Here is a 115,343-nt window from a genome sequence, read left to right as displayed (position 1 = left end):
GACGACCGGGGGGAGGAAGGCGCCCCGGGTGGTGTAGGCGCGGTCGGGGGCGGCGGGGTCGGGGTCGTAGTGGTCGCCGGCCAGCCAGTGGGTCGCGGGGACCTCGGTCACCTGGTCGGTTCCGGCGACGACGGCGCGCCAGAAGCCGCCGGTGTCCGGGGCACCGGGCAGCAGGGCGCTCAGCGCGACGACGGCGATGGGCGGGACGCGGGTCATCACGTGTCTCCTCGGATTCCGGGTGCGGACGGGCGGGCGGGCGGTGGGGCCGATACCGGCTGCGGGCGGGGGCTCAGCCGAGCGGCCGGGGGGTGAAGCGGAACGCCTGTGGCGGCACCGGCACCCCGTGGGTGCGGAACTGGTGGGCGCGGGTCAGTACGGCGGCGCCCTCCAGCAGGTTGCGGGCGACCTGGACGACCGTGCGGCGGGCGGGGTCGGCGAGGAAGCTGTCCCGGGTCCAGTCGTTGAAGGCGCCCACGGCCGGGCCGCACCAGATCTGGTAGTCGGTGCGGCGGGCGGTGGTGCCGTCGATCGCCCACCGGCTGGAACGGCCCAGGTACCAGCGGAAGACCAGCGCCATCCGGTGCTTGGGATCCTGTTCGGCGCGGTCCAGGACGGCGGGGTCCCGGCGCCGCCAGTACGCCCGGGTCTCCTCCCACACCTCGTCGAAGCCGGCGCCCAGCACGCCGCGTTCCAGCCGTTCCCGCAGCGGCGGCGGGATCGCCTCCAGGGAGGCGTGGGCGTGGTAGGCGTCGTGGAGCTGCCGGGCGCGCGGGCCGAAGAGCGTGCCCCGGGCGAGGACCTGCACCGAGGCGCCGAGTTCGAACATGTCGGAGGCCGGGGCCAGGGTGACGTCCGCGACGCCGGCCCGGTCCAGCAGGCGCTTGGCGTCCTCGGACAGGCCCGCCTCCACGCAGGTCTGGTTGACCGAGCCGGTCAGCACGTAGGCGGCGCCGGTGGCGAACGCGGCGGCCACCGCCTGCGGGGTGCCCAGACCGCCGGCCGCGCCGATCCGTACCGGGGGGAGGTGCGGGTGGCGGGCGGCGAGCCGGTCGCGCAGCTCGGTGACGGCGGGCAGCAGGGCGGGCAGCGGGCGGCCGTCGGTGTGCCCGCCGCTGTCGGCCTCCACGGTGAGGTCCCCGACCACCGGCAACCGGGCGGCCAGTTCGGCCTCGGCGGGGGTGATCCGTCCGGCGGCGGCCAGTTCGGCCAGCAGCCGGGGCGGGGGCGGGCCGAGGAACTTCTCCGCCACCTCGGGCCGGGAGACCTTGGCGAGCAGCCGGCGGGGCCGCACGATCCGTCCGTCGGGCGCGGTGCGCAGGCCGCTCGCGGCCAGCAGTACGACGGCGGGGGTGAGGTCCATGAACGCCGACACCGACACCGCCGGCACCCGGCGGCGGACGAGCAGTTCGGCCAGGCCGTCCTCCCAGGCGGGGTGCTGGGGGGCGTGGATGAGGTTGACGCCCCAGTTGGGGTGGTCCGGCAGTGCGGCGGCCAGGGTGTCCACGGCCCGCTCGACGGTGTCCAGGGGCATCCCGGCGGCGCCGTAGAAGCCCAGCATCCCGGCCCTGGCCACGGCGGTGACCATCGCGGTGGTGGCGATGCCGTTGGCCATCTCCCCGGCGATGTACGGGAAACGGGTGCCGTGCGCCCGGGCGAAAGCGCGGTCGCCGAGCCACTCGGGGTAGAGCGGGGGCAGGCTCGCCCGTACCGGCAGGCCGCGCGGGTCGCCGGTGACGGCCCCGACGCCGCCGTCCGGGGTGGCGACCAGGTGGGCGGGCTCGCGGACGGCCCGGACGGCACGCAGGACGTCGGGTGCGCCGCCGGGGAACGGAGAGGCGGGGACGGGGGCGGGGGTCGTTGCCGTGCTCACGGCCGGCACGGTGGTGGTCGTGGCGCCCGGTGCGGGCCCTGCCGAAGACGCGGCAAAGGGTCCGGCGGAGGGGGTCAGGGCGCCGGTGAAGGCGGCGTGGCCGGGCACGGCACCCGGTGCGAAGCCGCCCTGCGCCGGGGTCCCCGGTGTGCGTGCTCCTGGCACGGGGACCTCCGGCCCGGTGGTCAGGTGTGTCGTCATGGCGCGGACCGCCACTGGTCCGGGATCACGGCCCGGCCGGCCGGAGGCACCGCCCACCGCCCGTCCAGTACGACGCGCAGCCGGTCGGCCACCGCGCCCACACGGTCCGGGCGGAGCAGCGTGAAGTGGCCGCCGGGCAGCCGGGTGACCTCCAGCGCGCCGAGGTCCACGCCGCCCCACCCGGCCGTGGGGTCGGAGACCGGCAGCCGGGGGCGGCGCGTCTCGCCGATCACCGGGGGGAACTCCTGCGCCGCCTTGACCAGTACCACCCGCAGATCGGACGGGGGCACCCGGTAGCGGACGTACGCGGCCAGGGACGCCTGGTAGACGGCGAGCAGCCGGTCGAGGGTGGGGTCGGCCAGGGGGGTACCGGTGGCGGCGAGCTCGCGGTGGGCCAGGGCGCGGCACTGGGCGTCGGTCAGTTCCGGCCGGGGCCGGAAGCCGCCGTCGTCCCCGGCCATCGCCCGGTGCACGGCGGCGATCTCCAGCAGCGCGGCCCGGTCGTCGCGGCCCGGCACCGGCTGTCCGGGCTCGGGTACGTAGGTGTCGAGCGCGACCACGGCGGTGACCTCGTGCCCGGCGCCGCGCAGCAGGCGGGCGGTCTCGTAGGCGACCAGGCCGCCGAAGGAGTAGCCGCCCAGCAGGTAGGGGCCCTGCGGCTGGACGGCCCGAACGGCCGTCAGATACCGCTCGGCGAGCGCCTCCACCGTGGTCAGCGGCGTCTCGCGGCCGTCCACGCCGGGGGCCTGGAGCCCGTAGAAGGGGTGCCCGGGACCGAGGGCGTCGGCGAGCGGGAGGAGCTGGTGCGCCGAGCCGATCGCGCCGCCGACGCAGAAGAACGGCGCGGCGGGGGTGAGCGGGACGGCCGTCGGCGAGGCGGGCGGGAGGGCGGGGCGCGAGTCCGTCGCACCGGCCGCGGGGGTGCCGCCCGGGGCTGCGGCGCCCGCCCCGGGTGCGGGCGCGACGGGTGCGGGCCCGGCCGCCCCCGGGGTGGCCGGCGTGGGAGTGGCCGGACCGGTTCCGGCCGGCGCGGGGGTGACCGCCCAGGACGCGGGCGCGATCAGATCGGCGGTGTACGCGGCGACGGCGTCCAGGGTGGGCAGGTCCAGCAGCAGGGTCGGCGGCAGGGCCGTGCCGACCTCGCGGGACAGGTCCGCCAGCAGGGTCACCGAGGTCAGCGAGTCCAGACCGTACGAGGCCAGCGGTGCGTGCGGGTCGAACTCCTCCCGCCGGTGGCCGAGTTCGGAGGCCAGATGGCCCTCCAGCCAGGCCAGGATCTCCGCCCGGCCGGGCGCGGCCGAGCCCGGGACCGGGGCGGAGGCGCTGCCGGCCCCCGTGCCGGCACCGGAGTTCGTCTCCGGCGCGGCCGACGCGCCGAAGAATCGTTCCACCAGGGCGCGGCTGTGGGCGATGACGTTCTCGATCAGCTCGAAGCCGTGCAGACCGCCGGTGTGGTACGTGCGGTCGCGGCCCTGGAGGTTCTCCAGCCGGTCGAGGATCCCGGCGGCCAGGTCGTCGGCGGAGAAGTGCGGCATGAACCGCCAGGTGCGGGTCAGCAGCACCTCCTCCAGCCGGCCCCCCATCGCCTCGATGTCGGCGCGCAGCACCGCCTCGGCCTCCGGGGTGTCCGGGCCGTAGGCGTAACAGGCGTAGACGTCGCTGCCGGGGTGGCGGTGGTGGAAGGCGACGCAGTGGCCGGGCGGCGCGATCCGGCCGCCGGTGCGCACCAGGTACATGCCGTTCTCCGGCAGTCCGGTGATCCGGCACAGCACCGTGCGGTAGGGCAGGGTCCGGATCCGGGCGGCGAGGGCGCGTTCCCGGGCGTCCGGTTCCAGCAGGGCGGCGGCCTGGTCCAGGGGGCAGGCCAGTACGAGGGCGTCGGCGCTCAGGGTGCCGTCGCCGGTGTGCACGGTGATCCCGTCGGCGGAACGCTGGATGCGGGTGACGCGGACGCCGGTGCGTACGTCGGCCAGTTCGTCGGCGACGCGCCGCCACAGCCGTCCGAAGCCGCCCTTGACCGTGAAGGTGCCGAGGTGTCCGGTGGCCGCCCGGCCGGGGGTGATCAGGCCGGTCATCTCGGCGTGCCGGACGAAGTACAGGGCGGGCACGCCGCCGGTGCGGGGCCCCCGCTCGCCGTGCCCGTCACCGTCACCGCCACCGTCGAGGTGACCGTGCCCGTCGCCGTCGAGGTAGCCGTACCCGGAGGCGGTGCAGGCGTCGCCCAGCCAGTGCCCCAGCGCAGTCAGGCCGTGGTCCTCGAGCCAGCCGGCCGCGGGACGGGACAGGGCGGGCGCGGCCGGCGCCAGGCCGGGGGCGGAGATGCCGGGGAACCGTTCGGCGCGCAGCGCGCGGTAGCGGGCCAGCGCCTCCGGCAGGCCGGGGACGGGGGCGGGCGGCGCGATCGCGGCGCGGTCGGCGTCGTAGAGGAGGGTGGGGGTGGTGTCCTCGGTCTCCAGGCCCAGTTCGGCGACGAGCCCGGCGAGTTCGCCGTACCGGCTGGTGCACAGGTGGGCGCCGAGGTCGTAGGGGCGGCCGTCGATCTCGACCGAGGCGGACTTGCCGCCCACCTCACCGGCGCTGTCCAGCACGACGACGGTGTGACCGCGTTTCTCCAGTTCCCGGGCGGCGGTGAGCCCGGCCGGGCCGGCACCGATCACGCAGACCCGCCGCAGGCCGCCCCCGGGACGCGGCCCGGCCGACGGCACCGGGGCCGGGACGGGGGCCGCCGGGCGGGGGGTGCGGGCGGCGTGGACGGCGCGGTAGACCAGCGCGCGGGCGTGGTTGACCGAGGCGGTCTCGTACGGGGAGCGGGCCAGGGCGATGCCCAGTCCGGGCGGGGCGCACGCCGGGTCGAAGACCGCCTGTTCGGCGAGGTCGCCGCCGGGGACGCCGTCCAGGGTGAGACGGGCGATGGTGTGGTGGGGGAACGCCGCCTCCGGCCAGTCGGCGGAGGGGTCGAGCGCCGCCCGGTTGGCCCGCGGGTCGGTGCCGAGCGGGTGAAGCCGGACCTGGAACAGCAGCCGTACGCCGCCCGCTTCCCGTACCCGGGCCAGCAGGTGGTCGCGGAACAGCCGGGGCGGGCGCCGGTCGCCGGGCTCGCGCGGCAGGAACTCCGGTGCGACGGGCGGGAAGAGCCGGTCGCCGGGGTCGTGGCGGCCGGGGCCCGAGGGGTCCGCCGGGGCGCCCGGATCCCCGCCGGACTCCCCGTCCGGCACCACGCGGTACCGCACCAGCCAGGGTGTGCCGGTGGCGTCGGTGTACAGGCGCGGAGCCTGGGAGTGGTAGTGGTGGCCGGCGAACGGCACCGGCCGTCTGATCTGCTCCCACAGCGCCTCGCGGGCACCCGGCACCTCGCGGGCGACGGCGGCCCGGTCGGTGTCGGTGCCGAGCAGGTAGCGGGCGAAGGTGGCGGCGTCGGGGGCGAAGAGGCGACGCCCGGTGTTGAGGGTGAGGTTGAACGGTGAGCGGGCCGGGTCGGAGGGGGCGGCGGGGTGGAGGAGGAGCAGCGACAGCCCGCGCGTGCCGGGGATCAGGTCGTCCGGGGACTCGCCGTTGCTGAACCGGGCCAGGACGGGGTAGCGCAGGCCCGGCGCGAAGAACGGGTGCCGGGGAACGCCGGGGACGTCCTGGAAGTCGAGGGTGCCGCCGACGGTGACGGCGTGGGTGTGCAGCGGACGGCGCAGGGTGACGCGGGCGCGCCGGGCCATCCCCTCGAACCGGTCCAGCAGTGCGCGGAAGTCGCCGTCCACGTCGTCCAGGGCCGGGTCGCCGGGGCCGTCCGCGGCCCGCACCCCGGGCACGGTGACCGCTCCGGCCGCCCCCGGACCGGGGACACCGCCGGGCTCCCCCGAACCGGGGCCCTCGTCGCGCCCGCCCGGGCCGGTACGGCGGTCCTGCTCCCCCTCGCCCGGAACGCCGTCGCCCGTCACCGGGGCCGGGGTGACGTCCGTGGCGCCCCGGTCCGCCCCTGCCGGGCGCCCGCCGGGGGCGGCAGCGCTCCGGTCCGGGTCCGGGTCCGGCACGGGCACGTACCGGCCGGACGTCGCCGGACCCCGGTCGGAAGTCGCCGCGCTCCGGTCGGGTGCGGGCGTGTCGCTCATCGCACGGCCTCCGCGCCGCGCGCGACGCGGGCCCGCTCGCTCTCCAGGAACGCCTCCCGGCAGGCGGTGCGGCGGATCTTCCCGGTGTCCGTCCTGGCCACCAGCCCCGGCGGGCCGACCACCACGGTGTCCGGGGCGATGCCGCAGTTCTCCAGCACGCCGGCGCGGACCGCCGCGCGGACGGCGCGTTCGTCCTCCGGTCCGGGCGCGTCCGGACCGGAGGTCTCCACCACCACGATCAGCCGCTCGCCGGAGCGGACCGCGGCCGAGGTCGAGGCCGCGTCGGGGTCGGGGTCGGGGTCGGGGTCGGCGGGTACGGAGAAGGCGGCGACGCCGTCCGGGCGGATCAGCGGGTGCCGGTCGCGCACCGCGTCCTCGATGTCCCGCGGGTAGTGGTTCTGCCCCCGGACGACGATCATCTCCTTGAGCCGTCCGGTGACGTACAGCTCGCCGTCGTGGACGAAGCCCAGGTCACCGGTGCGCAGATAGCGGTGGGGGTCGCCGTCGGCGGTGGCGGCGCGGAAGGTCTCCTCGCTCTCCCGCTCCAGGCCCCAGTACCCGGCCGCCTTGGTGGGCGAGTCCACCCAGATCTCCCCCACCCGGCCGGGCGGCAGCGGCAGCCGTGTCTGCGGGTCGACGACGAGCAGCCGGGAATCCGGTTTGGTCATACGGTGGGAGCCGTAGAGGACGGCCGTGGCCCCGCCGGGCGTACCGCCACCGTTTCCCCTGCCGTCCCCGCCGGGGGTGTCCGCCACCGGTTCCGCCCGGCCGTCCAGCAGGGCGTCGCGGTCCACGCGCAGCGGCCCGCCGCCGCCCATGGTGACGCTGAGGGTGTGCTCGGCCATCCCGTAGCCGGGGCAGAAGGCGGCGGGGACCAGCCCGTACGGCAGGAACGCGGCGAAGAACCGCTCGACGGTGGCGGGCTGCACCATCTCGCCGCCGGAGCCGAGCACCCGCACATGACCGAGGTCCCAGCCGACGCGCTCCTCCGGCGTGGTGCGGGCGATCATCAGCTCGTACGCGAAGTTGGGCGCCGCGGTGTGGGTGGCCCGCACCCGCGAGACCACGTCGAACCACAGGGCGGGACGCCGCAGTACGTCCAGCGGCGAGAGCACGTAGGTGCGCGGGCAGTACCCGGCGAGGGTGCTCAGCAGGAAGCAGACCAGGCCCATGTTGTGGAAGTGCGGGATCCAGGTCACCGCGACCGCGTCGGCGTCGAGCCGCAGGTCGCGGGCGATCGCCTCGACCTCGTGGACGACGTTGCGGTGGGTGATCACCACGCCCTTGGGCGCGCCGGTGGAACCGGAGGTGTACTGCAGGAAGGCGGGCTCGGCCGGGTCGGCCGGGCGGTGCCAGGAGGCGGGGTCGGGCTCGGGGGCCGGGCCGCCGCGGTCGTCGGTGAGCAGCCGGGCGGGGCCGGGCCGGTCCACGCCGTCCGGAGCGGGGGCGCCGGCGGCCCGGGCCGCGCGCAGCAGGGGGCCGTGGGTGAGGAGGACGGTGGCGCCGCTGGCCGCCGCGACGGCCGCCAGCGGGTCGGGGCCGCCGGCTCCGGGACGGGGCGGGGGCAGCGGCACCGGCAGCACACCGGCGGCCAGGCAGCCGAGGAAGGCGGCGACGAAGTCCAGCGACGGCAGGTACACCAGCAGCGCCCGGTCGCCCGGCGCGGCACGGCCGGTCAGCAGCGCGCGGACCCGCTCGGCCTCCCGGGCCAGTCCGCGCACCGTGAGGGTCTCCGCGTCCCGGCCGTGCTCGTCGACGAGGGTGAACAGGGCGCGGCCGGGGTCGTCGTCGAGCAACCGCGTGAAGGCGGCGAGCAGCGTCTCGGTGGCGGGGTGCGCGGAGCCGTCGGCCGGCGGGTGACCCTCGGCGTACGAGGCGGCCCCGGTGTACGCGCGGTCGGCGCGGGATTCGTCGTCCATCTCTGCTTCTTCCTCGAACGTCACTTCCGGGCGTCCCCCGCCGGGGTCGTGCGGTCGGCGGGCGTCACAGCGGGAACACGGCGACATGTCCGGCCCGCCGTTCGGCGATGAACGCGCTGCGCACATGAGCGGTCACCGAGAGGCGAGAACCGGCAATCTGTCGACGCCGGGAAAACGGTGTGGACCGGGAGGCGGTTCATGGACCGGTTTTGATGTGACCCCGATCACACGGAGGGGTGATCTTCCCGGCCGTACGGATCTGCACCGGCCGACACCGGTACCACTGGTACCGTGTCTGCCATGACAGATTCCTCCGCCTCGGCCGCCTCCCCCTCCCGGGCCATGAATCTCCGCTTCCGCGATCCGGAGCAGCGAGAGGCGATCATGGCCGCCGCCCGGCAGGCCGGCGTCAGCATGCAGGAGTACGTCCTGTCCGCCGCGTACGAGCGGGCCACCGCCGTCCAGCGGCGCTTCCTCGACGCGTTCGAGCGGTCCATGGCCCGCAGCGGTGACGCCTTCGCGGCGGAGCCGAGCGCCGCCGACCCGGCGCCCGGGCAGCGCGCCGCCGAACGCGAGGCGCTGCGGGACCTGGCACCGGGCGAGCGGGGCCACGCCGCGTGACCCGGCCCGGCCCGGCCGGTCCCCCCGGCCCCTCGCACCCGATCGACGTCCCGTTCCTGCTGCACGCCGCCGAACTCCTCCCCGGCGACCCCCAGGTCGACGACCTGGGACCGCTGTACGCGGCGGTCGCCCGGGTCGACGCGCGGGCCCTGGACCGCGAGGTCTACGGCTCTCCGTTCCTCAGGGCGGCGGCGCTGCTGGAGACCCTGGTCCGGCTGCCGTGCCTGGAACACTCCAACGAGGCCTTCGCCTGGCACTCCTGCGAGGCCTACCTGGCGCTCGACGGCCACGAGCTGGACTACCCGCCGAAGGAGGCCGTCGCCCTGGTCCGGGACGCCGCGTCCCGCACCCTCGGCGTCGCCCGGATCGCCCGCCGACTGCGCTCCTGGGCCGCCCCGCCGGAGTCCTGACCGCCGGGGCGCACCGTCCGGGGCCGTCGTTCCCGGCGGTCCCGCAACGCCCGGCGCGCGCCTCGGCACCATCCGCGCCCCGTTCCGGTCCGGCGGCCGGGGTCTGTCGGAAACCACCGGACCCGCCGGCGGCCACCGGCTTCGGCCGACGTGGCCGCGGCGCAGCGGCCGGGCGGACCCACCGCCTCCTCCAGCATCGGGTTCAGGATCCCAGGCACCGCCCCGAACTCGCCCACATAGCGGTTGACGATTCCTCGCACGACGGGGTTCGGATTGTCGGTGAGCATCTTGTGCATGTGTTGCACGAGGCGTGGATCGATCTCGAACCGTCTGCCCAACGCCAGCCTGGAAGGCGGCCGCTCACCATTGTGGCTGCGCAGGTGCCACTGTTTGCAGAGATAGGAGTCCATGGCCTTGCGCCTGCTTGCGCCCAGGCAATCCGCGGCCAGTCGGGGTTCCACTCTCTTCCACACCCCGGGGTGATCGTCCGGGAGGAGGGGGCCAGCAGCTTGGACAGGCGTTCGCGGTCACATGGGGAAATCCGCAGCGCATTCCACCTGACATCACCGACTCGCGGCATGACCGCGGGGGAGGCCGAAGCCGGCATTGCGCCCACCAACCGGTCCCAGAGGCCCGATTCAATCCATCCCCTCAGCTTCTCGCGAGGCGAGGCCCCCGGGAATCCGTCCTCGGCAACGGCAGCTTTCCAGTACTTTCCCTCAGCCTTTTCCATTCGCTCCCGGGCGGGCGGATCGCCCCCGCCGGCCAGGAAGAACCCCCGTAGAACACGGTCACCGCAGTCAGCGCGATGTTCACTGTGGTACGTCCCTGTTCTTCGGCTTTCTCAGATCTCCGGCGACGACGCCCCCGCCACCGCGGAAACGGTGACGGGGTGCGTGTGGTTCATCACCCGGCGGAGAGCGACCGGCCGCCGCCGCTCACTTGGCCAAGGAAGCGAGCAGGGCGTCGGTGACCTCTTGGCGCAGGTCACGGCAGGCCAGGCGGGGCGCCCCCGACGACGATGTGCTCGGCCTGCGGGAGGGCCCGGTGGAACGGCTCAGCGGTGGCCTCGATCGGCAGGATCAGCGTCGATACCGCCACCGCCCTTGAACCACCGCGGGGAGTTCCTCGTAGAAACAGTGACGCCTGGGCGTAAAGGGCCCTTACCGGGCGTCAGCCCTGCTGGCTGTTGTGGCGGCAGCCAGCAGGGCGGGCAGGCGCCCTCCCCCGCCCACCTCGCCCTGACTCGGACCACCCCCTTGCAGGCCGCCGAGCTCGCGGGAGAAGACGTACGAGGCGGGCAGCGACGGATCATCGGCCCGCCGCCAGATCACCGGTCCAGCATCGGCGGCGGCGTCCAGCGCTTGCAGTGCGCCGGAGACGAACAGCCCGCAGGCGTGCGCCGGCAGGCGGCGAGGGTGCGGCGTACCGCCTCATACCGCTGGAGCGCCTCCGCCGTACGGCCGACCGCGTGCAGGGCGCGCGGCAACGTCACCCAGGACGTTTCGCGCAGCGGGTTCCCACCGAGCAGTAACTGGGCTCGCAGCTCACCCGGGGGATCCGTCTCGCCGCGGCCTGAATGAGGCCATGCCCGGCTTCTTCGTGAGCGCCCCGCCACTGGGTGGTGCGACGTCGGCCGAGCAGAAGAGGGACCGTGTGAAACGCGGTGCCTGCGTCCCTCTGGCAGGCAAGGACACTCAGCGGGTGAGTGGGGAGTGGTTCGGGGGCACCCGTAGTTCGTGGTTCGGGTCTCGCCGCCCATGGCAAGCGGGTGAACAGGCCGGACGGACCGCGCGCCCCGGGTGGTGACGGCCGGGGAGACGGTGGCTGAGACCTCGGGGCTGAACTTCAATGAGTCACTGCGGGGAAAAAGCAGCTCAGCAGGCATGCGCACCCCCTACCAGCGACCGAAGCGACTCAACGACGGACACAGCCCAGCGAACACGGCCCTTGAGGTCGTGGAGCTCATGCCGAGAGTCGAACCTGTCAGTTGTGCGTGGAGCGGTGATCTGGTCCAGCAGTTCTAGACCCGGGAGACGCGGCGAGTGGCCCGTGGGCCCGTGGGCCCGTTCAGAGCGCGCCGGCGCGGATCATGGACTTCCGCGAGTTCTGCTTGAGCCGGTCCTCGTAGCAGGTGAGGGCGGTGCTCACAGTGGTACCGCCGGTAAGGACGCCGTCGGGGATGCCGGCGAACAGGCCGGCGTTCTCATCCGTGACCACGCGGCGGTCGTCCGGTCGGGCGGCCGGCGTGAGTTCACCGAGCCGGTTGAGCCGGTGGGTTTCAGGGCCCGCGATCTGGCGGACTCCGTACAACGGCTCCTCCTCGACCGATGTCGCGACCGCGGCCGCGACATCGGCGGCGGCAACCGGGCGCAGTTGGGTGGAGGGCAGGTGCACCCGCCCTCCCCTGGTGGAGAGCCCCATGACCGGAGCGACGAACTCGAAGAACCGTGCGGCGCGCACGATGGTATACGGCAGCTCGCTGTCCCGCAGTACCCCTTCCTGGGCGGACTTGGCCCGGAAGTAGCCGTTCTCAGGCAGTTGGTCGGCCCCGATGACGGAGAGCATGACGTAGCGACGCACGCCTGCCCGCTGCGCGGCCGCGATCAGGTTCTGCGCCGACCGGGTGAAGAAGTCCAAGGATGTTTTCGCCTGGAACGACGGGGAGTTGAAAGCGTCCACGACTACGTCCGCGCCCTTGAGGACCTGCTTCATCCCTTGTCCGGTCAGAGTGCCGACACCGGTGAGGGGAGCGGCCGACACGGCATCGCGGCCGCTGCTTCTGAGCATGCCGACCACCTGCCGGCGAATCAGCCCCGTACCGCCGGCCACCACGACCTTCATCAGCTCTCCGTGTTGTTGGGACTTCAGGACAGTTCCGGCCCGGCCGTGCACCAGTCGTCCTGATCGGGGCACGCCGGATCAGGGCGGGCGCCCATCCCGTGCTCAGCAAGCCGCGTACGGCCTTGGCCACGGTCGGACCACGGACGGTGCGCCGCCTTCCCCTTCACGGTGTCGCCCGGTCATGGCACCCGTTGCGCCGAACAATGAAAAAACCGGCCCGGTTCATCGATGCCGCTCACCAAAGCCGGCACTTCCCCACTGCGCTGCTGGAGCCGAGTCCCCGTACGGTGCAACAGGCCCACAGCCGTTCCAGAGGCCACGAGCTCCGATTCCTCAGCGGCGAGCAGGCGGTCGGTGTCGGCTGAGGATCGTCGGCGGTTCCGCTCGACGTGGTGTCGCAACGCCATGGCAACGGCACTCAGAACGGGCCCGACGCGTTCTCTGCCGGAGACGGACCAGCTGACGGCCCCCGGGAAAACACGTGGGACTGTAAGTCGTTCGGCTCTTCCAGGATTTTCGTGGGCGTTGATCGTTCAGTTTGGGTCTCAGTTGAGCAGGACGATCTGGCGCAGGAGGCCATGGCCGGCACGGCCGGACATCAGGCGCTTGAGGAGTTTGATCTTCGTGTTGACGCCTTCGGTGCGACCGTTGTGCCAGGGCAGGGTGAGGGCAGCATCGACTGCGGCGCGGTCACGCTCCAGACCGTTCGCGAAGGAGTGCAGAAAAGGCAGGTCAGCACCACGAGTCCGGGTGATTCAGACTGCCGACTCCTCAACGTTGTCCGCGTGCGGAGTCAGTAGTCCGGCGAAGGTTTCGTGCCCGCGCTGGAGCAGTTCCTGGGCAGCTCGGCCGGACTCTCCCCTGCGGGGGTCGCCCGGCTGACCCGACAGTGGCAGGCCGACCACGCCGCCTTCATGGACCGCGACCTCGCAGAAGTCGACTACGTGTACGTCTGGGCCGACGGCATCCACCTCAGCGTCCGCCTGCGGACCAAGGTCACCCGCGGCGCCGGCTCCCGCACCGCCGCCCTCGCCATGGTATTCAAGCTCGTCGGGTCCGCCCAGCAGCGGTGGCGGGCCGTGAGCGCACCCCACCTCATCGCCCTCGTCCGGGCAGGTGCCCGCTTCGAACGCGGCCGACTCGTCGAACGCCCCGAGGTGGTCGCAGCGTGAGCACCCTCGCGGCCCAGCCCATCAACACCAGCAGGCTCGACCTGCTGCCACTGCACGTCGAGCACGCCGAGGAGATGGCCGCGGTGCTGTCCGATCCGGCCCTGCACACCTTCATCGGCGGCACGCCGGACGCCCCGCAAGCCCTGCGCTCGCGCTACCAGCGCACGACCGCAGGCTCTCCCGATCCAGCCGTGTCCTGGCTGAACTGGGTGATCCGGCTTCGTGACAAGTCCTGCCTGACGGGCACAGTCCAGGCGACGGTCAGCCCCTCCGGCCACGGTCCCATCGCAGAGATCGCCTGGGTGGTGGGCACCCCGTGGCAGGGAAGAGGCATCGCCACCGAAGCGGCCCGAGGACTCGTCGCCCGGCTCGGCCGGCAGCCGGTGCGCACCGTCATCGCCCACATCCATCCCGAACATCGGGCATCCGCCGCCGTCGCCACTGCCGCCGGGCTCACACCCACCGACGAATGGCACGAAGGCGAGATGCGATGGCACCGGAGCATCAGACGATGACTTCAACGATCCACAGGTCTTGACCATTACTCGGGCCGGTGGGAGTTGCAGAACTTCCCGAACTCACGCAGGGCATGGAGCAGGTGTCGCTGATTCCAGATCACGGTGCGGCCCAGCAGTTCGCGCCGACAGGTCTGCACCCGCCTCTCCATGATCGAGTTTGTTCTCGGCATCCGGACTCCCGTCAGCACGACCTCGCTCCCCGCGTCGGCCAGGACGGCGTCGAACGGGGCGGGGAACTTGCCGTCCCACTCCCGGATCGGGAACCGCGCCCGGCAGCCGGTGTCCTCCAGCTCCACGGCAAGGTTCTTCACCGCCTGTGCCACCCGGGCGGCGGTCGCCGACATGTGCAGGTGGGAGCGGACCCGTTGGCTGTGCGCCGACCGTGTGCCGCGCTCACAGTCGGTGCGGGAGTGGCGCCGCGCCACCGGTTCCCCGCCTCGGAGTTTCCGGACGACGAGCGGTGCACGGCGGTACCGGGCCACCTACTTCCTCCTTCGCCCATGTCGGCCGTGCGGGTCCAGTACTTCTCGGCGGCACACAGACAACCCAGAGCCCCAAGTGTTGCCGGATCTCGCTGCTGTCCACGGACGGGTGGGTACGAGGGACCCTCCCTGCACCTCGCTCGCAGCCTTGGTGTCGGGTCATGAACGACGAACAAGTGATCACGGACCTGCACACCCGGTGGGTGTTCGGATGGGAGCGCGACGAGGGGGACGGACCGTTCGGCTTCCAGCGCACCTTCGGCGAGTTCTACGACTTCAGCTCTCCAGACGTCCGACTCTACGACGACTTCGCCCCCGGGCGACGTGCGGCGACGGCAGCCACCGAGTACGGCTCGATCCGGGAGCCCAACTTCCACAGCCGAGCCACGACCAACATCATCGCGATGATCGCGATCGTCGGCAGCGCGAACACCCCAGTGCCGGGACAGTCCTTCCGCGAGCGGCCGGCGACCAGCGTTCCCACCATGCCGCCGCCCGTGAAGAGCGCGACAACCAGCCCCATCGCGACCTGTGACTGTCTGTCCTGCCGGGAGGTTTGCGCACCAGGATGAATGAGAGGGACAACGCGCCCACCATGACGCCCTGCAATACCTGACCGAGCGACAACACCGGCAGGTTCGGCGCCAGGCCGGCCAACGGACCACCGGCCGCAACCACCGCCATCAGCCGTATTGGCCGCTCCAGACACCGCCGGGCGTCGTCCCCCGCCGCCGTCTTCCCCTGGTGTACCCGCACCAGCCACTCACATGACCTGATGCCTACGCACTACAGGCCGGATCGGGGAGCGTCACTGAGTGACACGGTCGGCGAAGCGGGCAGGTCGGCGGCCACCGTGCCGAGTAGTGCGAGGGCCTGCTGGGAAGCGCTGCCGAGTTCGGCCTGGTACACGACGAGCTGCTGGTCCGTCGCGCTGTCGACGGTGAACGAGTCGTAGGTCAAGGTCAGCTCGCCGACCTGGTGATGGTTGAAGGACTTGGCCTCATGAGCCTTGCCCCGGACATCGTGCCGGGCCCACAGAGTGCGGAACTCCGCGCTTTTCAGGGACAGTTCACCGACCAGTTCGGTGAGCCGGGAATCGTTCGTCAGGTCGCCGCTGCCCGCGCGCAGGGCCGCGAGTCCGGACCTGGCGACCCGCTCCCAGTCGGGGTAGAAGTCCCGGGCGTCCGGGTTCAGGAAGGTGAACCGGACCAGGTTGGTCTCGCCCTGGTCCAGCATCCTGGCGAAAAGGGCGCGTCCGAGGCGGTTGCCGGCGAGCACATCCAGTCGGCGGTCGAGGACCAGCGCGGGTGTGTGATGCCAGCCGTCCATCAAGCGCAGCAGCCTCGACCCGACGGTCACACCGCCGCCTCGTCGGACGGAACTTCGAGCCGTTCGTGCCAGCTGGTGCAGGTGCGCCGTTTCCTCGGGATCCAGTCCCAGGGCACGGGCCAGGGCGTGCACCACCTGTGCGGAAGGGCGCTTCTCCCGTCCCTGTTCCAGCCGGGCGTAGTAGTCGGTGCTGACCCCGGACGCCTGGGCGACCTCCTCCCGGCGCAGGCCCGGCGTCCTGCGCCGGCCCGACCAGGGCTGCCCCGTCCGGGATGGGCTGGTCATCTCTCGCCGGGCGCGGAGGAACTCGCCCAGTGGGTTGCCGCTGTCCATGCCGCAACGATAGGCGCGCACGCGATCGGTTACCTGGGTGTGGCGCACCCTGGATAAGACCGCCCTGGTTGGCCCTCGGCCCACCGAACACGATCGACCTCATGACAGACAACGCTTCGAACGACTTCTCCCTGCCCGTTGCCGGTGTGCCCGCGGGTCCGCTTGCCGGCCGGGTCGCGGTGATCACCGGGGCCAGCGCCGGGATCGGCGCGGCGACCGCACACCGCTTCGCCGCCGCCGGAGCGGCGGTCGCTCTGCTCGGCCGGCGATCCGGGCTACTGGAAGACCTCGCCGCGACCCTGCGGGAGGAACACTCCGCCGAGGTCCTGCCGCTCGCGGTCGATGTAACCGACCCCGCCGCGTTGACCGCCGCCGCGTCGACGATCCGCGCCGCCCTGGGCCGGCCCGACCTAGTCGTCGCCAACGCGGGGGTGATGCTCGGAGCACCGTTCGACGAGGCGGACACGGCCGAGTGGGACCAGATGATCGACGTGAACCTGCGAGGTCTGCTGGCGACCGGCCGGGCCTTCATCGCGGACCTGCTCGACGCGGCCGAAGCCGGACGGGCCGCGGACCTGGTGAACCTCGGCTCGATCGCGGCGGAAGTGATTTTCGCCGACTACCCGGTCTACGGCGCGACCAAGGCGGCGGTCACCCAGCTGACCCGCAACCTGCGCGCCTCTCTGGGGCCTCGCGGCGTACGGGTGCGGTCCGTCGACCCGGCCTTCGCCATCACCGAACTCGGCGCCGGCATGGCACACGAGGCCACACGGGTCGGGCTGGCGGAGATGCGGTCGGCCATCACCACCATCACCGCGGAAGACGTGGCCGACGCCATCACGTACTCGGTGGCGGTACCGGCCCGGATCAACATCGCCGCGCTGACGGTCGTTCCCACCCAGCTCGGCTGAGAACGGCGTGCGGGCGCCCACCGCGGTAGCCGGTGGGCGGGCGGTTTCCAGCGGTCGTTGCGACACGAGGTTGTGTTGATCAGGTTCTCGCGTGGCCGGTCGGCGATGTGGATCCGCTCGTCCTCGGACGGATACCGCGACGAGCCGGAAGCCGGCACCACCAGATCGATCGGTGGTACCGGCTTCCGGTTCCGTTCCCCGGAGCGGCCGTTGCGCCACTTCCAGCCGGTCCGCGCAACGATGCCGCCGACCCGGCATGCCTCGGCATTGCTGTATCCCTGCTGCACGAGCCGGGAGTATGCCTCCCGTTCCCGGGACAACTTCTTACGCCCCTGTGGAGTCCGGTCCCCTCGGGTCCTGAAGTCCATCGCACCCCTTGAACTGGGGTGTTGCGACGACCACTGGAACCCGAGCAAAGGGGCCGGCCCCATGTTGCGCTGGTTACTCGGTCAGGTCGGCCATTGGCCGTGACATGGTTCAGCCGGTGTGGACAGTGTGGCTGTCCCTGTGCTTGACGAGGAGGTCCAGCATCTTGTTGAACTCCTCGGGCGGCATCTTGTGGATCAGGTGCTGCGCCGCATAGACGCCGTCGTCGTAGGGGAACCGCTTCGGCTGCTCTCCTGCACCGGCCGCCGCTGCAGGAGCGGTGGCCTGCTCGGGAACGGATGGCGTGTCCTTCCCCGCTTCAGTAGCAGGCGACTCATGCTCCGTGACCGCCGGCACAGGGGTCGCGCGTTGCTCCGCAGTGGCTGGTTTCTCCGGTGCCGGGGATGGTTCGGCCGCTCCCTGTCCGTGCGGTTCGCCGTCGCCCGCGTTGCCGGTGATTACGTCGTCATCACCAGGAGGGCTGTTCTCCGAGCGTGCGGGCGTGCTGGTTGTCGGTTGCGTCGTGTGCTTCGCGGGGATGCGTGCCTTTTCTTCTTTTCGTGCTCTTTCCGCCTTCAGTTCTTGCAGAGCTGCTTCCTGCTGGTCTGCTGGTTTGTTGCCGACAGCCCGCAGCAGGTCGATGGGGTCCTCACCGATGCGTGCTTGCAGCTCGGGAGTGAGGTTGAGCAGGGCGAGACGCTGGGACACCCAGCCCTGGGAGCGGTGCAGGCGCTTGGCGAGGGCCCTTTGGCTTCCATGGATGGCCAGGAGCCTTTGGAGAGCGCGAGCTTCGTCGAGTTCTTCGAGGTCCTGCCGGTGGATGTTGGCGACGAGAGCGGACTCGAGGAGTTCCTCCGAGGTGGTGCCCTGGTCGTCGCTGACCATCACCTTGACGGTGGTGAGGCCGGCTTCGCGTGCGGCGGCGAGGCGGCTGCTGCCGTCGATGACGATGTGGGTGGTGTCCGGTTCGAGGTCGGCTTCACGGTCCGGGTTGGCTTTGATGTAGGCGTCGCGGTTCATGACCGTGATCGCCTGTTTCTGGCCGTGGGTCTTCAGGCTGCCGGCAAGGTCCGTGAGGTCTCCGAGGGCGGAGCGGGGGTTGTCCGGATTGGGGCTGATGCGTTCGACGGGGAGTTCCGCCGGTGGGGCGACGCCTTCGGTGGGCACGCCGGTCGCGGCGGCGACAGCCTGGCGGCGTGCGCTGACGGGACGTACTCCCCCACCGAATCGGCCGGCACCGAGCTGGTCGGCCTTACTCACAAGACCTCCCTGGCGAGCGCACGCATGCCGACTGCCTGCTGTGATTTGGGCGCGTAGGACAACAGGGGTTCCTTCACCCGGACGGCTTCTTTCTGTTCCTTGAGGTCTCCGATGAGGCCGACGACCCGGGGATCCTTTATGTCCACCCACCCCTGGAGGGACGAGGTGGCGATGTAGCCGCGGCGGGAGTCGTACAGGTTGACGACGATGCCGAGGTAGTCGATGTCGACCTGAAGGTCGCCGCGGAGGTCGTCGATCTGCGTGGTGAGCAGTTCGTACGCGTCCGCTGAGCTGTCTTCTGCCTGAACGACGATCAGGGCGCCGGACTGACCGGGGGTCTCTCCGTCGCGACGGCGGCCGTAGTAGGCGGCGGCGTCCATGCTCAGACCGAGGCTGGGCGGGCAGTCGACGATGATTACGTCGTAATCAGCTTCGAGCGGGGCGAGGGCCCTCTCCAGTGCCGCTTCCCGGGCACGCACGGCGGAGAGGCGCACGTCGAGCAGGAACGCGTCGTTACAGGCGGGCAGCAAGTGGAGTCGGCCGTTGAAGGTGTCGTCGTCGATGGAGACGATGAGGTCGCCCAGGTCGCCCTTCGGGTCGCCTGCCATGTGGTTGGTGAGGCTGTCACCGTTCATGGGCAGCGGTGCGGCGCCGAGCTGGTTGGTGAGGTGGCACTGCGGGTCGAAGTCGACGAGGAGCACACGCAGACCGGGGCCGGGGAGGTTCTCGATGTCGAGTGGATTGTCGTCCGGCCCGGCTTCGTCGGTGTGGACCTCGCTGGCGCGCAGTGCTTTGGTGAGGGCCTTGGCGACGCGGACAGGGTGCAGGGTGTTGGGGTCTTCCGCCAGGGCCTCGCCCAGGCCTGCGGTGATCGCGGTCTTGCCGACTCCGCCTTTCTGATTGCAGACGACGATCCGGCGGGTGATGGAGGGCCGCTCGATATCCGGGGCAGGGTGGGTGTCGAGCCACAACTGCACGGACTGGGCGAGGCCCTGGATGAGTGAGACCCGTCGGTCGACGGCGATCTGCCGGAACTCCTCCCACTGACCGGGAGGCAGGAAGGTGGCGAAGGAGTCGGCGCCGGCGGTGTCGATCGTCGCGGTGGCGGAGGCCAGATCGCACCAGGCGCTGATGCCTTCTTCTACGGCGGCCTGGATCTCGATGCCGCGCTGAGCGGCTCTGACTTTGAGGTTCTGCCGGAGCCATCCCGGCAGTTTGGAGACGACCTTCTCGCGGTCGCTGGAGGTGGCTGGCGAACTCATGCGAGACACCATACTAACGTCCATGATCCATCGACACATCGACACGTTAGTTAGACCAAGTTGGTGTGTGCCGGTGACCGCCTGGGTGATTACGGCGTAATCACCCAGCGCGTCAACCGGGCACGAGCCCTCCGGTGATTACGGCGTAATCACCGGCAGCGGCAGGTGTGCGCCGACAACCGAGGGGAGAGCTCGAGCAGGGTTCCGCACGCTGCCCGGCCGCGACCCCGAGTGCTGCCGCACCACGCCGCAAGAGCACCTCCGCCACCAGGAGATCCCTACGAATCATCCCATCCAGCCGTTCAGGGGAGCTGCCATGTCTGGCCGCCGTCTCACCGTTGCCGAGCAGAGGGTCTGGACGTCCTTCCCCACCGAGAGGACCATCATCATGATCCCTCCACCCGCAGACCCACATCGGACCCCGACACGGTCGTGCACGCGGAAGTGATAGCCCGTCTGCTGCTCGACGAGTGCGGACCAACACCCAGGCGCGCCCCTGCCCCATGGTTACGCGGAGCGACAGTGACAGGAGAACTGGACCTCTCCGTCTGCGGTGTGCCCGACGCGCTTGCCATGCCGACAGCCTCATCGTGAAGCACGATCTCATGTGCCGCGACGCCACGATCCAGGGCGAGCTGCTGATGTGGAGTGCCCGGCTCGGCGGGGCGCTGGTCATGGACGGCTATGCATCTCAGCGCGGAGGTCATCTCGAAGTGACTGTGGGAGTCACCCTCTGACTGAGGGTGTTGCGTCGGTGTGTTCTGAGGTCACCCAAGGGCTTGCGAAGGGACTGCGCGGTGTACTTCCGCAGTCAGGTGGCGGTGAAGCAGGAAGCTTCCGAAAGGGTCCGCCCACCCAGGCCGGACCCCCTGGACTTCAGGCCAGGGAGCACGTCAGTCGCACCCTCTCCCGGCGCTGACGCCACTCCCCCAGCGCGGGTGATTACGACGTAATCACCCGCCTGCCCCACCGCACATCGCAGGAGCGCTGAACATCCTCCGTAGCCTCTTCCCTGCCAGGACCACGTGCGGTGTCCCCCGGAACGCGCACAGGCCGGTACAGCCGAGGACGCGCGGCCTCGAGGAGATGTCGTCCGTCATGCGACGCCGGCACGATGTCCGGTTTTACGCGGCCGGTGCCGCCAGGCGGAAGCCCACGCCGATCGCTTCGAGATCCGGCTCGTAGGCGCCGTGTCGGCGGGCGCAGCGGGCCAGGTCCCGGTCGTGGAGGAACGAGCCGCCTCGGGTGATGTGCCGGTCGAAGGCCCAGTCCTCGGTGGCCGGTACCGCGGCGGGCGCGCCCGGGTAGGGGGCGTAGAGGGTGGAGGTCCACTCGTCGGCGTTGCCCGCCATGTCCAGCACCCCGAAGGGGCCGGCTCCCTCGGGGAACGAGCCGACCGGCGTCGTGGTGCCGATACCGAGGTCCACCAGGTTGGCCAGGCCGGTGCGGTACTCGTCTCCCCATCGTCGGTCACCATGCGTTCGACGCTCGGGTCCTCGGCCTCCTCATGGAAACGTAGGGGAGTACTCAGCGCACCTGCTCTATTCGACGGTCCGCGGGGCTGCCAGATGAGATGTGCGGGCGCAGACCCATGGGGTGCCGGTCCACCAGGCGGTGAGGCAGTGAGGCGATGAAAGTTCATAGCGGTGGCGGTGAGCTGATGCTGTAGTCACGCGTTGGCCTCGGCCGCCCCGGACAGCAGTCCACCTCTGGACCTGGCCGGCTATGGGGGGTTCTTGGGTCATCCATCCGAAGGTCAGGCGTGCCTCGGGTGAGGAGATTCACCAAGCACGGGTGGGTCATCCCCGTGCGGGGGTTGGTCGCTTTCAAGGCTCTGTCCGCAGTTCCGTGAAAGCGGAGGTCGGTGAGGGGAGGACACCATCCGTCCATGAGTGTCCGTACCGCCGCGATCGATGCGTTCAGGAACGTGGGGACAGTGGTCGGTTGTTTTGTGGTGATCGACGGCTCGGCTGGTTCACGCCTGGAACTCGGTGAGGTCGATGGCGTGAACGCGCAGCGGATAGCCGTACACCGGGTGTGCCGTTTCCCGCTCGGGCACCATGCCGAGCTTGCGGATGACGTTCTCGGAGGCGTTGTCCCCCACCCGGCTGATGCTGATGACGCGGTCCAGGCCGCGGTCCTGGAGTGCGAACTCCAATGTGGCGTGCGCGGCTTCGGACGCGTATCCCTGGCCCCAGAACGGTGAGCCGAGCCGCCAGCTGATCGCCACGGCGGGCATCACCTCCGGCAGGAACTCGGGCACGGACAACCCCGTGAAACCGATCAGTTCACCCGAGGCCAGCAGCTCGACGGCGAAGAGCCCGAAGCCTTCTTCGTCCCATTCCTCCTCCCAGCGCTCGATGTCCTCGGCCGTGTGGTCCAGGTCGCGCACCGAGCCGTCGTCGATCCAGCGCATGACCCGTGGGTCCGCGTTAATGTCCGCCATCGGCGCGAGGTCGTCGTCGTGCCAGCTACGGAGGAGAAGACGGGGTGTGCGGATCTCGGTCATGCGCCCATCCTGCCGAAAACGCGTGCCTCATCGGTAATCCGGCGCTCGCCCGCGCTGCCGCTCCGGAACCACAAGGCGTCAAGCCCTTGCATCGCACATCGGGACGGGGAAGACACCGGCCGACGGCCGGCCAGACGACGTGCCACTTCGGCAGGGTGGTCGAGCGGCCGGACCGATTCGGTGGCAGCCTGCCGCAGCACCAAGATTGTTCACGAAATCGCGGTCAGAGCCGCTTTCAACGAGCGCCATCCCACCCCACGATGTTTGCGTGATTACGGCGTAATCGCTCCCGAGGGTGTCGGCGCGTCCAAGAACGGGCGGACCAGCTTCAAGCAGGACCAGGTCTTGGTGATGATCGCCGCCCCGGCTGCCCTTGACCTTGAACACCTGTGGGTAGGTGATGTCCCCGACCGGAGCGCACGCCGATATCCCTTCTCAACGAAGTTGGTCCGCCGTCACGACCGTCGCTCCCGCCCTCGCCTGTTCCCCGGCCTCACCTGCGGGATCAGCGTGCCGGCATCCACGTTACGAAGAAACTGCCGTACCCGGTTGCCAGAAGGCATCGCCTTCGACCTCGAGGTTGCACAGCAAGGGGTGGTTGGCGAACCGATGCGGCAGTAGGCATACGCGCCTCCCATCTCGCCCCTCCCATGCGGGTCAATCGGGCGGGTCGACCCGTGTTCGGAGCTGCTGCCAGCAGTGGTGAACGTGCTGTTCAGCCTCTCGCACGACGCAGGAAGCGGCGTCCGGGAACACGGCCGCAGATGACGTGGCTCTGTCGGCGCCCGGTGCGGTGCGACCGCGCACCACGTGCGCTTCGCGAGCGGCACACCTTCGACTGCCCTGGTGGAGGACGACTGCCCGGGCGACCAGGATTGCGGCGATCACTGCTGCAGCGGTCAGTGCGGCAGCCGCGTGCTGATCGGACATGACTATGAGGGTCCTTTATAGGAAGGAGGTACGGGTCGGAGGGCGGGACGGCCGGCCGGTATCCGTGTCCTACCGGCCCTCCCGCCTCCTCATGCCCATCGGCCGGGCCAGGTTCCGGTCAGGCGGTGACGTTCGGGCGTCCTCATCGTGGCTGAACGTCTTCCACGTCTGCTGGAACAGCGCTCCCGTGGCCGTGCCGCTGACGGCACCGAGCGCCAGACCGACCGACTTGTCGACGATTTTCGATGCCTACGCCCGGCTCACGCCTTCCGACGCCTGCAGGCCAGCCACACCACGACCGCCACACCCGCTGCCGTCAGCAGCGTCTTGCGGTTGTCACGTGCCAGTTGCGCCCCTTGGGTGGTCTTCTGCCGCACCGGCTCGGGCGCCTTGTCCTGCCACATCTGACCGGCCTGGGTCGCCTTCGTCCGAGCCTGCTCGGCAGCCTGGGCGGCCTTGTCCTTGACCGGATCGGGCAGCCTCTCCTGCGCCTGGTGGACCAGGTCGACAGCTTTCTCCCTCAGCTCTCCAACCTTCGCCGCAGCCTGCTCCCTGACCTCGGTGGCCTTCTCCTTGACCTCGGTGGCCTTCTCCTGGGCGCGCGCCTTGACGTCGGTCTTTGCCGCGAGCACCTCGACCGTCTTCCCGAGCTCGGTGCGGGTCCGCTCGACCTGATCCCGCAGTTCCTGAGGACTGGAGGCGGTGGGCTCGTCGTGGGGCGGCTGGGTCATCGGTGCGCACTCTCCTTGATCTCGGCCACGTCGGCCTTCACGTTCTCGACCGTCTGCTCGGGCGTGAGCGGCGCGGCGCGGTCGACCTGCTTCTTTCCACTCATGGCCATCACTGCGGCGATCACACCCAGCACCGCTGTGACGATCAGCCCAGCTGCCCACACCGGCAGCGCCACCGCCAGTGCGGCCATCACGCTGGCGACCAGTGCCTGCGCCATGAGGAAACCGACGACGCCGGCGCCGCCGAACAGACCACCGCCCTTGCCGTAGCGCTTGCCCTTTTGCCTCATCTCCGCCTGAGCCAGGCGCAGTTCGCCGCGCACCAGCTCGGTCAGCTGCTGCGAGGCCCGCTGTACCAGCTCGCTCACCGGCTCCTGGCCGGAGCGGTCGGCGCCCGGGACGGATCCGGCATGATGCGGCTGCGTACTCGACACGGCGATCACCTCCCCTCTTTCTGAGTTCCTGCAGGCCGGGTCCAGTCATGCGCCCGGCCCTGTCCGATGACGGCACAAGTACCCCGAACAGACGAGTTCAGGGCGGGTGATGCCGCCGGTATTGCACACACTGTGCCGACGGGTGCCACGGTGGCGGTGTGCCCGGAGGGAAGGGGGAGGAGGAGTCGGGGCGGTCGTCGGCCTTGCCGTGAGGAAACCACGCCATCGCGGCGGCAGCGCCGCACCACAGCTTCGTGCTCTCGGTGGCCTCCTCCACCGCTGCGAGCACCTTGCCGACGCGGGGAGAGATACGCGAGGCCGCCTGCTTGGTCAGCGACCCTTCGACGTCTTCCTCTTGTTCTGGACCCGCTGTTGTCCGTAGTGATTTTTGGACAGGAACAGGCCTTCAACCCGCACAGCCGGCAGCAGTGGGTGAGGGCAGGGCTGATCGCCACGGTACGGATCTTGGCTACCTCCATCGCTGCTGGTCTCACGCGCACTCCCTCCCGGCGATGGCATGACTTCTGTGGCGCGTGTGATTACGGCGTAATCATCGGCCTCAGGTAACGGTGCTCTCTTCCAGCCGCCACGAGTTGCGCTTGGGCCAAAGTGATGGCCTGGCTGGCATGCATGGGCAGGGGGGCGCTGAGCAGGCATTCTTCAGGAGACGCGGGAACAACTCACTCGTTGTGACACGGCCTTTCAAAGGCAGGATCGCCAAGATGAGGTCGGCGCCGTAGATGCCGTGGCGGGTCGAGGTCTGCAGCCGGGGGGGGTGGGGAAGCGGGTGGGTTGACAGGCGTGGTGGGACTCGTGCGTGCGCTGGCCGTGCTCCTCCAGTACACCGATGAGGAGGCGCGTCAGCCGGTCGCGCTCGGCATCGGGGATCCGGTCCACCATCGATCCCGCGGCGGATTCCCGACGAGAAGTACACCGAGGTCTTCGCCGGGCTCCGTTCTCACCGCGACCGGGCCCTGCCGGCGTTCTGGGTCGCCACCGGCGCTCGCGCCGGGGAACTGCTCGCCGTCACGCAGGGCGGTGCGGTCGTCGGCGAGCAGACCGTCTCACTACTCGCGGCACACGGCGACGTTCCTGATGCTCGACGAGCAGAGGTCGGCGTCGTGGCTGACGGGCCGACCGGGAGTGCGACGGAGCCCTTCCCCTGACTCGACCCCGACCATTTTTCGCTCTGCGCCCGGTCGCCCCTGATCGGCCCCCGACCCGACCCGGAAAAGCCCCTGATGAGGGCGCCACACAAACGACAGTGCACCTAACGTGACGATGGTGCCCCGGCCGGGTCCGCACGCTTGGCACAACCACTCTCTCCATGAGGAGGATCCATGCCGTTAAAGGGCAGATCCGCACTGCGGCGCATCGCCGCGCGGGGCACGGCCATGGTGTTGGGAGCCGCCATGGCCGTCATCACCAGCCTCGTCGCCGCTCCCGCGGTCCACGCGTCGCCGTCTGCCACAGGGGCCCTGCGGTGGGCACCGTGTGACGACCCGGCAAAGCCGGCAGCCGAGTGCGCCACCCTTTCGGTGCCGGTCGACTGGGCCCACCCGACCGGGCCGAGACTCGACCTGGCCGTGGCCCGCCGCAAGGCCACCGACCCCGGCGCACGCGTCGGCTCGATGGTGTTCGGCCCCGGCGGGCCGGGCGACTCGGGTGTGGAGATGGTGGTGCGCCGTATCAGCCGGTTCAGCCCTGAGGTCCGCCGCAGGTTCGACATCGTCAGCTTCGACCCGCGCGGCGTGGGCAACAGCAACCCGGTGACCTGCTCCAGCGACCTGCTTGCCGAGCGGCCGTCACCGGAGCTGAAGAGCCAGTCGGACTTCGACGCCACCATGGCGTACAACAAGCGGCTCCGGGCCGACTGCCGGGCCCGTACCGGCCCCGTGTTCGACCACCTCGACACCGCCCAGACGGTCCGGGACCTGGACGCCCTCCGGGCCACCCTCGGCGAGCGGAAGCTGACCTTCCACGGCAGCTCGTACGGCACGCTGCTCGGGGCACAGTATGCCGAGACCTACCCGCGCCGCGTGCGCGCGATGGTGCTGGAGAGCGTCATGGACCACAGCGTCCCGACCACCCGTGACTTCCTGCGGTCCGAGGCGGCCACGGCACAGGATTCATTCCAGGAGTTCGTGAAGTGGTGCGACGGTGCCGCGAACTGCGCGCTGCACGGCCGCGACGTCCGCGCCGTCTGGCAGGGCCTGTTGGCCCGGGCCGGGCGGGGCGAGCTGGAGGACCCGGCGAAGCCGGGCACCTCGCTGTCGTCCTCGGACCTGGTCAACAAGATCGCGTTCCGGAAGTTCTACCAGGTCGACTACGCGGGCCTGGCCACGGCGATCGCGGGGATGGACGCCGGCAAGCCGCTGCCCGCGTCGCCGACGTCGACAGCGCCGCTTCCTTCGGCCACCCCGGTCTTCTGCTCGGACTGGCACCTGCCAGTGCGCGACTACCGAGAGTACGCCTCGCTCGTCGCCATGGTGAACAAGACCGCGCCTGACCTGCCTTACCTGCTGCCGGTACACATGGCAGCGGCGTGTCTGGGCGCGCCGACCGCCAACCCGCAGCACCGCCTGGACGCACACGGTGCCCCGCCGATCCTGGTCTCCAACGCGCTGCACGACCCCGCCACCGGCTACCCGTGGGCGGTCTCTGTGGCCCGGCAGCTCGGCCGCAGCGGCGTGCTCCTCACCTACGAGGGCCACGGCCACGGCAGCGTCACCAGCGGTCCGTGTATGGAGGAAGCCGTGGACAGCTATCTCACCGACCTGGCAGTCCCACCACGGGGCACCAGCTGCCCCGCCGTGCCGTTCGAGTCGGGGCTCGTGACGCCGGGGGAGAGGAGGTAGGACGGGCTCCTCGCACTGCCCGTTCGGTCCTCCAGGTGTGCCCTGGGTTCTGTCCTTGTTCCTCTTCCGTATGCGCGGCCGACCTCCTATGCATGAGGGGAAGCCTCAACCGAGGAGAGCCCTCGCCCGAGGTAAACCCTTCTCCGCCCCTCCGGAAGGACCGCATCATGCGCGCGCAGGACCCCGGCAGAACACCTGACGTGGGCAAGCTGCGCCGCCCTGCGTCCCCCGCCGTGTCGACCGCCGCGGACCCGGTGGTGGTCGGCCGGGTCGGCCCCGCGCCGAGCTCGGTCCCCTCTCTCCAGTCTCTCCAGCGGAGCATCGGCAACGCGGCGGTGACCTGCATGCTCCAGCGGGAGACGCACCGGCACGACGCGGGCTGCGGCCACGAAGAGCCCGCCGAGCCGGTCCAGCGTTCTACCGCCGTCCACGACGTGCTGCGGTCCCGGGGGCGCTCGCTGTCGGAGCCGGTCAGATCGGAGATGGAGGGCCGGCTGGGTGTTCCCAAGGGCACCTTCCGGTCGGTGTCCGTCCACGACTCCCCACGTGACATCGAAGTGTCCCGGTCCATCGGCGCGATCGCGTTCACCTCCGGGGAGCACGTCGTCGGAGACGTCTCAAAGCCTCAGACCCTGGCGCACGAGTTGCACCACGTCCGCCAGCAGCGGGAGGGTCAGGTGCCCGGCACCGAGACGGGGAACGGTCTGAAGATCTCCCACCCGAACGATTCCGCCGAGCGGGAGGCGGAGGCGGTCTCGGCGAAGGCGATGGCCGATCCGGCCCCGGTCCAGCGGGAGGCGGAGCCGTCCCCGGCCGGGACGCGGAGCGGCGCCCCCGCCGACGGGGCCGTGGCGATCCAGCGGAAGGTCGGGTTCGAATTCGAGACCAACATGCTGGTGCGGGCCGACGACCAGCCGGTGATCTCCAAGAACGAGAAGATCTTCGAGGCCGCTTCCGGGGACTGGTACATCACTCCTGACGCCAGTGCGCTGGAATTCGTGACGGTCCCCTTCGAGGAGGAGGGCAAGGCTCCGGAGATGGAGCGGATGGCCAAGGCGGTCGGCGAGATGGCCGACGCGTTCAGCACGCTCCACACCTCGGTGAAGCTGGCGAGCCTCATGGACGGGAACACCGAACTCGGCGAGGTGCTCTCGGAAGACGGCACGGTCCACCAGCACCGGGGGAACGACGTGTACGTGCCGGGCTCGGACCGTCTGCACCCGGCGTTGGCGAAACCGCAGGCGACCGGGGGCGTCAGCCTGGAGAAGATGCTCACCCTGTTCCAGGCACTGGTCGAACAGCAACTGCCGCTCACCTCCCCGTCGAACCCCGAAGACGTGCATATCCTCGGTGAGGAGCCGGAGGAGCGGACCGACACGACCGCGCTCGGTGGCGCCAACCGGGAGCGGGACGCGGCGATTCTGGCGGACGCCCAGCGTTTCACCGACACGTACTGCGCAGGCCTGGACCCGGCCGGGACGCGGGAACTCCGGGGACTGCTGGCCATGGTGTACACCTATCTGCTGGCCGGGGCGCAGCAGTCCAGACTGCAGGACCAGGCGAAGTACTTCCTGCCGCTGATGAGCCGGATGAGCTTCTCCGCGATGTACGCGGCACTGCCCGACGAGGCGAAGTCCCATTTCGTTCCCACCCGTGTTCTCGAAGTGGCCTCTCTCGCGGCGGGCGAGCCCGTCTACAAGCACGGCTTCGCCGACCACGGCGCGGGCGACACCGAGAAGTCCTTCGGCCCGCAGCGCGGGAAGTGGCTGGACAGCATCGTCTCCGGTGGCCCGGACCTGATGTCCGCGGGCGGTGGAAGCACCGTGACGGCGGGCATGAAGGCCAGTTCCCCTGCCATGGGCCAGCACGACCGCCTCGATCCCGGACACACGGCCGGTGCAGCCGGGCTGGTGCAGGTCGAACTCCGCCGGCTACCCGGCCAGGTCCCCCCGGAGGAATGGCTGCCTCTCGCGGTCACTCTCTTCGAGATGTTCAGGAAGGTCCAGGAGGCGGAGGCCTGATCCCGCCCCGGGACCACCGGCTTCGCGGACGCCACTGTTGCCCTGACGCTGGAGGGGCCGGTGGTCGGTGTACGGGTGAAGGCTGACCTGGTGTGTCGAGTGGACGTCACGTCCCGTTCCGAATGATCGGGTGTCGCCCGTTCGCGAGTGAGGGGAGTGCCGCACACCCCGCTGCAAGTCCACGCTCGTCGACCCCTGCCGAGACCGGTCGAAAACGGTGAGCAGGCGGCCCTCTTCCAGATCAGGGACCTGCCGGGGCCGCCATGACCCCGGCAATGTCGCTCACTGCGTGTTCACGGTCGCTTCAGGGGCTTTGCCCGGATGCGGCTCGGCGATCGCCCGTCCCTCCGTGCTGAGCTCTCTGGGGGTCAGGGTCCGGAAGTCGAGGTTGACTTGGACGCAGGTCCCCTCGGCGTAGAGCGTCGCATTGTCCCTGGAGAGGATCCGGTACGCGTACGTGTGGCTGGTGCGGCCGATGCGGTCGCACCAGAACCGTACGGTGACCGGGCCGGGTCGGGGTGCCAGCCGTGGCTTCGCCAGAACGCGGTGAAGGCGTGTTCCGCCAGCGACGGGTAGCGGCGTTGTGCAGGACACCCATGAGATCGAGATCTTCGAGGTGGACCTCCACCTGAGGGGACGTTCCGGCCCGTGGACGGTTCATGGGCGTGGTGGGTTATGCGGCTGAAGTCACGGCAGGGCTTCCTTCCACATTCATCGGGGGAACGTCACGGAGCGGGCTCCGGTTCGATGGCCGACCGGAATCCTCGCGGCAGAAGAGGGGATCGCCATGATCGGCGATGTCCGACGACAGCCTGAAAAAAAGGCCTGCGACGGGCTGGTCCGTCGGCGGGGTGCGGCCGCGGCCGACCTCAGGCTCGGTCGCTTTGGTCGCTTCAGTCGCTTGGGTCTCTGGGCCTGGCAGGGGACAGCGACTGAACGACCAGCGACCGAGACCGCTTCAGTCGCTCCCGTAGGCGAAGGTAAATCCGCAGGTCAGCGCGTTGCTCCACCAAGGACAGCGACTGAAGCGACTCTAGGTCCCTATATATGAGTGACATAGAGGGTGTGCGTGTGCGTGATATATAGAAGGCTTCAGTCGCTTCAGTCGCTTTTTGATCTTCGTTACCCGCTCTGACCTGGTCTTTTGTCAGCGACGGAAGAACAGCGACTGAAGGGCTTTCAGTCGCTGCCTCTGTCGTTCGGTCGCTGGTCACTGGAATCGCTGATTCCGTTGGCATGGCCCCAGCGATGTTCCGCATGTACTCCACGACGACACAGGCCCCGTTTCGCTAGGCTGTGTCCGTCGTTGAGTCGCTTCGATCGCTGGTAGGGGGTGCGATGCCTGCCGAGCCACAGTTTTCCGGCAGCGGCTCACAGGAAACCGACGCCTCCGGAGCTCCGGTCGCTGCGTCCCTTGCCACGGCGCAGTGGTGCGCCCGCCGGGGCTGGCCCGTGCACCCGCTTGCTCCCGGCCGCAAGACACCGGCCGCCAACTGCACACGGTGCCGCAACAGCGACCACGCACCGGCTGACTGCCCCTGCCTGCGTACGGACCGTTGGTGCCATGGCTTCTACGCCGCCACCCTGAGCGAGGAACGCATCCGGCGGTGGTGGGGGCAACATCCCGGATTCGGCATCGGAGTCTCCTGCGGCCCGGCCGGCCTGGTCGTCATCGACATCGACGCACACCCCGCCGAACTCCCCGCGCGGGACCGGATCCTGCCAGGCATCACCATCGGTGACCAGGTCGATCTCACCGGCCTCGCCAACGGCTTCCACACTCTCGGTGTCCTTGCCGCCCTCCGAGGCCGACAGAGCCCCGCCGAGGACACCACCACCCTGCGTGTGCGCACCCCTTCCGGGGGGCTCCATGTCTGGTACCGCGCCGCCGGCGACCGTCAGTGGCTGTCCTCAGTGGGTTCCGGCCGGGGCCGCGCCCTGGCCTGGCAGGTCGATATCCGGGCCCATGGCAGCTACATCATCGCCCCGGGAACCAGAACCGACCACGGCACCTACACTCCCGTCGGTGAAGCCCGTGAGCCCGCAGCCCTGCCCCTGTGGCTGGCACAGGAACTCGACCGCACCGGGCACCTACGCGCATCCGGTCTCCCCGCCCACCGACCGGTTCCCCCGCGAGCCCGGCAGGCGGTGCTGGCCGCAGGTGGAGGCCGTGCTCAGGGCGCACACACCCTCGCCACGGTCCTGGCTCCGGTCGAGGCCTGCGGTCAAGTAGCTGAGGGAGCGGGCTTTTCCGACACTCTCAACCGCGCCGCCTACACCCTCGGCGGTCTCGTCGCGGCCGGGCGGATCTCCCGTGAGGAGGCCGAGCAGGCTCTCAAGGAGGCTGCGGTCAAGGCCCGTCCCGGCCAGGAGACGCGCATTCAGCAGATCATCGGCAGCGGCCTCGCCGCAGGTCTGAAGAAGCCCCTCTACGCCACTGGGAAGCGCCCATGACGTCCTGCGGAAGCGAGAACGTCTTCGGCTTCGAAGCTGCCGCCACAGCTGTCGTCACCCCGATCCCCGGACGGGCCACCGTCATCAGCCCCGTACCGGAAGGCGCCGTCGGCCGTCCCGCGAGGACCGGCCACGAGGTGTCGAAGGCCGCCGTTCACTTCCGGTGAACCGACCGGCCGGCTGCGGACGTCCGACACCATGACGGTCCGCGTCGTGCGGCGGCACGCGGAGAACCACCTGTAGGGGTGTGGATGCCGCGCGCCACTGCCAGGGGACGGAGCCTGCGGGGCGGGACGGAACCCGGGCACCGGAGCCGCCGCCGTCCGGCGGGAGACCCCGATGGCCGGCCTGCTTCTGAACCCGGTTTCCGTACCGCTCGTCCCCGGGAGTAGCGGAGCTGCCTCACAGCGAGTCGCCCATGTTCAAGGAGATCCCGAGCGCCATGCCGTCAGCACACCGATATCGCACCGCCTCCCGGGTCTTCCCCACCGTCGTCCTTGCCGCCCTGGCCGTCGTGCTGGTCGTCGCCACTCTCATGCAGCTCGGTACGCAGCGCAGCGGTGCGGCCACCGAGTCGCCCCGCGGCGAGATACGGGTCGATCAGGTCGGTTACGTCCCCGACGAGCCCAAGTACGCGTATCTCATGGCACCGTCGCGTTCCCTGGGCGCGGCCCGTTACGAGGTCCGTGACGAGCAGGGCCGGACCGTGCTGACCGGCTGGGTGGGAGCGAGCACGGGAAACTGGAACAGCGGCTACCCGGACGTCCGCGTCATCGACCTCGGGAGTCTGCGCCGAGAGGGCACTTATCGGGTGCACGTCACCGGCCCCGTGACCGCCACCTCACCGCCGTTCTCCATCGCTTCCCGGCAGAAGCTGCTCGTCCCGCTGACCGCCGGTCACGTCCGCTTCTTCCAGGCCCAGCGCGACGGTGAGAACGCCATCTCCTCGGTGCTGCACCGTCGGCCGTCCCACCTCAATGACCGGAACGCCACCGTCTACCGCACCCCGCGCTACAGCCCTGACGGAGAAACGCTGCTGGACGCCGGGCTGGTCGCCGACGCAGAGCTCGTGGACGTCTCCGGAGGCTGGTTTCGACGCCGGTGACTTCCTGAAGTTCACCCAGACCACGTCGTACACGGTGGCGACGATGCTGCTGGCCGAGCGGACGGCTCCGCGCATCCCCGGCCTCGCGGCCGAGACGGACCACGGCCTGGAATGGCTGGACCGTGTCACGAGGGCGGAGTGGTGCCGGGTTCCCGCATGCCGGTGCGGAAGGCGCTCCGTGGGAAACTTCCCGTGTGATCATCGAACGTGCCTATCTGCACCCGGCTCCGGGCGAGGAGGACGCCTGGCCGTGGAACGTGGCCTGTGTACGCGCGCTGGTGGAGGAGGGGCTGCGCTTCACCGCGCCGGTGACGTTCGTCGTCGGTGAGAACGGCTCGGGCAAGTCCACCCTGGTGGAGGCCTTGGCGGAGGGCTTCGGGCTGGATTCCTGGGGCGGCTCGCACGACTGGCGTTATGCCAGTCATCGCGCCAAGTCGGTGCTGGGGGAGCGGATCCGTTTCGACGGGGCACCGGGTGGACGGCGCATGCTGGGCAACTGGCACGCCCGCACAGGGTTCTTCCTGCGGGCCGAAACGGCCCTGGACGCGCTGGACCGGGAAGGGTTCGGGCCGGACTCGCTCAGCCACGGTGAAGGATTCCTCGCCGCCTTCCGCGGCAAGTTCCTCCGGCCGGGACTGTATGTGCTGGACGAGCCGGAAGCGGCGCTGTCCTTCGCCTCGTGCCTCGAACTGATCGGCCATATCCACCAGTTGACGGAGAACGGCGGTCAGGTGATCTGTGCCACCCACTCTCCGCTGCTTACCGCGCTGCCCGGTGCGGACATCGTCGAAGTCGGCGAGCACGGTATGCGCCGGGTGAGTTGGGACGAACTCGAGCTGGTCGACCACTGGCGCCGCTACCTCGCCGACCCGCGGTCCTACCTGCGTCACATCCTCGACTGAACGCTCACACCGTGTGTGTCCGGGCAGAGGTACAGCACGCTGTACCTCTGCCCGGACACACACGGTAGTGATCTTCGGGTGTGTCTCTGGTGAGCTGGTCAGATCGAATCGGCCCGCGCTCAAAGGGACACCATGGTCAGCCTTCACACATCTGCCGACACCGCGGCACGACCGGCACCGGCGCACACGAGTCCGGCAGCCCCGGGGAAGGGTCCGTCGAGGCTGCGGGCAGCCCTCTGCAAGAGCCCTTTGACCTGGTTCTTCTCGCTCACCTTCACGCTGAGCTGGCTCGCCTGGACCCCGTACGTCCTCTCCGAGAACGGCTTGGGCGTGTGGCATGTCGCCTTCCCGGCGGTCGGTGGCACCACCCAGCTTCTGGGCGTCCTGCCCGGCGCGTACCTCGGCCCGATCGGGTCGGCGCTCTTCGTGACCTGGGCCGTCGAGGGACGTCAGGGGCTGCGGGTCTGGCGTGGCCGGATGACCGGACTGAAGGTGGGCCGGCGCTGGTTCCTCGCGGTTCTCGTCGCGGTGCCCGCCGTGCTGACCCTTGCCTCCGCCGTGCTGGGCGGCCGGGCCCCGGCCCTTCCGTCGCTCGCCGTTCTGGTCGCCTACCTGCCCGGTCTCGTCCTGCAGATGGTCACCACCGGCCTGGCCGAGGAGCCCGGCTGGCGGGAGTTCGCCATGCCCCGCATGCAGCGCCGGTACGGTCCCGTGATCTCCACCCTCGTCGTGGGCCTGCTGTGGGGTGCCTGGCACCTGCCGCTGTTCCTCACCGAGTGGGGCGGCCCGCACGTGGACACGACCAGGGTGCTGGAGTTCACGGGGACGACGGTCGCCTTCAGCTTCGTCATGACGTGGCTGTTCAACCGCTCCGGTGAGAGCATGCCGCTGGTCATGCTGCTCCACACCAGCGTCAACAACTTCATCTCCGTGATGTGGTCGTCCATGTTCCCGTCGCTGTCCCCGGAGTACGCGATGCACGCCTTCCTCGCCGGCTCCGTCGTGGCCGCCCTCGTCGTCCTCGTGGCCACCCGCGCCCGCCTCGGGCTGCCCGCACAGCCGGCCCCGGCACTCGTACGCTGACAAGGATCTTTCCTCTGCGCGTGACGGGGGTGAACCGGGCCGGATCTATCATCGTGGGGCACAACGAGGCTGCCGTCACGAGAGGTCGGCCCTCGCCGCGGCCGCTCCCGTCACCGGACCCGCTCGGTGTGGAGCCTGATGGCTGCCGAGCGGAAGGCGGGTGGCTCAGCCGGCGTGTGCGGAAGGCCGTGACCCACGCCAGGGCGTTCCAGAGGTGTACCTGCGTTCTCCATGGCGGAGGCTCAGTCGCTCCAGTCGCTGTTCCGGGCGCGGTGGCTTCTCCGCATGGGTTCCGAGAACCTACGCGCACTGTTCGCTAGGCTATCCCCATCGTTGAGTCGCTTCGGTCGCTGGTAGGGGGTGCGCATGCTTGCTGAGCTGCTGTTTTGTCGTAGTGACTCGTCAGAGCACAGCCCTGGTCCTTCAGTTGCCGCCGCACCGGCCACCGTCGGCGGCCGGGCGGCGGGCCGCCGACGGCCCCGTCACCCGCGCGGGGGCTGCTGATGACCTTGCCCGGCCGTGAGCCCGAACCCCTTTTCGACGCCGGAGCCGTTGCCGCTCAGATCCGCGCGCAGACCGGCTCCGTCGCCTCGGTGGCCACGGTCCCGCTGCCCGTTCAGGCGGAGGCGTCCCGCGCGGCCGCGGGCGAAGCGACCGCGCACGGTCTGCTGCCCGACACGCTCTCGGACCGGGGCAACGCCAAGCTGTTCGTCAAGCTGTACGCCAATGACTACCGGCATGTGCCCGGAATCGGCTGGTACCGGTGGGACACCACCCGCTGGCAGATCGACGAGGACGACACCGTCCTGTGGGCGGCCGGTGATCTCGCCGAGAACATCGCCGTGCACGATCCCCGGGGGGTGTTCACATCCCAGGCGCTGCAGCAGCACCGCCGCCGCGCTCTGTCCACCACGGGCATCAACGCCATGCTCACCCAGGCCAAGTCCGCACCCGGGATGGTCCTCAACGCCGCGCTCCTGGACGCCGACCCGTATGCCCTGTGCACCCCCGACGGCATCGTCGACCTGCGCACCGGACTGATCAAGAGCCCTGATCCCGACAAGGATTTCCACTCCCGCTCCACCACCGTCGGCCCACAGTCCGTGCCCGCCCCGCGGTGGGAGAGGTTCCTGACCGACACCTTCGGCGGCGACGCCGAGGACCGGGACATGATCGACTACCTGCAGCTGCTGCTGGGATACTCGATCACCGGTGACGTCGGTGGTCAGGTCCTGCCGTTTCTGTTCGGGTCCGGCAAGAACGGCAAGTCGGTTCTCCTGGACGTGCTGATGAAGCTGCTGGGTGACTACGCCGACGCCGCGCCGCCCGGCTTCCTGATGGCCCGTCCCTACGAAGGGCATCCCACCGACCTCGCCGAGCTCCACGGCCGGCGTGTCATCGTGTGTTCCGAGGTCAAGCCCGGCGACAAGTTCGACGAGGCGCGAGTGAAGCTGCTGACCGGCGGTGACCGGATCAAGGCCCGCCGTATGCGGCAGGACTTCTTCAGCTTCGAGCCCACCCACAAACTGTGGCTGCTGGGCAACCACCGCCCCGAAGTCGGCACCGGGGGCTTCGCGTTCTGGCGCCGTATGCGTCTGATCCCCTTCGAGAGGGTCGTCTCCGACGACCGCAAGATCGACAACCTCGCCGACATCCTCGTCACCGAGGAAGGGCCCGGCATCCTGGGCTGGCTCATCGACGGCGCACGCCGCTACCTCGCAGGCGGCCGGGACCTGACAGGCCCCGAACGCGTCCGGATCGCGACCACGGCCTACGCCGAGACCGAGGACCACACCGGCCGCTTCTACGACGAGTGCTGTGTCCTCGGCCCGGACCTGCGCGCGGAGCAGACCGCCCTGTATGCCGTTTACCGGGCATGGTGCCAGAATGAGGGGGCTCTGGCCATGTCCTCGAGGGCGTTCGCGGCACGCACCCGGGAACTGGTCGGGCTGGCCTCGCCCAAGGAGATGATCCTGTCCAACCAGCGCAAGCACTACCCGGGCATCGGACTGCTCACCGACCAGGAAAGGGACCCCGGCGCATGAGTTCCCTGATCACCGAGGACGAGATCAGCCACGAGACCGAGCTCGTCTGGCTGGAGGACGTCGAGGGCCTCGACTACGTCCGGCAGAGCCTGGACCGGCTGCCCACCCGCAAGGGCAGGCCCGCCTACCACCGTGACGGCCGCATGGTCGGCTACGCCCTCCTCGACCCCGCCATGAAGCCCTCCCGGTCCTCGGGCACCTTCCGCCGGCGCGTCTTCTGGCTCCTGCCCCACGACCGCGACACCCAACCCGACGGCCTGTACGCCAAAGGCGCCCCCGCCGAGGCCGTCGACCCCCGCACACTCGGCCCCCGCATCAAGGGATACAAGACGGAACGCTCCGAAGGCGGACCACCCTCCACCGCCATGCGGGAACTCGGCATAACGCTGCCGTTGTGACCCGCCCCCGGCCGCCCCGGTGAGCCGTCACGCCGGGACAGTCGGTACGGCTATGCCCCTGCGCTTGAGCCTGCGCCGGACGGCATCAGCCATCTCCGGGCGGTGACCGGGCACCTGGGCGTGGAGCAGCAGCAGGGAGGGCGCCAGGTCGTAGAGCGCACTGGCGTCCTCCACCCGGCTCCACTCGTGGTAGGCACGGTCCACACACGCCCGGTGCGGGGCGCCCTCCAGGCGGGCGAGCACGGCCTGGACCTCGATCCAACGCGTGGCCTGCGGCGACCCCACACCGTGTGCCCGGACGGCGCTCGATTCGAGAGTGCGGGCGATACGAGCGGCCTCGTCGTGCCGCCCGCTGTGCGCGGTGTCCCCCACCAGGGCGTGCATCTCGTTCATCGCCGTCTCGTCCAGTGTGATCACGGGAAGGCTGATCAGCATGCCCTGTCCGCCGTCGTCGAGGACCCCGGACACCGTCTTCATGCTGCGGGCGTCGCTGATCACGACCACCGACACCCCCGCCATGATCAGGCCCAGGCCGGCCCAGGGGGGCCCGCGGGCACCTGGTCCAGCCAGAGCCATGCCAGCAGCGTCACCCGGTCCACACGCACGTCGGCGGTGCCCATGACCACGCACACCAGGGTCGGTTGCAGCGCGCAGACCAGCGCGCACAGCGCGGAGTGCACGGACGTGCCGGTGTGGGTGCGGGCGCGTTGACTGAACGCCGTATAACCCGCCAGGGCGACGGCACCGACCAATGCCAGCAGGTCTCCCAGGAGAGCGGAGGTGCCGCCCTGCCAGTCCCGCCCGGCGGCGACCGCCGCGCCGCAGACGGCCAGGGCCATGCCCGCCCAGACGGTACGTGACAGCCGTGCGCCGCACGCGGTCGCGATGACGGCCTGCCACACGGGCTGGGTGGACACCAGGGTGGTGGCCATGGCCACCGATGTCAGACGGGTGCTGGGCTGAACATGGCGAAGTGCACGGCCAGACAGGTGCCCGCCGCCAGCCCGTACAGCAGCGAGCGACGGCCCTTGGGACCCGGAAACCTTCTGGGTCTGGAGCGGTGCCGCCACAGGACGACGGGCCCGAGCACGGCGAAGCCCAGCAGATTCCGGCCGGCCGCCATGAACAGAGCCGGTGCCGTGGCGGCGGCGGTCAGTGGTGCGGTGGCCGCGAAGGCCGTCACCGTGACGGCGACGGCCGCGGCCGACAGAAGGTCGAGACGTCGGCGCATGGACAAGACCCTTCGTGCGAAGCCGATGAGGGAGGACATGGGGAGAGGGCGCATCAGGAGCACTCGGGACTCCTGTCCGCGGCGGGGGAAGGGAGCGCGGTGCGGCATGTGCGCCTACATGTAGCCGGCCCGCATGGCGTAGGCGACGGCGTGGGTGCGGTTGCGCAGGTGCAGGCGCTTCATCAGGTCGTGCAGGTCCCGCTTGATCGTGCGTTCCGAGTAACCGAGCCGGTCGGCGATCTCTCCGGTCTCCTCGCCGTCCGCGGCCCCGCGCAGGATGCTCACCTCCCGTGAGGTCAGCGCCGCCAGGCGGGGCGAGCACCCCGGGACGCCCTGCGTGAGGAGGCTGCTCACCTGGTCCATCAGCGCCCTGACCAGGTCGGCCGGCATGTCACCCTCCCCGCGGGCGACGGCGGTGACGGCCCGCACCAGCCGGGGCCCGGTCGCCTCGTGCCGCCACACCACCGCTCCGATCCCCCCGGCGACGATGCTCGACAGACCGGCCTTCCGGAGCCTGCCCGTCACCAGGACCGCGCGCGGACCGCCGGCCGGGGCGGACGCGCACCACTGCGTCACCATCTCGTCGTCCGCCGAGTTCGCCACCAGCAGGGACACCGTGCCGGGCCGGGAGCCGTCGCCGGTCAGCACGATCGCCCGCTGGTCGCTCAACCGGGCCCGCGCCCCCGCCTCGGACAGGGGGTCCGAGGCATGGAGCAGGACCGGGATCGGGGACTTGCCCCCGACGGTGGGGGAAGGCATGGTCGGGCATCTCCCAAGTGGACGCGTGGTGTCGACGGGCGTCCGCCGGACGTGCCGGTGCGGCCGGGCACCGGCGGACCTCCTCACCCGGCTGGACGGCGGCCGCAGGGATACGGTTCACCCCCGTACCACCCTGCTGCCCGCGGACTCCGGCCGTGGAGGCTGCGCTCGGCGCCCGCCGCCGGGACCGCCCCGTCGAGCCCGGGCCGGCGAGGACGGAGAAGCGGTGGGCGGCGCGGTGGCGGACCTGGGCTCGGAGCGGGGCCGGTACGAGTCCGTCACCACCACCGGGTTCGCCACCTGACACACCAACCGGTGTCCGCCGCAACGGGACGGGGAGCCTGCCCGAGGTGAACCGGATCCGTTCCGCCGACGTTCAGGCGAACGGCACGCCCGCGCGTCACGCGCCCGAGGGCGGGCCGATGATCCGTACGGCTTCTTTCTCCAAGGGGACTCCATGGTCCATTCCCGCCCGTTCTCCACGGTCCGCAGAGGGGTGGCCACGGCTGCCGCCCTCACCGCGGCCACCGCCTCGCTGCTGACCTCCGGCGCCGCTCCGGCCGCGGCGGCCGGAGCCTCCGGTCAGGGCTCCGTCAAGCACTACGTCGCCCTGGGCGACTCCTACGCCGCCGGCACGGGCCTGTCCCAGCAGACGAACGCGGAGTGCAGGCGCTCAAAGGGCAGTTACCCGTCCTGGATCGCCGAGACGTACAAGCCGGCCGTGTTCAAGGACGTCACCTGCGGCGGCGCCACCACGCGCTCGCTGTGGAACAAGGAGGGATCGGCCGCCCCGCAGGTCGACGCCCTCACCCAGGACACCGACCTGGTGACCGTCACGCTCGGCGGCAACGACCTCGGCTTCTCCGACGTGCTCACCACGTGCGTCCTGGCCGGGCTCACCACCCGGGAGGGAACTCCCTGCCGGGACAAGGCGGTCAAGGACGTGGACGCGGGCTTCGCGAGGCTGAACACGCGTCTGCCCGACATGATCACCGACATCAAGCGGCGCAGCCCCAAGGCACGTGTCGTCGTGGTCGGGTACCCCAACCCGTTCCCCGCCGACGGGAGCACCTGCGGCTCCTCCGTGCCCCTGGCCAAGGGCGACGTCACCTGGCTCCACCAGACCACGAACCGGCTGAACATCATGCTGGAGCTGACGGCCTTCATGAAGCAGGTTGAGTTCGTCGACACCTCTTCGGTGTTGCGGGGCAGGGACATGTGCCGGCCCTCGTCCGAGCGGCTGATCAACCCGCTGCTGCCGCAGACGCCCGGCTCCGCCCACCCCGACGCCTCCGGCCACCTGATCATGGCCCACGAGGTGTACAAGCGGCTCGAGAAGTAGTCACCCCGCCCTCTTCGCCGGTCCGGACGGACACACCGGCCCGGCGGAAGGAGACCGGGGGTGAACCGACACCGTGCCGGCGTCGTTGGGGCAGGTGTCTGGTTGTTCATTCCTTTCCATTCCTAAGGCGGACTCATGCCCATCGATGACTACACCGGAGGCCCGGCGCAGGGCTCGGACGTTCTGGTCGTGACCACCAACGACGTGCCCGGATACGAGGTGAAGGAGGTCATCGGAGAGGTGTTCGGGCTCACGGTGCGTTCCCGCAACCTGGGCTCGCAGCTCGGCGCCGGGCTGAAGTCGGTGATCGGCGGTGAGCTGAAGGGCCTGACCAAGACGCTGGTGCAGACCCGGAACGAGGCGATGGAGCGCCTGATCGAGGCCGCCGGCGCCCGCGGCGCGAACGCCGTGCTCGCCATGCGTTTCGACGTCACGACGGCTCAGGACGTCGGCACCGAGGTCTGTGCCTACGGAACGGCCGTGGTCATCACTCCGGCCGCCTAGCGGCAGGCAACGTTCGAGCTCGGGGCGGCCGGACCTGTCCGGCCGCCCCGAGCGGTGTCCGGGGTCAGGACGCCGTGTCCGGGTTCTTCCCGCGGCGCAGTGCACGGGCGCACCAGCCGATGACCATGGCGTTGGCGAGTGCTCCGAGAACCATGGAGAGCAGGAACGCCGTGTCGCCCTCGGGCAGGAGGAGCAGGAGTACGAGGCTGGCCGGGAGGGTGGCGAAGAGCGGGAGGACGATTGCCATGGATCCTTCGGAGGCGGCCACCAGTGCCCATCCGAGCAGCAGCACACAGCCCGTCAGGTAGATGCGGGCGGCGAGGGTGCCGAGGGTGCGGCGCACGCCGCGCAGGACGGAGAGACCTGGACCGGTCATGGTGGGTGGGGCTCCTGGATGGTGGTGGCCGGTGGGCCGTCAGGCGGGGGTGTGGGGCGGGTTGGGGTGGGCGAGGCCGAGGTCGTAGGCGAGGATCGTCGCCTGGACCCGGTCGCGCAGTTCGAGTTTGCGCAGCAGTGCGTTGACGTGGGACTTGACCGTGCCGACGGTGATGTTGAGGTGTTCGGCGATCTCGGTGTTGGTGAGTCCCGCGGCGATCAGGGTGAGGACGCCGCGTTCGCGGCCGGTCAGGTGGTTCAGTTCGCGGGGGGTGGTGCCGCCGGGGATTCCGGTGCCCGGTCTGGAGGCGTAGTGGCTGATCAGCCGGCGGGTGGCGGAGGGGGCGAGGACGCTCTCGCCGGCGGCCACCACCCGGATGCCGTTCAGCAGTTCGCCGGGGTGGACGTCCTTGAGGAGGAATCCGGAGGCGCCGGCGCGCAGTGCGTCGAAGACGTAGGCGTCGAGGTCGAAGGTGGTCAGGACCAGGACGCGGGGGGCGTCGGGGCGTGCGGTGATGATCCGGGTGGCGGCGATGCCGTCGAGTTCGGGCATGCGGACGTCCATGAGGACCACGTCGGGTGCCAGTTCCTGGGCGAGGCGTACCGCGGCGGCGCCGTCGGCGGCCTCGCCGACGACCGTCAGGTCCTCCTCGGCGTCGATCACGGCGGCGAATCCCGCCCGTACGATGCCCTGGTCGTCGACGACCAGCACCCTGAGGCTCATCGTTGTCCCTTCTCGTCGTCCTGCGGTGCGGCCGGCGCCGCGGTCAGCGGCAGCAGGACGCGCACCGGACCGGACGGGCCGGCGGTGACCGTCCCGCCGACCATCGCGACCTGCGCCGACAGCCGCCGGCGCAGGGTGGGACGTACGGTACCCGGAACGCCGGTCGCCGTGATCGTCAGCGCGGTGCCGTCCGCGTCGAGTTCCACCGTCATCGGCTCCTCGCCGCCGGCCGCGAGTACCGTTTCGCAGGCATGGTAGGCAGCCAGGTCCACGGTGGTGGGCAGCCGTCCCGGTATGCGGTCGGTCAGGTGTATCTCGACGTCGCGGCCGGTGGCCCGGATCTGATGGGCGAGGAGGTCGAGGGCCTGCAGGGTGGGCTGCGGACGCAGTGCGGGCACGGCCTCGCCGTCCCGGACCGCGTCGAGCAGGGCGCGCATCGCGGCGAGGGCCTCGCGGGCACGCTCGGCGACCTCGTCGAGTCGGCCCGCCTCGGCCTGCGCGACCATGTCGGCGGTCCGCGCCAGCACGGTGGTCTCCAGCCCGGTGGCGATCCGGCGGCGCTCGGCCCAGGCGTCCCGTACCGCCTCCTCGGTCCAGGCCGCGAGATGGTCCGCCTGCGCGCTGCGGGCGGCCCGACGGCGGTGCCCGCGCAGGATCCCGCCCCACCAGGCCGCGCCGACCACCAGCGCCGCCAGGGCCGTTGACCCCGCGGCGAGCACCCAGCCGGGGAAGGAGGTGCCCCGGTGCACCAGGGCGGCGGTCGTGGCCGCCGCGTGCACCGCCGTGGCCACGACCGGGCCCGCCCACACCGGCAGGCCCGGGCGGCCTTCGGCGACGGACGGAGCGGTGACAGCCGTGCGGGCCGCGCCGGAGGCGACCACCGCGCAGGTGGCGGCCATGCTCAGCAGGGGCGGCAGGAGCACCCAGCCGCTGTACTCGCCCACGGCCGTCGCCACCGGCCAGAGCAGGGCCAGACCGAGTACGACGCCCTGGGCGGCGCGGGGCGCCCGGCGCCGCCACAGCAGCGCGAGCGCCTGCCCCGCGGCCAGCAGCGCGAAGAGCGCGCCCGCCGACGCCCCCGGACCGCTCGACACGGATTCCGTCCGGACGACCAGCAGGGGAAACAGCGGCTGTACGGCGAGACCGACGGCGGCCGTCACCTGCGCCAGACGGTACTGCCACGGGACCGGACGCTTCACCGAGGCGGCGGCGAGCCGGCCGGGCAGGACCGCGTTCACCTCCCAGCCGCCCTCCGCCGTCGGGCCGCTGGTCAGGGTGCCGCCCGCTTCCCGGGCCCGCGACCGCAGAAAGCCCTGGCCGCGCCCCGAGCCGAGACCGGCGCCGTGCGCCGGCGAACCGGCCGGCGGTGCGGCGCTGGTGACGACGACCTCCGTGCGGGCGTCGCCGTACCGGCACGTCACGGTGGTGCGCGCACCGGACGCGTGCCGCGCCACGTTGGTCAGCGCCTCGCGCACGATGCCGTACGCCGCGTCCCCGACGGCACCGTCCGGCAGCGCGTCGATCTCGCACTCCACGTGCTGGCCGAGCTGGGAGAATCCGGCGACCAGAGCCAGCAGCCGCTCCCTCGGGGACGGCTGCTGGTCCCGTGAGGGCGCCGGCGCCCTCACCGCGCCGAGCGCCCGGGTGACCTCACCGCCCGTCTCGACAGCGAACCGGAGGGCTTCCTCGGCCAGTTCGGGGCGACGGTCGCGCAGTCCGAGCGCCGCACCGGCGGTGACGACCACGGCCGTCAGATGGTGGGCGCTGACGTCGTGCAGCTCCCGCTCCATCCGCTGGCGTTCGACCGCCGGGAGCCGGTGACGCTCGATCTCGGCCCGCCTCAACCGCTGTTCGGCCACCTGCCGGGTGTGCCGGCTGCGCCGTGCCAGCATTCCGGCGGCGGACGCGGCGGCGTACAGCACGGCCGTCAGGGGGAGGTCGAGCCCGTCGCGGTCACTGAGCCCGTGCAGGGTGATGTTGTACAGGGACTGCCAGAAGACGAGCGCCAGCACGCACAACAGGGCGGTGAAGGCGTCGCGTTCACCGGCCACGGTGAACAGGGCCAGGGCCGCACCCGCCGTTCCCAGCACCGCCATGGCGCCGGTGGGCAGGGGTCCGGCCCCCAGCGCACAGGCGGCGGCGACCAGGACGAGGGTGAGCACCGGTCTCGAACGGCGCAGCGAGAGCGCGGCCGTCACCAGCCCGGCGACGAGGACCGCCACGAAAAGGTCGGCCCCCGCCGGGATGTTCCCGCGGATCACGTCCGCCCCCGGCCACACGATGGCCTGGGCGCCGAGCAGCACCAGGGGCAGGAGCCGGTCATCGGTTCTCTTCATAAGAGATCAAGGTTAAGACCGCAGGTGAGCGGCTGTCCTCGGACTGGAGGCGGACCGCTTTCTCTTACCTGGGGTGCAGACGCTGCACCCACGGTTCGAGGCGGCAATCGTCCCGCGGCGTGAGGATCCGGCGGGGTTCCCGACCCTAGTCTCGATCACATCGGGAAAGCGGCCGACCGACCAGCGGTTCCTGAGCTTTCCCGCCCATCGAAACTCCACTCGCAAACAGGGGGATCCCTCATGTCCAAGCGCGTTCTCGTCCCGTCCGTCATCGGCGTCGTCGCCCTCGGTGCCCTCGCCGCCGGCGGTTACGCCATGGCCTCCACCGCCACGGAGCCGACCGTGAAGAACGGCACCGCCAGTTACACCGCCCCGTCCCAGAAGAGCGAGGGGAAGCTCACCTACACCGCGGACGTCAGCGACGACTCCGGTGTCCGCGAGGTCAGGGTCATCGCGTGGCCGGCGAGCTCCGAGCTCGACCCGACGAAGGCGGAGCTGCGGCACGTCGACAAGGCCGAGTGCCGCAGCACCTCGGACGAGACCTCCCGCTGCACCTACACGCTGAAGGTGACGCGGCAGGACGCGGCCGACCTCGAGGAAGGCACCTGGCACGTGTCGGTGCTGGCGACGGCGAAGGACGGCGACACGAAGTTCGTGCCCCGCGCGGCCACGTTCGACGTCACCCGCTGACCCGTCACCAGGACCGGACACCCAGGGCGGCCGGCCGTGGTGACGCCGTCCCCCGCTGCCGCGGCGGTGGCTCAGGCCCGGTCGGCCGCGTGCAAGGGGCGGCAGGGGCCGCCCGAACAGAAGCGAGGCACATCGATGACCATGACCGCCATCACCCACGCGCGCGTCTTCGGCGGTGAGTGGGTCCGGGAGGAGACCACCGTCGTGCTCGACGGCCCGGCGATCGCGGCCATCGGGGGAGAGGTGCCCGCCGGGGCGGAGACCGTCGACGCCCGGGGCGGCACCCTGCTGTCCGGTCTGTTCGACGCCCACACGCACACCTCGAAGGAGGCGCCGGCCTTCGCGCTGCGGTCCGGTGCGACGACCGAGCCGGAGACGCAGGGCGTACCGACCGGGCCGTGCCGGGCACACACCGAGCGGAACGACCCGGGGCCGCCGTCCTGCGGCGACGGCACCGGCCACGCCATGCTCGACGGCGTCGAACTCGCCCTCCGTCCGGCCCGTCACGACGACCTCGGCCGGGCCGTCGCCGCCTACGGGACCGCCTACGGGACCGCCATGCGGGCGCGGGTGCCGCAGAACCGCGACACGCCGCCGGCCGGGACCTTCCGCCGGACCACCCGTGACCGCTCCGTCCTCACCTGCTTCGACACGTTCGGCACGGCCGGGCAGGAGTCCGGGCGGCACGGGGCCGTCTTTCGGACAGGACAGGTGAACCGGGCCCGTCCTCCGCTCGTCGGGCATGACGAAGGGCGTGGTACCCCGGCCGCCGGGGTGCGGTGATGCTCCCCTACCCGGGCCGGGCCACAGTGCGGTGGTCCCGCGTCCGAGGGCCGCTGTCGCGAGCCGCCCACCGCCCGTCCCCTTCCCTCCGGGCGCCGTCCCCACGGCCGCCCGTGTGCCGCCACCCCCGCCGAAAGGAGTGCGCAGTGTCCCGTGCGGCCGAATTCTCGGTCACCACCGCCGCGCCGGCGCCTGCCGCCGGCACCACGCTGACGCACACACGCGGCAGCCTCCCGGGACGCGCCGGCAGCCACGGGCTGGTGCCCGACAGCCTCAGCGACCGGGGCAACGCCAAACTCTTCGCCGACCGCCACCGTCACGACTTCCGGTACGTACCCGGCCTCGGCTGGTACCGCTGGTCGGGCCACCGCTGGGAGGCCGACGACAGCGAGGCGGTGCTGTGGGCCGCCGGGGAACTGGCCGAGAACCTTGTGGAGAAGGACCCCACGGGCCGGCACTCCGACGCCGAACTGCGCCTGCACCGACGGCGGTCGCTGTCGACCTCCGCCATCCGGGCCATGCTCGAGCAGGTGAAGGCCGCTCCCGGCCTGGTGCTGCCGGCCGCCCTGCTCGACGCCTCCCCGCACACCCTGTGCACCCCGGACGGGGTGGTGGACCTGGTCACCGGCGAGGTGACCCGCCCATGCCCCGAGGGTCCTCCGCACTCCCGTGCCACCGCGGTGCCGGTCCGCGCCATGCCCGTACCCCGCTGGGAGCGGTTCCTGCGCGACACCTTCGGGGAGGGCGACGACGGCACGGAACTGATCGCGTACCTGCACCGGCTGCTGGGGTACTCCCTGACCGGGGACGTCGGGGCGCAGGTCCTGCCGTTCCTGCACGGTCCCGGACGCAACGGCAAGAGTGTGCTGATCGGCGTGATGCTGAGACTGCTGGGCGACTACGCCGACGCCGCTCCGCCCGGTTTTCTGATGGCCCGTCCGTACGAGGAGCATCCGACCGACCTGGCGGAACTGCACGGGCGCCGTCTGGTGGTCTGCGCGGAGCCACGCCCCGGTGACCTTCTCGACGAGGCCCGCGTCGCCTTCCTCACCGGTGGTGACCGGATCAAGGCACGGCGCATGGGCCGGGCGTTCTTCGGTTTCGACCCGACGCACAAGCTCTGGCTGGTGGGCAACCACCGGCCGGAGGTGGCCGTGGGCGGCCCCGCCCTGTGGCGGCGCATCCGGGTCGTTCCCTTCCGGCACGTGGTGGCGGACGACCGGCGGGTGGACAACTTGGCGGAGCTGCTGGTGGCCGAGGAGGGACCCGGCATCCTGCACTGGCTGGTCACCGGCGCCGGCCACTACCTGCGCGGCTCGCACGACCTGACCGGACCGTCCCTCGTCCGGGAGGCCACCGCCGCGTACGCCGACACCGAGGACCACGTCGGCCGCTTCCTCGCCGAGTACCGCCCCGGCGTGACGCCCGGGCTGTACGCCGGCTACCGGCACTGGTGCGGGCAGGAGGGCACACAGCCGATGCACCCGCGGGCCTTCGCCGCGCGGGCCCGGGAGGAGGCGGCCGCCGGCGCGGGCCAGGAGGCTCTTTCGTTCCGCGCCCCGGTCTCGGGCCCCTCGTCCTCCGTCGGCGACCGGGGCCGGGGAGGAGAGCGATGACCGTCGGCCGCCAGCCGGGGGACGCACCGGCCTCTGTCACGGAAGGCAACAGTGTGGTGACACGTCCGTCCGGTCTCTCCGCCGTCCCCGTCCGCCGGGGCGGGCACCGGCGGCGGGACGACGGGATCCCGCCCGGCCCGTTCTTCGGTGTGCTCGGACCGCTGGAAGTGCGAGGAGACCGCGGACACCTCGACCTCGGGCCGCCGCAGCGCCGCGCCCTGCTGCTGCGGCTGCTCATGGAGGACTGCCGCCCGGTGAGTGTGGAGCGCATCTGTGACGACCTGTGGAACGGCAGACCGCCCTCCTCGGCCGCCTCCTCGGTGCACGCGCACATCAGCCGGCTGCGGTCCGTGCTGGAGGAGTCCTCCGCCGGGCGGACGTCGTCCTTCCTGGTCAGCACCTCCGCCGGATACGTCCTGCGGGCCGCCCCCGACCGCCGGGACACCGTGCTGTTCGAGGAGGCCGTCGAGTACGGTCACCGCCTGGCCGACGAAGGCCGTGCCGACCGCGCGCTCCGGACGATCGAGCGTGCCCTGACATGGTGGCGGGGGCAGCCCTACGCCGATGCGCAGGGGTACCTCTTCGCCCGGCAGGAGGCCGACCGGCTGACCGAACTGCACTGGTCGGCAAGGGACTTGCGGGCACGCCTGCTGCTCGGCGAGGGACGGGCCGAGCAGGCGGCAGCCGCCTGCGAGGAGCTCGTCGGCGAGAACCCGCTGCGCGAGACGTCCTGGGTGACGCTGCTGCACGCCCTGCAGGCGGCCGGCCGTACCGCGGAGGCGCTCCAGCGGTACGAGACGGTGCGCCGCACCTTGGCGGACACCCTGGGAACCGATCCCGGGCCCCTGCTGCGGCGGACCCATCTGGCGCTGCTGCGCCAGGAGCCGGCCGGCACCGCGCCCGGCAGGGTCCGGCGTCCCGCCGCCCCGGTTGCGGCCCTGACCGGCCGGGGCCGTCAACTCGCCGCCCTGGAGGAGCTGTTCGCCGGTGCCGGGGCAGGTCGCACGGTATGGGCCGTGCTGCACGGCGCCACCGGGACCGGGAAGTCGTGGCTGCTGCGCGAGTTCGGCCGGACCGCCCGCGCCGCGGGGGCGGTCGTGGTCCACGACCGGTATCCACGCCACGCCACGCCGGACGGTGGAGCCGGACACGGCGGCGCGGCCCTGCGCGTCCTGCGGGAATCCCGGGCCGTACCGGGTACCGCCCGGCACACGGAACCCGTGCTGTGCCTCGTCGACGACGTCCAGGGCGCGCCGCCCGAGGACCGGGAGGCGCTGGCGGCCCACGCGGACGTGCTGCGCGGGGTCCCGCTCATGGTGGTGTGCGCGGTCACGGAGAGCCGTGACCCCGCGGTCGCCGGGTTCCTGGCACGACTGGCCCGGAGCGGAGCCCGGCTCATCGAGGTGGGGCCGTTGGACGTCGCCGACGTCGAAGAGCTGCTGCGGGCGGGGAGTTCCCGGACCGGCGGCGCCGTGGGCGCGGACGAGGGGCCGCGTACGTGGTGCCCGAGCGGGCCGGACCTGTCCGGCACCCTTGCCCCGCTGTCCGCCGAAGCGGCCCGGCTGCACGCTCTGACCGGAGGCAACGCCTTCTACCTCACCGAGCTCCTCGGGGCGTCGGACGGCCTGTCCGCCGGCACCCCGGCACGGGTGCCGCACGTGATCCGGTGCGAGGTCCGTGCCCGGCTGGCGACGCTGTCGCCCGACGCCCGGCGCGTCGTGGAGACGGCGGTCCTGTCCGGCCCGGTCGAGGCAGGGTTCCTGGCGCGTGCCTGCGAGTTGTCCCTCACCGCCGTACTGCGGGCGCTGGAGGACGCCGCCGACGCCGGGCTGATGACCTGGCAGCGGGCCGACGGCCCGTCGCTGCCTGCCGCGTACGCCTTCTCCTGCGAACTCGTCCGCAGCGCACTGCTCGCCGACATGCCCCCCTCCCGTGTCCACACCGCCCGGACGGCGGTGGCCCGGGTAAAAACGCGGTCGGCGGAGCAGAGGGCCGGCCCGGCTGCCCTGCTGGTTGCCGCCACAACACCCAGCAGGGCTGACGGCCGGTAAGGGCCCTTATGTGCCCGGGCGTCACTGCTTCCTACGAGGAGCCCCGCGCGCTGGTTCACGAGCGGCGGCAACCAAAAAGATGTGAGGCAACTCAGTTGTGCACAACTGAGTTGGGCACTATATTTCTTCTCGGAGCCGGGCCCGCCTCGCCGGCCCGACTCGATCAGGGCATCAGCCCGCACACAGAAGGACGCTGAAGATGCGCATCACCCGACCGACCCGGTCCGCCCGGCTGTTCACCCTGCTCGGTGTCGCGGCCGTCGGCCTGTCCGTCACGGCCGTGACCCTGCCCGGTGAGGCCGACGCGACGCCCCGCCACCACCAGGAGCGGCCGACGATCGTGCTGGAGCACGGCGCGTTCGCCGACGCCTCCAGCTGGGACGGCGTCATCGAGCGCCTGCAGCGCGCCGGCTACCCGGTGGTGGCCGCCGCCAACCCGCTGCGCGGCCCGGCGAACGACGCCGCCTACCTGCGCAGCGTCGTCCAGCATGTCGACGGGCCCGTGGTCCTGGTCGGCCACTCCTACGGCGGCACCGTCATCAGCCAGGCCGCCGCCGGCCTGGAGGACAAGGTCAAGGCCCTCGTCTACATCGCCGCGTTCCTGCCCGACACCGGCGAGAGCTCGCTCGGGCTGACGAACAAGTTCCCCGGCAGCACCCTCGGCAACGTGATCGAACCGGTGAACTACACGCTGCCGGACGGCAGTCAGGGCGCCGACGTCTACATCAAGCCGGACAAGTTCCGCAAGCAGTTCGCCGCGGACGTACCGGCCGGCCAGGCCCGGCTGATGGCCGCCGGACAGCGCCCGATCGCCGCCGCCGCGCTGGAGGAGAAGTCCACGAAGGCCGCCTGGAAGACCATCCCCTCCTGGTCCCTGGTCACCACCGGGGACCTCAACATCCCCGTGGCCGCCCAGCGCTTCATGTCAGACCGCGCCCACGCCCGCACCACCGAGATCGACGCCTCGCACGCGGTGTCCGTCTCCCGCCCCGGCGCCGTGACCCGCATCGTCGAGCAGGCCGCCCGCACGGTCCGCTGACCGCGGACCGCACCCGACTCCACCCCCCGCACCACATCCCACTCCGGAAGGCAGCAACCACCATGGCATTCATCACCGTCGGCCAGGAGAACAGCACCGACATCGAGCTGTACTACGAGGACCACGGCACCGGGCAGCCGGTCGTGCTGATCCACGGCTACCCGCTCGACGGCCACTCCTGGGAGAAGCAGTCCGCCGCCCTGCTGAAGGCCGGCTACCGCGTCATCACCTACGACCGGCGCGGCTTCGGCCGCTCCAGCCAGCCCACCACCGGCTACGACTACGACACCTTCGCCGCCGACCTGAACACCGTGCTGGAGACCCTCGACCTGCGCGACGCCGTCCTGGTCGGCTTCTCCATGGGCACCGGCGAGGTCGGCCGCTACCTGGGCACCTACGGCTCCGAGCGGGTCGCCAAGGCCGCCTTCCTCGCCTCCCTGGAACCCTTCCTGCTCAAGACCGACGACAACCCCACCGGCGTCGACGGCAGCGTCTTCGAGGGCATCAAGCAGGCCGTCACCGCCGACCGCTACGCCTACTTCACCGCGTTCTACCAGGACTTCTACAACCTCGACGAGAACCTCGGCACCCGCATCAGCGAGGAGGCCCTGCGCCACAGCTGGAACACCGCCGCAGGCGCCTCCTGGTACGCCTCCCTGGCCTGCGTGGACACCTGGACCACCGACTTCCGCACCGACATCGAGAAGGTCGACGTGCCGGCGCTGATCCTGCACGGCACCGCCGACCGCATCCTGCCCATCGAAGCCACCGGCGAGCCCTTCCACCAGGCCCTGCCGCAGGCCGACTACGTCGTCATCGACGGCGCCCCGCACGGCCTGCTGTGGACCCACGCCCAGGAGGTCACCGACGCCCTCCTCACCTTCCTCGCCAAGTGACCGGCTCCCGGCGGACTCCCGCCGCCGGGAGGTGAACCGCACGCACCCCGCCACCGTTGCCGCGGTGGCGGGGTGCCGTCGTTGTCGTGCGGCATCCGGGACAGTCGAGGAAGAGGAACGCGCCACAGTGAACATCGTTCTGACGGTCGTGACCGTGTTTTTCGGGGGATTCTTCCTGGTCGGCGGGACCGGACAACTGCTGGGCCGGTGGCCGGAGATCACCCCCGCGGCCGCGTGCGGATTCTCCCCGCAGGCATGCCGGGTGATCGGGCTGCTGGAACTGCTCGGCGGCGCCGGCCTGCTGGCCGCCTCCTTCGCTCCCGCGGTGGGAATAGCCGCCGCACTGTTCCTGTTCCCGGTCACCGGCTCCGCCTTCGTCCACCACAGCTGGTACCAGGAGCGCGGCTTCCGCCTCGTGGCGCCGATCGCGACCGCCTGCGTCATGCTGTGCGTGGCCGCAGGCCTCTACCTGACCCGCATGGGATGAGTCACCGGGCCGTCGGCGGCACGGGCGGAATCGCCTCCTCTCGCCGGCGCACCCGGAGCACGCGGAACCGGAAGACGTGCGTGAATTCGCCTCGCTGGAGGAGGAATCGGTCGAGGAGCACCGGTGCGGGCTGCCGCCGGCGATCCGTGAGCAGTACACGGCCGTGATGCGCTCGCCCACCGGTGCCGACGGTACTTCGGCCATGCGCCAGGAGGCGTCTCGACCGGGAGCAGGCGTACGACACCTGTACGCGTACCTGTTCGAGGACGGCAGGCAGCCGGCCCCCGCCCGCGGGAGAACGCGACGGCGCGGGCCGGCCACCGCGGCGCGCACGCGCCGTGTCCGGGGAGCTGGGCCGGCTTACCTCTCGGCACCGGCCTGACGGGGCGGCCTCGGCCTGGTGGCATCAGGGGTCGGGGCCAGCGCCGCGCGGGCTGTCGCGGCGTCGGTGACGATGCCGGTGAGCAGGCCGGACTTGAGTACCGCCCGCACGGCCCGGGCCTTCTCCCGGCCGCCCGCGACGGCGATGATCTCCGGTGTGCGGCGCAGCTGGTCGGTGTCCACGGCGATCACCCGGTCACCGAGACCGGTGCGGACCGGCGTGCCGTCGGCGTCGAACAGCAGTGAGGCCATCTCGGCGACCACGCCCATCTCGGCGTGGTGGTGCCGTTCCGGTTCGGACAGGGCGTCGTGCACTGTCGACAGGCCGGGTCCCCAGGCGCCGACCGTCAGTACAGCGATGGTCAGTGCGTCGAGCCGGTCCAGCGTCTCCGCGATGGTGGGCTGGCTGCGCAGTACGGCCGCGGTCAGTGCGTTGGGCAGCACCAGTGGCGTGTACAGGGGATGGGCGGCGCCGCCGGACAGGGCGGCGGCCAGGCTGACCGCCTTGACGGACTCGTCGGTGAGGGGACGCTGCGGGTCCACGCCGGTGAGCTGGACCACGGAACAGGGCGGCAGCCAGGTGAACGCCCTGCTGACGGCGGTGACCTCGCGGCCCCAGGCCAGGCCCAGCACGTCGTCCTCGTGCAGCAGGTCCGTCACCAGCCGGGCGGCCGGGGGAGCGAGCAGTTGGGTGAACGGCTCCGGACCGCCCGGATCGTCCTGGTGCGGGTTGACGACGATCGCGTGCTTGAGCCCGTAGCGCCGTGCGAGCGAGCCGGACAGCTCCGCGTCGATGTCGGTGGGGAAGGTGATGTCGATCCGGACGAGACCGCGGGCGACGGCCATCTCCAGCAGCCGGGCCACCTTGAAGCGGCTGAGGCCCATCTCCTGTCCGATGTCCACCTTCGAGGCGTTCTCCAGATAGAAGCGCTTCGCGATGATGGCCGCGAGCAGCGACTCGGCGTAGGAGTCCTCCGGTGCGTCCTCGACGGGCGCCGTCCTCACAGTTCACTCGCCTTCTCTCGGTCTGGTCAGTGGGCGTGGTCCGGGTCCGGGACGCCCCTGTCCGGGGTGGTGCCGGCACCGGGGCGGACGGGCCCGGGGACGTCGGAGGTGTGGCCCCGGCGGTCGGCAGATGCCGCCGGGGCCGTGCCACGTGCGGTCGGGGGACGGACCCGCCGTGGCGGTTCGCCGGGACGCTCCGGTGGTACGCGGCGTCATGGGGCGTCATGGGGTCGAGGACTCCGCATGCCGACCGGACACGCTCCGTTGTCCACATGTCCCACTACGGCGAGGTGCGGTTGGCGGTTCACCGCGTCCGTCAACCCCGTGCACGGAGTGCGGACGGTGCCGGGCCGACGGGCCCGGCACCGCGCCGTCACGTGCCGACCACGCCTCGCTCCTCGAGTGCCTTGCGGAGTGCCCGCAGGGCGTAGTAGGCGCGGCTCTTGACGGTGCCGGGAGGGATACCGAGGTGCTCGGCAGCCTGGGCCACACTGCACTCCAGGTAGTACATCAGTGTGATGACGGTCCGCTGCTGTTCCGTCAGCTCCTGCAGCGCCTCCAGCACCACGTGGAGGGTGAGCAGGGTTTCCGGGGTCTCCCATGCGGCGTCGAGCTCCTCGACCGGCATCAGCTCGAGCGGCCGGAGCTTCCGGGAGCGGTGATGGTCGATGACGAGGTTCCTGACCACGGTGAAGAGCCACGGCCGGACGAGTTCGTCGCGGGTTCCCAGGTAGTGGGCGTGCTTCCAGGCCCGGGCCGCCGTCTCCTGGAGGATGTCCTCCGCCTTGTGCCAGTCCCCGTCCAGCAGCCGTGCCGCATACCTCAGAAGCAGGGGGCCGTACCGGTCGTAGAGCGTCAGAATGAAGGTGTCGCAGCTGACGTCCGGTGAGGAGTGCGGGGTGGGGGGCCGACCGGGGGCGGGAGTGGCGGTCCCTGCCTCCAAAGTCCCGTTCATGGATGGTGACCAATCGTTCTTCGGTGATCTGTGGCGTGGCTGCCGCCCTAGGGCGGCAGCGTGGGGCCACACTCTCCGGAAGGTCTTGGCCAAACCTTGTCGTCACCTTGTCGCCCTGGCTGCCGCGGCGTGCCGGGGCACCGCACGGGCGGCGTACGGGTGTTGAGCGGGCCGGCGGAAGATCCGGAGCGTACGGGGGTGCGCCGTCGTGAACTGGGTGAAGGCCGGCGCCGTTCTTCGCGACGAACCCCCGCGATGTGCCCCCCGCGGGGGCTCGTCGTCGTGTCCTCGGGATTTTCGGGAACAGCCGGAGCGTTTCTCGCAGGTCGGTGGTGAAGGTGAAACACGGGAGGAATTCCGTCCGACCGCCGGACTGGCGCTCATGTGCGCACGGAAGAGGGCTTGTGATGTGCGCAAACGAGCGAAATCGTGGAAATGCATCCCTGCTTTTGTCTTGTACGGCAGATGAATTTTGTCTTACGATTCTCGCCGGGTGGCGCGAGAGGGGCAGGGGGTGAGAACGGATGGCCGAAGTCGCGTACGAGGCCGACCCGGCGAGGAGTCGTCGAAAGATTTGTCACCGACTACGAGAAAACTATGAGCCGGCAGGGGGAGGATGATTCACTCGCCGAGTCGCTCACTGTCGCACTGGCCAAGGAATACAAGAGTGTTCTGGATTCCTGTGCCGTCATCCAGGATGCGCCACATTCTCTCGCCGATGCTTCCGGTCAGCAGGCTGATGAAGTCCAGCAACCGTGCACGATGCCACCGAAAGGATTCATGAAGCCAAGGGGCGTCACCGAATCGGTGACGAGCCCGCTGATGCTCTGAATTCTTGACCGAAGGCCGCCGGTGAACCCGGCGGCCTTTTCTTCTCTCTTTCGTCCCGGCCGACGATGGTTCCAGGAGTGCGGCGTGTCCGAGTTTGACCAGTTGGTGCGTGTCCTGGTGCGTGCTTTGACGGGCGAGGAGTTGCCGACGGCGGATGCGGATGGTGCGTTGGCGTCGCGGGAGCCGTTGCTGGGTTTGGCGCGGGGTGTGCGGGGCTTGTCGGGTGCGGTGCAGTCGGGGATTGCGCGGGTGGGGGCGGGGCTGCCGGGGGGTGTGGGGGATGCGTATGCGTCGGCGTTGCGGGTGCTGGTGGATGACGGGGGGGAGAACCGGCTGCGGGAGTTGGCGGACGGGTTGGAGGGGGTTGCTGAGCGTCGGGTTTTGATTTCGGTGCAGGTGCGGGAGTCGAAGATCGAGATCTGGCTTGAGGTGGCGGTGCTGCTGGCGCAGATCAAGTTGTATGCGGCGTTGTCGTTTTTCACGGGTGGGGTGTCGCTGGGGGCGGTGGCGGCGGTGCGGGCGCGGGCGGCGCTGCGGGTTCTGTTGGCGGTGCAGGCGTTGTCGCATTCGGTGGTGCCGTTGGTGGGGGCGCCGTTGGAGGCGTTGGAGGAGGCGTTGCAGTCGTTGGCGGCGCGGTTGCTGACGATGGCGTCGGCGCCGGTGGGGGCGCGTCCGGCGGGGGTGGACTGGTCGAAGGTGGGGCAGGACGCGTTGTTCGGCGCGTTCGCGGGTTTGTTCGGTGAGGTGTTGGAGGGTGCCACACAGGGGGTGGTGAACAAGGTGGGGAAGGAGGTTTTCAAGGAGCGGCTGGTTTTCACGGTGCCGCTCAGGTCGGTGCATGCGGGTGTGGTGGAAGGGGGTGCGGAGTCGCTGGGGGAGATGTTCACGCTGGGGGCGTTGGGTCGGGGGTGGGTGTTCCGTCCGCTGACGGCGGGTCAGGCGGCGGGGGCGGCGGGGATGTTGGTGCTGGTGGGTGCGGTGGAGGTGGGCAAGGGGCTGCACAAGTGGGTGTTCGCTCCTGGGGGCGGTTTGTACACCCCGGCCGGTGCCGGTGCTGCGGATGCTGCCGGTGCGGTCGAGGGCGGGGTGAACGCGCTGGGGGTGCTGGACGGGCTGCGGGGCATCGGCGCGGGCCTGAATCCCACCGTGCCGGCAGCAGATCTCCCGCTCGCCCGGCCCTACACCGTTCCTCCCGCCATGACGTCCACCTCTCCGTCTCCCCTCACTCCCGTGCTCCCCTTCACGGTCACGGAGGCACCGGCACCCCTCGCAGCGTCACCAACGCCCGGGCCTGCGGCCGTGGTCACGTCCGCACCCGGGACGGTGCCGACGACGGCGGACTTCCCGTCCGTTCCGCAGCCGACGCGTGACGGTGCCGGTCCGGCGTACGGGCAGCAGGCCGTGACGTCCGGACAAGTACCTGTGGACGGTGACCTCTCGGACGACGTCTCGTCCATGACATCGATGGTGGGGGACGGCGACGACGCCGATTCCGTGCCATCGTTCTCCACGGACACCGGCTCCCCGGATTCCGACCCGTCGCGGACGGGGGCGCCGGACACCCGGAGCGTGCCACGACCGGTGAGCGGCACCGACGGGCCGCCGGGGACACCTCCGTACAGGGCAGCGGGTGACGTGGCCGCGGCCCTCACCGGGCACGACGGCCGCGACGCCGACCGGGTGGCCGCGTGGCTCCGCGGGCCGGACGCGGCCCCCGGCACCGGCGACTTCGCCGGCTCGGTCGGGGCTTTGGGCGAGACGCCCTCGGCGGACGTCACGTATCCGGCCGGTGAACCCCCCGCCGGCACGCCTTCCGCGCATTCCGCGTCCCCCGCGCCTTCGCAGGTGGCGCCCGCACCGCAGGTACCGGCGCCCGCCCAGGTGCCGCCCCCGGCGGACGAACCGGTGCCCGTGCCGCTGACCGATGAGGAGCCGTCCGGTGAGCTGCTGTCGGAGGCCCTGCCGGGCAAGGACGGCGCCGGGCAGGGAGGAGGCCGCGCATGGTTCACACCGGAGGACATGGCCCTGCGGCGGTCGCACTACGCCCATGCCGCGACGGTCGGGCACTGGGTGGCGTACGACGCGGCGCTGGACATCGAGAGCCCGCCGGAGCGGCTGCGGGGCAGGGCGGATTACACCGCCGCGTTCCACCTCGGGCCGGACGGAGCGCGTCTGCCGTTGGAGGGTGGCGGCGTGCGGAACGTCAGCGGACCTGAACTGGGTCGGCTGCTGCGGCATCGGCCGAGTCTGTCGCGGTTGGGGCCGGATGCCCGGGTGCGGTTGTTGGCCTGTGGTGGCGGGGCGCGGCCGGAGGGGGGAGATCCGCTGGAGCGGGTGCCGTTCGGGCAGGACGTGGCCACCGAGACCGGCAAGGTGATAGACGCCTACACCGGTGAGGTGGCGTTGGTGGGGCCGTCGGCGGGCAGGCCGGCCCGGATCGGGGTGGCGGACAGTCTGAAGGAGCCCAAGCACAAGGTGATGGTCTTCCATCCGGAGCCGGGGCCGGTGGAGCTGGAGGCGCTGGCGCGGCGGGCGGGGCTGGCCCGGGGTGCAGACCGACCGGCCGAGCGGGCGCGGCGCTGGCTGCGGGCGATCCGCCGGGAGGCGGGCGCGGACCTGGGCTGGGACTCCGCCCGCAAGGCGGAACTCGAAACCCTCATGCGCGGGGCGATGGCCTGGGAGAACACCCGCCTGACCGGCAACACCACCGACACCGGCCCGGCCGCCGACGCCGGCCCGGCGGCGGACGCCGGCCCGGCGGCGGACGCCGGCCCGGCGGCGGACACCGGTCCGCTCACCTCGCGGGAGCTGTCCCGGCTGCTGGAGCGGCACCGGGCCTCACACCCCGGTGACACCCTCACCGACGCCCTCACCCGCCTCGCTGGACCGGACACCGCTTCGGTCATGGACATCCGGACATCCACCGAGAGCGGGTCCGGGACCACCGCATCGTCCCTCACCGTGACCGCATCCTCCGGGGCCGCACCCCTCCCCGGGGCGCCGCGGCCCCCGGGCGGCGCGGCAGCCTCGCCCACCGGCCCTCCGGCGATCGTCGAGGACCCCGACCCCGACTCGCCCACGCGGGGCTGGAAGGAGTTCCACCGGGAACCCACCGAGGACGCCCTGGACGACCTCGCCGGCCGCATCGGCCTGGACCCCGGCGTCGACAACGGGCCGTTCCGGCTCCTGACCTGGATACGGGCCCTGAGGTACGTCGGTTTCGGTTTCGCCTCCGACCCGGCGCGCGGCGCCGAACTGGTATCCGCCCTGAAGGCTCTCGCCGCCGTGGAGAACCTGCGTATGGCGGACCCCGCCGCCCGGGACAAGGGGCCGCTGACGCTGGACATGCTCCGGCGGTGGGAGAACATCAGCCAGGGGCTGGAGGGGCCGGCCCCCACCGTGACCGCGGCCTTCGTCGGGGCCCTGGTGAGGCAGGGGAGGAAGCCGCAGACCACGGGTGAAGGAGCCTTCGACGACTTCCTGAAGTCCCTGCGGCCCGAAGAGGCCGGTGTCCGGCAGACGGCCGGTGCCACCCCGTCCCGGCCCGGACGGCCACCGGGCCGGGACGAGACAGCGTCCCCCCTCGCCGACCCCCGCCAGTACAACTCCGGCTTCGGCGGCACCGACCCCGGCGTGCCGTCGGGTCCGTCCGCCACCGCCGTCGGCAATCCCACCGGCTCCGCCCCGGCCACATCCGCTCCCGGCGGAGCCGGGTCCGGCGCCGAGGTCTCCGACGAGCGAGTGACCGACTCCGACGACGACTCCCGTGCGCCGGACGCCGAATCCGCAACCCCCCGGCAGCGCCCCGCGTCCACCGAGCCGTCCCGCACCGCAACGGCGTGGATCGACCGGGGACCCCTGCCGGGTGCCGACGCCCGGGCGGTTCACGGCGTACCGGTGCCGGCACCCCTCGGGGCGGAGCCGCTGTCGACTCCCCGGGAGTCCGCCGTCCCCGCGCTGCGGCAGTACGCCGGGACGCTGACGGCCGAGCCGGAATCGCTGCTGGACGAGCGGCCGGCCCCCTCCGAGCCGCCGCGACGTCCCCTGTCCCTGGAGGCCGGTCTGGCGGCGCGCCGCCCGCCGCGCATCGACCGGAGCCTGCCCCTCCCCACCGTCGCGGAGCCGGGTGTGCCGCCGGCCTACACCGACGGCGGCCGGACGCCCTCCCGGCCCGGAGACATCCCGGCGGACCTGCCCGGACTGCCGGCGTCCGTACGGGAGTGGTCGACCGCTCCCGGTGCGGTCACCCTGCGCGGCATCGACCTGATGGTGGACACCATCGCGGCGGACCTCGACGCCCGGCCGGCCGGCCGGGCGCGCCGGGACGACGGCCAGGGTCCCGGCCCCGGCTCTCGCTCCGGCTCCACGAGCGGCCCCCGCGGGCGCCTCTACACGGACCTGCGGAACGCCATGCTCGACGACCCGGGGAGCTTCTTCGGCGACGGCGGCCGGGAGTTCCGCTACACCGATGACGGGGGAGAAGCCCGTGTGCTGCGCGTCCGGGCCCGCGGTCACGGCAACTGGGAGCGCTTCAGCGATCCGTCCGCGGACGGTCCCGTCGTCCGGGGCGTCGTGTCGCTGGCGTCCACCGGCCACACCTTCCAGGAGAGCACCGCCTACTGGGTGGACCCCGCGCTCCCGCTGTGGCCGGCCAAGAAGCTGCTCAGCGTGTTCTTCCGGATCAGCGCCCGGCTCGGCATCGGCCGTGCCGTCGAGTACACCCTGCGCGACCACGCCAGGAGCGAGATGACCAGCGTGCTGCCGGCCGAGTCCCATCTGCACCTGGACGACGTCCGGTTGGAGTACACGGTCGTGACCCCCGGGCAGGAAGCCGGAACCGAGGCCGGCCCGCCCGTCCGGTCCGGTTTCGCCGTACGCTCCGGGCTCGCCGTCCGCCTTCCGGCGAGCGCCACCCGCGCGTCCGGGCCCGGCCGTATCCCCCGGTCGTTCCGCTTCGACCCGCGCAAGGCGTACCGGGCGGTGACCGTCGAGAACCACGGTCCGGTCGACCACATCCGCGACTGGGCCGCCGCCCAGCTCGGCGCCGAACCGGGCAGCGGCCTCCGCCGGCAGATCGACGACTACTTCTCCGCCACCACCTTCCACCGCATGGCCCGGCGGGCCGCGGCGGGCCGCATCGTGAGCCCCGCGTTCTTCGCGGACGACCGGGGCATGACCCCGCTGGGAGTGTTCACCACCCGGGTGACGTCCACGCGGGCGCTGCTGCTGGGCGAGTCCCCGGACGCCGAGATGGAGGAGAAGGGCGGCACCGAGCACGGCAACGCCCGGACGCGGAGCAGGACCTTCAGCCAGGACTTCGGCGTGGCCGTGGGCCCGGTGTACGACGTTCCGTTGCAGCACGGCACCTCCGTACGGGCCCACGCGGGCCCCCGCGGCGGTTACGGACACACGCAGGCGCGCACCGCCGCGACCGGCGGCATGGCCGCGGGCCTGACCAAGGCGGTCGTCAAGGAGGGCCCCACCGGCCTGTACCTGGTGGAGAAGGCCGTCACCGTCCGCCGTGCGGGCCGCGACCGGCGGCAGGCGGGCGACCCCGAGTTCCCCGAACGCACCTTCACCACGTGGACCCTGGAGCGGCTCTCCCGCGCCGAGGCCCGCCGTCTGGCGGGGTGGGACGACGGGACGGCCCTGCGCAAGCGCACCGGCGCCGGCGAACCGTACGCCCCCGCCTATCTGACCGAGGACCACCCGCCGACGCTCGGCATGAGCCGGGTCGAGGGATTCACCTTCGCCGACGGCAGCGAGCGCGACCCGGCGGGCCGCACGCTGCTGGAGGATTTCGCCGACCGGCTGCTGGAGAGCCTCTCCCGGACCCACCCGGGGCTGGTCGCCCCGCTGAACGAACTGGACCCGGGCAGTCCGCGCTGGCGCGGCGAATCCCACTACCGCAAGGCGCTGGCCAACACGCTGGAAGTACTGAACACCCTCGACCAGTCCGGCATGGCGCACCTGATGGAGTCGCTGACCGGCGGCGGCCTCCGGATCAGGTTGCGGGACACCCGGCGCGGCCACCGCGGCTACCGCACCATCCAGCTCGACGGCGAACTCACCGGGCGCCGGTACGAGGGCACCGAGGGCGGGGGCAAGCGCATCACGACCGGCTTCGAGAGCGATGAGCGGCTGTCCGGCGAGGACAGCACCACCCACCGCGTCGAAGGCGGGATCGAGGGCGGCGTCCTGGGACGCGGCAGCGAGTTCGGCGACCAGGGGGGACGACGCGGTCAGGGCGGCTTCAACTTCGGTGCCGGCGGCGGCCGCCACCGCCGCCAGGGCGTCGCCTCCGGACCCGACGCGAAGGCCGAGTACAAGACGGCCGGCACCCGCGCACCCCACCTGTACAGCTACCACCTCGCCGTCACCGTGCGCCAGGGCGGCTACTGGCGGCTGCCCGGACTGCTGCGCGGCCTGGTGTCCTTCGGACTGTTCGGCACCCAGCCGTTCGTCTTCCGGGACCGGCCGGTGCCCCTGGCACCGCACCCGGAAGGCGCACACGGCACCACCGGGACCGACGACGGCAGACTGACCGGCCGGGTGCTGCTCAGCGTCGGGGACGAGCACATACCGGAGACCGACCCGCACGCTCCCGGCGTGGACAACCCCTACCGGGCCGCCGACGCGCGGACCACCGTGGCGCCGATGGACCCCGAGCGGGCCCGTGCGCTGGCCCTCGCCACCCCCGAAGCCCTCGAGGAGGCCGCCGGCGCCCCGGCCCGGCTCTTCGACGGCCACCCGGTCAGCACGCTGAAACTGCGCACCCCGCACGAACTGGCCACCGTGACCGAGGAGGTACTGACCGAGGCGTCCGGCGGTTCCTGGCACGCCACCCAGGACGGCACGCCCGTGCACGACGCGGCGACCCGCTCCCTGCAGGCACTGGCCCTCACCGCCACCGCCGACCAGAGCGGCGACCCGCTCGGCCGGCGGACCACCGGACTGTGGGCCACCGGCCCCTACACCAACCGCGAGGTCCAGCTCGGCCACCGCCTCACCCTCCACAACGCCCGGTCGCTCACCACCCCCGTCCCGATGACCACCGAGGACGCCCTCGTCCACGGCAACCACGTCACCGGGGCCACCGGGCGGAGCCGGACGTTCGCCCTGGGCGCGTCCGGCTCCGGGGCGACGAGCTACGAACCGGGCTCCGGAGTGCTGTCCACCTATGCCCTGGTGGCCAACCCGTGGGCGTACGCGCGGTCCGACCAGGCCGCCCGGGTCGTGCGGACCGAGCACAAGGTCGTCCGCAAGTACAGCGGCCACCTGGTCCCGGTGACCGCGGACGCCGAGCACGAGGTCGCCGCCGTCTCCAGCGCGCTGGGCACCCTGTCGTTCGCCGGGCGGCGGGCCGTGCCCCGGGCGCTGGCCGGCGCGTCCGGGCGGCGGCTGCGGGTGCCCGGCGGCTGGCTCGGCCACCTGACGGAATCCAGCGCCGTCGAACTCGGCGTGCTCGCCGACGGGTTCGGCCACGCCCCGCGCTACGACCGGAGCGGCTGGTCCCCCGCGCCGTGGCTGGCCCACAGCCTCGTCCGAGGCCATCCGGTCGGCACCCTCAACGGCGCGCGGGCGTTCGCGGAGTTCCTCGCCGAACTGCGTAAGACGTCCGACCTCGACGCCAGTGGCCACGACACCGTGCTGCGCATGGTCTCCTCCCGGATCACCCGGACGATGAGCGGGGAACTCGCCGGCGGCGGTACCGGCGTCACCGCCCGCACGGGACGGTGGGGTACGGCCCGCTTCCGGATCGGCGGGCGGCAGGTGCGCGTACGGGTGGCCCTGGTCCCCGTGGAACGCAGGTACCACGGGGCAGGGCACGGCATGTCGCTCAAGGACGAACTGGGCAGGGTGGAGTCCGTGGTGGCGGTGGCCACCCGCACCGCGGGCGCCGACTTCGGCGTGGGCACCACCCAGCTGGGCGAGGTGAACGACCTCGTACCGCTCACCGGGCCGCACTATTCGGGCATGGGCTCGGCCCGCCGGACCACCGGGCGGATCGAACCCGTCACCACCTACCTGGCCCGCGAACTGGAACTGAGCGGCCCGCACGCCGAGCACGGCACCCGCTACGAACTCCGCATCGAACTGGACACACACGGCGCGCCCCCGCACGGGCCGGCCCAGGCCGGGCGGATCACCTCCGCCCTCGACGAACTGCGCGGTCTGCGGAGGGTCGCGACACGGACGGACGTCGGCGAACTGCGCGAGCAGATCCCGCTCGCTCTGCTGGTCCCGGAACCGTCCGACGGCACCCGGGACGACGACCCCCTGGCCCCGGTCACGCTGCCGGACCCCACCCCGCCGCGGCCTGTCGCCCCGGCCGTGCCGGAAGGATGGCGGTCCGTCCGGCACCCCGACGGCCGGATCGAACCGTTCACGCTCCCCGAGAGCCTCCTGATCCGCGGTGTCGTCGGAGCGGACCAGGTGCACGCGGCGACCGTCCTGTCCGTGGCGGGGGCGTACGGCGTCGAACTGCCCGCCGGCGAGCCACTGGACCGGCTGCTGGAGCGGGCCCAGGACACCGGTCTGACACGTGTCGCCACCCGGACGGCCAACGCCCTGGAGGACGCCGCGACCCCCACCATGCTGTCCGGCTTCTTCCCCCACGCGCTCGGCCCGGACGGCTACGAACTGCCCGGACTCAGCCAGGACAACGTGTTCGGCGGCGCCGACGCCCGCGTCGTGCTGCGCGCCAGGCCGGATCTGAGCGGAGCCCGGCTGCTCACCGTGGTCGACGGGGCCCACCAGCTGGCCGTCGGCGTCGGCGTCGGGGAGCACGGCACCCTGGACTCCGACGCGGACACCCACAGCCCCGGCCTGACACACCTGGCGATCATGCCGGTGGGCGAGAACGCCGTCCTGGTCCCCGGCGCGCCGGGAGCCGGGCAGGCCGACGGCACCACCGGGTCGCACAACCAGACGGCGGTGACGGTGGGCATCGGCGACGACGGAGGCATGCGGGTGCTGCCCGGACGGCACTTCGTGTTCGCCGTCCCCGTCACCTGGCGCAGCACGGCACGGGTGCACCGCCACATCAAGGACAACCCCGCCGTACGCCGGCTGTTCCGTATCCCCCACGGGGGCGAGCAGTCGTACGAGACGGACGGGCACGTCATCGTCTGGGCCCGCGAGGTGACCGCGCGCGAGCTGGGCCTGATCGACGACACCACGTTCCCCGAGGCGGTCGCGAAGGCCTGGGACGCGGTCAAGGAGGCCAACGCGGCCTGGAAGAAGGCGGACGAGAAGTACTGGGAGAAGCGCCGCGGGTACGGAACCCGGCTCCAGGACGACCTGACGCGTGCGCAGCACCGTTTCGACGCCGCCCTCGGGACGGCGGGGGAGGAACGGGAGACCGCCCGTGCGGAGCCGGTCGTCGGCCGGGCGGACGCGGACGGCACGCGTACCGAACCGGCCTCCGCCCGGGCGGACGTGGACGCCGCCCGGGCCGTGCTGGACGCGGCCCGGGCGGAGCTGGACACCCTGAAGCGGGCGGCGGAGGACCTCGCCGACGAGGTGCACCGGGTGCGTGCCGGCGCCGACCGGCTCACCCGCTGGCACCGGCTCCACGCGACCGAGGAGGGCCGGGCCCGCCTCGGCGGCCTGCCCGAACCGGACGCCGTGGTCTTCCGGCGCCCCGGGACGGCCCCGGAGGCGGCGCCCGCCGTACACCCCGCCTACACCAGCGGCCCGGCCGCCGACGGCACCACCGTCCTGACCGCGCCGGACGGCACCACGTACACGCTCGTCGACGTGCCCCGCGACGGCGACTCCTTCCACCACGCCCTGGCCGAGGGCCTGCGCCGGACCGCACCCGCAGCCCTGGCCGCCCACGGCATCGACCCGGCCGACGCCGCACGTGAGCTGCGGGCGCTGCTCGCCGACCGGCTCGGCGCCCCGGACAACGCCGACCTGCTCGACGCGCTCGCACCGGACGAGACGGACACCTTCAGCGGCGAAGAACTCGCCGCCGCCGGCATCGACCTGGAGACGGACACGCCCCCGGCCCGCGAGTTCGAGGCGCTGGGCGTCGTACCGCACTCCACGCCGCTCACCGCCGGCCGGCGACTGGCCCTGGCCCGGACCCAGTTGCTGCGGTCCGGCGACGCCGACCGTGACACCGGATGGGACCACGGCGCGGCCGACCTGCTGCCGGTACTGGCCGCCCGGACCTTCGGGGTGCCGGTCACCGTGGTCCGCGGCGACGGCCGCTTCCAGACCTTCGGGCCCGACGCCACCGGCGTACCCGGGAACGGTCCGGACCTCGCCCTCGTCCTCCGTCTGGACGGCCGTCACTACCGGCTCGCCGTCCGGGCCGACGGGCCGTCAGGCACCCGGAGCCCGGCCCCGGGGACCGGCCGGCTCCGTGCCGAGGACACCTCACGGCCGGTACGGACGGCCCCGCCGCCCCGTCCCGCCCACGTCGCCCTGCCGTGGGAGGCACCGGACGGCGTGCCGGCCGAGGCACGCTTCGACGCCGCGAAGGACGCCCGGACCCTGACCGGACCGGACGGACGGGTCTACGACCTGGTGGAGGGCGAAGGAGACGGCAACCGCTTCTACGCCGCACTGGCCGAGGCGCTGCGCGGCACGGCCGGGACGGCGCGGCCCCCGGAACCCGGACGGCTGCGCGACGCCATCGTCGCCCAGCCACTGCGGGCCGACGGCACCCTCCCGCGAACCGAGGACGACGGCGCCCTGCGGGAGTCGCTGCGCACCGCGACGCGCTGGGACCCGTCCACCGCCGGCCTCGCCGCCGGTCTCGCGGCCCGCGCCCACGGCCTGCGTGTCCTCCTGGTGCGCGAGAACGGGACGTTCACCACCCACACGGCCACGGACCGGGACCATCCCCTCGTCGTGCTGTACGAACGCGGCGGCGAATACCTGGCGGCACGCCCGCGCGACGACACCGGCGACGCGCGGCGCGGAAGGTCACCGCTGACCGGGCGCCGGGGAGCGCCGCCCGCCGCGGAGGAACCGGAGACCGTCACCGTGGACCGTCCGGGCCTTGGTCACGCCGTGGCGGAAGGACTGCGGCTGGCCGTACCGCACATCCCGCCGCGCGGCCCGGACCAGCGGGTGCCGCTGTTCCTCACCGCCGAACACGCGGCGGATCCGGAGACGTTGTACGACTGGGCCGCGGAACGGGTGACGGAGGCCGATCTGCGTGCGGCCGGGGAGCCGGCGCCCGATCGGCTGCTGTCGCCCGGCGACCTGCTGGCGCTGGGCGTGCCCGCGACCGACGGACGGTACTTCCAGGCCGTGCTGAACAGCGGGCTCCCGGCCTCCGGGGCCGGGCTGACGCCACCGCAGTGGCTGCGGGCGTGGAGCCTGGGCTCCGGCGACGGCCCGGACGAAGCCGCAGCGGTCGCGGCGGAGACGGTGGGGCGCGTGCTGGGCATCCGCTTCCTGCTGGTGACGGACGTGGGGGAGGGGGAAGGACGGTCGCTCGGGGACGGGACGTCCGGCGTCACCGTCCTCCTGACCCGGCAGGGGAGTGGATACCGCGTCACCGTGTCCATGGTCCCCCGGGTGTGACGGCCGGTGGTGAACCGGACCTCTGGTGGCCGTGCTCCCGCGGAGGGACAGGCGTGAGGCCGGCCGAACGGACCGGGGAACACCCGCCGCCTCTCCGCGGCACGCGGGTCGCGCACGGCCCGGCCCGGCCGGTCGGACGGACACCCGGGAAAGGGGCGGCCCCATGAGCGAGCCGGCGGCCCCATGAGCGAGCCGGAGGCGACGGACGGACCGCGGTGCCCGCGGAAGCGGAGACCGAGCCGCCGGCGGAGGACGGCTGGGTACAGGTGACACCGCCGGACGGGATCCCCGAGCCCCCGCCGGAGACCGTCCGGGCCGCTCCGGCCGCACCTGAGCACCGCACCTGCCCGGCCGATGAGCGGGGTGCCGCGGACGCTCGCCCGCGTGACCCGCTGCCCCGGCCGCGCGGGCGAGTGTCCGCGCGGCCCGCGTCACGGCACGGGGCGCTCCACGGCCCGGCCCGCTCCACGGTGCGGGCCACGGGTCAGAGTGCGGCCCGGCTCCGTTCCGTCCGGCCGCCGGCCGCGGACACCGCCTGGGGCAGGTCTTCCGGCAGCAGGGTGCGCAGGTCGCTGACGCTGGGCAGTTCCAGGCCGGCCAGCCGCCGCGCCTGCCGGGTGACCATGTTCTCCAGCAGCTTCCGGGCGAGCCGGGCGTTGCCGAACGACCGGTCACGGGGCAGGGCGTCCACATGGGCGTACAGCGCGGCGAGGGCGTCGGGGTGGCACTCGTAGCCGGAGGCGGCCGCGTGCCGTTCGACGATGGTGACCAGTTCGCCGGTGCTGTAGTCCTCGAACTCCACGGTCCGGGAGAAGCGGGAGGCGAGCCCCGGGTTGGAGGCGAGGAACCGCTCCATCTCCTCGGTGTAGCCGGCGACGATGACCACCACCTCCTCGCGGTGGTCCTCCATCAGCTTCAGCAGGGTGTCGACGGCCTCACGGCCGAAGTCGTTGCCGGAGGCGCCCTCGGGGGTGAGGGTGTACGCCTCGTCGATGAACAGCACCCCGCCCAGCGCGCTGGTGAAGACCTCCTTGGTGAGCTGTGCGGTGTGCCCGACGTACTGGCCCACCAGATCCGCCCGGGCGACCTCCACCAGGCGGGAGGCGGGCAGCACGCCGAGGGAGTGCAGCAGCTCGGCGTACAGCCGGGCCACGGTGGTCTTGCCGGTGCCGGGAGGCCCGGTGAAGACCAGGTGGTGGCTGATGCGCGGCGCGGGCAGCCCGGCCGCGGCCCGCTGCCGGGCGTTGGACAGCAGGCTGACCAGGTCGTTGACCTCGTGCTTGACCGCGCCCAGGCCCACCATGGCGTCCAGCCGTTCCAGCGGGCTCGGCTCGCCCTCGCCGTTCTCGGCCGCACCGGAGGAGGCCGCCGCGTCCCCGACGTCCTGCGGCAGCAGCAGCGTCAGATCCTTCTCACCGATCTCCGTCATCCCGGCCAGCCGGAACGACTGCCGGTCGATCATCTCCTCGAACACCCCCCGGGCCGCACGCCCGTTGCCGAAGGTGGCGTCCCTCGTCATGCCGTCGAAGTGCGCGGCCAGCGCCTCACGGGTGCCCTCACCCAGCTCGTAGCGGTGCCGGACGCACATGTCCTCGGTGATGGTGACCAGGTCCCCCACCGAGTAGTTGGCGAACTCGATGGTGCGGGTGAACCGGGAGGCCAGGCCCGGGTTGGCGGTGAGGAACGACTCCATCTGCTGCGAGTAGCCGGCGACGATGACCACCACGTCGTCGCGGTGGTCCTCCATCAGCTTCAGCAGGGTGTCGACGGCCTCGCGGCCGAAGTCGTTGGAGGCGCCGCCCTCCGGGGTGAGCGTGTAGGCCTCGTCGACGAACAGCACCCCGCCCAGGGCGCTGTTGAACGCCTCGGTGGTCTTGATGGCCGTACCGCCGATGACCTGCGCGACCAGGTCGGCACGCGCCACCTCCACCAGGTGTCCGCTCCTGAGCACCCCGAGGTCGGCGAGGATCGCGCCGTACAGCCGCGCGACGGTGGTCTTGCCGGTGCCCGGGGGGCCGGCGAAGACCAGGTGCCGGCTCATCGACGGTACCGGCATGCCCAGCCGGCGGCGGCGCTCGGCGAGCTGGTTGAGGTTGACCAGGGTGTGCACCTGGTGCTTGACGTTCTCCAGGCCGACGAGGGACTCCAGCTCCTCCAGCGGTCCGGCCGGCCCGGTGCCGCCGCTGCCGCCCGCGCCGGGCTTCCCGGCCGGCCCGGTCTCGGCGTTCTCGCCCCAGGCGTCCGGGGCGCCGTTGTCCGCGCCGGCGAGGCCCTCCACCGTCAGCCGGTCGCCGAAGCGGCTCTGCCGCAGCCCGGCGCCCTGGTTGTCGCGTACCGAGCAGGAGGTCAGGGTGACCTCCCGGTCGGTGTCCACCCGGACGCCGTCACCGGTGCTGCCGGTGATCGCGCAGCCGGTCAGTCCGGCCCGGGCACCGTCCATCAGGTGTACGCCGTGGAGGCCGGAGCCGTCGATCCGCAGATGCTCCAGCCGGGCCTCGGCACGCTCGCGCACGGAGACCCCCGAGTCCCCGCTGCCGGTGATCTCGCAGTCCCGCAGAACTCCCAGGGCGCCCTCGCCGAACATCACCCCGGAGCGGGCGGCGGACCGCAGCACGGTGTCGCTCACCCGGGGATCGGCACCGTCGCCGAGGTGCAGGGCCGCGCCGCCGGCCGCGTCGATCTCGCAGTGCTCCAGCCGGCCGCGCCCGCCGTCGGTGATCTCCACGCCGTGCCCGCCGGAGCCGGTGACCGTGGCGCGCAGCAGCAGCGGGTCGGCCGCCGAGGCGATGGCCACCCCCACCCCGGCCGCGCCGGTGACGCTCAGCCGGTCGAACTCGGCGGTGGCGCCGTCGCCGACCGACACCGCCCCGCCCTCGTACGCGCAGTCGCGCACCGTCGTGCCGCGCAGCAGCGGAGCGCTGTACTCGGTGATCCGGATGGCCGGCTCGCCCGCGTCCTCGAAGGAGCACTCCTCCAGCACGCCCCGGGAGCGGTCGATGACCAGCAGCCCGCTGCCCTTGGTGCGGCGGGTGGTACAGCGCCGCAGATACGGGTCGGCGCCGCCGGTGATGACGACGGCGTTCTCGCCGATCGCCTCGAACCGGCAGTCGTCGATCTCCGGGCGGGAGACGCTGGTGACCAGCAGCCCGACGGCCGTGTCGTGCACGGTGGTGCGCAGCACCCGGGTCGAGCTGTGCCCCTCCAGCGCGATGGCGGGCTTGTCGCAGCCGGAGACGTCGCAGTCCTCGACGGTGCCCTGCGCCTCGCCGTTGGCCAGTACGCCGTTGCCCCGGGCGCCGCGGATCCGGCAGTTGCGCACGGTCGGCCGGCCACTCTCGCCGATGACCACCGCGGAGGTGCCGAAGTTCTCGAACACGGTGTCCTCGACGACACTGCCGGCCTCGGAGGTGTCGACGAGGCCGGCGCCCCCCGGGTTGCTCACCCGGCAGCCGCGCGCCGCCAGGGAGCCGGTGCCGCGCACCAGTACGGCCGTCCAGCCCGAACCGGTGACCGTGCAGCCGTCCAGCGCGACCTGCCCGGACGGGACGTCCACCACCGCGGTGTCCTTGTCGTGTCCGCGCAGGGCGAGGTTGGTCAGGAGGACCGCGTCGGCCAGCAGACCGACCGCACCGCCCGCGCGCGGACAGATCTCCACCTGGCCGGGATCGCCCTCGCCGATGATGGTCACCCGCGTCCTGATCACCAGGTTCTCCGGATAGCGTCCGGGCGCCACCCGGATCACCGCGCCGGTGCGCGCACGGGCGAGCGCATCGCCGATGGTCCGGGCGTCACCCGGCCGGTCGGGAGAGACCGTGAGCAACTGCCGTGACACGCGCCTCGAACCTCCTGGTCGTCATCGCCGCCACCCGGTACCGGGACGCGGACACCACTGCACGAACAACCCGCATGACCGGAACGCTGCCGTGCGCCCGGCCGACGGGTACGGACCGCGATCCGGCCCGTGAGGGACACCGATCGTCCCTCGCGGGACGTGTCGTGTCCCGTAAGGGACATCACTGCCGGGGCGGCGGGGCACGCCCCTGCGGGCCGGCCGTGAACACCGCCTGCCGGCTGGGACGTTGCCCGCCCGGCGGCGGACCGCCGGGTGCCTATCATGCACGCCATGCGAAGCTCCACGAGGCGCCTGCTGACCGTCCTCGCGGCCACCGCCGCGCTCGCGCCGGCGCCCGCCGCCCCAGCCGCCGCGGCGCCCTCGCCGGCCCCGGCCGCCGGACAGGACGTCACCGTGCTGCCCCCGCTGCCGGTCCGGCTCGGCGACGGCAGGCCGTGCACCGCCCCGTCCGGGCAGACCGCCGCCGGCGGCACCTGGGCCGCCCCGGCGCTCGGGCTGACCCGCGCCCAGCGGCTCACCCGGGGCGCCGGGGTGACCGTCGCGGTGGTCGACTCCGGGATCGCACCGGACACCGCGGGGTTGTCCGGCCGGGTCACCGGCGCCGCCGAGGACTGCCTGGGCCACGGGAGTTTCGCCGCGAGCCTGATCGCCGCCGCGCCCCGGAGGGACAGCGGCATGGCCGGGGTGGCGCCCGGCGCCGAGATCCTGGCGCTGCCCGGCACCGACGCCCGGGGCGTGTACTCCGCCGCGCTGGTCGCCGCCGGCATCCGCCAGGCCGCCGACCGGGGCGCCGACGTCATCTACACCGGCGCCGCCCTGACCACCGGCCGCACCGAGCTGACCGGCGCGGTCGCCCACGCCACCGGCAAGGGCGCCCTGGTCGTCGCCCCGGCCGCCCCGGACGCGCTGCCCGAGCAGGACGGCGATGCCCGGGACACCCAGCCGCCCGACGGCCCGTACTGGCCGGCCGCCGCCCCCGGTGCGCTGTCGGTGGTGGACTTCGGGCCGTCCGGGACCCGGCCCTCCGGCGCCCCGCCCGCCCACCGCCCCGACCTGGCCGCGCCCGGCGACGCCATGGTCGGCTCCGGGCCGGGCGGCAAGGGTCACTACATCGCCTCGGGTTCCTCGCTGGCCGCCGCATGCGCCGCCGGCGCCGCCGCGCTGGTCCGTGAACTCCACCCCGGTCTGAGCCCGGCTCAAGTCGCCGGACGGCTGCTGCGCACCGCCTACCCGGCCGACGTGCCCCGGCTCGACCCCTACGCCGCGCTCTCCCTGGACACCGGCACCCGCCCGGACCGGGTCACCGCCGCGCCGCCCGCCCGGGTACCCGAGCCCGCCGACACCGGCCCCCGGAACACCGCGCTGGCGGTCTCCGGGGTGTGCCTGGCGGTCATCGTGCTGTTCGGCGCGGCGGCCGTGGTGGTACCACGCGGCCGTTCCCGCCGCTGGACCCCGCCCGGCGTCGGCTGACGCCGGGCGGGGTGAAGCGGGCGGGGCTTCGACCGCAGGCTCCGGGACACCGGGCGTACGCCGCGTCGCGCCCACGACACGGGTGCTCATCGAGGAAGCCTTCCGAGCGGTCGTGCCGGGGCCCGGAAGCGGTGCGCGCATACGGCCTGCCCGCCGCTGGGCCGGGCGCGCGTGTTCACGCGGTGTCCCCGTCGTCCAGGAGCGCCGTCTGGATCTGCACCGCCTTGCGGCGGGCGATGCGCAGTGCCCGGCCCGGGACGAGCGGGCGGCCCTTGATGTTGTCGAAGAGGTAGCCCTCGCTGGGCGGGCAGGACATCAGCAGCACCGGGGTGTTGACCTCCTGGAGCCGGCGCAGCATCGACTCGTTGACCCCACGCCCGGCGCCGGCGGCGGCGCGCGCCACGATCATGTGCAGCCCGACCTCGTGACCGAGCGCGAAGTGGTCGTAGAGCGGGGAGAACGGCTGGGTCATCGGGCCGGAGCCGAGCATGTCGTAGTCGTCGACCAGGACGAACAGCCGGGGCCCGGACCACCAGTCGCAGTGGCGCATCCGGGACGGTACGACGTCCCCGTCGGGCACCCGCTGACTGATCGCCCGGGCCGCGCCCTCCACGAACTCGTTGAGACCGTCCATGGAGACGGCGTGCCCGAGCCGGTACTCCTCCGGCACCGCCTCGACCAGTTCGCGCCGGTAGTCGACGGTCATGATGCGGGCCTGGTCCGGGGTGAAGCGGGCGGTGATGCCCTGGGCGATCAGCCGCAGCAGGTTGGTCTTGCCGGACTCGGTGTCGCCCACCACGATCAGGTGCGGGTTCTCGGTGAAGTCGTGCCAGACCGGAGCGAGTTCGTTCTCCTCCACGCCCAGCGGGATACGAAGGTTGTACTCGCCCAGCTCCGGCTCGGGCAGCTCGGCCACGGGAAGGGTGACCGGCAGCATCCGCACCGGCGGCGCGACCGGCCCGGTCCAGCTCTCGGCGACCCCCGCGACCAGCCCCTCCACGCCCTCGGCGAGATCCTCGGCGTCCTCGACGTTGTCGATGCGCGGGAGCGCGGCCTGGTAGTGCAGCTTCTCGGCGGTCAGGCCCCGGCCGGGGATCCGGGGCAGCGCGGCCGACTTGCGCGAGTCGATCTGCGAGTCCATCGCATCGCCCATCCGCAGCTCCAGCCGGGTGCCGGCCTGGTCGCGGACCGCCGCCGACAGCTCGATCCAGCGGGCGGTGGTGACGATCAGGTGCACGCCGTAGTTCAGGCCCCGGGCGGCCAGCGCGTTGAAGGTGGTGATGTGCTGGTCGAAGTCCTGCCGCACGGTCTGCCAGCCGTCGACGACCAGGAACACGTCGCCGTGCGGTTCGTCGGCGAACTCCCCGGCCGCGCGCCGCCGGCGGTAGGTGGCCATCGAGTCGACGCCGTGCGTCAGGAAGAACTGTTCCCGCTTGGCCAGCACGCCGCTGACCTCGGCGATGGTACGGGCCACCCGTTCGGCGTCCATCCGGGCCGCGACACCGCCGACGTGGGGGAGCCCGGCGATACCGGCCAGTGAGCCGCCACCGAAGTCCAGGCAGTAGAACTGCACTTCGAAGGGGGTGTGAGTGAGGGCCAGCGCGGTGATCAGGGCGCGTACCAGGGTGCTCTTGCCGCTCTGCGGGCCGCCGGCGATCGCGACGTGACCGCCGGCGCCCGACAGGTCCACCGTCAGCAGGTCGCGGAGCTGGTCGAAGGGCCGGTCCACGATGCCCACCGGCACGGTCAGCCGGCCACGCCCGGCCCAGCCGACGGTGGTCAGGCCGTACACCGGGTCCGGGGCCAGCGGCGGCAGCACCTGGTCCAGGGTCGGCGGCACGTCCAGCGGCGGCAGCCACACCTGGTGGGCCGGAGGGCCGGAGTCGCGCAGCCGGTCGAGCGCCACCGACAGCAGGGTCTGTCCGGTCTCCTCCTCGTCCGTCCCGGGCGTCCCGGGCGTCCCGGGCGTCTCGGGCTCGGGGGCGCCGCCCTCCTCCGCCGGGGAGCGCGGCACCACCCACCCCGACGACCAGGGCACCACCTGGCTCGCCACCCGGGCCTGCGCGACCGGGCTCCGGCGCCGCCGGTGGGGGCCGGAGACATACGCCGCGCGGAACCGGGTCAGCGCCTCCACACCGCTCTTGAGGTAGCCGCTGCCCGGCTCCGGAGGCAGCTCGTAGGCGTCCGGGACGCCGAGCACGCCCCGGCTCTCCATCGCGGAGAACGTCCGCAGGCCGATCCGGTACGACAGATGGCCCTCGAGCTGGTGGATACGGCCCTCGTCGAGCCGCTGCGAGGCGAGCAGCAGATGCACCCCGAGGCTGCGGCCGAGCCGGCCGATCATCACGAACAGATCCATGAACTCCCGGTGGGAGGCCAGCAGTTCGCTGAACTCGTCGACGACCACGAACAGGCTGGGCAGCGGCTGCAGCGGGGTGCCGGCCGCCCGGGCCTTCTCGTACTCCAGCGCCGAGGTGTAGTTGCCCGCCGCCCGCAGCAGCTCCTGGCGGCGGATCAGCTCGCCGTGCAGGGCGTCCTGCATCCGGGAGACCAGCGCCACCTCGTCGGCGAGGTTGGTGATCACCGCGGAGGTGTGCGGGAGTTCGTCGAGGCCGAGGAAGGTGGCGCCGCCCTTGAAGTCCACCAGCACGAAGTTGAGCGTCTCGGAGGAGTTGGTCATGGCCAGCGCCAGCACCAGGGTGCGCAGCAGCTCGCTCTTGCCGGAGCCGGTGGCGCCGATCAGCATGCCGTGCGGGCCGGTGCCCCCCTGCGCGGACTCCTTGATGTCCAGCTCCACCGGCCGGCCCTCCGCGCTGACCGCGATCGGCACCCGCAGCCGGGCACTGCCGCCGAACCGGGCCCACACCTCGGCCGGCTCGTACCGCTCCAGGTCGGGGATGCCCAGCAGGCTGGTCAGCTCCACCTCGGCGAACGGCTGCGAGGCGTCCATCACACCGGTGTTCATCCGGTACGGCGCCAGCAGCCGGGCCAGCGCCAGTGCCCCGGCCGGGCCCAGCCGGTCGGGGGCGCCCAACGGCGTGGTCTGCTCCCGGCGGTCCCGGTCGGTGCGCACCAGGGCCAGTTCGTCCGTCGTCACCTCCAGCCGCAGTGTGGTGCGTCCGGGCCGCCAGGTCAGCGAGCCGCCCAGGTCGATCACCACGGCGTTGCGGAAGCCCGGCCCGTCGAAACGGTGTCCGGTCGGTACCGGGCAGCCGTCCACCACGACGACGGTGAACGGCTCCTCCCGTCCCACGGTCGCCTCCGGGTCGGCCGCGGGCCGGTCCTGGAACTCCCCGCCCAGCAGGTTCTCCAGCTCACCGAAGGCCGAGGCGATCAGCCGGGCCGGGCCGGCCCCGTCGCTCTCGTGCGGGTGCAGGCTGTGCGGCAGCCACTTGACCCATTCCCACTCCGTCCGCCGCTCGTCGCAGACGCACAGCGCGATCCACAGGTCCTCGGGGGCGTGGAACAGCGCGAGCTGGGCGAGCAGTGCCCGCACCAGGCCGCGCGCCGCCTCGTCGTCGCCGCGCAGCAGCACTTTGGACCAGGCCCGCAGATAGACGGCGATGGGCTGGTCGGGGACGGTGGAGTAGGCGCGGATGAAGCTGCGCAGCGCGTGCGCGGTGAGGGGTTCCATGTCCTCCACCGGCGTGCCGGAGGGCGCGAGCAGTTTGACCGCCATGCTCTGCTGCCCCACCCCGGCCCGCACCTCGGCGAAGTCCTCGTCGGTGGCGCGGCGTTCCCACAGCCGGGTGCTGGACACCAGGCAGGCCAGCGCGTCCGGGTGCGGGTGCCGCCAGGACAGCGCCCGCTGCTGCTGGGCGATGGTGGAGCGGACCTTGCGCCGGGTCTGCGACAGATACCGCAGATAGTCGCGGCGTTCCCCCTTCAGCATCTGCTTGCGTTCGGCGGCCCGCCGCATGGTCTGGCCGACGATCATCACCACGGCGCCGAGCACCATCATGCCGAGCGCGATGTACAGGAAGCCGTTGGAACCGGACTGGCTGGTGCCGCCGCGCATGTACATCAGCATCATCGACACCGACATCAGCGCCATGGGCAGATACGTCCACACCGAGGAGGTGTCCGGCTGCTCTTCGGGCAGACCGGGCGGTTCCTGGAGGGTCATCTCCCCCGAGGGCATGTCCGGGCCGCGGCGGCGCGCGGGCCTGCGGAACGGGATGACGCTCAACGCGTGGCCTCCTTGACGACGGTGATCGAGCGGTCCGCCGTGCGGCTGTGCTCTCTCGGTGCTTCCCGATCCTGCCGCAGCCGGTCACCCGCCGCGGAATGCCATGAAAGCCCGCAGTGGAACGGGAGGACAGACGCACGGAACGAAAGAGACACATTCCTGGCCCGAAAGTGCCAGGAAATGGGGGCCGCGAGGGACATCGTCCGGGAGGGAGAACCGGGCCATCGGGGCGGTGAATCCGATGGTGTCTGTAAAATCGGGCGAAGAACGCACTGGTAAACCCGTCCGAAAACGAATACGGGGGACGCCGGCGGTCTTCTCGGCTGCCATTTCCTCCCTCCGATCGTTGCCGATAGGCTCGAACGGCCGTAGAAATCGGGGCCGCGCGGCGACGCCGCGGCCCGTCGGCGGACGGCCGGTACCGCACCGGAATTCCCGCACCGACATTCCCCGCACCGACATTCCCCGCACCGCGAGCGAGCGGTCTGCCAGGAAGCGCGAACGACCCATGACTGACACCACGTCGGCCGCCCTGTGCCGGCTGACCGTACGTGCCCCCGCCCGGACCGTCGACCTCGCCGTGCCCGTCGACGTGCCGGTCGCCGACCTGCTGCCCACGCTCGTCGGTTACGGCGGTGAGGAACTGGGGGAGGCCGGCGCCGAACACGAGGGCTGGACACTCCAGCGTCTCGGCGGTCCGCCCCTCGACCCGGAGAGCACCCTGGCCGTGCTCGGCCTGCGCGACGGCGAGACGCTGTACCTGCGGCCGCGCGCCGACGCACTGCCCGAGGTGCACCTCGACGACCTGGTGGACGGCATCTCCACCACGTTGCAGGACCGGCCGTACGGCTGGAGCCCGGACGCCGGCCGTCGGCTGCTGTACGGCCTGGGCGCCGCCCCCCTCGCCCTCGGCCTGATCGTGCTGGCCCAGCCCGGCCCGGCCGGCTGGCTGCGGGCGGTGGCCGCCGCCGTCACCGGTCTGCTGCTCATCGCCGGCGCCGGGTCGGCCTCCCGCGCGGTCGGTGACACCGCGGCCGGCTCGGTGCTGGGCCTGGCCGCGGCCGGGTACTTCACGCTGGCCGGCTGGCTGCTGCCGGGCGGCGCGGCGGCCGACGGCAGTGCCCCGCTGGCGGCCTGTGCCGCCGGCGCCGGTGCGGCGGTGCTCGCGCTCACGGCGGTCGGGACGTACCCGGCGCTCTTCCTCGGCGTCGCCGTGATCGCGGTGGCCGGGGCGCTCGGCGCGGTGCTGCTGCTGTGCGGGCTGACCGTCAAAGAGGCGTCCAGCGTGGTGTCGGTGACCGTGGTGCTCTTCGGCGGGTTCGTGCCCTCGCTGTCCTTCCGGCTCGCCGGGATGCGGATGCCCCCGCTGCCCACCAACGCCCGGCAGCTCCAGGAGGGCATCGACCCGTACCCGACCGGGGCGGTCCGTGACCGCTCGGTGCAGGCCGACGGCTGGATGACCGCCTTCTACGGGGCGATCGGCCTGGTCTGCCTGCCCTGTCTGGTCGGACTGCTCGCCCACCCGACCACCCCGGGCATCTGGACCGCCGTGGCGCTCTCCGCGCTGCTGCTCCTGCACAGCAGGGGTCTGGGCAACGTCTGGCAGCGCCTGGCGCTCACCGCCGCCGGGGCGTTCGGGACGGCGCTGCTGCTGTACGGCCCGGTGCGCGGAACGCCGTCCACCGAGACCCGGCTGCTGCTGTGCGCCGTGCTGCTCGCCCTGGCCGCCGGTCTGATGATCGCCTCCTGGACGGTGCCGGGCCGCCGGCTGGTGCCCTACTGGGGCCGGGCCGCCGAACTGCTGCACTCCCTCGCCGCGATCAGTCTGATCCCGCTGATGCTCTGGGCGGTGGGCCTGTACGGCCTGCTGCGCGGGCTCAACGGCTGAAGGGGGCGTCCGGATGCGGAACAAACGCGACCAGGTCCAGGCCCACATGTTCGTGATGAGCCGGCTGACCTCGGCCATGCTGCGGGCCGAACCCGACGACGTGGAGAGCCCGAACGGCCGTACCAACCGGGGCGCCCTGATCGGCGTGGTCATCGCGGTCCTGGTGTGCGCCGGCGCGTTCGTCATCGGGCTGCTGCGGCCCGGCGGCAACGACTCCTGGCGCTCTCCCGGTGTCTTCGTCGTCGACAAGGGCACCGGCGCCTCCTACCTCCACCTCGACGGACGGCTGCGCCCCGTGCGCAACTACGCCTCCGCCCGGCTGATCGCCGGTAAGGACATGAAGACGGTCTCCGTCGGCAGTTCCTCACTGCGGCACGCCCCGCACGGGGCGCCGGTCGGTCTGCCCGGAGCCCCGGACGCGCTGCCGGACCCGGCCGACCTGGACACCGGGCCCTGGCGGGTGTGCGCGACCGTCCACACCGCCAGGCACACCACCACCGCCCGGACGACTCTGGCCGTCGGCGCCGGCCCGGCCGCCGGCATCGACGGGGCGCGCGGCCTGAGCGCGCGGGAGGGGGTCCTGGTCACCGGCCCCGACGACATGGTCTGGCTGCTGTGGCAGGGCACCCGGCTGCGGCTGGACCACCGTATGGGCGCGCTCGACGCCCTCGGCTACGGCGCCATGACGTCCCGCCCGGTCTCCGCGGCCTTCCTCGACGCCCTCCCGCAGGGCCCCGACCTCGCTCCGCCGGACATCCCCGGCCGGGGCGAGGCCGGGCCCCGGCTGGAGGGCCGCGCCACCCGGGTCGGGCAGGTCTTCCGGGTCGACGTCCCCGGCTCGGAGTCCCAGTACCACCTGCTGACCGAGGACGGCCTGACGCCGCTCACCGCCACCCGTACCGCCCTGGTCCTGGCCGACCCCCGCACCCGTACCGAGGCGTACGGCGGGAGCACCCCGCAGGCCGTGCGGCTCGGCGCCGAGGCGCTCACCGGCCACCAGGCCGGGCCGTCCGGAACGCCGGGCGACGACGCCGAACTGCCCGCCGCCCCGCCGAAGATCCTCGGCACGGCCGCCGGCCAGGCGGTGTGCGCCGAGACCGAATCGTCCGGCACCGCCGCCCGCACCGCCGTCTCCCTGTTGCCGGTCACGGCCCTGGGCACGCCCGCGCAGCCGCCCGGCGGGGATGCCGCACCGGCCTGCCGGCCCGTGGACGCCGTCACCGTACGGCCCGGCGCGGGCGCGCTGGTCCGCGCGGTCGGGGCGGGCGGCGGACCGCTCGGCGACACCACCTTCCTGGTGACCGACACCGGAGTGAAGTACCGCCTGACGGGCGCCGAGGCCACCGGGGCCCTCGGCTACGGCACCGGCGACGCGCGGCGGCTGCCCGCCCACCTGCTGGCCATGCTCCCCACCGGCCCGGATCTCGACCCGGCCGCGGCGACGGCCGGCCGGGCCGGCACCACGGTGCGGTGCGGAACGGAGAAGCGGTGACGAGGGCGCCGCGCGCGGGCCGGCGGAGGGGCGGCGCGGAGGAGGAACCGAGCGGCCTGGACCGCTCGGCACCGGACCGGCTGGAGAAGGCCCTCGACGGTGTCCTGCCCGGGTGCGACGGGCCGGGCCGGCCGGCCCGTCGCACCGGACCGGTGGGACACGCGGGATGACACGTCCCGCCGTGCGCGGCCCCCGGGACCCACCCGTACCGGCCGGACAGCACGGCGGCGGCGCACACCCCCGCACCGGCCGCGTGGCAGCGCGAGCGCGCGGTCGCCACGTGGCAGACAACCGCGAGACCGAAGGAGAACGAGCGATGTCACGCCAGAACAGGTCGGGTGGCGGCGCGTCCGCCCGCCCGGCCGGCACCGACGGCGGGCCACCGGTCCGCCGCGCGGTGGCGCTGCCCTCGGTGGGCGACGACGCGGAGCAGGCCCTGCGGCCCGCCCCGCGCCGCGGCACGGCCACCACCGGCACCACCACCATCGGCGGTACCGGAACGGCCGGCGAGGCCGGCCGTGAGGGGGCGGAGACCCCCTCCACCGCTCCGGCGGCCCCGGCCGCGAACGAGCCGGAGGCACGGGAGGAGGCCGCGGCACCGGACACGGACCGCCGGGAACGGCCGGAGGCGGCGGCTGCCGCCACGCCGGCGCCCGCCGCGTCACCGGGCGGCAGCGGAGGTGCCCTGTCCGGTCTGGCCGCCGTGCTCGGCGGCGTCCGCCGGTCCGGCGGAGCCGGGAGGGGCAGCGGCGACGGCGACGGGTCGCCGGGGCGGCCGAAGGCCCCCATGCTGGCCGCCGCCGGAATCGCCGGGGTGATCCTGATCGCCGTTCCGCTGCTGGTCATGGCCGGCAACGACCGGGACGAACAGGCCAAGGACCACACCACCGTGGCCGCCGATTCCCGGGAGCTGCGCGACGGGCAGGAGGCGCAGCAGCCGCCGGACGTCTACGTCGCGGAGAGCCCGAAGGACGACACGCCGGCCGGCCCGGGCAAGGACGGCGGCGAGAAGGACGGGAGACACGGGAAGGAGCAGACGGAGGAGAAGGACGCGAAAGCCGGGGCGGGAGGGCAGGACTCCGGTCCGGCGTCTTCGGACGGCCCCGCCGACGACGGCGCGAACCGCCCGCAGGCCGCCTCGCAGCAGGAGGGGGAGGAGGAGACGGCGAAGGAGCCGGCCCAGCAGACCGAGCGGAAGGCCCTCGCAACGGTCAGCAACGGCGCGGCCCGGATCGTCAACGCCGACACCGGCAAGTGCCTCACCGCGAGTTCCCGCGGAGCCGGCGCGGAACTGGTCATCCAGCCCTGCGGAGCCTCGGAGGGCGCCCAGGTCTGGGCCTTCCACGACACCGACCGCACCCTGCGCATCGGCGAGGACCTGTGCATGGGGCTGGACGGCGGGTCGGTGGAGAACGGCACGGCGATCCGGCTGCAGCGGTGCGACGGGTCGGACGGGCAGAAGTTCAAGATCAACGCGACCGAGGACCTGGTGTCGCTCAAGGCGGGCAACAAGTGCGCCGACGTGTGGTGGGGCAAGGAGGCCAACGGCACGCCGGTCAAGCTGTGGCCCTGCACCGGCACCGCCAACCAGACCTGGCGGCGCGGCTGACCCCGCGTCCCGGGCCCGGTGGCGGGCCGCCGCCCGCCACCGGCGACGGAACGGGCGGATGACCGGGCCCCGGGTGCTCCCGCGCATCGCACGCGAGCACCCGGGGCCTTTCCCCGTACGCGGGGAGGGACGTCGTACGGGGAGAGACCGCCGGACGGACAGGACGCCCGGCGGTGGTCCGGGGGGCCGGCTTCGCCAGGGTGCGGCGTCGACCGGGGAGGGAGGCGGAGGCGGGGCGCGCTTTGTGGTCGGCGCGGCCACGCCGGGACCCGAGCCCGCGGCATCGCGTCCGCCGGGCCGCACGACCGGAACCTGGACCGGTCGGCGCGGCGCGGGCCGCCGCGCGCGGCCGGGAGGCCACGCATGAGGGCGCGCCGGGGCGGTCCGGCAGGTGGCGAGGCGTCATGCGCCGGTGGCGCCGGATGTACCGAGCCGGTCCCGCTGCCCGCACTCCCGACAACGGTGGCGCGCGGTGACCGGTTCACCCGGCACGGGGACGAGTTCTTCCGGTCGCGCTCGGAGCGGCGGAGCAGGCCGGGTGCCCCCGCCGGTCACGTCGGGGCGGCCCGCCCTCCGGGTGGACGGCGCGAGTTCGGCGACAGGACTAGCGGCGGTCCGTGGCCCTCGGCACCCGGTCGGCCGTGCCGCGCCAGGGGTGCCCTGTCTGCGGGCAGGTACAGTCCCGGGCGTCGGGGGCCGTCTCGCGCGGCTCCGGTGTTCTCCCGGGGGTCCGGGCGCCGGCTGCCGGAAGCCCTTCGAACGCGAGCAGGCCGACGCTCGAGAGCACCAGGGTCACGTCGGCGAGCCGCCGTTGTTCGGCCGAGCACTCCGCGCAGTGGACGAGGTGCTCGGAGCTCTCGGCGTCCAGCCCGCCGTGCCGGTTCCCGAACAGGGCCTGGACGGCCAGCTCTTCCCTGGTCTGCTCGCAGTTCACCATGTCTCCTTCGGCATCGGTTCCGGCTGCCACGGCTGGAACGTCCCCACGTCCGGACCGGTTCACCCGTCACCCCGGGCCGGAACACCCCCTGGCCTGGAGGCACCGTACGGGAGGAGCGGGGCAGGACGGGACGACGACCGGAAGGGCCGGAGAGCCCGGAGGGCAGGGCCGGCGGTGAGGCCCGGTCCGGCTCCACCACCCGTGCGGTGCCTGTGCCGGTCTCCGCCGGACCCGAACGGTTCACCGCGGAATCCCGGGGAGTTCCGCGCGTCGTGAACCGGTCTCCGCCCGGCGTCGTTCCTGTGGTGAGTGCCCGCTCCGCACACGGGGGCACGTCGTCGGGCCCGCCCGCAGGCGAGGGCCGGGCGCGGAAACCGTGCCGCCGCCCACCCGGCGGCGGCACGGGCTTCTCGCATGCCCGGAAAGCCCGTGGGGCCGACCCTGTGCGCGGGCCTGCGCCACGGGCACGGAAAAAATTATATGTGACGGTGGGTATTCAGTCCATAACGCGCGGTCACGCCGGGTCCTTTCCTGTAAGGGGAAACCGCCGGCACGTCCGAGGAAATGCTCAGGTGAGCAATAAAAAGGCATTCACGACCGGGCATACGAGCAAAATTCTGCATGGTGCGGCCTGGGATGCTTGCTTGATGTGGGCCGCAGGCACAATTACGATCCTTGCGATGCGACCGCGGACGGGTAATGCCGGCGGGCAACCCGGTTTCGGCATACGTTCGCGGCATTCGATTTCCAGCATGGGGAGGCCGGCATGGCCATGCAGCACTCGTCGCGTCAGGCGACGGTCAACGGAATCAGCGCCCTCGGCATGGCGCTCAGGGGTGTCGAGAGGATCCGCAAGGACGTCGAGAGCACTGGCGCGAGGCTGATGGCGGGATACCGAGGCAGCGACGGCGGTCAGTTCCAGAACCTGCTCAACCAGTGGCAGGAGCAGGCCACCATCATCGCCAAGAACCTCGGAGACGTGCAGGAGGAACTGACCAACACCATGCGGGCGCACGGGGTGACGCAGCAGACCACCACCGATTGGGTCGGAAAGGCGAGCCAGAAGTCGTCGGCCGTCTTCGACGCCCTCGCCGGCTGACCCGACCCCCCCCGCCCCAGGGCCGCCCACCCCCCTCGCACCGGAAAGAGGAACGATGAACGAGGACTTCACCGACGGCATCATCCACGTGGACTACGCCCACATGGACAACGCCGCCGACGACATGGTCGCGCAGACCAAGGCCATCGGCGAAACCCTGGAATCGCTGGAGATGGAACTCAACGAGCTCAAGAAGTCCTGGATCGGCGACGACGCCGATGTCTACCGCGAGAAGCAGCAGGCCTGGGGGGAAGCCTTCCGGCGGATGGGCACGCTCCTCTCCGAGAACTCCGTGCTGCTCACCGCAATCTCCGAGCACTACCGCTACACCGGCAGCAGCCTGGCCCTGCGATGGTCCGACGTGAAAATCGGTCGCTGACGGTTCGCCGGCTCGTGGGGCGGTCGCCGCGTCACGGCGCCCCACGACCGCGGACGTCGCCGCGGGCCGGCCGCTCACCGTCCCGTCCGGGTGAGCGCCGGACGCACCCGATCCGTCCGCCGGGGATCAGTCCGCTAGGGAGATGGCATGACCAACACGACCACGCTCAACGTCGAGTGGCTGAAGAAGTTCAAGAACGGACCGGTGCACGACTTCATCATGGAGATCGACCGGATGACCAAGCCGGACGGCTCCGTCCAGCCGATCGAGGAAATCGCCTCGGGCGTCAAGACCGAGAGCACGATCGACACCACCAAGCCGCTGATCATCGGTCCGCTCGCCAAGGACGATTCGCTGAGCGGCGGAAGGCTCAACTCCGCGGTGCAGGGCACCGCCGAGGCCCTTGCGGCGCTGCTGCGGCACCAGCAGACCCTCTTCGACGACATCGCCGAGGCCATGGACGACACCGTCAAGCAGCTCACCAAGGCCCAGCAGGACAGTCTCGACAAGATGTCCGGCCAGGACTTCCTGGACGTGTGGGAGGACGTGGACAGCGACCTGTCCGGCGGGCCCGGGTCGGCCGGCGGCCGGGGCGCGTCGTAGTGAACCGCCCGAGCATCTGATCCCCACGGAGAACCGCGATGGCCACACCCGCCGACAAGACCAACGACGACTACTGGAAGAGGGCGGTGGACGCCCTCACCGGCTACACGCTGGCCGACCGGAAGACGTTGTTCGATGACATGAAGGGCAATCACGACATCCCGCTCATGTACATCTGGGTGGACAGGAACATCAGGCCGGTCGGCACCGGTTACGTCCCCGGATTCGCCAGTTCCGGTGGGTGGCAGCGGGAGGGGGAGGACTTCCTCCTCCCCTTCTACACCATGGCCAAGCACGGCAAGGGCCTGGACCACAACAAGGCCCACATCACCTTCATCGGTGCGCCGGTCGACAGCCAGGGCAAGGACATACACCCGGCCGGCGGAGTGTACGCAAGGGCCGGCAAGTGGACGAGCAAGGCCCTGAAGAAGAGCGACGGCTCCCACTTCACCTGGGACAACTCCAAGTTCGCCCAGTACTCCCTGGGAGCGGGCAATGCCCTGGCGCAGATCGCCAACGCGCCCTTCAGCACCCGCGGCTTCTCGCACAGCGGACTGGCGGTGGACGACAGCCTCGCCGTGCACCTGCCCTCCTTCACCGAGGTGGCACTCTCCTTCGAGCGGGTCAACCGGTTCCTGATCGCCCAGTCCAAGGTGCTCGCCGACTGGGAGAAGCGGGACATCGGCGAGGGCAGCACGGAGTGGGCGGGCAGCGCGGCCAGCCTGTTCAAACACCTGGTGCACAGGATGAACCGGAACTACGAGGGCTACGTCGAGCAGCTCGCGCCGCCCGGCAAGGGCGGCACCGCGTCCGTGGTCCTCGACGGCGACGTCTTCACCACCTACCCGGGACGGACGCTCGCCGAGACCCAGATCGCCTACCGTGAGGCCGCCCGCCGGCTGTATGACGCGTGGTCGCGGTGGCAACACCTGATGGGCTCCCCCCACCGATGGCTGCTGGACCACCTGTGGGATGTCTACCGGCAGGTCCTCGACAACCAGATGGCGTTCGTCGACTTCGAGACCCGCGGGTTCATGTCGTACCCGGTCCGGACCGAGGGCTACAAGGGCTACGTCGAGATCGGCGGCCGGCAGATGTGGCTCAGCGAGTGGGACGCCTGGAGGGCCATCGGCCAGGAAGCCGTCGACCGGTGGCAGAAGAGCCTCGACGACGCCCTCGGTGCGGTCGCCAAGGAGGTGATCCCGAAGATCGACAGGACGCTCGCCGACGCCGTGGACGCCTTCCCCAAGCAGCTCACCGACAAGGACACCAGCTCTCTCAGCGACACCTCGGTCAAGGAGGAGAACAGGAAACTCCTCGACGAGCAGAAGAAGCGGCTGAACGGCATGGGCGGGAACGACGAACTCACCCAGCAGGCGCTGACGCACCAGAAGCAGGTCCAGGAGGACTACAAGAAGGACCGCGAAGAGGGAAAGAAGGCCCAGGAGGAGGCGCGCAAGCAGAGCGAGCTGGACCGGGCCGAGGCGCGGAAATACCAGGACGAGGCGCGCAAGCAGAGCGAGCTGGACCGGGCCGAGGCGCAGAAGTACCAGGACGAGGCGCGCAAGCAGAACGAGCAGGACCGCGAGGCGGCGAAGGAGGAGGCGAAGAAGGCCCAGGAGGAGGCGCGCAAGCAGAGCGAGCTGGACCGGGCCGAGGCGGAGAAGTACGAGGAAGAGGCGCGCAAGCAGAGCGAGCTGGACCGGGCCGAGGCGGAGAAGTACCAGGAGGAGGCGCGCAAGCAGAACGAGCAGGACCGGGCCGAGGCCCAGTCACTCGCCGCTTCGTCGGCCGGCCTCAGTGCTCTGGCGAACGACCAGGCGCGGGCCGAGGCGAAGAAGGCCCAGGAGGAGGCGCGCAAGCAGAGCGAGCTGGACCGGGCCGAGGCGGAGAAGTACGAGGAAGAGGCGCGCAAGCAGAGCGAGCTGGACCGGGCCGAGGCGGAGAAGTACGAGGAAGAGGCGCGCAAGCAGAGCGAGCTGGACCGGGCCGAGGCGAAGAAGTACGAGGAGCAGCTCCGGGCGGCGAACGACGGGGACCTCGCGGCGGCCCGTGCCCTCCTCGACGGTTCCGACCTGTCCGCCCCGAGCAACGCCGACCTCCAGGCCGAGCACCAGCGCGAGACCCTTCAGGCGCAGATCGCCCGCGACGCCGCCGAGCACCTCGCCGACCAGCAGGAACAGGACGCCAGGGCGGACTACGAGCGTGCCAGGGCCGACGCCCAGGACAGTTACGAGCAGGCCAAGCAGGAAGCCGACCAGGCCCGCGCCGACGCCAAGGCCGAGTACGACAACGCCATCGCCCGGGGCGAGGACCCGCAGAAGGCCAAGGAGGAGTACGACAAGGCCGTCGCCGCGGCCGATCAGCAGCAGCAGGCCGCACGGGCCGAGGCCGACCGGGACCTCGCCGCGGCCCGTGAGCGGTACGACCAGGCGATGGACGACGCCGCGACGGCCCGGCAGGAGGCGCAGGAGGACTACGAGCGCCAGATCGCCGACATCGACGGCAAGTACGACGACCTCGGGCTGGACCTCCGCACCCCGGAGGAGATCGTCCGGGACAGACTCAGCACCCTGTCCGAGCCGTACTCCTCCTCCTCGCAGGGAGGCGACGTCTACGCGCCGGGCACCTTCGACACCGGCACCTACGCTCCCGCCGGCTACGTCTCGAGCCTGCCCTCCGGTGATGTGCCGGCCGGCACCGCGGAAGCCGTCCAGGCCGCCGCCGCATGGGAGGACGGGACGTACGGCGCGCTCGGCGACGGCGCGCTCGGCCGGAACGCGGCGTCGGCGGGCGAAGCCGCGGCAACGGCCGCAGGAGCCGGGGCCGGGGCCATGGCCCCGGGCATGTATCCGCCGATGGGCGGCATGGGCGGTGCTCCGGGCGGCGGCCAGGACCAGAACGGCAACGGACGGCAGCGCAACGTGCTGGACTCCCCCATCGTCCGCCGGTCCACCCGGGCCGGGCGGGCGGGGGACGGCGGGGAGAACGCCGTCCCGGCCGCCCGGCGGGTCTCCACCAGCGCCGGGGTGCCCTTCGCGCCGCCCATGGCCGGCGGCAACGAGCGCGGACAGCGGACCAGCAGCGACCGGGCCCGTACCGCCTGGGCCACGGAGGAGGACGACGTGTGGGGAACCGAAGAGGGCGGCGCCCCGCAGGCGCTCGGCCGGTGAGCAGGCGATGACCGGAGCGGACCCCGGGAGCGACAGGAAGGCGAGAGGCCGAGCAGCCGAAGGAGTTCGAGGTGACTGAGAATCTGCCCATCGACGACCGGGTCAAGAAGGCCTGGGACCAACTGCACGCCGTCGAGGCGGCAGTCCAGCGCGCCGAGGAGGAACTGCACGGGACGACCGTCACCACTCGGTCGGCCGACCAGAAGGTGGTACTGACCGTCGGTGCCCAGGGCGAAATCACCGCCATCGAGTTCCCGGGCAACGGCCATCGGACCATGTCGGGCGCGGAGCTGTCGGCGTCCGTGCTCGACGCCGCCCGCCGCGCCCGCGCCGAGATGGCCCGTCAGGTCATGGAGACGTTCGACCCGCTTGCGGGAATGCTGTCCGGCGGGCCGGGTGCGGAACGCCTCGAGGTCGACTGGAACAAGATCTTCGGACCGGCTCTCGAAGGATTCGACGAGCCGGGCGAGTCAGCCGCGATGAGCCGGCTGCGGGACGAGATCGACGAGGAATAGACCCGGTGCCGGGCCGGAGCGGTGCCGCCGCTCCGGCCCGGCGGCCGTGCACGCGCCCGGCGGAAACCACCGGGTCGCGAAACGGCGACCGTCACACGTGAGAACGCGGGACCACAGAGCGGGAAGGAGCGGAAGGAATGGGAGAAGCCAGCTATGAGGCTTCCGTCTCCGGCATCAAAAGCGGGGCCGGTGAACTGCAACGCCTGGCGGGCGAGGCCACGCGCCTCGTCACAACGTTCATCGAGGACTACAAGGCGACCGCAGGATGGCAGGGCAGCGGCGATTCGCTCGCCGACTCGCTCACTCCCGCCCTGGAGAGCGAGTTCAAGGGAATTCTCGACGCCTGTGACAGCATCACACGTGTGCTCGACTCCGCCGCTGCGGCGTCCGACAGGCAGGCCCAGGACGTGAGGCAACCCGTCGCCGACGCCGTTGACATGATCAACGAGGCGAAGGGCCGGCACTGATGACGTGCATCGTGCGCCGGTCGGTGAAGGGCCGGCTCATGGTGTGTCCGGGCCGGCCCATGGAATGACGGGATGTGCGTGGCGCGCCGGTCGGGCATCCGCTTCGTGCCGGTGACGGACGTCGAGCGGGAGGGGGACGAGGCCGTTGGGCGACCCTGCCCCCGCGATCACCGTCCTGCTCAGGCCGGAGAACGGCGGTTGCCGCGTCGCCGCGCAGGTGGATCCCCCTGGCTGAAGTCCCTGGCATGGCATCCCGGCATCCCGGTGACCCGGTCACCCCTCTCCCGGTTCCCTGCCGGTGCGGCTCCGCGAGCACCGGCAGGGAACCGGGAGAGGCTGCCGTGCGGGCGCGCACCGCGGATGCCCGACGCCGGTCTCGCGGTGAACCGGAGGCCCGCCGATCTCGTTCCTGTGACGAGGGCAGTGTGAGGCCGGCCGTACGCGCGGGAGCCTCCCGGCCGTGCGCGGTATGACGTACGGACGATGTCCCGGCAGATCGACCAGACCCCGGGAGAGGACGTGACCGTATGAGTGGGCCGGACGTCGGTGGATGGGACGCGGCGGCGCTGGGCGCCGTCCCGGAAACGGACACGGGACGACTCCCCGGTGACGGTCCTGGCGGTGCCGGGGAGTCCGCCCCGGCCACGGAGGGGGAGACACCGGCCCGGTCCGCGGACGGGAACGGGGACGGGGACGGGGACGGGGACGGGGAAACCCTGTCCGAGGACGGCTGGGTGCAGGTGACCCCGCCCGACGAGATTCCCGAGCCGCCTCCGGAGATCGCCCGGGCCGCCCGTTTCGCGCCCGAGCACTTCATCTACATGGCGGACCCGAACTGGCGGGGGGAGGGGCCGGCGCCGTCCTGGGCCGTCTTCGGACGGTGGCGGACGGACGCGCGGGGCGAGATCGTCGACTGGGAGGACAACGAGGAGTATCGGCCCTCGCCGGAGGCCCTGGGCTGGCGCCCGCCCGCCGACCCGGTGGACGAGGCCGCCCAGCGCGCGGTGACCGGATACGGGCCGGTGAGCGAGGTACCGCGCGCACTGGCCCGCGAGCCCCGCATCGCGGTGGTGGTCGAACCCGACGGCGCCCCGCGGGTGGGCCCGGCGCCGGACGGCACCCAGGCGATACCGGTCTTCACCGTGCCTCCCGAGGATGAGAACGAGGGCGAGGGCGGCGAGCACGGCGGCGAAGGGGAGGGGGACGGTGCCGACGAGGGGCCGGGCCTGCCGCCGCACCGGATGGCATCGGTGACCGAACTGCTCGAGTTGGCCGGGGAGACGGCGCTGCTCTATCTCAGTCCGACCGCTCCGGTGACGATGACCCTCGACACCGAGACGCTGCGTGCGGCCGTCGAAGGCAGGGAGATCCCCGAACCGACGGGCCGGCCGTGGCCGGAGGAGCCGGAGGAGCCGGAGGCGCGGGAGACGGCGGACGCCGGCCTGGACGAGGCGGCCGGGCAGCCGTCGGCCGTCGCCGGGGATCCGGCCCTCGAGGACGTACCGCCGGCCGCCGACGTGCCCTTCGCGCTGCGCGGCGGCCTGGTCAGTCAGGACTACGGACGCACCGAGGCGGACAGCGGTGGTGGTCTGGAACGCGCCGGTGAGACGGGTGGCGTCCAGCCCGGGCGCTGAACCCTCCGGCACGGCGAGGCCGGACGGAACTCCGGCTGGTGCGGAAAGCGTGTCCGCCGGGAGAACACGGGTGCACGGAAGGCGTGTGCGCCTCCGCCGGCGGCCGGCGCCCGGCCCGTCCGCGGCCCCTGCCGGGTGGAAGCCGGTACGGACTCTGCCGCCTTCCCCGTCTGCCTTCCCACCAGCGAGTCGTTGTCCCGGCTCTGGGGCGGGACGCGCAGGGCGTAGCCGGCGGGTTCGGTGACCAGCACCTCGAGGGCCGACTGCCGGCACCGGGGTTCCAGGGTGGCGCGGATCTTGCTGACATGGGCGTAGAGGGAGGCCGTCGCCCCGCCCTGGCTCCGTCCCCGTTGCGGTGGCCACAGTTCCTCACACAGCGTCTCGCCGGCGACCGCGTGGCCGTCGGCGAGCAGCAGCCGGATCAGCAGCTGCCGCTGCTTGCGCCGGCCGGGGTCCAGCACCGCACCGGCACGTCGCACCACCAGCGGACCCGGCATCCCGAAGTCCAGCTCATGTCCCACGGCCGTCACCGTTCCCCTGGCGCGCCGCTCACCGGCGTCACGCCCGTCCCCCCGGCACGCGGACGACCCACCTGACTCACCCTGCTGAAGGACTGGTGCCGCACCGCCCGGTCGCCTGTGCGGCTGCCGTGCCCCGTCGCGGTGACCTGCCCGCCCCAGGACGGGGAGCCGCGCAGTGCTCGGAACGGTGAGGACGCCTTCGCCCGATTCCCGCATGTCACGCGGGAGGTCAGCAGGGAGCCCCGCACATCGGCGCATCCGGGATTCCCCGCACGGTGAACCGGGGACCCCCGCTCCTCGTTGGTCCCCGATGAGACGCATACGCGTCCGGTCGGCGGGAGCGGTGGCTGCCACAACCTCTTCTCCGCCGCGGGCCCGGGCCCCGTGCACATCGTGTGTCATCCGCCGATCCCCGGCGAAGGACGACGGCGTGCGCCGTCCGAGAACCGTGCCGCTCCTGCGGCACCGCACCCCACGGAAGGAAAGTTCCCCACATATCGAGGGCATCAACGCCACGCTGTAACGGCCTGCGAATTCTCCGATCCGTGGGGACGTACTCGCCCATCCGTCATGTCCCGGCGTGACCGCCGGAGTCCGACCAAGAAGAGAAACAACTGTGAATGGTTCACGGCTTCACCGCCTCCTGCTCTCCGCGGCAGTACTGGCCGGTGCTCTGGTGACGCTCAACGCCCCGGCAGCACAGGCCCATTACAGCCAGTGTCCCTCCGGGCACTTCTGCGTCTGGCAGCACAGCAGCTACGAGGGCCGCTTCTTCTCGAGCGACCGTGACACACCCAACGTCGGCAGTTACATGAACGACCGCACGACCTCGGTCTGGAACCGGAGCAACCGCACGGTCTGCATGTACCGGAACCAGAACTACGACTACCCCATGGGCTGTTACCTGCCCGGTGGTTCCTCGGCCGCTCTGCCGATCCACAACGACACGCTGACCAGTTTTCGGTTCGAGAACGTGTAGACACCCGCTGGAAAGGCGCTGACGTCGCGGGCGGCCCCCGGCTGCTCAGCCGGGGGGCCGCCCGCAGCCTCGAGGAGCGCCGCTTGTCCGTACTCGTTCCGACAGAGAGGGTCGGCGATGCCCGTGGAAGCAGCCCGGAAGGCCTCTCCCTGGATCCTTTCGCCCCTTCCGCTGACCGGGAACGAACCCTGTGCCGGCGCGGACGTGTTCTTTCTCGATTTCTATGGTGCGACAGAGTCCCGGCTGGCCACCCGGCTCTGCCGGCAATGTCCCGTCGTCGAGGCCTGTTTCATCTGGGCGCTGGCCCATCCGTCACTGGCGGCGGACGGCATCTGGGGAGCGACGACCCCCGGACAACGGGACGACATCCGCGCCGGTCTGATCAGACGTCTCGGTCCGTCGCGTCTGAGGCACGTACTGAAAGAGGCCTACACCCGGGCGGTCAGGAAGAGCGACGCCTGAGGGCGGCCCGGTTCCACCGTCCACGCAGTCCGAAGGAGCGCACACACTGATGGAGACGACCGCGAACGTGCTGACCGGCCTGGTGGCCGCGTTGCACCTCTACTTCCTGGTCCTGGAGATGTTCCTCTGGGAGAGGAAGCCGGGCCGCGAACTGTCCGGCTTCGACGCGTCGCTGGCCCGTGCCACCGCGCCGCTGGCCGCCAACCAGGGCCTCTACAACGGGTTCCTGGCGGCGGGACTGGTCTGGGGAACGGCCGCCGGCGACCCGACCGGGTTCCGGGTCCAGGTGTTCTTCCTCGTCTGCGTGGTCATCGCCGGCGTGTACGGCGGTCTCACCGCCAGCCGGCGCATCCTGACGGCGCAGGCACTGCCCGGAGCGCTGGCGCTCGCCGCGGTCCTGCTGACCCGGTGACCGCGGTCACGCGGGGTTCGGCGCCGGGCCCGTTCCTCCTCGGTCTCGCCCCGCAGCCGGTTCGCCGCGGCCGACTCGCCCGGCTCGTCGAGTCCTTTCCCCCGCGGTCGGCGCGCGACTGGTTCCGGGCCGGCCCCGCCGGATCAGCGGGCATGTGAAAAGCCCGTGCCGCCGGGGGTGACGACACGGGCGCTCCCCGCACCCGGTCCTTCAGGAGGGGATGTCGGACCGGCCACGGGAGGAGTGCCCGGGGGTGTTGTCCGACGCACTCACAGCAGAAACGGTGCCGGGCCGGGATCGGTTCACTCCGCGCAGAAATCCGTGCCGGCGTGTCGCGGGGCTGTCCGGGACACCTCCGCGGACGGACGCCGACCGCGACGCCCGGGGTGCTCGGCGACCGGGAGTGACGGAGTGAACCGGTGCGGTAGCGAGGACGTTCCCAGCCATGGGAGCCGGAGCACAGGCAGAAGGAGACATGGTGGACTGCGAACAGACCAGGGAAGAACTGGCCGTCCAGGCCCTCGCCGGGGACCGGCACGGAGGGCCGGACACCGAGATCTCGGTGCACCTCGGACAGTGCGCCGAGTGTTCGGCCGAACAGCGGCGGTTCGCCGAGGTGACCCTGGTGCTCTCACGTACCGGGCTGCCCGCGTTCGACGGGCTCTGCGCAACCGGCGCCCGGACAGCTCCGGGGACGTGGAAGACGGTTCCGGAGGAGGCCTGGGAGGCGGCTGCGGAGGCCTGGCAGCGTACCCGCCCGCGGGCGGGACACACCTGGCACGGCACGGCCGACCGGCCGCAGAGGCCGGCGGAGTGCTGCTAGGGCCTTTCGTCCGGGTCGGGGCGGGCGGTGAGTGGGCACGGGCGCCGGGCGTCGTGGCCGCTGTCCGTCCGGCGGCATCTCCCCGTACGACGTCCCTCCCCGCGTACGGGGAAAGGCCCCGGGGACCCGCGGTGAGGCACTTGCCGGTGCCGGCGCCGACGATCCGGGCGGAGGCGGCGGGTGACCGCCGTGGCGGCCTTCTGCGCGGCCGGACCGGACAGGGCACCTCTCCGCTGCCGCCCGGTGACACGGTGGGCGCCGGCGCGGGGGTGCGCGCCGCCGCCGTGCTGTCCGGCCGGTACGGGTGGGTCCCGGGGGCCGCGCACGGCGGGACGTGTCATCCCACGTGTCCCACCGGTCCGGTGCAACGGGCCGGCCAGCCCGGCCCGTCGCCCCCGGGCAGGACACCGTCGAGGGCCTTCTCCAGCCGGTCCAGCGCCGAGCGGTCCAGGCCGCTCAGTTCCTCCTCCGCGCCGTCCTGGTAGACGGCGGAGGTCGCGGGCAGCTCCCGCAGCAGGACCACCGGCGCACCGTGCGGCGCGCGGGTGCCCAGCACCCGGAAGGCGCTGCCGGGAGCGAAGACGATCTCGTCCGCGGCTCCGGCGGCTGCGGGCCGGTCCAGCAACTGCCGTACCTTGCGGCCGGTGACGGACCAGATCGCGTACCGCACCGGGACGCCCTCCGGCAGGGTCCGGGGCAGGGCCAGCGCCCCCACCGGGGCCGGGTCCAGCAGCAGCGTGCCGGGCTCGGGCACCGCCTCACCGGCGTCCGGCCCGGCACCCCGGACGGCCACCCCCCGGTGGGAGGGGAGCCGGCGCAGCGCGGAGGCCAGGCAGGCGGCGTATCCCGGCAGCCGTCCGTCCCCGGCCCGCAGGTCGCGGACGAGCGCGGCGTGGTCCAGCGGGCCGTCCTCGTCGGTGAGGTAGACGTGCAGCGCGATCAGGTCGGCGCGGGCCTCCTCCAGCTCCTGGCCGCGCAGTGCGGGCATCCGGGTGAGCCAGCGCAGCACGGCGGCGCCGTGGCGTTCCCACCCGGGTGCGGCGAGGTCCCGGAAACCCGCGCGCTCGGCGGCGGTACTGATGTGACCGGGCCGGTAGGGCACGGAGGTGAACCGGGCGGGGGCGGCCCCGCCCGGAGCGGCTGGGGGTGCGGCGCCGGGAGTGGCTGGGGGTGCGGCGCCGGGAGCGGCCGGGGGGTCGCTCCGGCCGCCGGTGGTTTCGGCGGTGTCCGGCCGGCGCGGGGCGGGGACGGCCGAGGTGGTGCCGGGTGTCGTGGACGCGGGAGGCGTGCCCGTGCCGGAGTCACCGGAGGCGGGCTCGGCGGTGTCCGGCCGGCGGGGGGCGCGGGCCGGAACGGGGCCCGGCGCGGTGTGACCGGGGGAGGCCGGACCGCCGCCGGGGGACGACGAGGCCCGGTCGTCCGCAGGGGGAACGGAACGGGTACCGGGGGCCGTATTTGGGTCCGGGTCCGGGTACGGGTCCGGTCCGCGTCCCGATGGCGTCGCCCGGACGTCACGGCCGCCCCGGAGGCCGTCGCCGTCCGGGGCGCCGCCTTCCGGCCGCGCCGTGCCGGGGCCGGGCGCCGGGCGGGGGAGGCCGCCTTCCGGCCGCGCCGTGTCCGGTCCGGCCACCCGACGGCCGGCCTCACCGGGACCAGAAGGACGGGCGGGTGGAGTGGGGCGGGGCGGGAGGCTCCGTTCCCGGGCGGTCTCCTCGGACCGGGGGTGCGGCAGGGGGCCGTCCGGCCGCGGCGACCCGCCGGCGAGCGGCTCGCCCGCCGCGGACCGCGGCACCGCGAGGGGGCCGGAGGACGTCGGGTCCCCCACGGCCGGATCCGGTCCGGGCGGGCCGGCGGGATGCCGGCGCTCCGCCGGGGCGGAGGCGGGCACCGGACGTGGGTGTCCGACCGTGGTCCGCCCTGTCACCGGCAGTTCTCCGGCTGTGGGGGCCGGCCGTTCTCCGGGGGCGGGGACGGGCCGTTCTCCGGGGGCGGGGACGGGCCGTTCTCCGGCTGTGACGACCGGCCGCTCCCCGGACGCCGCCGCGACGGACCGCGTACCGGACGCGGTCGGCGTCCCCGACGGGCGCGCGGGCGGCGGCGGGGCCTGCGCCGGTGTCCCGGTGGCGGCCGGAGCAGCGGACCCCGCCAAGCCGCCCGTACGCGGACCGGGTGGGCGGTGGGTGACGTAGCGGATGCCGGCCACGCCGTACTCGGTGGCCAGGTCGCGCAACGCCCGTTCGCTCATGGTGAGCCGACCGCGCACCAGCAGCGTGGTCCGCGCCCTGACCCGGGAACCGAGCTCGATCAGGAGCCGGGTCAGGGCGGGCAGCAGCGACTCGTCCAGCGGCTGCCCGGGGACACCGAGCTCGAGAGTGAGGGTGTCCGGGTCGACGGGGACGGTGACGACGGGCGGCCGGGGGCCGTCGAGGAGGACGACCGCGAGACCGGCCCGGGTGACCGCGACACCCCAGCCGTCGGTGAGCGGGGCGAAGTCCGGCCGGCCGCCGGGCATCGCGACCAGCGGGGGGCGGACGGACACCGGGCGGGGCATCGGCGGGCGGCCGTCGGCGCCGGCCGGGCCGCAGACCACGGCGGTGACGTACGGCTGCCAGGTCCGTTCCCCTTCGCGGCTGATCAGGTTGGCCCGGACCACGCCCGGGGCCTCGAGGTCAGCGGTGAGCAGCGGGATTCCGGTGAGCACCTCCACCTCACCGGCGAGCATGTCGGCGATCGACTGGGTGAGCCGCAGCAGGTCGCGGCGCCCGCCGGGGGCCAGCCGGACCCGGGAACGGTACTCGGCGGGCAGCGCGGCGAGCACCGTGGCGACCTCCTCGGCGGCCACGTCCTCCGCGTCGGGCGCGCCGACCAGGATCAGAGGGCGCTCGGGGTGGACGGGAACGGCGAAACTCAGGTCGTCGGTGCCGGGGGTGGGCGCCTCCGCGGGACGGATCACCACCCCGGCGGGAATCTGGTGGATCACACAGCCGCCGGAGGTACGGGCGGGCACCCGGCGCAACGCGTTCTGCCAGTCCGGTACGGGGGTTCGGCGGCCCAGCGGCCGGGGCGCGGTGCCGGGGCCGAAATGCCACCAGCCTCCGGCGGGTGCGGACGGCTGCTGCACGAAGAGCGTTCCGCCGGGGGTGATGAGCACGGCCCCGTCCGGGGCGATCACCTCCAGCTCCCAGGCGTCGGCGATCCGCCGGGCCAGGCAGGGCCGGTCAGTACGGTCGTGGCCGGCGCCGGAGAGCACCAGCCGCACCCGGTCGGTGCCCCGGTCCCGCAGGGTGTCCAGGACATCGCCGAGTCGCGCCCAGTGCGCGGCGGTGTCCCCGCCTTCCGCGGGCGCGCCGACCAGCACGGTGACCGTGTCCTCGCCGCCGACGGCCAGGGCCACCTCCGCCGCATCGGCCAGGGACGGGAAGCCGTCGTCGGCCGAGCGCAGCAGCACCACGCCGTCGACCTCCTCGAGCGGAGCGGGGCCGGTGGGCCGCCCGGCCCGGCCGTGAGGGGCGTTGTGCACCGGAGCGACGCCGCCGCGCCGGGAGAAGAGGGAGGCCCACCGGCTCACGCGTTGCTCCTCCTCGCGCGGGGGCCGGCGGCCGCGGCACGGCACGGCCGGGCGGTTCCCACGACGGGCCCGGCGCCGCCGTGCGTCCCGTCCGCGGCCGGAGCCGCGACGGGCTCCGGGCCGGGCACGGTCCGCTCGCCCGTGGTCTGCTCGCTCATCGTCTCCTCACAGTCCTCGACCGGCCCGGCAGGTCCCGCACGCACCGTCCCGGCGCCCGGCGCCCCGCCCCGGAGCGCCGCCTGCGTCCCGGTGGCGTACCGGGCACCGGCGCGGGCGGGCGGAGGACAGAGGGACCGGCATGGACGGAAGGCACGACTCGGACTCCGGGGAATTCGGCGGCCCGGCGCCACCCCTGGCTTTTCGGGCCGCCGTCGGGGCGGCACCACGCCGCTCACGAGTACCGCCCATCCCGTCTACGACGGCGGAAGCGGATCGGTTCACCGCTCCGGTGGTGTTTCCCCGGCGCGGAGCACACGCCGGGGAAACACCACCGGAGCGGGGTCATGGCGCGGGGGCCGCCGTCCGGACGGGGGCCCGGTACGGGGTCGTGGCGGGCGCCGGAATCGCGGCGCGGGCCGGGGACGGGATCCCGGCGGGCGTGGGGGGTTGCGGTGAGCGCGGGCGGCGGCCCGGAGGCGGCACGCGGCCCGGGCGCGGGAAACGGGCTGGTCGCGACCGCCTCCACGTTCCGTACCACCACCGCCCGCCAGCGGTCGCCGTCCGGGGTCGGCAGCACCGTGGGGCCGGACGCGCTCCCCAGCGCACGCGGGCCGGATCCTCCGGGTCCGGCGAGTACGACCCGGCAGCCGAGCAGGCGGCCGACCAGGTCCGCCACCGTCTCACCGGCCGGACCGTCCTGCCGGTGCACCCGCAGCCAGTACCGCTGCGCGGTGGTCAGCGGGACATCGGTGCCGACCGTCACACTCCCGCCCGTCAGGGCGGCCTGGACCACCACACTTCCGTCGAACGGCACACCCGCCGCCCGGAGTTCGTCGAGAGTCACCAGGTGGCCGTCCGGGAGCGGCTCCGCCCCGGCCGGCACGTCCGCGTCGGCGATCACTCCGCCGGCCCACACCCGCAGCGCCCCGGCGTCCGGCGGAACGGGCGCGGCCGGGTCCACGCCGAGCGCCCGGGCCGCTTCGACGGTCGGCAGCGCCGGCTCGGCGCGGGCCGGCGCCGCCAGCAGCGCCTCCACGGGGCCGTCCCCCTCGCCGTGGCCCCCGCCGTGCGGCCCGGCCGCGTCGCCCTCCCCGCCGTGCGGTCCGCCGGCACCGTCAGTTCGGCGGGGACCAGCAGGCGTACGTCGCCCTCGACGCGGGGACCGGCACGGGCGCCCTTCATGGTCGCGTGGGGACCGGCGCGAACGGCCGGTGACCCCGCGTGGGATCACGACGGTGCGGTGGAACACCACGGTGGCCGGACGGTACCTGGGCGTATGCCCGGCCCGGCCGCCGTGGCCGGTGTGGCGAAGGACCGCCCGGTTCAGGCGCCGGGCACTCTCGGCCGCCTCGCCGTCAGCGCTCCTCCGGGTCCGTTCCGCCGCCGTCGGCGCCCGCCGCGCCGTCGCCGGAGACGGAGGAACCCGCGTCGGTCGAGCCCTCCGATCCCTCAGTACCCTCCGCATCCGGCTCTTCGGCGCCGTGCACGATGCGCACGCCCTTCACCGACAGTCCGGGCCGCTCGGAGCTGGTGGTGGCCACCGGTTCCGGCGCGGGCGGCAGGGCCGGCTCCGAGGCGTAGAGGGCGTCCAGCGCCTCGCGTACCGCGCTGGGCTCCACCGTCATGCTGACCGGGCCGGAGGGATTGACGTAGATCTGGTGGCCGTCCGGGATCCTGTCCAGCAGGTTCTCGTCGACCCGCTGCAGCTCGTAGCCGAAACGGCCGCAGGTGTGCAGGAAGACGGGCGAGGTGAAGACCGGGATCACCGCGTTGCCGTCGGGGGTGGCGGCGGTGAGCGGTTCGCCCCCGGGGCCGGTCAGCACCGCGACCTCGTGGTCGAGCAGGGCCTTGGGCACCGCCTCGCCCGGTCCGTAGCCGGTGGCGGCGAGCTGCACCGCCCGGTCGACGTCGTCCTCCGGCTCGGGCCAGTCCAGGGCACGCGGGGAGGGCTGGTAGTCGGGGTTGTCCTGCCATTCGGCGATCTCGCCGTCCTCACCGGAGCGCCACCGGCCGACGATCGCCCACTCGGGCGGCTCCCCCTCGCCCGACCAGGTGGGATCGACCATGCCGAACCAGTGGTCGGGCGCCAGCCGGCCGGCCTCCCGGATCTCGTCCGGGACCGGGATGTCCCCGAGGTCCGGCCCCTGCGCGGTGTCCGGCGAGCCGTCGCCGCCGGTGCCTTCGCCGACGTCGTCCGTACCGTCGGCGGTGCCGTCCCCGGTTCCGCCGGTCCGCGCGGCGGCGGGCCCCGGGGCGGCGGCTGCCGCTGATACCTCCTCGGCGGTCCCCCGCGCCGTGTCCGCCGGCACGATGTTCTCGGTCTCCGAGGCGGCGTCGGAGGCCCTGGGCCCGCCGGTGGTGTTCTCGCTCATCGTCGTCCTCAACTCGGTGGATGGATACACAAAGGGGCGGGCTCGGCCAGACGGACGGCCCGTGGTACCGGCCGATGCGGCCGCCCGGCGAGAGGGGCCGTTACCCGGAGCACGGGCCACGGCTCGGAAAAGGCGGTAGGCATGGGACGGGCTTCGACACCGGTCCCGTACTCGGTGGAACGGGACGGAAAGACGCGGCGTCTTCGGCGCCCTTCTCGTGAGGAGCCCCTCGCACCGTTTCCCACGTTCACCGGTGTCAATCGGTTCATCAGCGCCGGCCGGACACGGCCGGCGTCACGGTGCGGGGAAGGTTGCGGTGCAGCGCCCGCTCCTGGTGGTCGGCAGGATCGTCGGGACGCCGTCCGGGCCGAGGAAGCGTCCGGCTGTGCCGTCGGCACCCGCGAGGTGGACACGCAAGCCCGATCTCCGTGCCGGCAGCTCGAGCGCCGGAGTCCGGGCGGCGGGATCCCGGCGCGCCCACAGGGGATACCACTGCACGGGTGTGAGATGAACATCGATCCCCACGCGCAGAGTACCGCCCAGGGCCACCTGGGTCTGCGCGTCGACCGTTCTCGCGCCGACCATGTCGAGCTCTTCCAGGGTCACCGGTTCCCCTGCCCGGTTGTGAGGAGATCGTCGAGCCGATCGGAGTCGGCCGGTTGCCGGGCCGCCCAGGAACAGACGGATCCAGCGTCCGACGGCACCGGCTCGATACCGGTTCCGGGACCGGAGGCCTCTTCGAAGAGCTCAGGTCCGGTACCGCGCAGCAGCATCAGAACGGCCTCGACCGGGTCGGCGGCCTCACCCAAGGGATCGGCCCCCGGACCGAACGTTCCGGGTTCCCGGGGTACGGACTCGGCCGAACCGTCGTTGACCCACTGGACGAGGGTGTCCCAGTAGTGATTGACCGTGGCGGCCTGTACCACGTTGACCTCGCTGTGGTGACCGTGCTTGACCCATACGCCGTCACGGCCGAGGGCGGCCAGGACCCGAAGCTTGATCTGCTCGTCGCGGGCGAGTTCGCAGCGGGGGACGGCAGTCGCCGGAACAGGACGGTCGGTGAGCCCCGCACAGGAGGACGGCGGGTGGCACCGGGCCGCCGCCACCGCGCGCCTCGCCGACCGCGGCGAGCGGTACCGGCAGTGCGGGAGGCGGTGATGAACCGCGTCCCGGCGACCGTCGTACAGCCGGATGAGGAGGCACGGCGGTACCGGCCGTACCGGCGCACCTGGCGGGTCCCGGGGAATGCCGCGTGGGACGGACGTCCTGCCGCAAGCACCGGCCGATGCCGCCCACAGTGCCCCCCAGCATCCGCAACGCCACGCACCACCAGGGAGATGCCCGACCATGCCTTCCAGCGCCTTCGGCGGCAAGTCCCCGATCCCGGTCCTGCTGCACGCGTCGGACCCGCTGTCCGACGCGGGGGTCCGAGTCCAGCTGGGCGACCAGCGGGCGGTCGTGTTGGTCGATGGCAGCTTCCGGCCCGACACGGTGTCCCTGCTGGTGGCCGATTCCGCGGACGACGAGATGGTGACGCAGTGGTGCGCCACCACTCTCGCCAAGGGCCTGCGCGCGGTGCTGGTGACGGGCCGGCTGCGGCAGTCGGGCCTGCCGGACATCATCGCCGGGGGGATCGGGGCGGTGGTGTGGCGGCACGAGGCGACCGGGCCCCGGCTGGTACGGGCCGTCACCGCCGTGGCCCGCGGGGAAGGAGACATACCGGCCGATCTGGTCAGGGCGCTGATGGACCAGGTGGGCGGTATGCGCCCTGGTGCACCGGGGCGGTCGCCCCTCCCGGCGGCACTCACCCCCCGGGAGGTGAGCATCCTGCGCAGGGCGGCGGACGGTGACGAGACCGGGGAGATCGCCGACCGGCTCGGCTACTCCGAGCGCACGATCAAGCGGGACCTGCACGCGCTGATGAAGCGCCTGGGTCTGCGCAACCGCGCCCATGCCGTGGCCTACGCCATGCGCGCCGGTTACCTGTGAGGCCGTCGCGCGGCGCGGGCAGGATCCCGGGGCCCGACACGGCGCCGAAGCACCGGCACGTGGACGCCGGCGACACCGGTTACCGCAAGGATCTCGCCGCCCGCCACATCAACATGATCGCCATCGGAGGGGCCATCGGCACCGGCCTGTTCCTCGGCGCCGGAGGCCGGCCGGCCGACGCGGGACCGTCGCCGTTCCTCGCGTACGCGGTCTGCGGCGTCGTCGCCTTCCTCGTGGTGCGGATCCTGGGCGAACTGGTCCCGCACCGGCCCTCCTCCGGTGCCTTCGTCTCCCACGCCCGGGAGTTCACAGGAGAGAAGAGCGCCCGCACGGCGGGCTGGCCGTACTTCCTGAACTGGGCGACGACGGCGACGGCGACGGCGGACATCACCGCGGCCGCCACCCACGCGCACTTCCGGTCGCTGTTCACCGATGTCCCGCAGTGGCTGCTCGCCCTGGTCGCACTGGCCGTGGTGCTGGGCGCCGACCTCATCCCGGTACGGTACTCCGGCGAGACGGAGTTCTGGTTCGCCATCGTCAAGGTGGCCGCACTCGTGGTCTTCAGGGCGGTCGGCATCGTCCTCGTCGTCGCCGGGCAGGACGTCGGCGGTCACGTGCCGGGGCCGGCCACCGTCACCGAGAACGGGGGCCTGTTCCCGCACGGCCTGGTGCCCACGCTGATGGTCGTCCAGGGAGTCGTGTTCGCCACCGTCTTCGGCCGGCTCGGCGCCCCCGGGGCGGCCGACGTCATGAACCTGGTGGTGCTCACCGCTGCCCTGTCCAGTCTCAACTCCGGCCTGTACTCCACCGGACGCATCCTGCGGTCGATGTCCCTGTCCGGATCGGCATCGAAGTGCACCGGGCTCATGAACAGGGGCGGCGTACCGTACGGCGGCATCCTGCTCACCGCCGGGTTCGGGGCCCTGGGAGTGGTGCTCAACCACGTGATGCCGGGCGAGGCGTTCGAACTGGTACTGAACTTCGCGTCCGTCGGAGTGCTCGGCACCTAGGGCATGATCATGCTCTGCTCGCTGTTGTTCTGGCGGGCCTCCCGCGCCGGGCGCGTCCGGCGGCCCGGCTACCGGCTGCCCGGCGCCCCGTACACGCAGGTGGTCACCCTCGTCTTCCTCGCCTCCGTCCTGGTGCTCATGTGGTGCGACGGCGGGGTCTCCCGGACCACCGTCGCCTGTCTGACGCTGCTCGTCGCCGCACTGATCGGCGGCTGGTACGCGGTACGTCGCCGGGTCGCCTCCGCCGGCGGACAACACCGCTGACACCTCTCGAAGAAGCGGTGCGGCCGTCGAGGACGCCGGGCTCCCCGGCCTCCTCCGAGACGCGAAGCCGGCGTCCTCCTCCCACCGCGGACCAGTACACGGGCCCCGACTTCCGGTGGACGCCGTACGCGAGGGAGGGGACGAGAACCGGCGACAAGGCGCCGCCGGCCCTCGCCCGGTGTCCCGTCCGTCCACATCACGCCGGCCCGAACGGCGTCTCCGCCGGGTGGAATCCGGCAGTGCCCGGGGGACGACCCGAGGAACTGGAGGAGCGATGAGAAATCCCGCGGCCGGTGTGTCCGACAGAGGTCCGTCCGCCACCGCCCGGGGTCGAGAACCCCGCCGGACCCCTGAGCTGTTCTTCCGGATACTCGGTCCGTGCACGGTCGAAAGCGCTTCGGGGCCGGTCGACCTGGGCCCCCGCAACGCCGTGCGTCACTGCTGTGCCTGCTGCTGGAGCAGACCCGCCCGGTGAGTGTGAGCCGCCTGGCGGAACTCCTCCGGGCGGGCAGGCCTCCCGTCTCGGCGGCGTCATCGATCCACGCTCACGTCTGCCGGCTACGGGCGGCACTGACCGGGCCGGGCCCGTCTCCTGCTCGCTGAGGGCCGTCCCGTGCAGGCGGTCATGGCCGCGGAGCAACCGGTCGCGGACAGCCCTTTCCGGGAGACGGCCTGGGTGACCCTGCTCAGGGCCCTGTGTGCCGCCGGCCGTTCGGCTGAGGCCCTGGGCCGCTACGAGATGATCCGCCACCTCCTCGCCGACGCCCTCGGTACCAGTCCCGGGCCCGAACTGCAACGGATCCACCTGGCGCTGCTGCGGCACACCTGGGCGCAGCAGGGGTGAGCGCTCGGGGCAGGTCACTCGCCTCCGGCCGGCACCCCACCCGGCGGGCCCGAGCACGGCGAAGTCCGGCGGGCCGCCAGAAAGCCGGGCGGCGCGGCGTCGGCACAGGCCCCGAGCGGCTTCATCAGCACGTCCGGTGCCCGAAGGCCCGGGGCGGGGCCCGGCGGGCCGCTGCGGGAAAGGCAGCTCAGCAGGCATGTGCACGCCCTGTCAGCGACCGGAGCGACTCAACGGCGGGCATGGCCCGGTGAACGCGGGCCGTGGGATCGCGGAGCCCATACGGAGCAACCCGACGCTGCGTCGATGAGCTCTCCCGGGGCGTCGGCGGCGGTTCCGCGACCGGGGCAGCGACCGGACCGTGTTCGGTCGCTGCCGAGCCGACGCGGGAAACAGCAGTTCAGACGCAGCATCACACTCAGAACAGCGACTGAAGCGACTGAAGGTTTCCCCACCAGGACCTGGCCAGGGGACGCCCCGCTTCAACGGGGTTTCGCCTCCAAGGCGTCGGGCACGTCCGCGCATGGGACCCGTTCGAAGCGCCCCATGAGCCCGGCCGGCAGGGCCGGTGAGGGAATCGCTGGAGGGCCTCCCGGCCGCGTCACGCCGGGAGGCCGTATCGCGTTCTGGACCAGCCCGTTGAAGCGCCCCCTCCGGCCGCTCCAGCCACGGCTCGTGAAACCCGGGCATCCCCAGGATCCGCCGGGCCGTCCTCGTCGGATCGCCTCACGTCACCGCCGTTCCCGTGACGTCCACCGAATGTGAGCGACACCGATGAACCGGCCCGGCCCTTTCACCGTTCGGCACAACGGGTTGCCGTAACCGGGCGACACCGTGAAGGACCGTTGTCCGTGAAGGGGAAGGCGGCGCACCGTCCGCAGACCGCTGAACCCGAGACGGACGCTTGAACCCGAGACGGACGCTCGGACCATGATCCGGCAATGCCCCGACCAGGACGACTGGTCACGACCGGGCCGGAACCGTCCTGAAGGCCAGACAACACGGAGAAAATGATGAAGGTCGTGGTGGTCGGTGGTACGGGGCTGATTCGCTGGCAGGTGGTCGGCATGCTCAGAAGCAGCGGTCGCAATGCCGTGTCGGCTGCTCCCGTCACTGGTGTCGACACTCTTACCGGACGAGGAGTGGCGCAGATCCTGAAGGGCGCGGACGTGGTCGTGGACGCGTTCAGTTCCCCGTCCTTCGAGGCGAGAGCATCCTTGGACTTCTTCACCCGGTCGGCGCGGAACCTGATGGCGGCCGCGCAGCGGACAGGCGTGCAGCACTACGTCATGCTCTCCCTCATCGGCGTCGACCAACTGCCCGAGAACGGCTACTTCCGGGCCAAGTCCGCTCAGGAGAGGGTCCTACGGGACAGCGGGCTGCCCTACACCATCGTGCGTACCGCACAGTTCTTCGAGTTCATCGCTCCGATCATGGGGCTCTCCACCAGGGAGGGGCGGGTGCACCTGCCCTCCACCCAACTGCGCCCGATCGCCGCTGTCGACGTCGCCGCCGCGATCGCGACCGCGGTCGAGGAGGAGCCGTTGTACGGGGTCCGCCAGGTCGCGGGCCCCGAGATCCACCGGCTCAACCGGCTCGGCGAGATCACACTGGCCGCCCGACCGGACGGCCGTCGCGTCGTCACGGACGAGAACGCAGGCCTGTTCGCCGGCATCCCCGACGCCGTCCTCACCGGCGACGACATGGCGACCACCGCATCCACCTGCTACGAGGACTGGCTCAAGCGGCACCCGCGAAAGGCCATGACCCGCATCGGCGCACCTTAGCGGTGGTTGGGGGAAGGGCGTCTTGTCGTCGTACCGGACCGTTGCCGGTGTGATGCGGGCCAGGCCGAGCGAGGTCGGCGGGGCCACGAGGGCGGTGGGCAGTCGGTGGTGGACGCGGTCGGTGGGCAGATCGATGGCGGCTGTCACCTGGTGTCAGATCGGGTCGTGTCCTTCTGTCTCAAAGCGGAACTTCACGAGCGGCACGAGGAAAGCGAAAGGTTCGGCATCGCCGACAAGGGCACTGGCCGCGGTGGAGACGACCGGTCCGGTGAGCGCCTTACAGGCTTCGAGAGGGATGCCCAGGGAAATCTCCTGCCGGGTTACCCGCCCATACCACGGCTGCACCGACAGCGCATGGTCCTGAGGGACGCAGTAGGTCAGCATCTGTTCGTAATCGGAGAACGCGTGGCGCCAAGGCCCGTCCGCCGGCCATTCGGGCAACGGGTGGAGATGGGCCTCAGCGTCCGGAGCGGTGCCGCGCCCCGGATCCAGAAGCAGGTCGATCCGGCCGCCCTCCGCAGTGACCAGCGACGCCCGTTCGAGAACGTGCATGGGCAGCGCCTCGGCAGCCAGCCGGGCGCCAAGAGCATGGAACGTGCGATCGATGGCGGTGCTCAGGAAGTAGACGCCCATGGTGTCTGTGCGACGGTGGTGCACGTACACACGCCAGTTGCTCTGCAGCGGCGAGGGCAGCAGCCGCCGCCACCGGCCGAGCAGCGTCGGCCCCAGGTGCCCGTGGCGGTAGCTCAGGAAAGTCAGCATCGCCTGGTCACCGGCCTCGCCTATGCGCTGCAATTCCAGGCCGGGAGGGACCAGTGGCGCGATGCGGTGAGCATCCACTACGTAGTTGACGTAGACGACGTCGGTGATGTCGCTGACGAAGGTCACCGGTGGAATGCGCTCGCTCAGAGCCCGTAGCAGTCTGCTGTTGGCCACCCAGTTCAGCGGCGCGGCGAGCCGGCCTCGTGGGTGGGTCCATGGCGCGTACCGTCCGTACCTGGTCTGCTGACGAGTACGGCGCAGCGCGTGCTCGGCGGCCCAAGTCGCTGAGCCGGCCGACAGGACCAGGCCGAGTACGGCGAGGAGTGCGAGCATAAAGAAAGTATGACCATCGCAGTGAGCCCGTTTACCGGTACCCCGACACCGCGCCCCCCCGTGTCCGGGTGCACGATGACCAGGATTCCGGCCTGGGTCGTCCGACCCTTCCAGGGGCTTCCTGCTTCACCGCGCTGTGCGGGCACGTGTGCCCGTCTTACCGGCGCTCCACAGGTGCTTGGCGTCTCCGCCCGTCCGGCGGCGACGGTACGGCGTCCTTCGAAGAGGACATCGCGGGCTGCGTTGTGGTCGCGGTCGTGCACCGTGCCGCACTCGTCGCACGCCCGCTCACGGACGTGGAGAGGCTTCGGGCCGTCTCTGGATCCGCAGGCCGAGCAGACCTGAATCGTTCCGGGTCCGGAGTCCTACCGAACCCGGAACGGTTCATATCGCTTGTCGCCACACCGGACAGCACCGTAGGTTGGAGCGACCCCCGCCGCCCTACAGCCTCGCCCGGCAGACAACGCGACGAGAGCCCGACGGCCTCAGCGCGACGGGGCACCGGTGACCGACCGAAGCGCTGTGCCCGGCCGCCCCGATGACGACAAGGTGCCTGGGTCGCCACTCTCGTGCTTCGGCTCAACGGTCCGGGCCTCACGGCTGTTCGGGACGTGCTGCTACAGGTCGAACTCGAGGTGCTCGATGTCCGTGAACCGGACCTCCTCCAGGCTGCCGGCGCGGCGGCCGCCGTCCTGGAAGTACACCTCCTTGAGCGCTTCGGCCGCGATCTCCTGAAGCCGGGCGTCGCCGGCACCCTGCTCCTGGGCCTCGAAGAGACGGGCGGCGTAGACGGGCGGCAGGGCGACGGTCAGATGCCGGATGCGGTCCTGGTCGGTCGACCCGATCGGCGCGGTGTAGCCCATGCGGGCGCGGGTGTCGATAACGATGCCGCCCGTGCTCGCCGCCTTCGCCCGCGCCTTCGCCCGGATCTGCGGCTGCCACCGCTTCTTCACCTCGCGCTCCATGCGCGCGGCGAGGTCCGGGCGGGGCTTCTTGATCTGGTCCTTCACGTACCGCTCGACGGTGCGCTGGGAGATCCGCAGCATCTGGGCGACCGCGCGGGTGCCCTTGAGCTGCTTGACCAGATAGCGCATCTGGGCGGGTGCGCTCTTGGGTACCGGGCGGGTGAAGGATTTTTGCACCGCGGCGTCCAGGCCGTCCCCGAACAGGCTCATCGTGGCCTTCTCCTACTCTCCGTTGTCGACGTCGGTGACGGTGCCGTCCTTGATGTAGCGGGCGAGGTTGAGCTCCGGCGCGTCGAACCGGTCGCGGACCTCCTCACCCCACAGGACGGTCTGGGTGCCCTCGTGCTTGACCAGGCCGGGGTTGATGCCGAGCTTGAAGCCGCCGGGCAGCGGTTTGCCGTCCCGGTAGGGCAGGAAGTCCAGCGGGCTCTCGCCGTTGGCGGCGTAGACGACGCAGTCGGACAGGATCGCGATGGGGTACTGCCCGGTGAACGCCGCGTGCTTGACGATCTTGCGGTGCAGGTTGATCCGGGTGCGGGAGATGACCGCCGCGCGGATGTCCGGCCGCCACGTCGGGCGGGACAGGGCCCGCCACGGCTCACCCGGCCGCCACCCTTCGCCGCGGGGACGCTCGCGCAGCTTGCCCAGGCCGCCCTTGACCGTCGCCTTGATCGCCGAGACGACGATGGCCAGCTCGGGGTCTCGCTCCTTGTGGCCGTCCATCGCGGCGAGGAAGTCGGCCGGGTTGAGGTCGGCGTCGACGCCGAGGTCGGCCATCGTGGCGAGGTAGGCGTCACGGAGCCGGTTGTACCAGCCGTCCAGATAGCGGCCGTTCTCGTACCGGACCCACGCCTCGATCGGGCGCACCTCGTAGCCGAGCTCCTGGGCGTAGGCGACGGTGGGCGTCGCGTACCAGGCCGGCCCCTCGGGACGCTCGCCCTTCGGCGTGAACGGGGAAGGCAGCAGGCTGCCGTCCAGCTTCACCCACTCCTTGCCGACCTTCACCCGCGACAGGTCGACGTGGCTCAGGTCGACCAGCCACGAGCCGGGCAGCTTCGGGTCGAACGCCGGGGCCTTGACGTGCGTCGCCTCACCGAGGCCGACGTTCAAGCCGTTCGCTCCGGCGGCGAAGGCCATGTTGACGTCGATGCCGACCAGGTGCCGCAGGGTGCACTCGGCGTCGGTCATCGGCCGTGCCCAGTCGTACGCCTCCTCGAACAGCTTCTCGTCGGGGCCGCGCATGTGGAAGCGGGGCAGGTCCTTGAGGACCGGGTGGCCGTCGGGGGCCTCGCAGGGCGCCGGGTCGACCGGGTCCTTGCCCAGGCTGCCGGGGTTGTGCTCGGAGTGCCGCTTGCCGTCGGCGTCCGGCTCGGAGGCGCGGGTCGCAGGGTGCAAGGCGGTCATCAGCTCCAGGCCGGTGACGGCGGTGGATCCGCGAGGCGTCATCACACGGGAGGCGTACACGCCCAGGACGCGGGCGAGTTCGGCCGGCGGGAGCTGCGCGGCGTGGCCCCAGTGCCGGATGTCCAGCGCGTGCCACGACGGGATGCACAACTGCACGCAGGTCCGCTCCGAGCCGGTGGCGGGGCGGTAGATCCTCGCCCACGGCCCGAAGCCGCGCTTGGTCAGCTTCCACTCCGCGCGCGCGAGCTGCTTGATGACCTTGTGGCCCTCCGGCAGGCGCCCGGCGAGGCGCTCCTCCTCCGTGAGGGTGACGGGGAGGCCGTAGCGCTCGAGGGCGGCCTCGGTGAGGACGATCAGCGGGTCGGCGTCCTTGCCGGGCCCGACAAGCTTCGGCTGCCCGAGCTTGGCCTCGCGCAGCGTCCAGTCGATCAGGGCCGGGAGGGACTTGACGGGCACGTCCAGGACCAGGCCGCCGCTGCAGTACGCCAGTACCTGCCCGTCGTCGTCGACGTCGACGACCGCGAGCGGGCCGTTCTCGAACCGCGGGTCGGTGCCGCCCGCCGGGGTGCCGGCCGGGGCCGCCTTCTTCACGCCGGGACGACGCGACGTCGACGACGTCGGCCTGGTGGTGTGCGCCGGACGCGGCGCGGCCACCGGAGCAGCAGCCGCGGGAGCGGGGGCAGAGGGCTGGGTGTTCTCGGTTTCAGTCATGGCCACAGCCTCGGACGCCTGGCCTGTGGACAGAGTCCGCGCTTCCGCCGGGTCGGAGGCCCCGGTGAACGTGGCGGGCACCGGGGCGGCCGGCTCCTCCGGGGTGGGGTAGAGCTCCGCGAGCTTCCGCAGCAGCCGCGCGTACGCCTCGCGTTCCGGGCCGCGCGGCTCGGTCGGCTTCTTCACCGACTCCCAGCCGGACACCGTGGCCCGCCGCACCTGCAGCGCGCCGGCCACCTCGTCCAGCGTCAGACCGTGCGCGACCCTCAGCCGCTTGCGCTCCTCCGCCGGCGGCAGCGGAGAGCGGGACGCGACCAGCGCGTCGACCGCGTCGAACAACTCGGACATGGAACACCTCCCGGCCCCACACCCTACCCCATGAACCGTAAAAGTCACGTACTTCTACCGTACGGATCGCGTACGAATGGCGTTTCGTGGCATGGGGGGCAGCCCGGCCAGGGAAGGGCTGGAAACGATCGCATCACGCCGGGCCCGTGGGGGGAGATATGGGCGGTCGCATGCACTGAGTAATCAGGGGGTCACGTGGGGTGGAAAGACGCGTTCGGTGACGCGATGAACGAACTGGAGGCCATACGCAAGCAGCTTGACCGTCTCGACGATCCGACTGTCGGGCTGACCGCACTGCACGGTGACCTCACGCAGAGCCGCCTGAAGATCCTGGAACAGATCCAGGCGGGCGTCACCGGACTGCGCGAGGAGAACCGGGAGGTCCGGCGACGCCAGGACCGGATGATCAGCGACCTGAACGAGACGAGGGGCGAACTCCGGCAGCTCCTGGACCTTGCCGACGTCCTGCGTTCCTTCGCACCGCCCGAGAAGGCAGGCGGCAAGTCCGGCGAGGACACGCAGGCGCATTCCGGGGGGACTGCGCAGCCACCCAAGCTCGAGGCGGAGGCCGGCTACGACTCGCCCGCCTCTGCCGAAGCTCATCCGCCCGTCTCGTCCGACACCGAAACCCAGGGGGGAACCATGGAGAACACCGAGCACCAGCCGCAGCCGCAGCCGGAGGCAGGGAGCGAGGATCAGGACCTCGCGCTGAAGAACGCCGTCGAGGCCGCCTACCAGGGCACGGGCACCTCCGCCGGCCAGCCCTCCGCTGTCACGCCCCAGGCCTTCGCCGGCACGGATGACCCACGCATCGCCCACGGCGTCCTGCTGCTGAAGGCCGCCGGTGTGGCCTCCGCCGAACTGATCGCGCACCGCGACACCTGGGAGTGGCTCGCCGCCCTGGCCGTCGACCACAGCCACTTCCGCACCCCGCCCTCGGTCGAGGACTTCAAGGAAGGCCGCGTCCGCACCGTCCTGTCCGGCCGCTCGCTCATCGCCCTGCTGATCGAGCTGTGGAACACCCGCTCCACCGCCACCCCGCTGCAGGGCGACTGGGCGCTGGCCATGACCACCTACAACCGCATCGCGGCCGAACTCACCGACATCGCCGGACAAGGCGAGACCATCCGCATCGTCCTGGACGACGGTCTCCCCCACGAGACCGGCGACTGACCGGCACCACACGCGACAAGCAGACGGCCGGCCTGGTTCCCCGGCCACGAGCTGGAAAGCGCGAGGGCCGCACGGTCAAACCGTGCGGCCCTCTCTGGCGTCATGTACGTGCTGCGGACCGGTGTCGCCTGGCGGGACGTCCCCGCAGAGACCGTGGGCTGCTCCGGTGTGACAGCCTGGCGCCGACTGAGGAACTGGACCAAGGCCGGCGTCTGGCCACGCCTGCATACCGCCCTGCTGACCGAGCTTCGCCGCGCCGACCTGCTGGACCTGGACGATTGTTCCGTGGACGGATCGCACGTCCGGGCTCTCAAAGACATCTCAAGGGGCTAAGAAGTCAAGCTGCCCCCTCGGTGGAGTCAGCTTGTGAGCCATGAGCTGGGAGAGGCAAGACGTGTGTTCGTCGCCAGCGAAGACAGGTGTGAGGTACGGCTGCTGCTGCCAGGGTGTGCTCATGAATACGACACCGGACGGACGGCCGATCCCTCCCGCGCACGCCGACGAGCAGACCATGCTGGAAGCTTGGTTGGACTTTCACCGTGCGACTCTCGCCGTGAAGTGCTCGGGCCTGAAAGATGATCAATTACGGCTTGCTGCGGCGTCACCCTCGTCGATGACGCTGCTGGGACTCGTGCAGCACATGGCTGAGGTGGAACGCAACTGGTTCCAGCGTGTGTTCGCAGGTCAGGACGTGCCGCCGGTCTTCGAGGAGAGCAACCACGATGGTTTTGCCCTCCAGCCTGAACGAGGGTTCGACGAGGCGGTGGCCGCGTGGCAAGCCGAGGTCTCCCGCGGCCGTGAGCTGATCGCTGACGCAGGACTGGACGACTCCGGCCACCTGTCTGAACAGGAAGCAGGTCATGTCGGCGATCAGGGAGTCTCCCTGCGCTGGATCATGGTGCACATGATCGAGGAGTACGCACGTCATAACGGCCATGCCGACCTCATCCGCGAGCAGATCGACGGATCTACTGGCGCATGAGGTGTGCTCTCACGGTCAGAAGGTGACCAGGAACCTCTGGCTGAACTCCAGGTCACGCGGCAGCTTGAACGAGCGGTGCGAAGGCGTGCTGTTCGTCGAACTGCTGTCGGGTCTTGAGGCAGTGGTGGAGCTGGCCGAGGAAGCGGTTCAGCAAGTGCCGTTGTGCGGCGGCATGCCAGTCTCCGTGCTCGCGTCGGCGTCGGTAGTGCGCGTTCGCTCCCGGTGAGGCGGTGAGGGCGGCGAAGGCCCAGAGGAAGCCGGCGTTGATGAGGCGGTTGTTCTTGACGAACCGGCGGCCGACGAAGCGTTTCCTGCCGGAGGCGCGGGTAATCGGTGCGGAGCCAGCGTAGGACTTCAGCGGGCGCTGTCACGTTATTGAGTGGTTCTCTGACAGCGGGTGAGGCATGTGGCGGGGACCGGGCTTCGGGCCGGTGTTCAGGCCCCGGCGGCGCCGGTGGCCTGGTCCCAGATCGCACAGCGGATGGCCATCCCAGCTCGGTAGCCGGGAGCGGTCATCAGGTGGCGGCGGGGCCGGAAGTGCGGTGAGATGCCGCTGAAGGCAGCCAGGAACCGTTGGGCCCCACCGGTACTGCGGAAGCCTTTCATCGCGCGTTCACGCTGCCGGGTGGGCTGATGACTGTTCTCGGCCCGGTTGTTCAGGCCCTTGTGCGAGCGGTGCTCAACGGAGGGCATGACCTCGCGGTGGGCCGCGTCGTAGGAACGGAGCTTGTCGGTGACCACCACCTGCAGCACCGAGCAAGTCTTCTTGAGTAGTTTACGGAAGAAGCGCTTGGCCCCAGCGGTGTCCCGCCGGTTCTGGACCAAGATGTCGAGCACGTTGCCGTCCTGGTCGACGGCCCGCCACAGGTACCGCTGCTCGCCGTTGACCCTGATGAAGACCTCGTCCAGTCCTCGACCTCGCGGAAGCTGAGCGGGAAACGGAAGTACAGCCACACGCAGTGCGCGATCACCTCGACCGGGCACCGGTGCCCCTTGTACGACGGCGGTGCGCTGCCCACGGACGACCCCTCCCAGCACGACCAACCAGAAGATCATCCCACCCGGTCAGCCAACGTGACAGCGCCCGCACGCCGGTTCCGGGCGGAACTGCGGGCGAGCGGCGCGCTCGTGGACGCCCCGGCCGGCCCCGGGGCGCGCTGGGTGGCGGCCCGGGGCATCGAGTGCAACTCCTCCTCGGCCGCCGCCGCGTTGGTGTACGGCTACGACGCGTACACCGCTGACACCGCCGAGAATCGCATCCTGCGCGCCGCCGGCGAGCGGCTGCTGCGGCTGCCGGGCGTCCCCGGCCCCGTCCGGCGGCGCCTGGCCCACCAGCGGTCCGGCTCGCCGACACCCTGCCGCTGGTGCGGGGACAGGAACTGCCGCACTGACAGCCGTCCCGCCTCGGCTCCCACCACCAGTCCGCGCTGCGGCTCGCCGAGGCCGCCGCGACGGAAGCCGGCGTCCTCCCGGCCTTCACGGCCGCCGAGGACGCCGGGCGGGCCCTGGCACGGGCCGCGAGGACGGATCTACCTGTTGATCCAGATGCCGAAGTCCCGCGTGGCCGTGTAGAAGTCCTGGAAGCCCAGGCGCGCCCCCGCACTACGGGTCACCGTGCCCTTGGCGATCGCGCCGCCGGCGGCCGAGGCGGTGTAAATCGGGCCGCCGCTGTCACCGCTGCGGGCCGCCTCCCGGCCGTCCATCTGCTCCGCCTCCACCAGGTCTTCGGAGTCGTTGTAGAAGAAGAGGACCTTCATGTTGCAGACCGGGCCGCCCGTGGCCCGTGCGCTGGTGATTCCGGACTGGCACAGGTACTCACCCGGGAAGACGTGGTCCCAGCCGTCGACCCGCACGCCCGCGTCGCTGTCGGGTCCCCCGGTGTACATGAAGTTGTCGGAGTTCGTGGGGATGAGCATCACGTCATGGGCGTCACTGGACTTGGTGGAGGTGCCGATGTAGGTGCCCTGCGGGTTGGTGAACCGATTGCCGCTCCGACCGCAGTGCTCAGCGGTGAGCAGGTAGGTCGCGCTTGCGTCACGCACACCGAACCCGGCCGTGCACGCCCCGCCATTGAAGTTTATCTGTGCTCCGCCCGACCACGGCGCACCGTCGTTCACACGCGAGCGTTCCTGGAGAGGCTCCTCGCTGATCGTCTTCACGGACACGCCGGCGATCCGGTCGACCGTGCTGTGGTCCTGCGCGACGGAGGCGGTGCGTGCTGCGCGGGTGGTGTCCTGTGCCAGGACCAGTCCGCTGCCGTCAGTGGGGATCTTGACGCTGTGGCCGAGCGAGGGGTCCTTCTCCAGCCGGGCTTGTAACAGCTCGGAGGCGTCCTTGAGTTCGGCCAGCGAGTGGTCCGCGGCAACGATGTGCACGGGGGCGGTTCTGCGGGCCCGCTCCGCGGCCCGCTGTACGGGCTCGGGCAGGTCGCCCTTCCACCACAGGGTGACGTGGTCTTCCTGAAGGCCGATGCCCGTGTAGCCCTCGTAGTGGCCCCGCTCCTGGGCCTTGGCCAGGATGCTCGCAGCGGCGACGAGGGGTCGCTGCTCGTTCATCTTCCGCAGGTTGTCGGCGCCGACAACCTGTGAGATCGGGACGCTCTTCTCGCTGTTACCGTCGCGCTGCTGCTCGGCGCTGGCGCCCGGGGCGAGGGTGCCGACGAGCGCCATCGCCGCGGCCAGGGCCGAACCCGCAGCCCACAGGCTGGTTCTGCCGTATCTCATGAGTATGCCTTTCCTCTTGGCGTAGCAGTCTGTGATCAGACGGCACAGGCATCCTCATGGGCCCCGATTTACATTCGATCTACAAATGATTAATACCAACCAGATACTCGGGCGTCGAAAGTGAAACACGGAGTCGCACGTGCAGCCGGGTGCGGTGCCGGGAGAGCCACCTTCTCGACGGACTCCGTGGAGACATACCGCTCGACGTCCACGCACGGCTGGACGCCGACCGGACCGTCGAACCGAGTGCCGTACCGGCTCCGGTGCGACCGGCAGGGAGCCCGGCTCCACCGCAGCGTGCTCTCCACTGCCGTCGACCGGAAGACGGCCGGACCCCACGCCCGTCATGCCGACTTCCTGCGCACCTGAAGGACGGACTGCCGCACTCGGCCCGCGACACCCCAAGTGGGCGCCCCCGCCGGCACCTTCACCCAGCCGCTGTCGTCCACGCGGCGCCCGGCTCGCCCGGCTTCTCGCGGTCTCCGGCTGTAGTGGAGATCGCGGCAGCCGATGACGAAACCGCGCCCGCGGTCCAGGAGTTGCCCGCCGCTCCGTGCGATCGCACCGGCGGACCGTACGAGCCTGGAGCCCGGCGAGCCCGGTGTACGGCCGCACTGCTTCCTTGGACTTGCGCCACGCTCGTGGCGCCGGGGGCGGCCGGCCAGGTTCCACTGACCAGCCATGGCCGGGTTCATGGTCGGGGTTGGCGGCAGCCGTCGGTGACCCGCTCTAAGAGGGCATCTGATCTATGTAGTTGGTAGTTAGGGATGGTTTTGTGACTGCTGGCGTTGGCGGTCGTTGGGCGAGGTGTGAGTGCTCGTCGTCCG

At 72.2% G+C, this 115,343-nt stretch carries 83 protein-coding genes and 10 pseudogenes (1 of these 93 running past the window's edge); 51 read left to right on the top strand and 42 right to left on the bottom strand.

The features are described 5' to 3' along the window. The 4 genes from KUM38_RS02215 to KUM38_RS02200 all read right to left on the bottom strand — a co-directional run. Positions 1 to 216 carry the 5' portion of a type I polyketide synthase gene (locus tag KUM38_RS02215; RefSeq protein ID WP_217127542.1) on the bottom strand. Its footprint begins 6,693 nt before the window's first position, so only the first 216 of its 6,909 coding nucleotides appear in the window; its start codon is at positions 214 to 216; its stop codon lies beyond the left edge, outside the window. Between the two features lie 73 nt (positions 217 to 289). Continuing rightward, positions 290 to 1,870, bottom strand: coding sequence for a PfaD family polyunsaturated fatty acid/polyketide biosynthesis protein (locus KUM38_RS02210; protein ID WP_308408885.1), 1,581 nt, complete (start codon positions 1,868 to 1,870; stop codon positions 290 to 292). A gap of 197 nt (positions 1,871 to 2,067) precedes the next feature. Further along, positions 2,068 to 6,171: an FAD-dependent oxidoreductase gene (locus KUM38_RS02205; RefSeq protein ID WP_217127540.1), complete on the bottom strand. Its 4,104-nt coding sequence runs from the start codon at positions 6,169 to 6,171 to the stop codon at positions 2,068 to 2,070. Next, on the bottom strand, positions 6,168 to 8,090 hold the full coding sequence (locus tag KUM38_RS02200; RefSeq protein ID WP_217127539.1) for a fatty acyl-AMP ligase: 1,923 nt from the start codon (positions 8,088 to 8,090) through the stop codon (positions 6,168 to 6,170). The genes KUM38_RS02205 and KUM38_RS02200 overlap by 4 nt, the downstream gene beginning before the upstream one ends. 300 nt (positions 8,091 to 8,390) lie before the next feature. On the opposite strand from KUM38_RS02200, the gene KUM38_RS02195 reads away from it, so the two are divergent. Together KUM38_RS02195 and KUM38_RS02190 are read left to right on the top strand one after the other, a co-directional pair. After that, positions 8,391 to 8,711 (top strand): DUF1778 domain-containing protein, encoded by a 321-nt coding sequence (locus KUM38_RS02195; RefSeq protein WP_254396544.1) that lies wholly within the window; start codon positions 8,391 to 8,393, stop codon positions 8,709 to 8,711. After that, the gene (locus tag KUM38_RS02190) at positions 8,708 to 9,121 is read left to right on the top strand and encodes a fic family toxin-antitoxin system, toxin component (RefSeq protein WP_217127538.1); all 414 of its coding nucleotides are present in this window, start codon (positions 8,708 to 8,710) and stop codon (positions 9,119 to 9,121) included. The genes KUM38_RS02195 and KUM38_RS02190 overlap by 4 nt, the downstream gene beginning before the upstream one ends. Positions 9,122 to 10,451: 1,330 nt before the next feature. Here KUM38_RS02190 and KUM38_RS42810 read toward each other — a convergent pair. The 3 genes and pseudogenes from KUM38_RS42810 to KUM38_RS02170 all read right to left on the bottom strand — a co-directional run. Next, positions 10,452 to 10,883, bottom strand: coding sequence for a BTAD domain-containing putative transcriptional regulator (locus tag KUM38_RS42810; RefSeq protein WP_217127548.1), 432 nt, complete (start codon positions 10,881 to 10,883; stop codon positions 10,452 to 10,454). Positions 10,884 to 11,191: 308 nt separating this feature from the next. Continuing rightward, entirely contained in the window at positions 11,192 to 12,016 is an 825-nt protein-coding gene (locus tag KUM38_RS02175; protein ID WP_308408884.1) for an NAD(P)H-binding protein, read from the bottom strand. Positions 12,017 to 12,510: 494 nt separating this feature from the next. Then, positions 12,511 to 12,777 (bottom strand): annotated as a pseudogene (locus tag KUM38_RS02170) (transposase); the annotation flags it as partial. Here KUM38_RS02170 and KUM38_RS02165 point away from each other — a divergent pair. Together KUM38_RS02165 and KUM38_RS02160 are read left to right on the top strand one after the other, a co-directional pair. Further along, a pseudogene (locus KUM38_RS02165) lies at positions 12,766 to 13,137 on the top strand (transposase); the annotation flags it as partial. The pseudogenes KUM38_RS02170 and KUM38_RS02165 sit on opposite strands and share 12 nt — an antisense overlap. Beyond that, positions 13,134 to 13,652: a GNAT family N-acetyltransferase gene (locus KUM38_RS02160; RefSeq protein ID WP_217127537.1), complete on the top strand. Its 519-nt coding sequence runs from the start codon at positions 13,134 to 13,136 to the stop codon at positions 13,650 to 13,652. The pseudogene KUM38_RS02165 and the gene KUM38_RS02160, both read left to right, overlap by 4 nt. A 26-nt stretch (positions 13,653 to 13,678) precedes the next feature. Here the strand turns inward: KUM38_RS02160 and KUM38_RS02155 are convergent, their stop codons facing one another. The 3 genes and pseudogenes from KUM38_RS02155 to KUM38_RS02145 form a co-directional block, all read right to left on the bottom strand. Continuing rightward, positions 13,679 to 14,137: a hypothetical protein gene (locus tag KUM38_RS02155; RefSeq protein ID WP_308408883.1), complete on the bottom strand. Its 459-nt coding sequence runs from the start codon at positions 14,135 to 14,137 to the stop codon at positions 13,679 to 13,681. A 376-nt stretch (positions 14,138 to 14,513) separates the two neighbouring features. After that, a pseudogene (locus KUM38_RS43515) lies at positions 14,514 to 14,830 on the bottom strand (MFS transporter); the annotation flags it as partial. A 93-nt stretch (positions 14,831 to 14,923) separates the two neighbouring features. Beyond that, positions 14,924 to 15,799, bottom strand: a complete 876-nt coding sequence (locus KUM38_RS02145; protein WP_217127535.1) for a helix-turn-helix transcriptional regulator — start codon at positions 15,797 to 15,799, stop codon at positions 14,924 to 14,926. Positions 15,800 to 15,900: 101 nt separating this feature from the next. Between KUM38_RS02145 and KUM38_RS02140 the strand changes: the two genes are divergently transcribed. Continuing rightward, on the top strand, positions 15,901 to 16,710 hold the full coding sequence (locus KUM38_RS02140; protein ID WP_217127534.1) for an SDR family oxidoreductase: 810 nt from the start codon (positions 15,901 to 15,903) through the stop codon (positions 16,708 to 16,710). A gap of 477 nt (positions 16,711 to 17,187) precedes the next feature. Here the strand turns inward: KUM38_RS02140 and KUM38_RS02135 are convergent, their stop codons facing one another. After that, a complete protein-coding gene (locus KUM38_RS02135) occupies positions 17,188 to 18,336 on the bottom strand; it encodes a ParB/RepB/Spo0J family partition protein (RefSeq protein ID WP_217127533.1) in 1,149 nt (382 codons plus the stop codon). Continuing rightward, a complete protein-coding gene (locus KUM38_RS02130; RefSeq protein ID WP_217127532.1) occupies positions 18,333 to 19,598 on the bottom strand; it encodes a ParA family protein in 1,266 nt (421 codons plus the stop codon). Before KUM38_RS02130 ends, KUM38_RS02135 begins: the two co-directional genes overlap by 4 nt. A 590-nt stretch (positions 19,599 to 20,188) precedes the next feature. On the opposite strand from KUM38_RS02130, the gene KUM38_RS02125 reads away from it, so the two are divergent. Beyond that, entirely contained in the window at positions 20,189 to 20,335 is a 147-nt protein-coding gene (locus KUM38_RS02125; protein WP_217127531.1) for a hypothetical protein, read from the top strand. A 387-nt stretch (positions 20,336 to 20,722) separates the two neighbouring features. On the opposite strand, the pseudogene KUM38_RS02120 reads toward KUM38_RS02125, so the two are convergent. The 4 genes and pseudogenes from KUM38_RS02120 to KUM38_RS02105 all read right to left on the bottom strand — a co-directional run. Next, positions 20,723 to 21,070, bottom strand: a pseudogene (locus KUM38_RS02120) (SUMF1/EgtB/PvdO family nonheme iron enzyme); the annotation flags it as partial. 503 nt (positions 21,071 to 21,573) lie between these two features. Further along, on the bottom strand, positions 21,574 to 22,107 hold the full coding sequence (locus KUM38_RS02115; RefSeq protein WP_217127530.1) for a GNAT family N-acetyltransferase: 534 nt from the start codon (positions 22,105 to 22,107) through the stop codon (positions 21,574 to 21,576). Positions 22,108 to 23,297: 1,190 nt separating this feature from the next. Further along, complete coding sequence (locus KUM38_RS02110) at positions 23,298 to 23,768, bottom strand: DUF3618 domain-containing protein (protein ID WP_217127529.1); 471 nt, start codon at positions 23,766 to 23,768, stop codon at positions 23,298 to 23,300. Next, positions 23,765 to 24,136 carry a phage holin family protein gene (locus tag KUM38_RS02105; RefSeq protein ID WP_308408882.1) on the bottom strand — a complete coding sequence of 124 codons (372 nt, stop codon included), beginning with the start codon at positions 24,134 to 24,136 and terminating at the stop codon, positions 23,765 to 23,767. Before KUM38_RS02105 ends, KUM38_RS02110 begins: the two co-directional genes overlap by 4 nt. Before the next feature lie 1,406 nt (positions 24,137 to 25,542). Between KUM38_RS02105 and KUM38_RS02100 the strand changes: the two genes are divergently transcribed. The 9 genes from KUM38_RS02100 (at position 25,543) to KUM38_RS02060 (ending at position 37,068) form a co-directional block, all read left to right on the top strand. Further along, the gene (locus tag KUM38_RS02100; RefSeq protein ID WP_217127527.1) at positions 25,543 to 27,060 is read left to right on the top strand and encodes an alpha/beta hydrolase; all 1,518 of its coding nucleotides are present in this window, start codon (positions 25,543 to 25,545) and stop codon (positions 27,058 to 27,060) included. A 167-nt stretch (positions 27,061 to 27,227) separates the two neighbouring features. Next, on the top strand, positions 27,228 to 29,081 hold the full coding sequence (locus KUM38_RS02095) for a DUF4157 domain-containing protein (protein WP_217127526.1): 1,854 nt from the start codon (positions 27,228 to 27,230) through the stop codon (positions 29,079 to 29,081). Between the two features lie 1,452 nt (positions 29,082 to 30,533). After that, entirely contained in the window at positions 30,534 to 31,535 is a 1,002-nt protein-coding gene (locus KUM38_RS02090; RefSeq protein WP_308408881.1) for a bifunctional DNA primase/polymerase, read from the top strand. Continuing rightward, complete coding sequence (locus KUM38_RS02085; protein ID WP_217127524.1) at positions 31,532 to 31,702, top strand: hypothetical protein; 171 nt, start codon at positions 31,532 to 31,534, stop codon at positions 31,700 to 31,702. The genes KUM38_RS02090 and KUM38_RS02085 overlap by 4 nt, the downstream gene beginning before the upstream one ends. Positions 31,703 to 31,977: 275 nt before the next feature. After that, entirely contained in the window at positions 31,978 to 32,640 is a 663-nt protein-coding gene (locus tag KUM38_RS02080; RefSeq protein ID WP_217127523.1) for a cellulase N-terminal Ig-like domain-containing protein, read from the top strand. 194 nt (positions 32,641 to 32,834) lie between these two features. Next, complete coding sequence (locus KUM38_RS02075) at positions 32,835 to 33,542, top strand: AAA family ATPase (RefSeq protein WP_217127522.1); 708 nt, start codon at positions 32,835 to 32,837, stop codon at positions 33,540 to 33,542. Positions 33,543 to 33,791: 249 nt separating this feature from the next. Then, a complete protein-coding gene (locus tag KUM38_RS02070; RefSeq protein ID WP_254396543.1) occupies positions 33,792 to 34,625 on the top strand; it encodes a CPBP family intramembrane glutamic endopeptidase in 834 nt (277 codons plus the stop codon). 503 nt (positions 34,626 to 35,128) lie between these two features. Beyond that, on the top strand, positions 35,129 to 36,670 hold the full coding sequence (locus tag KUM38_RS02065) for a phage/plasmid primase, P4 family (RefSeq protein ID WP_217127520.1): 1,542 nt from the start codon (positions 35,129 to 35,131) through the stop codon (positions 36,668 to 36,670). Continuing rightward, complete coding sequence (locus KUM38_RS02060) at positions 36,667 to 37,068, top strand: DUF6009 family protein (RefSeq protein ID WP_217127519.1); 402 nt, start codon at positions 36,667 to 36,669, stop codon at positions 37,066 to 37,068. Before KUM38_RS02065 ends, KUM38_RS02060 begins: the two co-directional genes overlap by 4 nt. Before the next feature lie 27 nt (positions 37,069 to 37,095). On the opposite strand, the gene KUM38_RS02055 is transcribed toward KUM38_RS02060, so the two are convergent. From KUM38_RS02055 to KUM38_RS02040, 4 genes are all read right to left on the bottom strand, one after another. Next, a complete protein-coding gene (locus tag KUM38_RS02055; protein ID WP_217127518.1) occupies positions 37,096 to 37,644 on the bottom strand; it encodes a hypothetical protein in 549 nt (182 codons plus the stop codon). Beyond that, the gene (locus KUM38_RS02050; protein ID WP_217127517.1) at positions 37,590 to 38,000 is read right to left on the bottom strand and encodes a hypothetical protein; all 411 of its coding nucleotides are present in this window, start codon (positions 37,998 to 38,000) and stop codon (positions 37,590 to 37,592) included. The genes KUM38_RS02055 and KUM38_RS02050 overlap by 55 nt, the downstream gene beginning before the upstream one ends. An 11-nt stretch (positions 38,001 to 38,011) precedes the next feature. After that, positions 38,012 to 38,299: a hypothetical protein gene (locus KUM38_RS02045; protein WP_217127516.1), complete on the bottom strand. Its 288-nt coding sequence runs from the start codon at positions 38,297 to 38,299 to the stop codon at positions 38,012 to 38,014. Between the two features lie 114 nt (positions 38,300 to 38,413). Continuing rightward, the gene (locus KUM38_RS02040; RefSeq protein ID WP_217127515.1) at positions 38,414 to 39,058 is read right to left on the bottom strand and encodes a LuxR C-terminal-related transcriptional regulator; all 645 of its coding nucleotides are present in this window, start codon (positions 39,056 to 39,058) and stop codon (positions 38,414 to 38,416) included. A 457-nt stretch (positions 39,059 to 39,515) separates the two neighbouring features. Between KUM38_RS02040 and KUM38_RS02035 the strand changes: the two genes are divergently transcribed. Together KUM38_RS02035 and KUM38_RS02030 are read left to right on the top strand one after the other, a co-directional pair. Beyond that, entirely contained in the window at positions 39,516 to 40,400 is an 885-nt protein-coding gene (locus KUM38_RS02035; RefSeq protein ID WP_217127514.1) for an SGNH/GDSL hydrolase family protein, read from the top strand. A 135-nt stretch (positions 40,401 to 40,535) separates the two neighbouring features. Beyond that, a complete protein-coding gene (locus KUM38_RS02030; protein WP_217127513.1) occupies positions 40,536 to 40,904 on the top strand; it encodes a YbjQ family protein in 369 nt (122 codons plus the stop codon). A gap of 64 nt (positions 40,905 to 40,968) precedes the next feature. On the opposite strand, the gene KUM38_RS02025 is transcribed toward KUM38_RS02030, so the two are convergent. The 3 genes from KUM38_RS02025 to KUM38_RS02015 are packed head-to-tail and all read right to left on the bottom strand — an operon-like array spanning position 40,969 to position 44,339. After that, a complete protein-coding gene (locus KUM38_RS02025) occupies positions 40,969 to 41,280 on the bottom strand; it encodes an SCO4225 family membrane protein (protein WP_217127512.1) in 312 nt (103 codons plus the stop codon). Between the two features lie 39 nt (positions 41,281 to 41,319). Continuing rightward, complete coding sequence (locus KUM38_RS02020; RefSeq protein ID WP_217127511.1) at positions 41,320 to 42,003, bottom strand: response regulator transcription factor; 684 nt, start codon at positions 42,001 to 42,003, stop codon at positions 41,320 to 41,322. After that, entirely contained in the window at positions 42,000 to 44,339 is a 2,340-nt protein-coding gene (locus KUM38_RS02015; protein ID WP_217127510.1) for a sensor histidine kinase, read from the bottom strand. The genes KUM38_RS02020 and KUM38_RS02015 overlap by 4 nt, the downstream gene beginning before the upstream one ends. Before the next feature lie 240 nt (positions 44,340 to 44,579). Here KUM38_RS02015 and KUM38_RS02010 point away from each other — a divergent pair, with 240 nt between their 5' ends. The 7 genes from KUM38_RS02010 to KUM38_RS01980 all read left to right on the top strand — a co-directional run bounded on the left by KUM38_RS02010 (position 44,580) and on the right by KUM38_RS01980 (position 51,901). Next, complete coding sequence (locus KUM38_RS02010) at positions 44,580 to 45,029, top strand: DUF5707 domain-containing protein (protein WP_217127509.1); 450 nt, start codon at positions 44,580 to 44,582, stop codon at positions 45,027 to 45,029. Positions 45,030 to 45,164: 135 nt separating this feature from the next. Further along, positions 45,165 to 45,812 (top strand): hypothetical protein, encoded by a 648-nt coding sequence (locus tag KUM38_RS02005; protein ID WP_217127508.1) that lies wholly within the window; start codon positions 45,165 to 45,167, stop codon positions 45,810 to 45,812. Positions 45,813 to 45,958: 146 nt separating this feature from the next. Beyond that, complete coding sequence (locus KUM38_RS02000) at positions 45,959 to 47,428, top strand: phage/plasmid primase, P4 family (RefSeq protein WP_374227030.1); 1,470 nt, start codon at positions 45,959 to 45,961, stop codon at positions 47,426 to 47,428. 56 nt (positions 47,429 to 47,484) lie between these two features. Beyond that, complete coding sequence (locus KUM38_RS01995; protein ID WP_217127506.1) at positions 47,485 to 49,479, top strand: BTAD domain-containing putative transcriptional regulator; 1,995 nt, start codon at positions 47,485 to 47,487, stop codon at positions 49,477 to 49,479. Between the two features lie 199 nt (positions 49,480 to 49,678). Then, on the top strand, positions 49,679 to 50,518 hold the full coding sequence (locus tag KUM38_RS01990; RefSeq protein WP_217127505.1) for an alpha/beta fold hydrolase: 840 nt from the start codon (positions 49,679 to 49,681) through the stop codon (positions 50,516 to 50,518). A 62-nt stretch (positions 50,519 to 50,580) separates the two neighbouring features. Next, positions 50,581 to 51,414: an alpha/beta fold hydrolase gene (locus tag KUM38_RS01985; RefSeq protein ID WP_217127504.1), complete on the top strand. Its 834-nt coding sequence runs from the start codon at positions 50,581 to 50,583 to the stop codon at positions 51,412 to 51,414. Between the two features lie 127 nt (positions 51,415 to 51,541). After that, positions 51,542 to 51,901, top strand: a complete 360-nt coding sequence (locus KUM38_RS01980; RefSeq protein WP_217127503.1) for a DoxX family protein — start codon at positions 51,542 to 51,544, stop codon at positions 51,899 to 51,901. Positions 51,902 to 52,261: 360 nt separating this feature from the next. Here KUM38_RS01980 and KUM38_RS01975 read toward each other — a convergent pair whose 3' ends face one another. Further along, a complete protein-coding gene (locus KUM38_RS01975) occupies positions 52,262 to 53,287 on the bottom strand; it encodes a sugar-binding transcriptional regulator (protein ID WP_217127502.1) in 1,026 nt (341 codons plus the stop codon). 373 nt (positions 53,288 to 53,660) lie between these two features. Then, on the bottom strand, positions 53,661 to 54,242 hold the full coding sequence (locus KUM38_RS01970) for a sigma-70 family RNA polymerase sigma factor (protein WP_217127501.1): 582 nt from the start codon (positions 54,240 to 54,242) through the stop codon (positions 53,661 to 53,663). A gap of 597 nt (positions 54,243 to 54,839) precedes the next feature. On the opposite strand from KUM38_RS01970, the gene KUM38_RS01965 reads away from it, so the two are divergent. Together KUM38_RS01965 and KUM38_RS01960 are read left to right on the top strand one after the other, a co-directional pair. Further along, the gene (locus tag KUM38_RS01965; protein ID WP_217127500.1) at positions 54,840 to 55,073 is read left to right on the top strand and encodes a hypothetical protein; all 234 of its coding nucleotides are present in this window, start codon (positions 54,840 to 54,842) and stop codon (positions 55,071 to 55,073) included. A 381-nt stretch (positions 55,074 to 55,454) separates the two neighbouring features. After that, positions 55,455 to 66,620 (top strand): hypothetical protein, encoded by an 11,166-nt coding sequence (locus tag KUM38_RS01960; RefSeq protein ID WP_217127499.1) that lies wholly within the window; start codon positions 55,455 to 55,457, stop codon positions 66,618 to 66,620. A gap of 484 nt (positions 66,621 to 67,104) precedes the next feature. On the opposite strand, the gene KUM38_RS01955 is transcribed toward KUM38_RS01960, so the two are convergent. After that, positions 67,105 to 70,452: a right-handed parallel beta-helix repeat-containing protein gene (locus KUM38_RS01955; RefSeq protein WP_217127498.1), complete on the bottom strand. Its 3,348-nt coding sequence runs from the start codon at positions 70,450 to 70,452 to the stop codon at positions 67,105 to 67,107. Positions 70,453 to 70,743: 291 nt separating this feature from the next. Here KUM38_RS01955 and KUM38_RS01950 point away from each other — a divergent pair, with 291 nt between their 5' ends. Then, positions 70,744 to 71,943 (top strand): S8 family serine peptidase, encoded by a 1,200-nt coding sequence (locus KUM38_RS01950; protein WP_217127497.1) that lies wholly within the window; start codon positions 70,744 to 70,746, stop codon positions 71,941 to 71,943. Between the two features lie 175 nt (positions 71,944 to 72,118). Here KUM38_RS01950 and eccCa read toward each other — a convergent pair whose 3' ends face one another. Next, on the bottom strand, positions 72,119 to 76,132 hold the full coding sequence (eccCa, locus tag KUM38_RS01945; RefSeq protein WP_254396542.1) for a type VII secretion protein EccCa: 4,014 nt from the start codon (positions 76,130 to 76,132) through the stop codon (positions 72,119 to 72,121). 508 nt (positions 76,133 to 76,640) lie between these two features. Here eccCa and eccD point away from each other — a divergent pair. From eccD to KUM38_RS42805, 4 genes are all read left to right on the top strand, one after another. Further along, positions 76,641 to 78,020: a type VII secretion integral membrane protein EccD gene (gene eccD, locus KUM38_RS01940; RefSeq protein WP_217127496.1), complete on the top strand. Its 1,380-nt coding sequence runs from the start codon at positions 76,641 to 76,643 to the stop codon at positions 78,018 to 78,020. 13 nt (positions 78,021 to 78,033) lie between these two features. Further along, positions 78,034 to 79,512 carry a type VII secretion protein EccB gene (eccB, locus tag KUM38_RS01935; protein WP_217127495.1) on the top strand — a complete coding sequence of 493 codons (1,479 nt, stop codon included), beginning with the start codon at positions 78,034 to 78,036 and terminating at the stop codon, positions 79,510 to 79,512. After that, positions 79,509 to 79,682 carry a hypothetical protein gene (locus KUM38_RS01930; RefSeq protein WP_217127494.1) on the top strand — a complete coding sequence of 58 codons (174 nt, stop codon included), beginning with the start codon at positions 79,509 to 79,511 and terminating at the stop codon, positions 79,680 to 79,682. The genes eccB and KUM38_RS01930 overlap by 4 nt, the downstream gene beginning before the upstream one ends. Before the next feature lie 146 nt (positions 79,683 to 79,828). Further along, positions 79,829 to 81,121: an RICIN domain-containing protein gene (locus KUM38_RS42805; RefSeq protein ID WP_217127493.1), complete on the top strand. Its 1,293-nt coding sequence runs from the start codon at positions 79,829 to 79,831 to the stop codon at positions 81,119 to 81,121. A gap of 604 nt (positions 81,122 to 81,725) precedes the next feature. On the opposite strand, the gene KUM38_RS01920 is transcribed toward KUM38_RS42805, so the two are convergent. Continuing rightward, positions 81,726 to 82,088, bottom strand: coding sequence for a hypothetical protein (locus KUM38_RS01920; RefSeq protein ID WP_217127492.1), 363 nt, complete (start codon positions 82,086 to 82,088; stop codon positions 81,726 to 81,728). Positions 82,089 to 82,824: 736 nt separating this feature from the next. Here KUM38_RS01920 and KUM38_RS01915 point away from each other — a divergent pair. The 7 genes from KUM38_RS01915 (at position 82,825) to KUM38_RS01885 (ending at position 89,928) form a co-directional block, all read left to right on the top strand. Next, complete coding sequence (locus KUM38_RS01915) at positions 82,825 to 83,157, top strand: hypothetical protein (RefSeq protein WP_217127491.1); 333 nt, start codon at positions 82,825 to 82,827, stop codon at positions 83,155 to 83,157. Positions 83,158 to 83,212: 55 nt separating this feature from the next. Next, entirely contained in the window at positions 83,213 to 83,536 is a 324-nt protein-coding gene (locus tag KUM38_RS01910) for a WXG100 family type VII secretion target (protein WP_217127490.1), read from the top strand. Between the two features lie 147 nt (positions 83,537 to 83,683). Next, positions 83,684 to 84,139, top strand: a complete 456-nt coding sequence (locus KUM38_RS01905) for a type VII secretion system-associated protein (protein ID WP_217127489.1) — start codon at positions 83,684 to 83,686, stop codon at positions 84,137 to 84,139. 38 nt (positions 84,140 to 84,177) lie between these two features. Beyond that, positions 84,178 to 87,312: an AAWKG family protein gene (locus KUM38_RS01900; RefSeq protein ID WP_217127488.1), complete on the top strand. Its 3,135-nt coding sequence runs from the start codon at positions 84,178 to 84,180 to the stop codon at positions 87,310 to 87,312. Between the two features lie 71 nt (positions 87,313 to 87,383). After that, positions 87,384 to 87,827 carry a YbaB/EbfC family nucleoid-associated protein gene (locus tag KUM38_RS01895; RefSeq protein ID WP_217127487.1) on the top strand — a complete coding sequence of 148 codons (444 nt, stop codon included), beginning with the start codon at positions 87,384 to 87,386 and terminating at the stop codon, positions 87,825 to 87,827. 137 nt (positions 87,828 to 87,964) lie between these two features. Continuing rightward, positions 87,965 to 88,294: a hypothetical protein gene (locus tag KUM38_RS01890; RefSeq protein WP_217127486.1), complete on the top strand. Its 330-nt coding sequence runs from the start codon at positions 87,965 to 87,967 to the stop codon at positions 88,292 to 88,294. Positions 88,295 to 88,821: 527 nt separating this feature from the next. Continuing rightward, positions 88,822 to 89,928 (top strand): type VII secretion system-associated protein, encoded by a 1,107-nt coding sequence (locus tag KUM38_RS01885; protein ID WP_254396541.1) that lies wholly within the window; start codon positions 88,822 to 88,824, stop codon positions 89,926 to 89,928. Here KUM38_RS01885 and KUM38_RS01880 read toward each other — a convergent pair. Continuing rightward, a complete protein-coding gene (locus tag KUM38_RS01880) occupies positions 89,850 to 90,449 on the bottom strand; it encodes a helix-turn-helix domain-containing protein (RefSeq protein ID WP_217127485.1) in 600 nt (199 codons plus the stop codon). The two genes, KUM38_RS01885 and KUM38_RS01880, sit on opposite strands and share 79 nt — an antisense overlap. Before the next feature lie 616 nt (positions 90,450 to 91,065). Between KUM38_RS01880 and KUM38_RS01875 the strand changes: the two genes are divergently transcribed. From KUM38_RS01875 to KUM38_RS01860, 4 genes are all read left to right on the top strand, one after another. After that, positions 91,066 to 91,428, top strand: coding sequence for a peptidase inhibitor family I36 protein (locus KUM38_RS01875; protein WP_217127484.1), 363 nt, complete (start codon positions 91,066 to 91,068; stop codon positions 91,426 to 91,428). A 117-nt stretch (positions 91,429 to 91,545) separates the two neighbouring features. Continuing rightward, on the top strand, positions 91,546 to 91,890 hold the full coding sequence (locus KUM38_RS01870) for a WhiB family transcriptional regulator (RefSeq protein ID WP_217127483.1): 345 nt from the start codon (positions 91,546 to 91,548) through the stop codon (positions 91,888 to 91,890). 49 nt (positions 91,891 to 91,939) lie between these two features. Beyond that, positions 91,940 to 92,302 carry a DUF1304 domain-containing protein gene (locus KUM38_RS01865; protein WP_217127482.1) on the top strand — a complete coding sequence of 121 codons (363 nt, stop codon included), beginning with the start codon at positions 91,940 to 91,942 and terminating at the stop codon, positions 92,300 to 92,302. Between the two features lie 475 nt (positions 92,303 to 92,777). Then, positions 92,778 to 93,125 (top strand): hypothetical protein, encoded by a 348-nt coding sequence (locus KUM38_RS01860; protein ID WP_217127481.1) that lies wholly within the window; start codon positions 92,778 to 92,780, stop codon positions 93,123 to 93,125. A gap of 337 nt (positions 93,126 to 93,462) precedes the next feature. On the opposite strand, the gene KUM38_RS01855 is transcribed toward KUM38_RS01860, so the two are convergent. The 6 genes from KUM38_RS01855 to KUM38_RS01830 all read right to left on the bottom strand — a co-directional run bounded on the left by KUM38_RS01855 (position 93,463) and on the right by KUM38_RS01830 (position 100,330). Then, complete coding sequence (locus tag KUM38_RS01855; protein ID WP_217127480.1) at positions 93,463 to 96,693, bottom strand: hypothetical protein; 3,231 nt, start codon at positions 96,691 to 96,693, stop codon at positions 93,463 to 93,465. Beyond that, a complete protein-coding gene (locus tag KUM38_RS01850; protein WP_217127479.1) occupies positions 96,690 to 96,851 on the bottom strand; it encodes a hypothetical protein in 162 nt (53 codons plus the stop codon). The genes KUM38_RS01855 and KUM38_RS01850 overlap by 4 nt, the downstream gene beginning before the upstream one ends. A gap of 233 nt (positions 96,852 to 97,084) precedes the next feature. Continuing rightward, complete coding sequence (locus tag KUM38_RS01845; protein ID WP_217127478.1) at positions 97,085 to 97,888, bottom strand: hypothetical protein; 804 nt, start codon at positions 97,886 to 97,888, stop codon at positions 97,085 to 97,087. Between the two features lie 319 nt (positions 97,889 to 98,207). Then, on the bottom strand, positions 98,208 to 99,224 hold the full coding sequence (locus KUM38_RS01840) for a type VII secretion system-associated protein (RefSeq protein ID WP_217127477.1): 1,017 nt from the start codon (positions 99,222 to 99,224) through the stop codon (positions 98,208 to 98,210). A gap of 294 nt (positions 99,225 to 99,518) precedes the next feature. Continuing rightward, positions 99,519 to 99,830: a hypothetical protein gene (locus KUM38_RS01835; RefSeq protein ID WP_217127476.1), complete on the bottom strand. Its 312-nt coding sequence runs from the start codon at positions 99,828 to 99,830 to the stop codon at positions 99,519 to 99,521. Further along, positions 99,827 to 100,330 carry a hypothetical protein gene (locus tag KUM38_RS01830; RefSeq protein WP_217127475.1) on the bottom strand — a complete coding sequence of 168 codons (504 nt, stop codon included), beginning with the start codon at positions 100,328 to 100,330 and terminating at the stop codon, positions 99,827 to 99,829. Before KUM38_RS01830 ends, KUM38_RS01835 begins: the two co-directional genes overlap by 4 nt. A 241-nt stretch (positions 100,331 to 100,571) precedes the next feature. On the opposite strand from KUM38_RS01830, the gene KUM38_RS01825 reads away from it, so the two are divergent. The 4 genes and pseudogenes from KUM38_RS01825 (at position 100,572) to KUM38_RS01810 (ending at position 105,115) form a co-directional block, all read left to right on the top strand. After that, a complete protein-coding gene (locus KUM38_RS01825; RefSeq protein ID WP_217127474.1) occupies positions 100,572 to 101,213 on the top strand; it encodes a LuxR family transcriptional regulator in 642 nt (213 codons plus the stop codon). A gap of 23 nt (positions 101,214 to 101,236) precedes the next feature. Further along, positions 101,237 to 102,487, top strand: a pseudogene (locus KUM38_RS01820) (amino acid permease). Between the two features lie 592 nt (positions 102,488 to 103,079). Continuing rightward, positions 103,080 to 103,331, top strand: a complete 252-nt coding sequence (locus KUM38_RS01815) for a BTAD domain-containing putative transcriptional regulator (protein ID WP_302181156.1) — start codon at positions 103,080 to 103,082, stop codon at positions 103,329 to 103,331. A gap of 1,007 nt (positions 103,332 to 104,338) precedes the next feature. Next, positions 104,339 to 105,115 carry an NAD(P)H-binding protein gene (locus KUM38_RS01810; RefSeq protein WP_308408880.1) on the top strand — a complete coding sequence of 259 codons (777 nt, stop codon included), beginning with the start codon at positions 104,339 to 104,341 and terminating at the stop codon, positions 105,113 to 105,115. Between the two features lie 153 nt (positions 105,116 to 105,268). Here KUM38_RS01810 and KUM38_RS01805 read toward each other — a convergent pair whose 3' ends face one another. The 4 genes and pseudogenes from KUM38_RS01805 to KUM38_RS01790 form a co-directional block, all read right to left on the bottom strand. Beyond that, entirely contained in the window at positions 105,269 to 106,210 is a 942-nt protein-coding gene (locus KUM38_RS01805) for a DUF2071 domain-containing protein (protein ID WP_217127472.1), read from the bottom strand. Positions 106,211 to 106,452: 242 nt separating this feature from the next. Beyond that, positions 106,453 to 106,557: pseudogene (locus KUM38_RS43510) on the bottom strand (zinc ribbon domain-containing protein); the annotation flags it as partial. A 270-nt stretch (positions 106,558 to 106,827) separates the two neighbouring features. Continuing rightward, entirely contained in the window at positions 106,828 to 107,385 is a 558-nt protein-coding gene (locus tag KUM38_RS01795) for an XRE family transcriptional regulator (RefSeq protein ID WP_217127471.1), read from the bottom strand. 12 nt (positions 107,386 to 107,397) lie between these two features. After that, complete coding sequence (locus tag KUM38_RS01790) at positions 107,398 to 109,638, bottom strand: helix-turn-helix transcriptional regulator (RefSeq protein WP_217127470.1); 2,241 nt, start codon at positions 109,636 to 109,638, stop codon at positions 107,398 to 107,400. Between the two features lie 225 nt (positions 109,639 to 109,863). Here KUM38_RS01790 and KUM38_RS01785 point away from each other — a divergent pair, with 225 nt between their 5' ends. From KUM38_RS01785 to KUM38_RS01775, 3 genes and pseudogenes are all read left to right on the top strand, one after another. Beyond that, positions 109,864 to 110,811 carry a hypothetical protein gene (locus tag KUM38_RS01785; protein ID WP_217127469.1) on the top strand — a complete coding sequence of 316 codons (948 nt, stop codon included), beginning with the start codon at positions 109,864 to 109,866 and terminating at the stop codon, positions 110,809 to 110,811. After that, a pseudogene (locus tag KUM38_RS01780) lies at positions 110,812 to 111,126 on the top strand (transposase); the annotation flags it as partial. It lies immediately after the preceding gene. Positions 111,127 to 111,265: 139 nt separating this feature from the next. After that, on the top strand, positions 111,266 to 111,793 hold the full coding sequence (locus KUM38_RS01775) for a DinB family protein (protein WP_217127468.1): 528 nt from the start codon (positions 111,266 to 111,268) through the stop codon (positions 111,791 to 111,793). A 52-nt stretch (positions 111,794 to 111,845) separates the two neighbouring features. Here KUM38_RS01775 and KUM38_RS01770 read toward each other — a convergent pair. Then, positions 111,846 to 112,157 (bottom strand): annotated as a pseudogene (locus KUM38_RS01770) (IS110 family transposase); the annotation flags it as partial. A gap of 71 nt (positions 112,158 to 112,228) precedes the next feature. After that, positions 112,229 to 112,812, bottom strand: a pseudogene (locus KUM38_RS01765) (IS6 family transposase). 202 nt (positions 112,813 to 113,014) lie between these two features. Here KUM38_RS01765 and KUM38_RS01760 point away from each other — a divergent pair. Continuing rightward, positions 113,015 to 113,181: pseudogene (locus tag KUM38_RS01760) on the top strand (restriction endonuclease); the annotation flags it as partial. Between the two features lie 141 nt (positions 113,182 to 113,322). Here KUM38_RS01760 and KUM38_RS01755 read toward each other — a convergent pair. Continuing rightward, positions 113,323 to 114,516, bottom strand: a complete 1,194-nt coding sequence (locus KUM38_RS01755; RefSeq protein ID WP_217127467.1) for a trypsin-like serine protease — start codon at positions 114,514 to 114,516, stop codon at positions 113,323 to 113,325. A 149-nt stretch (positions 114,517 to 114,665) separates the two neighbouring features. On the opposite strand from KUM38_RS01755, the gene KUM38_RS43505 reads away from it, so the two are divergent. Continuing rightward, positions 114,666 to 115,277 (top strand): hypothetical protein, encoded by a 612-nt coding sequence (locus KUM38_RS43505; RefSeq protein WP_374227029.1) that lies wholly within the window; start codon positions 114,666 to 114,668, stop codon positions 115,275 to 115,277. Positions 115,278 to 115,343 lie beyond the last annotated feature (66 nt).

The organism is Streptomyces sp. AC558_RSS880 (assembly GCF_019049255.1).
GTDB lineage: Bacteria > Actinomycetota > Actinomycetes > Streptomycetales > Streptomycetaceae > Streptomyces.
The sequence above is the reverse complement of the archived record's forward strand: the minus strand, read 5'-3'. Positions and strand labels throughout refer to the sequence as shown.

Coding starts and splice junctions, on each gene's coding strand:
- KUM38_RS01885 (WP_254396541.1), top strand. CDS start 88,822: ATGAGTGGGCCGGACGTCGGTGGATGGGACGCGGCGGCGCTGGGCGCC.
- KUM38_RS02110 (WP_217127529.1), bottom strand. CDS start 23,768: ATGACCCAGCCGCCCCACGACGAGCCCACCGCCTCCAGTCCTCAGGAA.
- KUM38_RS01965 (WP_217127500.1), top strand. CDS start 54,840: ATGAGCCGGCAGGGGGAGGATGATTCACTCGCCGAGTCGCTCACTGTC.
- KUM38_RS01905 (WP_217127489.1), top strand. CDS start 83,684: ATGACCAACACGACCACGCTCAACGTCGAGTGGCTGAAGAAGTTCAAG.
- KUM38_RS01840 (WP_217127477.1), bottom strand. CDS start 99,224: ATGAGCGAGAACACCACCGGCGGGCCCAGGGCCTCCGACGCCGCCTCG.
- KUM38_RS01915 (WP_217127491.1), top strand. CDS start 82,825: ATGGCCATGCAGCACTCGTCGCGTCAGGCGACGGTCAACGGAATCAGC.
- KUM38_RS01910 (WP_217127490.1), top strand. CDS start 83,213: ATGAACGAGGACTTCACCGACGGCATCATCCACGTGGACTACGCCCAC.
- KUM38_RS01775 (WP_217127468.1), top strand. CDS start 111,266: ATGAATACGACACCGGACGGACGGCCGATCCCTCCCGCGCACGCCGAC.
- KUM38_RS02045 (WP_217127516.1), bottom strand. CDS start 38,299: ATGCGCCGACGTCTCGACCTTCTGTCGGCCGCGGCCGTCGCCGTCACG.
- KUM38_RS42810 (WP_217127548.1), bottom strand. CDS start 10,883: ATGGGCGGCGAGACCCGAACCACGAACTACGGGTGCCCCCGAACCACT.
- KUM38_RS02195 (WP_254396544.1), top strand. CDS start 8,391: ATGACAGATTCCTCCGCCTCGGCCGCCTCCCCCTCCCGGGCCATGAAT.
- KUM38_RS01810 (WP_308408880.1), top strand. CDS start 104,339: ATGATGAAGGTCGTGGTGGTCGGTGGTACGGGGCTGATTCGCTGGCAG.
- KUM38_RS02060 (WP_217127519.1), top strand. CDS start 36,667: ATGAGTTCCCTGATCACCGAGGACGAGATCAGCCACGAGACCGAGCTC.
- KUM38_RS02020 (WP_217127511.1), bottom strand. CDS start 42,003: ATGAGCCTCAGGGTGCTGGTCGTCGACGACCAGGGCATCGTACGGGCG.
- KUM38_RS02205 (WP_217127540.1), bottom strand. CDS start 6,171: ATGAGCGACACGCCCGCACCCGACCGGAGCGCGGCGACTTCCGACCGG.
- KUM38_RS01870 (WP_217127483.1), top strand. CDS start 91,546: ATGCCCGTGGAAGCAGCCCGGAAGGCCTCTCCCTGGATCCTTTCGCCC.
- KUM38_RS01900 (WP_217127488.1), top strand. CDS start 84,178: ATGGCCACACCCGCCGACAAGACCAACGACGACTACTGGAAGAGGGCG.
- KUM38_RS02085 (WP_217127524.1), top strand. CDS start 31,532: ATGACGTCCTGCGGAAGCGAGAACGTCTTCGGCTTCGAAGCTGCCGCC.
- KUM38_RS01755 (WP_217127467.1), bottom strand. CDS start 114,516: ATGAGATACGGCAGAACCAGCCTGTGGGCTGCGGGTTCGGCCCTGGCC.
- KUM38_RS02115 (WP_217127530.1), bottom strand. CDS start 22,107: ATGACCGAGATCCGCACACCCCGTCTTCTCCTCCGTAGCTGGCACGAC.
- KUM38_RS01795 (WP_217127471.1), bottom strand. CDS start 107,385: ATGAGCCTGTTCGGGGACGGCCTGGACGCCGCGGTGCAAAAATCCTTC.
- KUM38_RS02100 (WP_217127527.1), top strand. CDS start 25,543: ATGCCGTTAAAGGGCAGATCCGCACTGCGGCGCATCGCCGCGCGGGGC.
- KUM38_RS02130 (WP_217127532.1), bottom strand. CDS start 19,598: ATGAGTTCGCCAGCCACCTCCAGCGACCGCGAGAAGGTCGTCTCCAAA.
- KUM38_RS01825 (WP_217127474.1), top strand. CDS start 100,572: ATGCCTTCCAGCGCCTTCGGCGGCAAGTCCCCGATCCCGGTCCTGCTG.
- KUM38_RS02050 (WP_217127517.1), bottom strand. CDS start 38,000: ATGGCCACCACCCTGGTGTCCACCCAGCCCGTGTGGCAGGCCGTCATC.
- KUM38_RS01985 (WP_217127504.1), top strand. CDS start 50,581: ATGGCATTCATCACCGTCGGCCAGGAGAACAGCACCGACATCGAGCTG.
- KUM38_RS01860 (WP_217127481.1), top strand. CDS start 92,778: ATGGTGGACTGCGAACAGACCAGGGAAGAACTGGCCGTCCAGGCCCTC.
- KUM38_RS02080 (WP_217127523.1), top strand. CDS start 31,978: ATGCCGTCAGCACACCGATATCGCACCGCCTCCCGGGTCTTCCCCACC.
- KUM38_RS01990 (WP_217127505.1), top strand. CDS start 49,679: ATGCGCATCACCCGACCGACCCGGTCCGCCCGGCTGTTCACCCTGCTC.
- KUM38_RS02040 (WP_217127515.1), bottom strand. CDS start 39,058: ATGCCTTCCCCCACCGTCGGGGGCAAGTCCCCGATCCCGGTCCTGCTC.
- KUM38_RS01785 (WP_217127469.1), top strand. CDS start 109,864: ATGAACGAACTGGAGGCCATACGCAAGCAGCTTGACCGTCTCGACGAT.
- KUM38_RS02005 (WP_217127508.1), top strand. CDS start 45,165: ATGACCATGACCGCCATCACCCACGCGCGCGTCTTCGGCGGTGAGTGG.
- KUM38_RS02025 (WP_217127512.1), bottom strand. CDS start 41,280: ATGACCGGTCCAGGTCTCTCCGTCCTGCGCGGCGTGCGCCGCACCCTC.
- KUM38_RS02055 (WP_217127518.1), bottom strand. CDS start 37,644: ATGGCTCTGGCTGGACCAGGTGCCCGCGGGCCCCCCTGGGCCGGCCTG.
- KUM38_RS01950 (WP_217127497.1), top strand. CDS start 70,744: ATGCGAAGCTCCACGAGGCGCCTGCTGACCGTCCTCGCGGCCACCGCC.
- KUM38_RS42805 (WP_217127493.1), top strand. CDS start 79,829: ATGTCACGCCAGAACAGGTCGGGTGGCGGCGCGTCCGCCCGCCCGGCC.
- KUM38_RS02010 (WP_217127509.1), top strand. CDS start 44,580: ATGTCCAAGCGCGTTCTCGTCCCGTCCGTCATCGGCGTCGTCGCCCTC.
- eccB (WP_217127495.1), top strand. CDS start 78,034: ATGCGGAACAAACGCGACCAGGTCCAGGCCCACATGTTCGTGATGAGC.
- KUM38_RS01865 (WP_217127482.1), top strand. CDS start 91,940: ATGGAGACGACCGCGAACGTGCTGACCGGCCTGGTGGCCGCGTTGCAC.
- KUM38_RS02200 (WP_217127539.1), bottom strand. CDS start 8,090: ATGGACGACGAATCCCGCGCCGACCGCGCGTACACCGGGGCCGCCTCG.
- eccD (WP_217127496.1), top strand. CDS start 76,641: ATGACTGACACCACGTCGGCCGCCCTGTGCCGGCTGACCGTACGTGCC.
- KUM38_RS01790 (WP_217127470.1), bottom strand. CDS start 109,638: ATGTCCGAGTTGTTCGACGCGGTCGACGCGCTGGTCGCGTCCCGCTCT.
- KUM38_RS02095 (WP_217127526.1), top strand. CDS start 27,228: ATGCGCGCGCAGGACCCCGGCAGAACACCTGACGTGGGCAAGCTGCGC.
- KUM38_RS02145 (WP_217127535.1), bottom strand. CDS start 15,799: ATGGACAGCGGCAACCCACTGGGCGAGTTCCTCCGCGCCCGGCGAGAG.
- KUM38_RS01970 (WP_217127501.1), bottom strand. CDS start 54,242: ATGAACGGGACTTTGGAGGCAGGGACCGCCACTCCCGCCCCCGGTCGG.
- KUM38_RS01850 (WP_217127479.1), bottom strand. CDS start 96,851: ATGAGCGAGCAGACCACGGGCGAGCGGACCGTGCCCGGCCCGGAGCCC.
- KUM38_RS02035 (WP_217127514.1), top strand. CDS start 39,516: ATGGTCCATTCCCGCCCGTTCTCCACGGTCCGCAGAGGGGTGGCCACG.
- KUM38_RS02140 (WP_217127534.1), top strand. CDS start 15,901: ATGACAGACAACGCTTCGAACGACTTCTCCCTGCCCGTTGCCGGTGTG.
- KUM38_RS02030 (WP_217127513.1), top strand. CDS start 40,536: ATGCCCATCGATGACTACACCGGAGGCCCGGCGCAGGGCTCGGACGTT.
- KUM38_RS02015 (WP_217127510.1), bottom strand. CDS start 44,339: ATGAAGAGAACCGATGACCGGCTCCTGCCCCTGGTGCTGCTCGGCGCC.
- KUM38_RS02065 (WP_217127520.1), top strand. CDS start 35,129: ATGACCTTGCCCGGCCGTGAGCCCGAACCCCTTTTCGACGCCGGAGCC.
- KUM38_RS01805 (WP_217127472.1), bottom strand. CDS start 106,210: ATGCTCGCACTCCTCGCCGTACTCGGCCTGGTCCTGTCGGCCGGCTCA.
- KUM38_RS01890 (WP_217127486.1), top strand. CDS start 87,965: ATGGGAGAAGCCAGCTATGAGGCTTCCGTCTCCGGCATCAAAAGCGGG.